The organism is Kaistia defluvii (assembly GCF_040548815.1).
Lineage (GTDB): Bacteria > Pseudomonadota > Alphaproteobacteria > Rhizobiales > Kaistiaceae > Kaistia > Kaistia defluvii_A.
In genome coordinates this window covers 794,029-906,398 of sequence record NZ_JBEPSM010000001.1, presented here as the reverse complement: position 1 = coordinate 906,398, position 112,370 = coordinate 794,029, and the positions used below count along the sequence as shown (strand labels likewise).

103 protein-coding genes, 3 tRNA genes and 1 riboswitch (2 of these 107 only partly in view) are annotated in these 112,370 nt (G+C 65.2%); of the genes, 39 read left to right on the top strand and 67 right to left on the bottom strand.

Annotated features, from left to right (window positions below):
* From ABIE08_RS04275 to ABIE08_RS04260, 4 genes are all read right to left on the bottom strand, one after another.
* A protein-coding gene (locus tag ABIE08_RS04275; protein WP_354548996.1) for a YbaN family protein crosses the window boundary here: on the bottom strand, positions 1–335 show its 5' portion. Its footprint begins 94 nt before the window's first position; only the first 335 of its 429 coding nucleotides appear in the window; its start codon is at positions 333–335; its stop codon lies beyond the left edge, outside the window.
* Positions 336–493: 158 nt separating this feature from the next.
* Positions 494–1,387 carry a ribokinase gene (locus ABIE08_RS04270; RefSeq protein WP_354548995.1) on the bottom strand — a complete coding sequence of 298 codons (894 nt, stop codon included), beginning with the start codon at positions 1,385–1,387 and terminating at the stop codon, positions 494–496.
* Positions 1,384–2,259: a MurR/RpiR family transcriptional regulator gene (locus tag ABIE08_RS04265; protein ID WP_354548994.1), complete on the bottom strand. Its 876-nt coding sequence runs from the start codon at positions 2,257–2,259 to the stop codon at positions 1,384–1,386. Before ABIE08_RS04265 ends, ABIE08_RS04270 begins: the two co-directional genes overlap by 4 nt.
* A 35-nt stretch (positions 2,260–2,294) precedes the next feature.
* Positions 2,295–3,281, bottom strand: coding sequence for a sugar phosphate isomerase/epimerase family protein (locus ABIE08_RS04260; protein ID WP_354548993.1), 987 nt, complete (start codon positions 3,279–3,281; stop codon positions 2,295–2,297).
* A gap of 213 nt (positions 3,282–3,494) precedes the next feature.
* On the opposite strand from ABIE08_RS04260, the gene yghX reads away from it, so the two are divergent.
* Positions 3,495–4,382 (top strand): YghX family hydrolase, encoded by an 888-nt coding sequence (yghX, locus tag ABIE08_RS04255; protein WP_354548991.1) that lies wholly within the window; start codon positions 3,495–3,497, stop codon positions 4,380–4,382.
* 119 nt (positions 4,383–4,501) lie between these two features.
* On the opposite strand, the gene ABIE08_RS04250 is transcribed toward yghX, so the two are convergent.
* Positions 4,502–6,709 carry an arylsulfatase gene (locus ABIE08_RS04250; RefSeq protein ID WP_354548990.1) on the bottom strand — a complete coding sequence of 736 codons (2,208 nt, stop codon included), beginning with the start codon at positions 6,707–6,709 and terminating at the stop codon, positions 4,502–4,504.
* Between ABIE08_RS04250 and ABIE08_RS04245 the strand changes: the two genes are divergently transcribed.
* The 5 genes from ABIE08_RS04245 to ABIE08_RS04220 all read left to right on the top strand — a co-directional run bounded on the left by ABIE08_RS04245 (position 6,708) and on the right by ABIE08_RS04220 (position 12,778).
* A complete protein-coding gene (locus ABIE08_RS04245) occupies positions 6,708–6,980 on the top strand; it encodes a hypothetical protein (protein ID WP_354548989.1) in 273 nt (90 codons plus the stop codon). The two genes, ABIE08_RS04250 and ABIE08_RS04245, sit on opposite strands and share 2 nt — an antisense overlap.
* 474 nt (positions 6,981–7,454) lie before the next feature.
* Positions 7,455–7,934 carry a VOC family protein gene (locus ABIE08_RS04240; protein ID WP_354548988.1) on the top strand — a complete coding sequence of 160 codons (480 nt, stop codon included), beginning with the start codon at positions 7,455–7,457 and terminating at the stop codon, positions 7,932–7,934.
* Between the two features lie 116 nt (positions 7,935–8,050).
* Positions 8,051–9,259, top strand: a complete 1,209-nt coding sequence (locus ABIE08_RS04235) for an SIR2 family protein (protein ID WP_354548986.1) — start codon at positions 8,051–8,053, stop codon at positions 9,257–9,259.
* Entirely contained in the window at positions 9,256–11,091 is a 1,836-nt protein-coding gene (locus ABIE08_RS04230; protein ID WP_354548985.1) for an ATP-binding protein, read from the top strand. Before ABIE08_RS04235 ends, ABIE08_RS04230 begins: the two co-directional genes overlap by 4 nt.
* A gap of 484 nt (positions 11,092–11,575) precedes the next feature.
* Positions 11,576–12,778, top strand: coding sequence for a TCR/Tet family MFS transporter (locus ABIE08_RS04220; RefSeq protein WP_354548984.1), 1,203 nt, complete (start codon positions 11,576–11,578; stop codon positions 12,776–12,778).
* 12 nt (positions 12,779–12,790) lie between these two features.
* Here the strand turns inward: ABIE08_RS04220 and rsgA are convergent, their stop codons facing one another.
* Positions 12,791–13,759 (bottom strand): ribosome small subunit-dependent GTPase A, encoded by a 969-nt coding sequence (rsgA, locus tag ABIE08_RS04215; RefSeq protein WP_354551568.1) that lies wholly within the window; start codon positions 13,757–13,759, stop codon positions 12,791–12,793.
* Between the two features lie 207 nt (positions 13,760–13,966).
* Positions 13,967–14,650 (bottom strand): GntR family transcriptional regulator, encoded by a 684-nt coding sequence (locus ABIE08_RS04210; protein ID WP_354548983.1) that lies wholly within the window; start codon positions 14,648–14,650, stop codon positions 13,967–13,969.
* An 84-nt stretch (positions 14,651–14,734) separates the two neighbouring features.
* Between ABIE08_RS04210 and ABIE08_RS04205 the strand changes: the two genes are divergently transcribed.
* The 5 genes from ABIE08_RS04205 to ABIE08_RS04185 all read left to right on the top strand — a co-directional run bounded on the left by ABIE08_RS04205 (position 14,735) and on the right by ABIE08_RS04185 (position 18,951).
* A complete protein-coding gene (locus tag ABIE08_RS04205) occupies positions 14,735–15,973 on the top strand; it encodes a benzoate/H(+) symporter BenE family transporter (RefSeq protein ID WP_354548981.1) in 1,239 nt (412 codons plus the stop codon).
* Positions 15,961–16,584 carry a molybdenum cofactor guanylyltransferase MobA gene (gene mobA, locus ABIE08_RS04200; protein ID WP_354548980.1) on the top strand — a complete coding sequence of 208 codons (624 nt, stop codon included), beginning with the start codon at positions 15,961–15,963 and terminating at the stop codon, positions 16,582–16,584. The genes ABIE08_RS04205 and mobA overlap by 13 nt, the downstream gene beginning before the upstream one ends.
* Positions 16,585–16,721: 137 nt before the next feature.
* Entirely contained in the window at positions 16,722–17,486 is a 765-nt protein-coding gene (locus ABIE08_RS04195) for an ABC transporter substrate-binding protein (RefSeq protein WP_354548978.1), read from the top strand.
* A gap of 71 nt (positions 17,487–17,557) precedes the next feature.
* On the top strand, positions 17,558–18,268 hold the full coding sequence (locus ABIE08_RS04190) for an ABC transporter permease (RefSeq protein WP_354548977.1): 711 nt from the start codon (positions 17,558–17,560) through the stop codon (positions 18,266–18,268).
* On the top strand, positions 18,265–18,951 hold the full coding sequence (locus ABIE08_RS04185; RefSeq protein ID WP_354548976.1) for an ABC transporter permease: 687 nt from the start codon (positions 18,265–18,267) through the stop codon (positions 18,949–18,951). The genes ABIE08_RS04190 and ABIE08_RS04185 overlap by 4 nt, the downstream gene beginning before the upstream one ends.
* Before the next feature lie 51 nt (positions 18,952–19,002).
* Here ABIE08_RS04185 and ABIE08_RS04180 read toward each other — a convergent pair whose 3' ends face one another.
* Entirely contained in the window at positions 19,003–19,491 is a 489-nt protein-coding gene (locus ABIE08_RS04180; RefSeq protein WP_029073853.1) for an Lrp/AsnC family transcriptional regulator, read from the bottom strand.
* Positions 19,492–19,620: 129 nt separating this feature from the next.
* Positions 19,621–20,268, bottom strand: coding sequence for a uracil-DNA glycosylase family protein (locus ABIE08_RS04175; protein ID WP_354548975.1), 648 nt, complete (start codon positions 20,266–20,268; stop codon positions 19,621–19,623).
* A gap of 78 nt (positions 20,269–20,346) precedes the next feature.
* Here ABIE08_RS04175 and ABIE08_RS04170 point away from each other — a divergent pair, with 78 nt between their 5' ends.
* Positions 20,347–21,879 carry a sensor histidine kinase gene (locus ABIE08_RS04170; RefSeq protein WP_354548973.1) on the top strand — a complete coding sequence of 511 codons (1,533 nt, stop codon included), beginning with the start codon at positions 20,347–20,349 and terminating at the stop codon, positions 21,877–21,879.
* Position 21,880: 1 nt separating this feature from the next.
* Here the strand turns inward: ABIE08_RS04170 and cobT are convergent, their stop codons facing one another.
* The gene (cobT, locus tag ABIE08_RS04165; RefSeq protein ID WP_354548972.1) at positions 21,881–22,909 is read right to left on the bottom strand and encodes a nicotinate-nucleotide--dimethylbenzimidazole phosphoribosyltransferase; all 1,029 of its coding nucleotides are present in this window, start codon (positions 22,907–22,909) and stop codon (positions 21,881–21,883) included.
* Positions 22,910–23,049: 140 nt separating this feature from the next.
* Between cobT and ABIE08_RS04160 the strand changes: the two genes are divergently transcribed.
* The 3 genes from ABIE08_RS04160 to ABIE08_RS04150 all read left to right on the top strand — a co-directional run bounded on the left by ABIE08_RS04160 (position 23,050) and on the right by ABIE08_RS04150 (position 24,490).
* Positions 23,050–23,853, top strand: coding sequence for an adenosylcobinamide-GDP ribazoletransferase (locus tag ABIE08_RS04160; RefSeq protein WP_354548971.1), 804 nt, complete (start codon positions 23,050–23,052; stop codon positions 23,851–23,853).
* Entirely contained in the window at positions 23,850–24,026 is a 177-nt protein-coding gene (locus ABIE08_RS04155; RefSeq protein ID WP_354548970.1) for a DUF1289 domain-containing protein, read from the top strand. The genes ABIE08_RS04160 and ABIE08_RS04155 overlap by 4 nt, the downstream gene beginning before the upstream one ends.
* Before the next feature lie 188 nt (positions 24,027–24,214).
* Positions 24,215–24,490 carry a hypothetical protein gene (locus ABIE08_RS04150; RefSeq protein WP_354548968.1) on the top strand — a complete coding sequence of 92 codons (276 nt, stop codon included), beginning with the start codon at positions 24,215–24,217 and terminating at the stop codon, positions 24,488–24,490.
* Between the two features lie 95 nt (positions 24,491–24,585).
* Here ABIE08_RS04150 and ABIE08_RS04145 read toward each other — a convergent pair whose 3' ends face one another.
* From ABIE08_RS04145 to ABIE08_RS04085, 13 genes are all read right to left on the bottom strand, one after another.
* On the bottom strand, positions 24,586–25,581 hold the full coding sequence (locus ABIE08_RS04145) for a bile acid:sodium symporter family protein (RefSeq protein WP_354548967.1): 996 nt from the start codon (positions 25,579–25,581) through the stop codon (positions 24,586–24,588).
* A gap of 110 nt (positions 25,582–25,691) precedes the next feature.
* Positions 25,692–26,741, bottom strand: coding sequence for a tRNA dihydrouridine(20/20a) synthase DusA (dusA, locus tag ABIE08_RS04140; protein ID WP_354548966.1), 1,050 nt, complete (start codon positions 26,739–26,741; stop codon positions 25,692–25,694).
* A 97-nt stretch (positions 26,742–26,838) separates the two neighbouring features.
* On the bottom strand, positions 26,839–27,861 hold the full coding sequence (galE, locus tag ABIE08_RS04135; RefSeq protein ID WP_354548964.1) for a UDP-glucose 4-epimerase GalE: 1,023 nt from the start codon (positions 27,859–27,861) through the stop codon (positions 26,839–26,841).
* Between the two features lie 86 nt (positions 27,862–27,947).
* Complete coding sequence (locus tag ABIE08_RS04130; RefSeq protein ID WP_354548963.1) at positions 27,948–29,138, bottom strand: polysaccharide pyruvyl transferase family protein; 1,191 nt, start codon at positions 29,136–29,138, stop codon at positions 27,948–27,950.
* Positions 29,139–29,199: 61 nt separating this feature from the next.
* Positions 29,200–30,513: a glycosyltransferase family 4 protein gene (locus ABIE08_RS04125; protein ID WP_354548962.1), complete on the bottom strand. Its 1,314-nt coding sequence runs from the start codon at positions 30,511–30,513 to the stop codon at positions 29,200–29,202.
* Positions 30,510–32,780: a hypothetical protein gene (locus ABIE08_RS04120; RefSeq protein WP_354548960.1), complete on the bottom strand. Its 2,271-nt coding sequence runs from the start codon at positions 32,778–32,780 to the stop codon at positions 30,510–30,512. The genes ABIE08_RS04125 and ABIE08_RS04120 overlap by 4 nt, the downstream gene beginning before the upstream one ends.
* A 25-nt stretch (positions 32,781–32,805) precedes the next feature.
* A complete protein-coding gene (locus ABIE08_RS04115) occupies positions 32,806–33,537 on the bottom strand; it encodes a hypothetical protein (protein WP_354548959.1) in 732 nt (243 codons plus the stop codon).
* An 11-nt stretch (positions 33,538–33,548) separates the two neighbouring features.
* Complete coding sequence (locus ABIE08_RS04110; protein ID WP_354548958.1) at positions 33,549–34,808, bottom strand: glycosyltransferase family 4 protein; 1,260 nt, start codon at positions 34,806–34,808, stop codon at positions 33,549–33,551.
* Positions 34,809–34,810: 2 nt separating this feature from the next.
* Positions 34,811–35,641, bottom strand: a complete 831-nt coding sequence (locus ABIE08_RS04105) for a class I SAM-dependent methyltransferase (protein WP_354548957.1) — start codon at positions 35,639–35,641, stop codon at positions 34,811–34,813.
* A complete protein-coding gene (locus ABIE08_RS04100) occupies positions 35,638–37,881 on the bottom strand; it encodes a glycosyltransferase family 2 protein (RefSeq protein ID WP_354548955.1) in 2,244 nt (747 codons plus the stop codon). Before ABIE08_RS04100 ends, ABIE08_RS04105 begins: the two co-directional genes overlap by 4 nt.
* 92 nt (positions 37,882–37,973) lie before the next feature.
* The gene (locus ABIE08_RS04095) at positions 37,974–38,687 is read right to left on the bottom strand and encodes a calcium-binding protein (protein ID WP_354548954.1); all 714 of its coding nucleotides are present in this window, start codon (positions 38,685–38,687) and stop codon (positions 37,974–37,976) included.
* Positions 38,688–38,984: 297 nt separating this feature from the next.
* Entirely contained in the window at positions 38,985–40,379 is a 1,395-nt protein-coding gene (locus ABIE08_RS04090; protein WP_354548953.1) for an HlyD family type I secretion periplasmic adaptor subunit, read from the bottom strand.
* A complete protein-coding gene (locus ABIE08_RS04085; RefSeq protein ID WP_436409497.1) occupies positions 40,376–42,157 on the bottom strand; it encodes a type I secretion system permease/ATPase in 1,782 nt (593 codons plus the stop codon). Before ABIE08_RS04085 ends, ABIE08_RS04090 begins: the two co-directional genes overlap by 4 nt.
* A gap of 205 nt (positions 42,158–42,362) precedes the next feature.
* Between ABIE08_RS04085 and ABIE08_RS04080 the strand changes: the two genes are divergently transcribed.
* Positions 42,363–42,926, top strand: a complete 564-nt coding sequence (locus ABIE08_RS04080; protein WP_354548951.1) for a MarR family transcriptional regulator — start codon at positions 42,363–42,365, stop codon at positions 42,924–42,926.
* Between the two features lie 42 nt (positions 42,927–42,968).
* A complete protein-coding gene (locus ABIE08_RS04075; protein WP_354548950.1) occupies positions 42,969–44,210 on the top strand; it encodes a glycosyltransferase family 4 protein in 1,242 nt (413 codons plus the stop codon).
* Here ABIE08_RS04075 and ABIE08_RS04070 read toward each other — a convergent pair.
* The 7 genes from ABIE08_RS04070 to ABIE08_RS04040 form a co-directional block, all read right to left on the bottom strand.
* Complete coding sequence (locus ABIE08_RS04070; protein WP_354548949.1) at positions 44,165–45,346, bottom strand: SGNH/GDSL hydrolase family protein; 1,182 nt, start codon at positions 45,344–45,346, stop codon at positions 44,165–44,167. The genes ABIE08_RS04075 and ABIE08_RS04070 overlap by 46 nt on opposite strands.
* Positions 45,347–45,387: 41 nt before the next feature.
* Entirely contained in the window at positions 45,388–46,431 is a 1,044-nt protein-coding gene (locus tag ABIE08_RS04065) for a glycoside hydrolase (protein WP_354548947.1), read from the bottom strand.
* A gap of 34 nt (positions 46,432–46,465) precedes the next feature.
* On the bottom strand, positions 46,466–47,695 hold the full coding sequence (locus ABIE08_RS04060; protein WP_354548946.1) for a polysaccharide pyruvyl transferase family protein: 1,230 nt from the start codon (positions 47,693–47,695) through the stop codon (positions 46,466–46,468).
* Between the two features lie 91 nt (positions 47,696–47,786).
* Positions 47,787–48,962, bottom strand: a complete 1,176-nt coding sequence (locus tag ABIE08_RS04055; RefSeq protein ID WP_354548945.1) for a polysaccharide pyruvyl transferase family protein — start codon at positions 48,960–48,962, stop codon at positions 47,787–47,789.
* A gap of 32 nt (positions 48,963–48,994) precedes the next feature.
* Positions 48,995–51,679 carry a glycosyltransferase gene (locus ABIE08_RS04050; RefSeq protein WP_354548944.1) on the bottom strand — a complete coding sequence of 895 codons (2,685 nt, stop codon included), beginning with the start codon at positions 51,677–51,679 and terminating at the stop codon, positions 48,995–48,997.
* The gene (locus tag ABIE08_RS04045) at positions 51,669–53,111 is read right to left on the bottom strand and encodes a DUF6212 domain-containing protein (RefSeq protein ID WP_436409537.1); all 1,443 of its coding nucleotides are present in this window, start codon (positions 53,109–53,111) and stop codon (positions 51,669–51,671) included. Before ABIE08_RS04045 ends, ABIE08_RS04050 begins: the two co-directional genes overlap by 11 nt.
* A 778-nt stretch (positions 53,112–53,889) precedes the next feature.
* Positions 53,890–54,135: a hypothetical protein gene (locus ABIE08_RS04040; protein WP_354548941.1), complete on the bottom strand. Its 246-nt coding sequence runs from the start codon at positions 54,133–54,135 to the stop codon at positions 53,890–53,892.
* A 149-nt stretch (positions 54,136–54,284) separates the two neighbouring features.
* On the opposite strand from ABIE08_RS04040, the gene ABIE08_RS04035 reads away from it, so the two are divergent.
* The 3 genes from ABIE08_RS04035 (at position 54,285) to ABIE08_RS04025 (ending at position 56,228) form a co-directional block, all read left to right on the top strand.
* On the top strand, positions 54,285–54,929 hold the full coding sequence (locus ABIE08_RS04035; protein WP_354548940.1) for a DsbA family oxidoreductase: 645 nt from the start codon (positions 54,285–54,287) through the stop codon (positions 54,927–54,929).
* A gap of 31 nt (positions 54,930–54,960) precedes the next feature.
* Positions 54,961–55,380 carry a VOC family protein gene (locus tag ABIE08_RS04030; protein WP_354548938.1) on the top strand — a complete coding sequence of 140 codons (420 nt, stop codon included), beginning with the start codon at positions 54,961–54,963 and terminating at the stop codon, positions 55,378–55,380.
* A gap of 119 nt (positions 55,381–55,499) precedes the next feature.
* Positions 55,500–56,228: a YbhB/YbcL family Raf kinase inhibitor-like protein gene (locus ABIE08_RS04025; RefSeq protein ID WP_354548937.1), complete on the top strand. Its 729-nt coding sequence runs from the start codon at positions 55,500–55,502 to the stop codon at positions 56,226–56,228.
* Between the two features lie 29 nt (positions 56,229–56,257).
* On the opposite strand, the gene ABIE08_RS04020 is transcribed toward ABIE08_RS04025, so the two are convergent.
* Positions 56,258–56,803 carry a putative glycolipid-binding domain-containing protein gene (locus tag ABIE08_RS04020; protein ID WP_354548936.1) on the bottom strand — a complete coding sequence of 182 codons (546 nt, stop codon included), beginning with the start codon at positions 56,801–56,803 and terminating at the stop codon, positions 56,258–56,260.
* Between the two features lie 39 nt (positions 56,804–56,842).
* A complete protein-coding gene (locus ABIE08_RS04015; protein WP_354548935.1) occupies positions 56,843–58,315 on the bottom strand; it encodes an NAD-dependent succinate-semialdehyde dehydrogenase in 1,473 nt (490 codons plus the stop codon).
* Between the two features lie 141 nt (positions 58,316–58,456).
* Between ABIE08_RS04015 and ABIE08_RS04010 the strand changes: the two genes are divergently transcribed.
* Complete coding sequence (locus tag ABIE08_RS04010) at positions 58,457–59,644, top strand: serine hydrolase (RefSeq protein WP_354548933.1); 1,188 nt, start codon at positions 58,457–58,459, stop codon at positions 59,642–59,644.
* 3 nt (positions 59,645–59,647) lie between these two features.
* On the top strand, positions 59,648–60,538 hold the full coding sequence (gene aguB, locus ABIE08_RS04005) for an N-carbamoylputrescine amidase (RefSeq protein WP_354548932.1): 891 nt from the start codon (positions 59,648–59,650) through the stop codon (positions 60,536–60,538).
* A 57-nt stretch (positions 60,539–60,595) separates the two neighbouring features.
* On the opposite strand, the gene ABIE08_RS04000 is transcribed toward aguB, so the two are convergent.
* The gene (locus ABIE08_RS04000; protein ID WP_354548931.1) at positions 60,596–61,300 is read right to left on the bottom strand and encodes an HAD family hydrolase; all 705 of its coding nucleotides are present in this window, start codon (positions 61,298–61,300) and stop codon (positions 60,596–60,598) included.
* A gap of 103 nt (positions 61,301–61,403) precedes the next feature.
* Between ABIE08_RS04000 and aguA the strand changes: the two genes are divergently transcribed.
* The gene (aguA, locus tag ABIE08_RS03995) at positions 61,404–62,507 is read left to right on the top strand and encodes an agmatine deiminase (RefSeq protein WP_354548930.1); all 1,104 of its coding nucleotides are present in this window, start codon (positions 61,404–61,406) and stop codon (positions 62,505–62,507) included.
* A gap of 93 nt (positions 62,508–62,600) precedes the next feature.
* Here aguA and eno read toward each other — a convergent pair whose 3' ends face one another.
* Positions 62,601–63,878 carry a phosphopyruvate hydratase gene (gene eno, locus ABIE08_RS03990; protein WP_266334698.1) on the bottom strand — a complete coding sequence of 426 codons (1,278 nt, stop codon included), beginning with the start codon at positions 63,876–63,878 and terminating at the stop codon, positions 62,601–62,603.
* A gap of 202 nt (positions 63,879–64,080) precedes the next feature.
* On the opposite strand from eno, the gene ABIE08_RS03985 reads away from it, so the two are divergent.
* Both ABIE08_RS03985 and queF read left to right on the top strand, forming a co-directional pair.
* Complete coding sequence (locus ABIE08_RS03985) at positions 64,081–65,055, top strand: hypothetical protein (protein ID WP_354548928.1); 975 nt, start codon at positions 64,081–64,083, stop codon at positions 65,053–65,055.
* A 30-nt stretch (positions 65,056–65,085) separates the two neighbouring features.
* Positions 65,086–65,538: a preQ(1) synthase gene (gene queF / locus ABIE08_RS03980; protein ID WP_354551565.1), complete on the top strand. Its 453-nt coding sequence runs from the start codon at positions 65,086–65,088 to the stop codon at positions 65,536–65,538.
* 42 nt (positions 65,539–65,580) lie between these two features.
* On the opposite strand, the gene ABIE08_RS03975 is transcribed toward queF, so the two are convergent.
* The 5 genes from ABIE08_RS03975 to tpiA form a co-directional block, all read right to left on the bottom strand.
* Positions 65,581–66,825, bottom strand: a complete 1,245-nt coding sequence (locus tag ABIE08_RS03975) for a hypothetical protein (RefSeq protein ID WP_354548927.1) — start codon at positions 66,823–66,825, stop codon at positions 65,581–65,583.
* 91 nt (positions 66,826–66,916) lie between these two features.
* Positions 66,917–67,750 carry a 3-deoxy-8-phosphooctulonate synthase gene (kdsA, locus tag ABIE08_RS03970; protein ID WP_354548926.1) on the bottom strand — a complete coding sequence of 278 codons (834 nt, stop codon included), beginning with the start codon at positions 67,748–67,750 and terminating at the stop codon, positions 66,917–66,919.
* A gap of 248 nt (positions 67,751–67,998) precedes the next feature.
* Entirely contained in the window at positions 67,999–69,627 is a 1,629-nt protein-coding gene (locus tag ABIE08_RS03965) for a CTP synthase (protein ID WP_354548924.1), read from the bottom strand.
* 164 nt (positions 69,628–69,791) lie between these two features.
* Positions 69,792–70,334 (bottom strand): preprotein translocase subunit SecG, encoded by a 543-nt coding sequence (gene secG / locus ABIE08_RS03960; RefSeq protein ID WP_354548923.1) that lies wholly within the window; start codon positions 70,332–70,334, stop codon positions 69,792–69,794.
* A 119-nt stretch (positions 70,335–70,453) separates the two neighbouring features.
* Positions 70,454–71,209: a triose-phosphate isomerase gene (gene tpiA / locus ABIE08_RS03955; RefSeq protein ID WP_354548922.1), complete on the bottom strand. Its 756-nt coding sequence runs from the start codon at positions 71,207–71,209 to the stop codon at positions 70,454–70,456.
* Between the two features lie 225 nt (positions 71,210–71,434).
* Here tpiA and ABIE08_RS03950 point away from each other — a divergent pair, with 225 nt between their 5' ends.
* The 9 genes from ABIE08_RS03950 to ABIE08_RS03910 all read left to right on the top strand — a co-directional run bounded on the left by ABIE08_RS03950 (position 71,435) and on the right by ABIE08_RS03910 (position 80,381).
* The gene (locus ABIE08_RS03950; RefSeq protein ID WP_354548920.1) at positions 71,435–73,324 is read left to right on the top strand and encodes a SurA N-terminal domain-containing protein; all 1,890 of its coding nucleotides are present in this window, start codon (positions 71,435–71,437) and stop codon (positions 73,322–73,324) included.
* Positions 73,325–73,615: 291 nt separating this feature from the next.
* Positions 73,616–75,130, top strand: coding sequence for an anthranilate synthase component I (gene trpE / locus ABIE08_RS03945; protein WP_354548919.1), 1,515 nt, complete (start codon positions 73,616–73,618; stop codon positions 75,128–75,130).
* 23 nt (positions 75,131–75,153) lie between these two features.
* Positions 75,154–75,765 (top strand): anthranilate synthase component II, encoded by a 612-nt coding sequence (locus ABIE08_RS03940; protein WP_354548917.1) that lies wholly within the window; start codon positions 75,154–75,156, stop codon positions 75,763–75,765.
* A 13-nt stretch (positions 75,766–75,778) separates the two neighbouring features.
* The gene (gene trpD, locus ABIE08_RS03935) at positions 75,779–76,792 is read left to right on the top strand and encodes an anthranilate phosphoribosyltransferase (protein WP_354548915.1); all 1,014 of its coding nucleotides are present in this window, start codon (positions 75,779–75,781) and stop codon (positions 76,790–76,792) included.
* A gap of 4 nt (positions 76,793–76,796) precedes the next feature.
* Positions 76,797–77,597: an indole-3-glycerol phosphate synthase TrpC gene (trpC, locus tag ABIE08_RS03930; RefSeq protein WP_354548913.1), complete on the top strand. Its 801-nt coding sequence runs from the start codon at positions 76,797–76,799 to the stop codon at positions 77,595–77,597.
* Between the two features lie 172 nt (positions 77,598–77,769).
* The gene (locus tag ABIE08_RS03925) at positions 77,770–78,285 is read left to right on the top strand and encodes a GNAT family N-acetyltransferase (RefSeq protein WP_354548911.1); all 516 of its coding nucleotides are present in this window, start codon (positions 77,770–77,772) and stop codon (positions 78,283–78,285) included.
* Positions 78,285–78,779, top strand: a complete 495-nt coding sequence (moaC, locus tag ABIE08_RS03920) for a cyclic pyranopterin monophosphate synthase MoaC (RefSeq protein ID WP_354548909.1) — start codon at positions 78,285–78,287, stop codon at positions 78,777–78,779. The genes ABIE08_RS03925 and moaC overlap by 1 nt, the downstream gene beginning before the upstream one ends.
* Positions 78,779–79,993: a molybdopterin molybdotransferase MoeA gene (locus ABIE08_RS03915; RefSeq protein WP_354548907.1), complete on the top strand. Its 1,215-nt coding sequence runs from the start codon at positions 78,779–78,781 to the stop codon at positions 79,991–79,993. Before moaC ends, ABIE08_RS03915 begins: the two co-directional genes overlap by 1 nt.
* Positions 79,994–80,162: 169 nt before the next feature.
* Positions 80,163–80,381, top strand: a complete 219-nt coding sequence (locus tag ABIE08_RS03910; RefSeq protein ID WP_354548906.1) for a hypothetical protein — start codon at positions 80,163–80,165, stop codon at positions 80,379–80,381.
* Between the two features lie 83 nt (positions 80,382–80,464).
* Here ABIE08_RS03910 and ABIE08_RS03905 read toward each other — a convergent pair whose 3' ends face one another.
* The 5 genes from ABIE08_RS03905 to ABIE08_RS03885 form a co-directional block, all read right to left on the bottom strand.
* On the bottom strand, positions 80,465–81,250 hold the full coding sequence (locus ABIE08_RS03905) for an endonuclease/exonuclease/phosphatase family protein (RefSeq protein ID WP_354548904.1): 786 nt from the start codon (positions 81,248–81,250) through the stop codon (positions 80,465–80,467).
* Positions 81,251–81,352: 102 nt separating this feature from the next.
* Complete coding sequence (locus tag ABIE08_RS03900) at positions 81,353–81,634, bottom strand: hypothetical protein (protein WP_354548902.1); 282 nt, start codon at positions 81,632–81,634, stop codon at positions 81,353–81,355.
* Positions 81,635–81,727: 93 nt separating this feature from the next.
* Positions 81,728–84,832, bottom strand: coding sequence for an efflux RND transporter permease subunit (locus tag ABIE08_RS03895; protein ID WP_354548901.1), 3,105 nt, complete (start codon positions 84,830–84,832; stop codon positions 81,728–81,730).
* A complete protein-coding gene (locus ABIE08_RS03890) occupies positions 84,829–85,917 on the bottom strand; it encodes an efflux RND transporter periplasmic adaptor subunit (RefSeq protein WP_354548899.1) in 1,089 nt (362 codons plus the stop codon). Before ABIE08_RS03890 ends, ABIE08_RS03895 begins: the two co-directional genes overlap by 4 nt.
* An 88-nt stretch (positions 85,918–86,005) precedes the next feature.
* Positions 86,006–87,349 (bottom strand): UDP-glucose dehydrogenase family protein, encoded by a 1,344-nt coding sequence (locus ABIE08_RS03885; protein WP_354548897.1) that lies wholly within the window; start codon positions 87,347–87,349, stop codon positions 86,006–86,008.
* 225 nt (positions 87,350–87,574) lie between these two features.
* Between ABIE08_RS03885 and ABIE08_RS03880 the strand changes: the two genes are divergently transcribed.
* Both ABIE08_RS03880 and ABIE08_RS03875 read left to right on the top strand, forming a co-directional pair.
* Positions 87,575–87,650, top strand: a tRNA-Lys gene (locus ABIE08_RS03880).
* A gap of 115 nt (positions 87,651–87,765) precedes the next feature.
* Positions 87,766–88,086, top strand: a complete 321-nt coding sequence (locus tag ABIE08_RS03875; protein ID WP_354548896.1) for a YnfA family protein — start codon at positions 87,766–87,768, stop codon at positions 88,084–88,086.
* A gap of 3 nt (positions 88,087–88,089) precedes the next feature.
* Here the strand turns inward: ABIE08_RS03875 and ABIE08_RS03870 are convergent, their stop codons facing one another.
* The 4 genes from ABIE08_RS03870 to ABIE08_RS03855 all read right to left on the bottom strand — a co-directional run bounded on the left by ABIE08_RS03870 (position 88,090) and on the right by ABIE08_RS03855 (position 91,941).
* Entirely contained in the window at positions 88,090–88,563 is a 474-nt protein-coding gene (locus tag ABIE08_RS03870; protein WP_354548894.1) for a hypothetical protein, read from the bottom strand.
* Between the two features lie 138 nt (positions 88,564–88,701).
* A complete protein-coding gene (locus tag ABIE08_RS03865) occupies positions 88,702–90,240 on the bottom strand; it encodes a DHA2 family efflux MFS transporter permease subunit (RefSeq protein ID WP_354548892.1) in 1,539 nt (512 codons plus the stop codon).
* The gene (locus ABIE08_RS03860) at positions 90,240–91,340 is read right to left on the bottom strand and encodes an HlyD family secretion protein (protein ID WP_354548890.1); all 1,101 of its coding nucleotides are present in this window, start codon (positions 91,338–91,340) and stop codon (positions 90,240–90,242) included. Before ABIE08_RS03860 ends, ABIE08_RS03865 begins: the two co-directional genes overlap by 1 nt.
* Positions 91,341–91,704: 364 nt before the next feature.
* Positions 91,705–91,941, bottom strand: coding sequence for an Lrp/AsnC ligand binding domain-containing protein (locus tag ABIE08_RS03855; protein WP_018184528.1), 237 nt, complete (start codon positions 91,939–91,941; stop codon positions 91,705–91,707).
* A 191-nt stretch (positions 91,942–92,132) separates the two neighbouring features.
* Between ABIE08_RS03855 and ABIE08_RS03850 the strand changes: the two genes are divergently transcribed.
* Positions 92,133–92,564 carry a DUF4864 domain-containing protein gene (locus tag ABIE08_RS03850; RefSeq protein WP_354548888.1) on the top strand — a complete coding sequence of 144 codons (432 nt, stop codon included), beginning with the start codon at positions 92,133–92,135 and terminating at the stop codon, positions 92,562–92,564.
* 66 nt (positions 92,565–92,630) lie between these two features.
* Here ABIE08_RS03850 and ABIE08_RS03845 read toward each other — a convergent pair whose 3' ends face one another.
* The 4 genes from ABIE08_RS03845 to ABIE08_RS03830 form a co-directional block, all read right to left on the bottom strand.
* Positions 92,631–92,777 (bottom strand): hypothetical protein, encoded by a 147-nt coding sequence (locus ABIE08_RS03845; RefSeq protein ID WP_266334644.1) that lies wholly within the window; start codon positions 92,775–92,777, stop codon positions 92,631–92,633.
* A 101-nt stretch (positions 92,778–92,878) separates the two neighbouring features.
* The gene (locus tag ABIE08_RS03840; RefSeq protein WP_354548886.1) at positions 92,879–93,652 is read right to left on the bottom strand and encodes an ABC transporter ATP-binding protein; all 774 of its coding nucleotides are present in this window, start codon (positions 93,650–93,652) and stop codon (positions 92,879–92,881) included.
* Positions 93,652–94,698: a FecCD family ABC transporter permease gene (locus ABIE08_RS03835; protein ID WP_354548884.1), complete on the bottom strand. Its 1,047-nt coding sequence runs from the start codon at positions 94,696–94,698 to the stop codon at positions 93,652–93,654. The genes ABIE08_RS03840 and ABIE08_RS03835 overlap by 1 nt, the downstream gene beginning before the upstream one ends.
* Positions 94,686–96,626, bottom strand: a complete 1,941-nt coding sequence (locus tag ABIE08_RS03830) for a TonB-dependent receptor plug domain-containing protein (protein ID WP_354548882.1) — start codon at positions 96,624–96,626, stop codon at positions 94,686–94,688. The genes ABIE08_RS03835 and ABIE08_RS03830 overlap by 13 nt, the downstream gene beginning before the upstream one ends.
* Before the next feature lie 135 nt (positions 96,627–96,761).
* Between ABIE08_RS03830 and ABIE08_RS03825 the strand changes: the two genes are divergently transcribed.
* Both ABIE08_RS03825 and cbiB read left to right on the top strand, forming a co-directional pair.
* Positions 96,762–97,625, top strand: coding sequence for an ABC transporter substrate-binding protein (locus tag ABIE08_RS03825; RefSeq protein WP_354548881.1), 864 nt, complete (start codon positions 96,762–96,764; stop codon positions 97,623–97,625).
* A 4-nt stretch (positions 97,626–97,629) separates the two neighbouring features.
* The gene (gene cbiB, locus ABIE08_RS03820) at positions 97,630–98,613 is read left to right on the top strand and encodes an adenosylcobinamide-phosphate synthase CbiB (RefSeq protein ID WP_354548879.1); all 984 of its coding nucleotides are present in this window, start codon (positions 97,630–97,632) and stop codon (positions 98,611–98,613) included.
* Here the strand turns inward: cbiB and ABIE08_RS03815 are convergent.
* From ABIE08_RS03815 to fdhD, 15 genes are all read right to left on the bottom strand, one after another.
* On the bottom strand, positions 98,585–100,045 hold the full coding sequence (locus tag ABIE08_RS03815) for a cobyric acid synthase (protein WP_354548877.1): 1,461 nt from the start codon (positions 100,043–100,045) through the stop codon (positions 98,585–98,587). The genes cbiB and ABIE08_RS03815 overlap by 29 nt on opposite strands.
* Before the next feature lie 158 nt (positions 100,046–100,203).
* Complete coding sequence (gene cobO, locus ABIE08_RS03810) at positions 100,204–100,827, bottom strand: cob(I)yrinic acid a,c-diamide adenosyltransferase (protein WP_354548875.1); 624 nt, start codon at positions 100,825–100,827, stop codon at positions 100,204–100,206.
* Positions 100,824–104,708, bottom strand: coding sequence for a cobaltochelatase subunit CobN (gene cobN / locus ABIE08_RS03805; protein WP_354548874.1), 3,885 nt, complete (start codon positions 104,706–104,708; stop codon positions 100,824–100,826). The genes cobO and cobN overlap by 4 nt, the downstream gene beginning before the upstream one ends.
* A gap of 3 nt (positions 104,709–104,711) precedes the next feature.
* Positions 104,712–105,728: a cobalamin biosynthesis protein CobW gene (gene cobW, locus ABIE08_RS03800; protein ID WP_354548872.1), complete on the bottom strand. Its 1,017-nt coding sequence runs from the start codon at positions 105,726–105,728 to the stop codon at positions 104,712–104,714.
* Positions 105,725–106,273 carry a bifunctional adenosylcobinamide kinase/adenosylcobinamide-phosphate guanylyltransferase gene (gene cobU / locus ABIE08_RS03795; RefSeq protein ID WP_354548871.1) on the bottom strand — a complete coding sequence of 183 codons (549 nt, stop codon included), beginning with the start codon at positions 106,271–106,273 and terminating at the stop codon, positions 105,725–105,727. The genes cobW and cobU overlap by 4 nt, the downstream gene beginning before the upstream one ends.
* Before the next feature lie 4 nt (positions 106,274–106,277).
* A complete protein-coding gene (locus tag ABIE08_RS03790) occupies positions 106,278–107,024 on the bottom strand; it encodes a CbtA family protein (protein WP_354548869.1) in 747 nt (248 codons plus the stop codon).
* A 16-nt stretch (positions 107,025–107,040) separates the two neighbouring features.
* On the bottom strand, positions 107,041–107,247 hold the full coding sequence (locus ABIE08_RS03785) for a CbtB domain-containing protein (protein ID WP_354548867.1): 207 nt from the start codon (positions 107,245–107,247) through the stop codon (positions 107,041–107,043).
* A gap of 30 nt (positions 107,248–107,277) precedes the next feature.
* Positions 107,278–107,495, bottom strand: a riboswitch (cobalamin riboswitch).
* A gap of 30 nt (positions 107,496–107,525) precedes the next feature.
* Positions 107,526–107,783, bottom strand: a complete 258-nt coding sequence (locus ABIE08_RS03780) for a hypothetical protein (protein ID WP_354548866.1) — start codon at positions 107,781–107,783, stop codon at positions 107,526–107,528.
* Positions 107,784–108,007: 224 nt separating this feature from the next.
* A complete protein-coding gene (locus ABIE08_RS03775; RefSeq protein WP_354548864.1) occupies positions 108,008–109,507 on the bottom strand; it encodes a tripartite tricarboxylate transporter permease in 1,500 nt (499 codons plus the stop codon).
* Positions 109,508–109,510: 3 nt separating this feature from the next.
* Complete coding sequence (locus tag ABIE08_RS03770; protein WP_354548863.1) at positions 109,511–109,987, bottom strand: tripartite tricarboxylate transporter TctB family protein; 477 nt, start codon at positions 109,985–109,987, stop codon at positions 109,511–109,513.
* 107 nt (positions 109,988–110,094) lie between these two features.
* A complete protein-coding gene (locus ABIE08_RS03765; RefSeq protein WP_354548861.1) occupies positions 110,095–111,072 on the bottom strand; it encodes a Bug family tripartite tricarboxylate transporter substrate binding protein in 978 nt (325 codons plus the stop codon).
* Between the two features lie 429 nt (positions 111,073–111,501).
* Positions 111,502–111,577: transfer RNA gene (locus ABIE08_RS03760), tRNA-Asn, on the bottom strand.
* A 94-nt stretch (positions 111,578–111,671) separates the two neighbouring features.
* Positions 111,672–111,747: transfer RNA gene (locus tag ABIE08_RS03755), tRNA-Asn, on the bottom strand.
* 334 nt (positions 111,748–112,081) lie between these two features.
* Positions 112,082–112,315 carry a formate dehydrogenase subunit delta gene (locus ABIE08_RS03750; RefSeq protein WP_354548860.1) on the bottom strand — a complete coding sequence of 78 codons (234 nt, stop codon included), beginning with the start codon at positions 112,313–112,315 and terminating at the stop codon, positions 112,082–112,084.
* Positions 112,308–112,370 carry the 3' end of a formate dehydrogenase accessory sulfurtransferase FdhD gene (gene fdhD, locus ABIE08_RS03745; RefSeq protein WP_354548858.1) on the bottom strand. It continues 753 nt past the right edge of the window, so only the last 63 of its 816 coding nucleotides appear in the window; its start codon lies off the right edge, out of view; its stop codon occupies positions 112,308–112,310. Before fdhD ends, ABIE08_RS03750 begins: the two co-directional genes overlap by 8 nt.

Below are 112,370 nucleotides of genomic sequence, written 5' to 3'. Positions count from 1 at the left end.
GCCGGCTGGGCCGTCCACCAGAACACCGCATAGCCGATTGCCATGCCGCCGCAGGCCAACCATTTCGCCCTGCGCGGGATGGCGCCCTGCTCGCGCCAGGCGCGCAATACCGGGCCGAAGCGCGGATGATTGAGCATCCACGCTTCCAGCCGCGGCGACGACCGGCCGAAACTCCAGGCGGCGAGGATCAGGAAGACCGTCGTCGGCATGATGGGCAGGAGCGCACCGATGATGGCGAGCGCCAGGAAGACGAATCCCAGCACGACATAGCCCGCCCGCCGACCGAAATTCAGGGCCGAACCGGTTCTCGTTCCGGGGCGTTGCTCCGGCTCCACTTGGGAATTGCCTCCGGTTCATCGGGTTCGCAAGGTCGGCTTCCACCGCCGGCCCTGCCCGGCGAATGGCACGCGTTGCGCAGCCAGGCAAGAGCCCCGTCCCGTTGAACGCCGCAAGCGCCATCCTTGCAACGGTGGGCGAAGCGAAAGTGAGGCCTCTAGACAGTCGGTTCCGGAGCCGGGCGGCTGACCAGTTCGGCCGCGGCGCGATTGGCGTTGGCGAGCGCCTCCGCCAGGGCGCTGCCCCTGGCGAGGCTGGCGGCCAGCATGCCGATGAAGGCGTCTCCCGCACCATGCGTGCTGACCAGCTTGACCGGGATCGCCGGAATCGCGATTTCCTCGCCCGCCGCCGTCACGCAGGCGACGCCCTCCCCGCCGGCCGTGACGACCGCCGTCGGATAGCTCCGCGACAAGATGCGGGCGGCGGCGAGCGCGCCCTCCAGGCTCTCCACTACCGGCACGCCGGCCAGCAGTTCCGCCTCGATCGCGTTGACGACGATGATGTCGACCTTCGCGGTCAGCGCCTCGGAAGGCATGCGCGCCGGCGCCGCGTTCAGGATCACCAGCCCGCCGGAATGCTTCGCCGCGCTTGCCGCCGCGACATTGGCGCTGTCCGGCACCTCGTTTTGCAGCACTAGGATCGGCCCGGACGCAAACAGCTCGGCCGCCGCCTGCACGTCCTTCTCGGAAAGCGTGAGATTGGCGCCGGAGACGATCACCGCGCCATAATCGCCCTCGCCGTCGAAGATCGCGACGCTCATGCCGGTGGAGCCGCCGGGCAGGACGCGGACGAAGCGGCGGTCGACACCCTGCTGGTCGAGGTTGTGCAGCAGCGTGCGGCCGAAATCGTCCTCCGCCACCGCGCCCACCATCGCACTGTGCGCGCCGGCATGGGAGACAGCCACCGCCTGGTTGCCGCCCTTGCCGCCGCATTTTGGCTGCCAGGATTGGCCGGTGATCGTCTCGCCCTTGCGCGGGCGGGCGGGTCCGCGAACGATCACGTCATAATGCAGGCTGCCAAAGACGATGACGGTGCGGGCGCTCTCGCTCATAGGGTCTTGTCTCTTCGGTTGGCGGCAACGGCCGACATGGTCTTATCGAGATTGCGCTCCGCCCGCGCGTAGTCGCGCTGTGCGACCGCCACAAACACGGCGTCGAGAATGTTGAGCTGGGCGATGCGCGCCGCCGCGTTTTCGCCCATCAGCGGCGACCCCTGCGCCGTCGAGCAGAGCACGATTTCGGCCTGCTGGGCCAGCGGCGAGCGATCGTAGTTGGTGATGGCCAGCGTCCGCGCGCCATTGCGCCGCGCCAGCTGGACCGCCTCGATCACCGCGCTGGTATTGCCGGAATGCGAGAAGCCGATCGCGATATCGCCGGGTTCAAGCAGCGAGGCCGACATCGCCATCATGTGCGCGTCGTCCTGCACGCTGGCGCGCAGGCCGATGCGCAGGAATTTGTGGCCGACATCGCGCGCGATCTGCGCCGATCCGCCGACGCCGTAGAGATCCCGCTGCTGCGCGCCATGGATCGCATCCACCGCGCGGTCGAAGGCCTCGACGTCGAGGATCGCCAGCGTTTCCTCCAGCGCATGGATCGAGGTGCGGAACACCTTCTCGATGATCTCGCGCGACGTATCCTCCGGCGAGAGGTCCTGATGCATGCCAGCGGCCGGCAGCCGGTTATATTGCGCCAGCGCCGCGCGGAAGCCGCGATAACCGTCGAAGCCCAGCTTTTTGGTGATCTTGACGACCATCGCCTCCGAGACTCCCGTCCCGGCCGCGATCCGCTTCAGCGGCGTCTCCACGCCGAAATCGCGCATCGCCAGCACCGCCTCGACGACATGCGCCTCGCGCGGGGTCAGCGACGGCAGCATCATGCGGATGCGCGGGCCGATGGAACTGGGGTTCGCGTCTTCGGGGACCATGCGGGACCTCTCAAGCGGCCGAAAGCCTGTCGGCGTCAGTTCGAAGGCGCCAGCATGGCTTCCTGCACGATGGCGTTGGACGCAACCGCGTCCTGCCGGTCGATCGCCTCGCCGAGGCGATTGTCGCGCTCCAGCCGGTCGACCACCGCCAGCATGCGCCGGACCGTGGCGATGTTCACCTCGCATTCGCGCACGGGGTCCAGCCCGGTCATATCCGGGAAGGTGTCGAAATAGATCGCGCCGGCATAGCCATCGCGCCGGATCTGGCGCAGCAGTTCGATCGTCTGCACGGAATGCACGGCGCCGACCATCAGCCCGTCGTCGCGCTTGGCATAGCCGTCATTGAGATGAACGCCGAGCAGGCGGCTGTGGCGCGCGATCAACGCCGCCGCGAAAGCAGGCTGCTCGTCGGCATAGAGCACATGCGCGAAATCCAGCGTCACGCCGAGATTGGGCGCGCCAGCCTCCTGGATCGCCAGCAGCGTGGTCGCGCAATCCGGCATCAGGCTGTAGGCGCGCGGCTCGTTGGGCTTGTATTCGATGCTGATCAGGCAGTCCGGATCATGCGCACAAACTTCACGAATTCCCGAAACCTCGTGATCCCACATCCGGTCATAGTCGCCCTGGAAGGCATAGTCGAAGCCGTCCTGCCCGAGCCAGATCGTCATCAGGTTGGAGCCGGCGGCGCGCGCCGCATCGATGCCGCGCTTGGTGAGGTCGATCGCCTCCTGCCGGACGGCGGCATCCGGATGAGTGAACGCGCCCAGCTTGAACGCGGGGTTGGTGTAGTAGCGCATGGCGAAGCCATTGATCTGGAGCCCGAGATCGCCGAGCTTTCCGGCCAGGACGCGTGGATCCTCGCCGACATGGTCCGGATAGTTCAGATCCAGATCCGTCAGCCCATTCACCTTGGCGGCCCGCGCCGCCATCTGCAGAACGCTCGGCTTGCCCTTCTGGTCCGGCCATTCGGCCTCGGCGCGCGAGGCAAAGGAATTCAGGCGGGTGGCAAAGCGGAGGCTCACGGCGTCAGACCTGTTCTGCGGAAGGGCGCCGCTCACTTCACATTTTTCTACCAGTTTGTAAAGTTTCGACCGTATCCGCCTCGCGGCCGAAGCACGGCTCGCGACAGGCGCCGGCGCCTTTGCGGGCCATCAGGGCTGGTCACACCCCGCTCAGCCGCTATCATTCCCCTCCCTGCGACGGCGCACCCCTGCCCCTTACCCCATGAGGCACCGATGACCCGACTGACCGCCAAGGACTTCCATCCCGAACTGCTCGAGCTCTACGATTTCTACGCGCATGGCCGCATCACCAAGCGCGAATTCCTCGACCGGGCGGCCAAATTCGCCATTGGCGGCGTCACCGCCGCGTCCATCCTGGCGACGATGAGCCCCAACTACGCGCTCGCCGAACAGGTTTCCTTCACCGATCCCGACATCGTCGCGGAATACATCACCTATCCCTCGCCGAACGGCCATGGCGAGGTGCGCGGCTATCTCGTCCGCCCCGCCAAGGCCGAGGGCAAGCTGCCGGCGGTCGTCGTCGTGCACGAGAACCGCGGCCTCAATCCCTATATCGAGGATGTCGCCCGCCGGGTCGCGAAGGCCGGCTTCATCGCGCTTGCCCCGGATGGCCTGACCTCGAAGGGCGGCTATCCCGGCAATGACGAAAAGGGCGTCGAGCTGCAGAAGCAGGTCGACCCGGAAAAGCTGATGAACGACTTCTTCGCGGCGATAGAATTCCTGATGAAGGACGAGCGCACGACTGGCAAGGTCGGCATCACCGGCTTCTGCTATGGCGGCGGCGTCGCGAACGCCGCGGCCGTCGCCTATCCCGAGCTCGGCGCCGCCGTGCCCTTCTATGGCCGCCAGGCCAAGGCCGAGGACGTGCCGCGCATCAAGGTGCCGATCCTGCTGCATTATGGCGAGCTGGACACGCGCGTGAACGAGGGCTGGCCGGCCTATGAGGCGGCGCTGAAGGCCAATGGCAAGACCTACGAGGCCTATATCTATCCCGGCGCCAACCACGGCTTCCACAACGACTCGACGCCGCGCTACGACAAGGAAGCCGCCGATCTCGCCTGGCAGCGCACGATCGACTGGTTCAAGAAATATCTGGCCTAGCCAGCCCCAATCCCGCCCGATGAAATGAAACGGCGCGGCGCCCTTCCAGGCGTCGCGCCGCTATCAACGGCTTTTCGAGGCACTGGGGCGGCGTGTCCGCCCCAGCCCGTTCCCGGACGCTAGTCCCTCGCACGCGCCAGCTTGGTCCGCACCGCCGCCTGGTCGTTGGCGGTCAGTTGGGTCGGGCCCAGCTTGAAGGTGATGTTGTCGAGCTTGCCGGTGAAGGCGAAGGGAACCTGATAGTCCGCGTCGTTCACCGAAGAGCGCGTGTCGACGCCGACATCGAAGGTTTCGTCGATCGTCATCAGGAACGGCGTGGAGTTCGGGATCGGCTGGCGATCGACCTCCGCGTCGTCGACCTTGAGCACGCCGGTGCCGCCCTTGCCCGGGCCGGGGCCATTATAGGTGAATTCGAACGCGACGGTGTGCTTGCCCGGCGTCAGCGCGTCCTTGCCGGCCCAGCGGAAGTGCTCGAGGGCGAGCAGGTTGTAGGCGAAGACCGGCTTGCCCTTGAGCAGATAGAAGCCATAGCCGCCGAAGCGACCGCCCAGCGTGGCGAGCATGCCTTCCGCGCCGCTGTCGGGGATCTCGACCTCGGCGGTGATGGTGTAGGACCGCGCCAGGAGATCGGGCGAGGCGCTGGCCGGCACGCCGGAGACCTGGCCCGAATAGCTGAAGCTGTTCCGCCCTGCGGTGGGAGACGGACGCGGCGCCAGCAGGCGCTGGACGATCGAATTGTCGAGCGGGAAGACGTTGTATTTCGCCGCCTCGACGAGGAACAGGTCCTTGAGTTCCTGCAGCTTGGCCGGGTTGGCGGCGGCGAGGTCGTTGTTCTGCGAATAGTCTTCGGCGAGGTTGTAGAGTTCCCAGTCATAGCCGCCGATGACATCCGGCATCTTTGCAAGCCCCATCAGCCAGGGCGGCTGCGGCGGCGTGGTCGAGGCGATCCAGCCATCGTGATAGATGGCCCGGTCGCCGAACATCTCGAAATACTGCGTCGTCCGCGCCGATGGCGCATCGGCATTCGCCTTGTCCCAGCTATAGGCCATGCTCACGCCCTCGATCGGGCGCTGTGCGATGCCGTTGACCGAGAGCGGCGCCCGGACGCCGGTCGCTTCCAGCATCGTCGGCACGATATCGATCATGTGGTGGAACTGGTGGCGGATGCCGCCGGCATCCTTGATCCGCGCCGGCCAGGCCATCGCCATGCCCTGCCGCGTGCCGCCGAAATGCGAGGCGATCTGCTTGGTCCATTTGAACGGCGTATCGAAGGCCCAGGCCCAGGGCGTCGCCATGTGCGGCGAGGTCACGTCCGAGCCCCACGCATCGTAGAATTGGAGCTGCTTCTCGACCGGGACATCAATGCCCTGCAGCGCCGCGAGATCGAAGGGCGTGCCGCTCATCGAGCCTTCGGAGCTCGTGCCGTTGTCGCCCTCGATATAGATGATCAGCGTGTTGTCGAGCTTGCCCTGGTCCTCCACCTCCTGGATGACGCGGCCGATCTCGTGGTCGGTATAGGCGACATAGGCGGCGTAGACCTCGGCCTGGCGGGCGAACAGCTTCTTGTCATCGGCCGAAAGCGTATCCCATTTCGGCAGGCTGTCCGGCCAGGGCGTCAGCGCGGTGTTGGCGGGAATGACGCCGAGGCGCTTCTGGTTGGCGTAGATCTGGTCGCGCATGGCGTTCCAGCCCATGTCGAACTTGCCCTTGAACTTGGCGATCCATTCCGGCGTCGGCTGATGCGGCGCATGCGTGCCGCCCGGCACGAAATAGAGAAAGAACGGCTTGTCCGGCGCGGCGGCCTCGGTCTGCCGGAGATAGTCGATGGCGTTGTCGGCAAGGTCGGTGGTCAGGTTGTAGCCGGGCTTGCCGACCCATGGGAAAACCTGGGTAGTGTTCTTGAAGAGATAGGGCGTCCACTGGTTGGTCTCGCCGCCCATGAAGCCGTAGAAATAATCGAAGCCCATGCCGACCGGCCATTGGTTGAACGGTCCGGCCTGGCTGTACTGGAAGCTCGGCGTGTTGTGGTTCTTGCCGAACCAGGATGTCGTGAAGCCATTCTCCTTCAGGATCTCGCCGACCGTCGCATTCTCCGGCCCGATGACGGAATCATAGCCGGGGAAGCCGGTCGACTGTTCCGTCACGACGCCGAAGCCGACCGAATGGTGGTTCCGTCCGGTGATCAGGGCCGCCCGCGTCGGCGAGCAGAGCGCGGTTGAATGAAACTGCGTATAGCGGAGGCCGGCATTGGCGACGCGGTCGAGCGCCGGGGTCGGGATGACACCGCCAAACGTGCTGGAGACGCCATAGCCGGCATCGTCCGTCATGATCAGCAGGATGTTCGGCGCACCGGCGGGCGGCACCACCGTGGGCGGCCAGAACGGCTTCGAGCTCGGCGCGTCCAAATTGATCGTGCCGCCAAAGGGTAGCGGCGGCGCCGGGATCTGCCGGCCGTCGATCGTCTGCGTCGCGCTCGGCGACCCGGGCGTTCCGGTAATCGTCTGCGCATGGGCGGCCGCGATGCACAGGCTGGAAGAAAGCATGAAGAAGGAGAAAAATCGCTTTGAAATCATGGCAGACCTCTCGCAAGCAGCGTGAATTGCCGGCATGAAATATACTATGGAATACGAACCGAATGACTTACGCGCAGAGTGAGGACTTCCTCGCCCGCCGTCGCCACGATACCGAAACGCGACGGAGCCTCAAATATCGTTTCCCTCGCAGGAAAGCACGATGTTGTTACAATCGGCGCGTGAACCTGCCGGCAACCGCCCGGATGCGATGAGTCGGACGCGGGCATCCCAGCGCGTAAGCGGCGAGGGACGCGAACCTTCACCCCTCCTCGCGCGCCGCCGAGGCTGCCGCCTGGCGCGCCATATTGGCGAGATGGAGTGCTTGCCGGCCAGCGAGGCAACGCCTGGAGCCGATGGCAAGCTATGGCTGCCAGCCGGGCCAGGCAGGGCCCGCTGGAAAAATTTCGCACGCCCCGAGCGCTTCGTGTCGAAATGGAGCCTCGGCATTCGTCGTCTGGTTAGCCCGGCCGCGATCGGGTCGAAATCGAAAGGAAAAGCGATGGCCATTGCCAAGAACACGATCTGCGTCTGGTACGACAAGGACGCCGAGGAAGCCGCCCGCTTCTACGCCAAGACGTTTCCCGACAGCGCCGTGCATGCCGTCCACAAGGCGCCCAGCGATTATCCTTCCGGCAAGGCGGGCGACGTGCTGACGGTCGATTTCACCGTCGCCGGCATCCCCTGCATCGGCCTCAATGGCGGCACCGCGTTCAAGCACAGCGAAGCCTTCTCGTTCCAGATCGCAACCGACAGCCAGGAAGAGACCGACCGCTACTGGAACGCCATCGTCGGCAATGGCGGCCAGGAAAGCATGTGCGGCTGGTGCAAGGACAAATGGGGCATCTCCTGGCAGATCACGCCGCGCGTGCTGACGGACGCGATGGCGGCCGGCGGCGACGAAGCCAAGCGCGCCTTCGAGGCGATGATGGAGATGAAGAAGATCGACGTCGCCAAGATCGAGGCAGCAAGGAGAGGTTAAAAGATGTTGGCAGGCCAGGATGGGCACCCCCTGCGTCAGCACTTTTTCCTTCTACTATCACAGATTGCAGCTACCATAGCTGCAGCTGTTGATGATTCAAAACCTAGGGACTCTGGATGACCGGATGTGCTGAAACTGCGCGCCAGTTGGATATGCATCTGAGGGCCCCGCGGCAAGTTTGGCTCACGGGTGCTGGAATCAGCTTTGAGGCCGGTCTACCGTTAATGTTTCCACTCACCGATCGTATCTTCCAACTACTTGAAAAGGACGAAAGCGGGGGTGGCACGCGTGATCTCATTAAGATGATTAGCGACGATCTTCCAATCGATCTCCATATCGAGCATGTACTGAGCCACTTCGGCGACTTAATAGCGCTGGCAGAACGGTCGAAAGACAAGAAGGCCGCGATCGGAACAATTCGCGTGCATAAGATTGCACTGCAAGATGCCCACCACACCATCCTACGTCACATCCGAGACATTCTAAGGTGGGGATATCGCCCGGCGAACGACGTTGAACCTGAACAGATAGGCAACAAAGAGAAGCCAATCGTCAATATTGAGCACCATCGTCGGTTTATCCGCTCACTGTACAAGGTAAACCGTGCAGGGCTCGACGACCGGCGCGATGCCGTACATTTTGTTACAACAAACTACGACACATTGCTCGAAGACGCGCTGGCGCTGGAGTTGGTACCATATGGTGATGGCTTTGTAGGCGGAGCAATTGCATCGTGGGATGAACAGGCACTGGAGCTTTCCCAGCAAAACTCCAGAACTAGAGCGCTCATTACCAAGCTACACGGATCAATAGACTGGTACAGAAGCGGAGCCGAAGCAGGTCGCGTTTTCCGTGTTAGGCATGACGACCTTTACCCCGACCGTTCAAATGCAAACGGCAATGTTGTCATATATCCCCAATCCACTAAATATATGGCAACACGCGAAGACCCGTTCGGATTTCTGTTCGAGAGGTTTAGGAGGTTACTCGCAAACAATCGTCAACAAGTATTATTTACGTGCGGATACTCATTTGGTGACGATCATATTGATGCAATCATTGAGCAAAGTCTCCTTCACCCCGACAATAAAACCACCCTCGTAGCTTTTTCGAAATCACGTAACGCCAAGCTTCAACGTTGGGGCAGTAGCAGCGCGGGAAATAGAATTTTTGTCATCACAGAGGATGGGCTCTATCGCGGCCCAGATGGCCCCTTTTTCGGGGCAACTAGCAGTGGCGCAAAGCGAGATTGGTGGAGCTTTTCCGGCGCCACTTCATTTTTGGAAGATGGGTTGCCAGCAGATGTTGCGGAGCAGATTGATTGAAAGACTTTGATCTCAACCCGACTCTGCAAATTGGCACCATTTTCGAGACTTCTGGCACAACCATTAAGGTCTCCCTGCGTCGGGACTTGACCGAGCTTGTACAAACGCACGGCGGTACCGTTTACCCTGTCGGCCAGATCGGAAGCCTGATCAAGCTGCACATCGGGAGAACCGTCCTGTTCGCAATGGTCAGACTTCTGCGTCTTCAGACGGAAGAAGAGGCCGCTGCTCAGGGCGCTACTGAAGGACCCGATAGACGTGTCCTCGAGGCGGACCTTTTTGGTGAGGCCCGCTGGATAAAGACAACTGAGACGCTTCAGTTTGACCGAGGAGTGCGAAATTCTCCTCTACCCCTGCACGCAGTTTTCCTAGTTACGTCCTCAGAAACGCGCCGCCTTTATACTGCCATCGAGAAACATAACGACGCGGGACCGAATAAGCTCATATCATTTGGCGCGTACGCAAGTGCGGATAGTGTTGCTTGTCATGCTGATATGGACAAGCTGTTCGGACACCACTTTGCTGTTCTAGGTTCAACGGGGTCTGGAAAATCCACCGCCGTGGCGGCAATTCTCCATTCCGTATTAGATCACAAGGCTAGCGGAGACACGTCATTTCGACCCCGTATAGTCATCATAGATCCCCACGGCGAGTACGGCCCCGCTTTCGGGTCACGGGCGACAGTCTTCAGGGCATACGAGGACTCAGGCTTAGAGGACGGCGCACCCAAGCAGGTGACGCTTCCTTACTGGTTAATGTCTAGCGACGAGTTCCGACGCCTCGTCGTTGGAAAAGGCGAGTTTGAGGCCACTTCGCAGTCCAACGTTGTGTACAAGGCGCTCGCGCACGCGCGAATGCACGCCGCTGGCCTCGTTATCGCGGCGACTGATCCTGAAAGAAATACTGATCCTTCGAGGCACCCTGATCTACCCCGCCCCGCCCCTGGCAGGACAATGGCCGAAATCGCACAGTTTGACCGTGACTGGCCCCTGCCGTTTGACCTAGAAGAATTTAGGAACCATATAGAGGTCTGTCAGAACAATAGATCAGTTGGATCTTCCTGGAAACCACTTACAGATGGTGACTACCAGCAGAAGTTCTCATCCATCATCGATAAGCTTACGGTCCTTCGCTTAGACCGCCGAATTTCATTCTTGATGCGGAATCATGCCGCCGGAGACCCTTCACTTTCCGAGATTCTTGCCCAATTTATTGGTTCTGACTCTCAGCGCCCCAACTCCTCAATTCGAATACTCGATATATCCGGGCTACCTACAGAGGTCGCGGGACCTCTGACTGCAGCGCTGGCTAGGCTGCTGTTCTCATACAAACTCGCACAGACCCGAGCTGAACGAGAATCAGATCCGATTCTCTTTGTTTGTGAAGAGGCTCATCGGTATGTGCCTGATCGCGGCGAAGCACAGTATGCTGCTGCCCAAGACGCTATTCGTCGGATCGCGCGAGAAGGACGCAAATATGGTATTGGACTGATGCTCGTTTCGCAGCGTCCTTCGGACGTTGAGAGCACTGTGCTTTCGCAATGCAACTCTTGGCTCGTGCTTCGGCTGACAAATGGCAGCGATCAAGAGCATGTTGGCCGCTTTCTTCCTGATACTATGTCAGGTCTATTGAGACTGCTACCGTCGCTGCCTCGGCGTGAAGCATTGTTCGTTGGCGAAGCGGCGGCTCTGCCTGCGAGAATCAAGCTAACATACCTGCCTGAGGGCAAGCGGCCGCAATCGAACGACATCTCGTACGCTGCCGGATGGTCCAAAAGTGCCCCGAGTATCGAGGGCATAGGACGCATCGCTGAGCGAATGTCCGGTAAATAATCTAGGGGCCTAGCTTTCCCTTTTGTTCCCCCTCGGCCCCTTCAGAACCGGGGCCTTGGCGCGGTTTTCGTCCTGGAGTTTGCGCCAGCGGCTGAGGCGGTCGGGGTCGAGCGTGCCGGCCTCTAACGCCTAAACGGCGCGGCCGGGCTGCTGCTCATGCGTGCAATCGCCAAGATGGCCGCAGGCAACGGCCAATGCGTGCAATAACCCTGCTGAGATCCATAGCGAAAAACCACTTGTGACGCGGCGCCAAGCGGCGTACATGCCTTCCGTCGCGAAAAGCGACCGCTTCCCTTGATCCGCTCACTGGCGGAGTAAACAGGTGGACGAATTATCGTCCAGGCGGTCAAGCACAAGCCGGCCCTGCGATTGCACGCACGGTCCGGCCAGCGTCTCCCGGAACGACACCGCCTGACTTACAGGCCTCCCCGCAAGCCCCTGACGCCGAACGGTGCCGGCATGCTTGCGCCTATCGGAACGCGCCATGAGCAAACCCCTCACCGTCATTTTCACCGCCATCGTCCTCGATGCCGTTGGCATCGGTCTCATCTTCCCGATCCTGCCGTCGCTGCTGCGCGACGTCACCCAATCCGAAAACGTCACCGCCTACATCGGCATCCTGACCGCGCTCTATGCCGTCATGCAGTTCATCTTCGCACCGGTGCTGGGCTCGCTCAGCGACCGGCTGGGCCGTCGCCCCGTGCTGCTGATCTCGCTCGCCGGCGCGGCGGTCAACTATCTGTTCCTAGCCATTGCGCCCAGCCTCTGGATGCTGCTGCTCGGGCGCGCCATCGCCGGGCTGACAAGCGCCAATATCGCGGTCGCCACCGCCTACATCACCGACATCTCGCCGGAAGATCAGCGCGCACGCCGTTTCGGCCTGTTCAACGCCATGTTCGGCATCGGCTTCATCATCGGGCCGGTGCTGGGCGGCGTGCTCGGCGACGCCTGGCTGCGCCTGCCCTTCATCGCCGCGGCACTGCTGAACGGCTGCAACCTGCTGCTGGCTTTCTTCGTCCTGCCGGAGTCGCGCGCGCCCAGCCGTGAGCCGATCAAACTGGCGGCCCTCAATCCGATCCGGCCGCTGCGCTGGGTCTTCTCGATGAAGAGCCTGCTGCCGATCATCCTGATCTTCTTCGTCTTCAGCGCCACCGGCGAGGCGTACGGCACCTGCTGGGCGCTGTGGGGCCAGGATGCCTTCCAGTGGAACGGACTGTGGATCGGGCTCTCGCTCGGCGCCTTCGGCATCTGCCAGGCGCTTGCCCAGGCATTCCTGCCCGGCCCGGCGGTAAAATGGCTCGGCGAACGCGGCGCCATCCTGACGGGCGTCGCCGGCGCGTCGATCGCGCTGATGGTCATCGCGTTCGCCAGCGAAGGCTGGATCGTCTTTGCGATCATGCCGATCTTCGCGCTGGGCGGCATCGGCGTGCCGGCGCTGCAATCGCTGGCGACCCGGCAGGTCGACGAAAGCCAGCTGGGCCAGTTCCAGGGCGTGCTGGCGTCGACCGTCAGCCTCGCGACGATCGTCGGGCCGCTCACCTTCTCAAGCCTCTATTTCCTGTTCCAGGATCAGTGGCCCGGGGCGATCTGGCTGGCGGTCGTCGTGGTCTACGCGATCAGCGTGCCGCTGGTGCTCGGGTTGCGGTTCAAGCCGCCGGCGGCCGATCCTGTCCTGGCTGAAGGCTGAGCCGGAAACGGCTCAGCGCTTGTTGCCCCGGGGGCCCTTCAGAACCGGCGTCTTGGCGCGGTTTTCGTCCTGGAGTTTGCGCCAGCGGCTGAGGCGGTCGGGGTCGAGCGTGCCGGCCTTGACCGCCGCCTGCACCGCGCAGCCGGGTTCGTGCTCATGCGTGCAATCGCGGAACCGGCAGTTCGGCGCGAGTTCCGTGATTTCGGCGAACAGTTGCTCGATGCCCTCGGCCGCGTCGCTGACATGCAGCGTCCGCATGCCCGGCGTATCGATCACCCAGCCGCCGCCGGCGATCCGGTGCAGCGAGCGCGAGGTCGTGGTGTGGCGGCCCTTGGCGTCGCTCTCGCGGATGCCGCCGGTCTGCTGCGGCGCATCCTGATCGGGGCCGGCCAGCGTGTTCAGCAGCGTCGACTTGCCGACGCCGGAGGAGCCGATCAGCGCCACCGTCTGCCCTTCCCCGCACCAGGGCGCAAGCGCTGCCGCCGCCGCGCCGCTGCGGCCATCCAGCGTGACGCATTCGAGCCCCCGCTGCAGCGCCGTCACCTGCGCCGCATAGGCATCGGCGTCCTCGACGGCGTCGGCCTTGGTGAGCAGGATCACCGGCCGGGTGCCGGCCTGGTTGGCGAGCGCCAGATAGCGCTCCAGCCGGGCGACGTTGAAATCGGCATTGCACGAGGTGACGATGAACAGCGTGTCGACATTGGCGGCGGTCAGTTGCGGCTGGGTGCCGCCCTCGATCCGGCGCTGCAGGAGCGTCTTGCGTTCGATCCGGCGGCGCAGCCAGTTGGTGCCCGGCTCCACCAGCACCCAGTCGCCCACCGCATAGTCGCCGGTGTTGGTATGGGGCTGTAGCATCATCCGGTGGGGACCATCGACCGAGACGGCGCTCATCCGCGCCCGGTGCACGGTCGCGATCCGCATCGGCACCAGGCCGGCATCGTCGGGTCCGATCTGGTCGGCGAAGAATTTCGACCAGCCCATCCCCGCCAGCGTCGAGGGTTCGGCGGCCGGGTCGATCCGCAGGTCGCTCAAGATCGGGCCAGGCGTTTGGGCGTCATCGTCATGGACAGTTTCCCGGGTAACAGGGGGCTAACGCCAGGCTAACGGAAAATCCGCCTGCGGCACGGTTGGCGGCGACCGTCCGACGTCGGGTTCTATAGGCCCCCGCCGCCGCCCGGCGCAAGCGCGTCAACCCCTGGGAGCCTCGCGGGCCTCGAAGAAGGCGCGCATCGCCGTGCTGGCGCGGCCGTGGTGGCGGGCGAGCGCGTCGAGCGCGCCGGCCTCGTCACCGGCCCGGCAGGCGGCCAGCATGTCGTGATGTTCGTCCTGGCCCATGTCGCCGATTGCCGCCAGATGGAAGCGCAGATACCGGTCGGCCGACGCAAGATGTTGTTCGGTCAGCGCAATCAGGCGCGGCAGGCCGGCTTGCGCATAGAGCGTCATGTGGAAGCGGCGGTTCAGCTCGCCCATCCGGCCAGGATCCGTCTCCTGGTCGATCTCGGCCAGGATCTCCTCGGCGATGGTGAAATCCTCCTCGGTCAGATTCGGGATCGAGAGGCGCAGCGCCTGCGGTTCGAGCGCCGCGCGGATGGCGTAATTGTCCATCGCGTCGAGCAGCGTGATCTGGACCACGACGGCGCCGCGATGCGGCTCGAAATCGACCAGGGCCTGCGCCTCAAGTTGCCGTAATGCCTCACGAATCGGCATCCGGCTGACCTTGAAGGTGGTGGCCAGCTCCTCCTGGCGAAGGGGGGTACCCGGAGCAATTGCCCCCGAAAGGATCGCCTCGCGCAGCGTCGCCTCGACATATTCGGTGGCCGTACGATAGCGCGGCGGCGCGGCTTCGAGCAGTTGCGACAGCGCGCTAGTCATCCCATGGCCTCCTCGATCCACCCTTGCCTGTCGATTGGATCCAATCTAACAATTCGTTGACCGAATGCAATGTGGACAGCGACGATGGACATGCGAACCGAGGCCCGCACCACCGATCTCGAGAGGGTGAGCCCAGCCGAAGGCGGCCCTGGCTCCCCGCGCCGATCGGCCGGGCTGACCCAGCCGATCCTGGCGGGGATCATCGCCGCCTTTGTCGGCTTCGCGAGTACGTTCACCGTTGTTTTGCAAGGATTTACAGCCGTTGGCGCAACGCAGGCGCAGGCCGCCTCCGGGCTGCTGGCGATCTGCATCGCGCAAGGCGTTCTGGGGATCGTGCTCAGCCAACGCTACCGCATTCCGATCACCATCGCCTGGTCGACGCCGGGTTCGGTGCTGCTTGCCGCGACGGGCCTGATCCAGGGCGGCTTTCCCGCCGCGGTCGGCGCTTTCATCCTTACCGGCGTGCTGATCATCGCGGCCGGTCTGATCAAGCCGTTCGGTCGGATCGTCTCGGCGATCCCGCCCGTGCTGGCGAGCGCCATGCTGGCGGGCATCCTCCTCAGCCTCTGCCTCGCTCCTGCCAAGGCGGTTGGTCTGCAGCCCGGCCTCGCCCTCCCCGTCGTTCTGGTTTGGGCGATTGTCGGCCGAATCCGGCGGATCTGGGCCGTTCCGGCGGCGGTCGCGACCGCCGTGGCGCTGATTGTCTGGACCCTTCCGCCCGGCGGACTGGCGATCGATCACGCCATCCCCGACGTCGTCTTCATCGTGCCGAGCTTCACCTTCCAGGGGCTGATTTCCCTCGCCATCCCGCTCTTCATCGTCACCATGGCCTCGCAGAACCTGCCGGGAATCGCGGTGATGCGGGCCAATGGCTACGAGCCGCCGGTGGGGCCGGTGTTTCTCGGCACCGGCATCGCCAGCGTCCTGGTGGCGCCACTCGGCGGTCATACGCTGAATTTCGCGGCGATCACGGCGGCGATGTGCGCGGGACCCGATTCGCATCCCGATCCTGCGCGGCGCTGGGTCGCCTCGTTCGCGGGCGGCGTCGCCTATCTGTTCCTGGGGCTTGGCGCCACGCTGGCCGCCGCCCTTGTCACGGCAGCGCCGCAGGTCCTGATCCAGGCCGCGACCGGCCTCGCCCTTCTCGGTGCGTTTGGCGGCGCGCTGGCGGGCGCGATCGGCGTCGCGGCGCACAGAGATGCGGCAATCGTGACGTTTGTAACAGCAGCGTCGGGCCTTTCCTTTTTCGGTGTTGGAGCGGCATTCTGGGGAATAGTCGCGGGCGGAGCCTTCATGCTCCTCAACCGAAAATGGAGCCGATGACGATAGCAGGACTGATCCTCGCCGGAGGCAATTCGCGCCGCATGGGCCGCGAAAAGGCTTTCGTGCAGCTTGGCGGGCAGCCATTGATCGAACGCGCGATTGCCCGGCTCGGCCCGCAGGTCGAGACACTTGCGATCAACGCCAATGGCGATCCGGCCCGGTTCTCCTCCTATGGCCTGCCCGTCCTGCCAGATGACCGACCCGATACGGGGCCGCTGGGCGGCGTGCTCGCCGGCCTGCGTTGGGCCGAGGCATTGGCCGTGCGACCGGACTTTGTCGCCACCGTGCCGATCGATACACCATTCTTCCCCGTCGACCTGGTGGCGCAACTGGCCGCACGCCAGAGCGATGCCCGCCGGATCACCATTGCCGCATCGGGCGACCGCGACCACCCCGTCGTCGCCCTCTGGCCCGTGGCGCTGGCCGATGTCCTGGAGGAATGGCGCCTGACCGCCAAAAGCCAGGGCGTGCGGGCTTTCCTGGCCTCCTGCGGCTTTGCGGTCGTCAATTTCGAACTGCCTCTGCACGGACCCGATCCGTTCCTCAATCTCAACACGCCTGAGGAACGTGACGAGGCGGACGCATGGCTTGGTGTTCCCCGTCCGGCCTGAAACTGCTTTGAATTCCAGGACAGTTGCGGCCCGCCCGCAAAAGGTGGGAAGATGACACAAGAGGGTGCCGGCCAGGGAAGCGGCGCAAGGACCGGCGCTCCAATTCCGGTAGAAACGCGCGTCAGAGGGAATTCAATATGCGTATCGTGAAGCGGGTCGCCATTGCGGCTTTGGCCCTGATGGCTGTCTCCGGCGCCGTTCAGGCGAAGGAATGGAAGAACATCCGGGTCGCCGTCGAAGGCGCGTTCCCGCCGTTCAATTCCGTCAGCGCGGACGGCCAGGTCGGTGGCTTCGACGTCGATATCGCCAAGGCGATCTGCGCGAACCTGAAGGCCGAGTGCACCTTCACCGTCCAGGATTGGGATGGTCTGATCCCGGCGCTGCAGGCCGGAAAGTTCGATACCATCATCTCGTCCATGTCGATCACCGACGAGCGCAAGAAGGTCATCGACTTCTCCCGCCCCTACTACCAGTCGCCCTCCTCCTTCGTGGCGCCCAAGAGCGCCGGCATCAAGGACACCTCGCCGGAAGGCCTGAAGGCCAAGACGATCGGCGCGCAGTCCTCGACCGTGCAGGCGACCGAACTTGAAGAGAAGTACAAGGGCTCCGACATCAAGCTCTATCCGACCCAGGATGAGGTCAATCTCGACCTGGTGGCAGGCCGCATCGACCTGCTTTTCGTCGACAAGCTGCCCGGCCTCGACTGGCTGAAGACGGCGGATGGCGCCAACTACGAGTTCGTCGGCACCGACCTGCCGACCGACGGCGTCGGCGCCGCCGTTCGCAAGGAAGACAGTGATCTGCGCGACCAGATCTCCGCGGCCATCCTCGCCATCAAGGCCGACGGCACCTACGACAAGATCAACGCCAAGTACTTCCCCTTCTCGATCTGGAAGGAATAGGGATCTCGCGAGGCAGGGCACGCACCCTGCCTCGCGGTTCCATATGAAAGGACCGTGGGGGGACGGGCGGCGTGGATCTACTGAGACTGCTGAGTTTCGGGCCGGATGGCTGGGGCGACGAACTGCTCCAAGGCACCTGGCTCACGATCCGGCTCGCTTTGGCTACCGTTCCCTTTGGCCTGGCGCTGGGCTTCCTGGTCGCCCTGGCCAAGCGCAGCCCCAACCGCTATCTCCGCGCCTTCGGTAACGCCTATACGACCGTATTTCGCGGCCTGCCGGAGCTGCTGACGATCTTCATCGTCTATTTCGGCGGCCAGATCGCGCTGCAACGCATCATCGGGCTGTTCAGCGACGCGACGGTTGAGGTCAATGGCTTCATCGCCGGCATGGTGGCGCTCGGCGTGGTCTTCTCGGCCTATGCGTCTGAAGTGTTCCTCGGCGCCTTCAACAACATCACGCGCGGTCAGTATGAAGCCGCCTATGCGCTCGGGCTTCGGCCGTCGACGACGCTTCGGCTGGTCATCATCCCGCAGCTCGTGCGTCTCGCACTTCCAGGCCTCGCCAATCTCTGGCTGATCCTGCTCAAGGACACCTCGCTCGTCTCGGTAATCGCGCTCGACGATCTGCTGCGCAAGACGGGCCTCGCCGTTCGGGTGACCAAGGAGCCCTTCCTGTTCTTCGGCGTCGCCTGCCTCATCTACCTGGCGCTGTCGATGATCTCGTCGATCGGCATCGTCGCGATCGAACGCTGGGCCAATCGCGGCCTGAGGAGAGCGTCATGAATTGGGACGCTCTCGCCACTTATGGCCCGCGCATGCTGCAGGGCCTGGTGGTCACGCTGCAACTGGTCGTCATCTCGATCACGCTTGGCGCGCTGCTCTCGATCCCCGTCGCGCTGGCGCGAATGAGCCGGAGCCGCATCCTGCGGGCGATCTCGTTCGGCTACATGTATTTCTTCCGCGGCACGCCGCTGCTGGCGCAGGTTTTCCTCGTCTATTACGGCGCCGGCCAGTTCCGGACGCAGCTCGAAGCGATCGGCCTCTGGTGGCTGTTCCGGGACGCCTTCTTCTGCTGCGTGCTCACCTTCACGCTGAATACCGGCGCCTATCAGGCGGAGATCCTGCGGGGCGCGATCCGCGCCGTGCCGGCAGGCCAGCGCGAGGCCGCGATGTCGCTCGGCCTCCGGCCGCGGCAGATCTTCCGCAAGATCGTGATGCCGCAGGCGATGCTGATCGCACTACGTCCGCTCGGCAATGAAGTGATCCTGATGGTGAAGGGGTCATCCGTGGCGGCGATCGTGACCGTGTTCGACCTCATGGGCGTCACCCGCCTCGCCTATTCCCGCACGTTCGATTTCCAGGTCTATCTCTGGGCGGCCGTGCTCTATCTGGTGGTGGTCGAGATCATCCGCCGTGTCTGGGACAAGCTTGAACACCGCCTGACGCGACACATGCGATCCGCCTGAGCGCGCGGCAGGGTAGCCCGCCGCGGCGCTGGATGGCAGAGAGTGAAACCCCTATGCCATGCCCTTGTCTTTTTCGAGCGGGATGTAGTTCAGCGGCAGCGCCGTTGCGTATTTGATCTGCTCCATCGCGAAAGCCGAGGAAACGTCGGCAATGTCGATGCGCGAGATCAGGCGCTTGTAGAACAGGTCATAGGCCTCGATGTCCGGCACGACGACGCGCAGCAGATAATCGACCTGCCCGCTCATGCGGTAGAATTCGACCACCTCGGGAACGTCGCGGATGACTTCCGCGAAGCGCTTCAGCCATTCTTCATTGTGCTGGCTGGTCGTGATCGAGACGAACACGGTGACCTTGGCATTCACCTTCTTCGGGTCGAGGACGGCAACGCGCTTGGTGATGACGCCGTCTTCTTCCAGCTTCTGGATGCGCCGCCAGCAGGGCGTGGTCGAAAGGCCGACTCGCCGACCGATTTCCGCGACGGGGATGGTGGCGTCTTCCTGCAGGATTTGCAGGATTTTTCGGTCGAGCCGGTCAATCATTCAGGAACCCTCTGCCTTGGGCCCGGACGATGGGAGCATCATTTTCCAATGACTACTTTTTTCGTCTGGCAATTGAGAATATTATTCCGTGATGAATGCTTATTTCGGCGGATGTTGTCAACTCGGCGCTTAAAGTCGCGCGGCCACCAGGCCTTTCAAGACCGGCAGCAGCTCGGCTTCGAACCAAGGATTCCGCTTGATCCAGCCGGAGTTTCGCCACGAGGGATGCGGCAGCGGCAGGATCCTCGGCGCATGGGTCTCGTCCAGAATAGCCCGCCAGTCGGCGACCGTCTCCGTCAGGCTGCCGCGCACGCGTTTGCCCAGATGGAATTGCTGCGCGTAGAGCCCCACGGCGAGGACCAGATCGACGGCCGGCATCCGGTCCAGCAGCGCGTTGCGCCAGGCGGGTGCGCATTCGCGCCTCGGCGGCAGATCGCCGCCCTTGGCATCGAGCCCCGGAAAGCAGAGGCCCATGGGGACGATGGCGATCCGCGCCTCGTCATAGAATTCCGCTTCGCCTACGCCCATCCAATCGCGCAGCCGATCTCCCGAGGGATCGGTGAACGGCTTGCCGGATGCGTGCACGCGCGTGCCCGGCGCCTGACCCGCGATCAGGATGCGGGCGGTGGCGGAGGCGCGGACGACCGGGCGCGGTTCATGCGGCAGGGGCCGGCCGCGCGGCTGGTCGACGCAGATCCGGCATTGGCGGATCTCCTCAACCAGTTGGTCCAGGTCGTCAGGGGCCGGCGGGGCGGGATTTAGCAATGACTTAACCATGCTCATCAAGTTGGCATTAAGCGTTCGAAACGCAAATTCAGCAACTAGCTAGAGTGCTTCCTTCAAGGAAGTCGTGGGATGCAAGGCCTGACGGCGGCAACGGTCGACACCGAAACAACTCCCCTGCCCAGCGGCCGCGTTGAACGGCGCCGCGGGGGCGTCGACGACATCGCCGATCCGGATACCACCGCCCCCAGTTTCGACCCTGCCAAGTTGCACCTGCGCCGGGCCCTTCTTGCCAGCTACGCGCGAAGCCGGCTTGCCGGCAGCCCGGCCATGGGGGCTCTCATTCTGCTGGCGGCCGGGCTGGCTTCTGCTTGGCTGCCGTCGGCCTCGGTCGTCGTGTGGAGCCTCGTCGCCCTCTGCAGCCACGCGCTGCTCGGCGCTTTGTGCCTCAGCTATCGCAAGCCGGAGGCGATCGACACGCGGCTCTGGAGCGGGCTGTTCGTGGTCGCGGAATGTTTCTGCGGCCTGAGCTGGGTCGGAATTCTCGTCCTGCTCTCGGCGGAGCATGGACCCGAGGCGGCGGTTTTCCAGTTCGCCATCCTGCTGGCCGTTGCCTGTGCCGCCACGGCCCTCGCGGCGGCCCTGCCCGCGGCCGTGACAGCTGCGACGGCACCCGCCGCATTGACCCTCGTCGCCCTGTTCGCGTTTCGCGAGGAGCCTCTGCCGGTCGCGCTCGCCTGGCTATCCGGTGCGACCGCGATCTTCTTCGTCTGTCTCTCGGTGCGCGAGCGTCGCTCAATCCGCGAGGGAATCCTCGCTCGTGCCGAGCATGCGCGTCTTTCCGAGGAACTGCTGGCCGCGCGCGAGCAGGCGGAACACGCGTTTCAACTCGCCGACCAAGCCAGGCTGGCGCGCTCGCGCTTCCTGGCGACGATGAATCACGAATTGCGCACGCCGCTCAACGCCATCCTCGGCTTCTCCGAGGTGATGAAGAACGAAGTGCTCGGGCCGATGCAGAACGGCACTTACCGCGAATATGCCGGCGACATTCATGCGAGTGGCGGCCACCTGCTGTCGCTGATCAACGAGATTCTGGACCTCTCCCGGCTCGAAACCGGACGCTATGAGCTGCACGAGGTGCCCGTCGCGCTGGAGGCGATCGTGCGCGCCTGCGAAAGCATGGTCGCGGGCGAAGCACGCAGCCGCGACCTCCGTCTCGTGCTGGATGTCGAACCCGAGCTGCCGCTGGTGCGGGCGGACCCCGCCGGCCTCCGGCGCGCGGTGCTCAACCTGCTTTCGAATGCGGTGAAGTTCACGCCCGCCGGCGGCACGGTCACGCTTCAGGCGGGCTGGACGGCGGGCGGCGGGCAATACGTTTCCGTGCGCGACACAGGCCCGGGCATTCCGGCCCGGGAGGTTGCCCTCGTTCTCTCGCCCTTCCAGCAGGGCGAGAGCGCCATTCACATGGCCAAGCCGGGCGCCGGAATGGGGCTGCCGATGGTCGAGGCGCTGATCCGTCTCCATGGCGGCACCTTCGAGCTGCGCTCGACAATGGGGGCCGGCACGGTTGCGACCCTGTGCCTGCCGCGCGCCCGCGTGCTGGAGACCCATAGCGAGGACATTCCCGCCCACGAGAACGTCATTCTCTGGCGCTCGGCCGGCTAGATCAGTCCGCCTTGCCCGAGACGCCGGCCTGCGCGAAGGTCGCCATGCCGGTGTGGATCTCCGCCGCCGCCTTGACGAGGCCCGCGGCCATGGCCGCGCCCGTGCCTTCGCCGAGACGCATGCCGAGATCGAGCAGCGCCGTCTTGCCCATCGCCGCCAGCAGCCTGGCATGCGGCGGCTCGGCCGAGACATGGCCGAACTGGCAATGGTCGAGCGAGGATGGGTTGATCTTGTAGAGCACCGCGGCGGCGGCGGTGGCGACATAGCCGTCGATGATGACCGGGATGCGGCTCATCCGGGCGGCCAGGATCGCGCCCGCCATGGCCGCAAGCTCGCGCCCGCCGAGGCGGCGCAGCACTTCCAGCGGATCGCGCAAATGCGCGGAATGCAGCTCCAGCGCCCTATCAATGACGGCTGCCTTGCGGGCTACGCCTTCGGCGTCGACGCCGGTGCCGGGTCCGACCCAGTCGCGGCCTGTGCCGCCGAACAGGCCGGCTGCGACGGCGCCGGCGATCGTCGTATTGCCGATGCCCATTTCGCCGATCGCCAGCAGGTCGATGCCGCCCGCCGTCGCCTCCATGCCGAACGCCATGGTGGCGGCGCAGCCGGCTTCGTCCAGCGCGGGCTCCACCGTGATATCGCCGGTCGGGAGGTCGAGCGCGAGGTCGAACACCTTCAGCCCGAGATCGTAGACGATACAGATCTGGTTGATCGCCGCGCCGCCGGCGGCGAAGTTCTCGACCATCTGCTGGGTGACGCTGGACGGGTAGGCGGAGACGCCCTGCGCCGCGACGCCGTGATTGCCGGCGAAGATCGCGACCAGCGGACGGGTGACGGCGGGGCGCGCCCGGCCCTGCCAGCCGCCCAGCCATTCGGCGAGATCCTCCAGCCGGCCGAGCGAACCGGCCGGCTTGGTCAGTTGCGCATCGCGCGCCCGGATGGCGAGCACGGCCGCTTCGTCGCGCCCCGGCATCTCGTCGAAGAGCGCGCGAATGTCGTCGAAGGGAAGTCCGGAAGCGGAGCGGGCCATGCGTATCTCGGCTAGGTGCGGGGTGGATGGATCGGCACACTTTGCGGCCGGCGGCGGGCGATCTATAACCCTCCTCCAGCGTACCGCAAGCGTCGATGACGCCGAGTCGGTGCGACGATCCGCCGACGGGGGCAATTGCCATGACCGATGACCAGTACCGGACCGTCTTTCGCAACTCCCTGTCGGAACTCGCGGTGGCGACAGCCTTCCTGACGCGGCTGCCGGCCGCCTGGATGGGCGTGGCCGCGGATCGGCGGCCCGATTTCACGATCGCGGCCCGCGCCTTCCCGGGCGTCGGGCTGCTGGTCGGTCTTGTCGGCGCCATCGCCCTGCTGCTCGCCCACGCGCTCGGCCTGCCCCTGCTGGCCTCCGCCGCCCTCTCGCTAGCAGCGACGATCGCGCTCACCGGCGCCTTGCATGAGGATGGTCTTGCCGACACTGCCGATGGTTTCGGCGGTGGCACGACCGCGACGCGCAAGCTGGAGATCATGCGCGACAGCCGGATCGGCACGTTTGGCGCGGTAGCGCTGATCCTGTCGCTGCTGCTCCGCACGACGCTGATCGCCAACCTGCTGCCCTACGGCGCCTGGCCGGTCGCCACCGCGCTGATCGGCGCGGAAATCGTCAGCCGCGCAGCGATCGTCCAGCTCTGGGCGGCCCTGCCGCCGGCGCGCTTCGAAGGCCTCGCCAGCGCCACCGGACGGCCTTCCCGTGACACCAGCCTGACCGCCATCGGCATCGCCGTGGTGGCGGCGCTGATCTGTGGCGCGATCGGAACCGGAATCCTCCCGGCCGTCGTCGCCCTCCTCGTCGCCGGCGCGGCAACCTATGCCTTCCAGCTTCTCTGCGCCTCGCAGATTGCCGGGCAGACCGGCGACACGCTGGGCGCTGCCCAGCAGATCGCGCTCGTCACCTATCTGATGGCGATCGTCGCGGCGACATGATCTCGCCCTGCATCAGCGTCTGCGTGCTCGATCCCGATTCGGAGCTCTGCGAGGGTTGTGGCCGCAGCCTCGACGAGATCAGCCAATGGTCGCGCATGACGGACGATCAGCGCCGCGCGGTGATGAGCCGCTTGCCCGAGCGGCTGGAGAGCCTGGCGAGGGCGAACGTCTGACAGGCCCGATCGCTGGCGCAGCTGCGATCTGAAGTTCGCAGGAAATCGCCGAGAAATCGAAGGTCCAGGCGCCGTCTAAACCCAGTCGCCGCAGCGTGTGATTGCCATCATACGGAGCCGTCCGGTTCTGCCATACGGATGGGTCGCCGGGGGGCAATATCGCAGCCTTGGCCTCGCAGAGGGCTATCATGAAACGCTTGACCTCGATCTCAGCCGCGCTTCTTACCGTTGCAATGATGTCCGCCGCGGCTCAGGCGGCAACGGTGGTCACCGGCGGTCGCTGCACGCAGAAGCAGCTGAGCAACAAGCTGACCAGTTGCGAAACCAGCGAGTTCACCAACAAGGCGGGGCAGACAGGCTACAAATGCACCTGTTCAGACCGCAAGGTGACGCTCAATCCGGGCGTCGATCCCGGCCTCCAGCAGGCGGTGCCCGCGACGAAGCAACTGCTGCAGCAGAACTAGCCGCGAGACGAAGCAGCGGCCCTCTACCAAAACGAAAAAGCGGCCGCCAAGGCGACCGCTTTGTACTCCGCGAGAATGCCCTTCGGGCGGCAGCTTCACGCCGCGGCGTGGGCCTCGGCAATCGCGCGGCGTCCCTCGCGATTTGCCATGACGCTGACGATCAGCAGCTGGCAGAAGTGATAGAGCATGATCGGCGCAATGATCAGCCCCAGCGCCGGCGAGCTCGCAAACATGATCTTTGCGAGTGGCACGCCCGTCGCCAGCGACTTCTTCGAAGCGCAATAGAGGCAGGCGATCGTGTCGGGCCGGTTCAGCCCCATCAAGCGGCATGGGATCAGCATCAGGCCGTAGATGATGAAGAACAGCGCGATCACACCGACGATGATCGCCGCGATCAGGCTGACGTCATGGCCGGCCCAGACGCCTTCTGCGATCGAGTCGGCGAAGGAGTTGTAGACGATCGCCAGGATGATCGCGCGATCGGCGAGGCGGATCGCCTTGATGTTGCGCGTGGCCCAGCCATAGAGCCAATGGCGGGCGATCTGGCCGACGATGATCGGCAGCAGCACCAGCAGCACGATCTTGCCGATCACCGGCAAAAGCGGCATGCCGACGCCGGTCGACGACAGGAACCACGCCATCAGCAACGGCGTTGCGAAAACGCCGATCAGGCTGGAGAGCGTCGCATTGAAGATCGCGACCGGCACGTTACCCCGGGCCAGCGACGTCATCGCGACGGAGGACGAAACCGTCGAGGGCAGCGCCGCCAGATAGAAGAAGCCGATCCAGACTTCCTCCGGGATGAAGCCTTTGAGCGGCGTGCCCAGGGTCAGCACGACGATCGGGAACAGGACGAAGGTGCAAAGCTGAACGGCGATGTGAACGCGCCAGTGCCGGATGCCGGCATGCATTCGCTCGGGCGCCAGGGTCAGGCCATAGAGAAAGAAGATCACCGCGACGCCATAGGTCGCGATCGCGTCCATGTGCAGGACGCCTCCGGATTCGCCGGGGCCGGGAAAGGCAATCGCTGCGATGACCACGAGGACCAGCGCAATCAGGAAGCCGTCGATTGTGAAACCGCGGATCGTCATGTCGGGAGCGCTTTCATTGCAGAAAGGAATCCGCCGGGGCGGATGGGTCCCCCATCCATAGCGAGACAGAGGCTGGCGAGAAAGCGACTTACGGACACAGCACCTTTGACTTAGACGGCGGCCACCGTCTCGTTCGCGGCGGCATAGGCGGCGCTTTCGGCGGCGCTGGCCGCGACCGTTGCCGTGATCTCGTCGACCGCGTCCATGGCACGATGGAACACGTCGATGCCGGCGCTGCGCCCGGCACCCTCGATCGTCAGGATCTGGCGGAAGCGGCGCGCACCGGGACGTCCGTGATAGAGGCCGAGCATATGGCGGGCCATGTGGCTCAGGGGCGTGCCGGCGGCAAGCTGCGCCTCGATATAGGGCAGCATCACCTCGATGATCTCGCGCGGCTCCGCGTCCGGCCGATCCTTGCCATAGATCCGGCGGTCGGCTGCAGCCAGCAGTTCGGGCTCCTGATAGGCGGCGCGGCCGATCATGACGCCGTCGACATGCGCGAGATGCCCCTCGGCCTCGTCGAGCGACTTGATGCCGCCATTGATGCCGATGAAGAGATCCGGCAGGCGCGCCTTCAGGCGGTAGACGCGGTCATAGTCGAGCGGCGGGATATCGCGGTTTTCCTTCGGCGACAGCCCCTGCAGCCAGGCCTTGCGCGCATGCACCCAGAGCGCATCGACGCCTGCGGCTACCAGCAGGTTGGCGAGCGTATCGAGCGCCTCCTCCGGGTCCTGATCGTCGACACCGATGCGGCACTTTACGGTCACCGGGATCGACACGGTGGCCTTCATGGCGGCGACGCAATCGGTGACGCGCTGCGGCTCGCGCATCAGGCAGGCGCCGAACGTACCGGATTGCACTCGGTCTGAAGGGCAGCCGACATTGAGATTGATCTCGCCATAGCCCATCTCGGCGCCGATGCGCGCCGCCTCGCCGACCTTGACCGGGTCCGATCCGCCGATCTGCAGCGCGACGGGCTGTTCCGAGGGATCGAAGCCGAGCAGCTTCTGCCGGTCGCCATGCAGGATCGCCTCGGCGACGACCATCTCGGTATAGAGCAGCGTTTCGCTCGACAGCAGCCGATGGAAATAGCGGCAATGCCGATCGGTCCAATCCATCATTGGAGCGACGGACAGCTTATGTCTTTGATATTGCTGCATAGTTACAAGTCTTGCCGGAGATTAGGTGCCATTCGCCCCTTCTATAGGCGATCTCCGGCCCTTTTGGCCAATCCTGCGATCCCGCCATGGCCCGGCGTCAGCCTGCCAGTGCCGGCTCCCGCTTGCTGACGGCAGCCTGGGCGTTCTGCTGCAGCGCCAATTCCCAGCGCAAGGCGTCGGCAACGATCAGATCGAGGTCGTCGCGTGCCGGCTTGAAGCCGAGGCGCGAGCGGATGAGGTCCGTCGCGGCGACCAGCGAGGGGGGATCGCCGGCGCGGCGGGGGGCGAGACGCACCTCGAAGTCGACGCCGGAGACGCGCTTCACCGCTTCGATGACTTCGAGAACCGAGAAACCACGGCCATAGCCGCAATTCATGGTCAGGCTCTCTCCGCCATCCTCCAGATGATCGAGCGCCAGCACATGCGCGCGGGCAAGATCGCTCACATGGATATAGTCGCGGACGCAGGTGCCGTCCGGCGTAGCGTAGTCCTGGCCGAACACGTCGAGATGCGAACGCTGGCCGAGGGCCGCCTGGCAGGCGAGCTTGATCAGATGTGTGGCGCGCGGGAACGATTGGCCCGAACGGCCCTGCGGATCGGCGCCGGCAACATTGAAATAGCGCAGGACGACCGAGCGGATGTCATGCGCCGCCACGATATCCCGCAGCATCCATTCCGTCATCAGCTTCGACGCGCCATAGGGCGAGATCGGCTGCATGGCCGAGCTCTCGGCGATCGGGCTGACCTCCGGCTCGCCATAGACAGCGGCGGTCGAGGAAAAGATGAAGTTGCGCACCCCGCCCTCGACGGCGGCGGCGATCAGGGCGCGCGACCGGACCGTGTTGTTGAGATAGTAGCCGAGCGGATTGGTGACCGAGTCCGGCACGACGATCGATCCCGCGAAATGCACGATCGCGGTGACGCCGAATTCGCGGATCAGCCGCTTCAACAGGGCCTCGTCGCCGCAGTCCCCCCGAACCAGCGGGACGCCGTCCGGCACCTGGGCGACGAAGCCGGTCGACAGGTCGTCGAGAACCATCGTCTCGCGTCCCGCATCGGCAAGCGCTAGCACCATGTGGCTGCCGATATAGCCTGCGCCACCAGTGACGAGGACAGTCATGTCGAACTCCTGTTTTGGCTCGTCTCTTCAGAAGAAGGCAATGTCATCGGCGCCGATCGGATCCAAGCTCTCGGTAGCTCACCCATTCAGGCCACTTTCAGCATGCCAGCACCACTCGTCCGCGTGGCGCGATCGATCAGCTTATTGTCGATCTTGTTCTCGATCAGGAACTTGCGGGTTTCGTCATAGACGTTGCGCCAGGCAGCGTTGAACCCGTCGTAGCGCCACTGTTCCCAATAGTCCTCGAGCACGAAGCCGCCATCCCGGAACACGTCGAAGCTCGGGATCCGGTAGGTCTCGGCGAACTCTGCCGTCCGGCTGTCATAGGTGAAATAGACCGAGGGCACGCCGTTCGCGAGCGCCATCAGATTGCCATGCAGCCGGTAGCCCAGCACGAGATGCTGCTGGCGGACGAGGGTCTCGTAGTCGGCCACGACATCGGAATAGAACAGCCGCTCGCGATAGAGCCGCTCGATTTCGGGATCGAGATACCATTTCGAGGCCCAGCCATTGGCGCGCAGCGACGCGATCGCCTCTTCCTTCTGCGCGTCGGTGCCGAAGACGAGCTTCTTCTCCTCCACCTCGCCCTGGGCCATCAGCACGGTGTCGAAACGGCGCGCCAACGACTTCACCAGGTCGCGGTGAAAGGTGAGATAGCGCTCGATGTTCTGGGCGTAGGTCGGCGAGACCTCGCGGCGAAGGGTGACGCCTACCTTCTCGATGTCGGCCAGCGGACCCAACTTGATATTCATGTCGGGATCGAGCCGACGGAACGCCGTGGGGCAGCCGACAATGCGGACATTGTGGATGCCGAGATCGGCCAGAACCTCGGCCGAGAAAGCGCCGCGCACGCCGATCGACGTGCTGAGGTCAGCGATGACGCGGAGGACCTCCTGCGTCGCTTCCGACAGCTCCATGCGCCCCTTGACGGGAGCCTGCGCGCCGATGCCGAAGGCGAGCACCGGCAGGCCGAGCTTCTTCAGGACCGCAGCGGTGTCATGCCACTCCATCTCGCCATGGATGTAGTTGGATCCGCGCAGCAGGACGTAGTCATATTCCTCGCGCAGCCGGTCCAGGCTGGGCCAGTCCGGCTTGTTGATCTCGAGGATGCCGATCTTGTCGAAGTTCAGCAGCTTCAACGAGGAATCGAAGACGAACGCATCGCCAATGTTGTGATAGCGATCGATTGAGCGCTGGACGTCCTGGTACTGATACCACCGGACCGAGTCGTGATCGTAGATTTCGCCTGACGGCATTATCACCAGCAAACGTGCCATTCCGGCCTCCTCCTTATCCCCCCAGGGATCCGCTCTTGACGAGCGGTTTGCGCGCAGTTGCCTACGCGCGTTCGAGTTGGCCGACCTCTTCGCCATCCGCATGCGAATGGCGGTCGAGAACGGCGCGATAGAGCGCAAGATGCTGCTCGGCGCAATCGACATGGCCCAGCGGACGGCGCATCGAACCGCGCAGGCCTTCCCAGATCTGGCCATTCGACAGCACCTCGACGAAACGATCGGCGAGGTCCTCTGGCGAGCCGACGCGGAAATGCAGACCGTCCTGGCCGTTCCGTACCTTTTCGGCCATGCCGCCGATATTGCTGCAGAGCAGCGGCCGGCCGTGGAACAGCGCCTCCTGGATCACCACAGGCGAGTTCTCCCACCAGATCGACGGCACGACGACCCAGTCGACCGTCTGCATCAGTTCGGGCATCTCGCTGTTCTGATAGGAGCCGTAGAAGCGGACGCGGCTGCCCGCGTCGTCGATCAGCTTCTTCATCCGCGCCTGGAATTCAGGCGGCTGATATTCGAGATTGGCGCCAAAGATCATCAGGCGCGAGTCCTCGCCCCAGATGCGCTCCGGCACGCGCGCGACCGCATCGATCAGGACGTCGACGCCCTTGAACGGCGTCATCTGGCCGAAGAAGGCAAAGCGGCTGCGCCGCTGCTCCGCGCCGGGCAGAACGCGGGGCGGCGCGGGTTCGCCAATCGCCAGGCCGTTTTCGATGACGAAGAGCTTGTCCGGCGACAGGCCCCAGGCGGCATAGCGCTCGGCCAGAAAGCGGCTCGGCGAGACGTAGACGTCGGCGAGTTCCAGCATCGAGCGGACAAAGCGCTCGCGCTTCAGGAAGCTGGCCGGCGCGATATCCGGGAAACAGCTGTGGCAATCCGTCGGCGACGCGCGGCGGCAGAGCTGGCCGCTCTTGGTCTTCACCATCTGGCCGTGGTGATGACAGATCGACAGGAACTCGTGGAAGGTGACGACGATCGCCGCGTCGGGCAGCGCCTCGCGAATAGCGTAGAGCGCCTCCAGGCCGAGGCCGAGAATATGATGGAAGTGCACGACATGCGGATTGATGTCGCGGACGAAGCGCACGAGATCGCGGCGGATGTCATCGGTGTTGCGGTTCGAAAGGTAGAAGTGGTCGAAGTCGTCGCTGTGGAACAGAATGTCCGAGGCGCTCTGGCGCAGGCTCATCAAGGCGGTGCCCGCATGGCGCGGGGTCGGCGAGCCGACGCGGGCGAGATAGACCGACTTGATCCCCGCCAGGGCGTTCAGGCCCTTGTGCAGGTTGTGCGAAGCGATTTCCCCGCCGCCAAGCGACAGGCTCGGATGGCCGTGGCTGATGACGAGGACGCGCAGTTCTTCGGTCATGCCGCCTCCGAATGGACCATGGCGTGGATGGTCTCCGCCCAGCGCGCGGTGAAGACGGCGCGATCGACGCTGCGGGCGTGAACTTCCCAGGCATTGACGCCGTCCTGGGGCGATTCGGCGCCCAGCACGCGGACACCGGGTAGCCACCAGGCCTTGAGGCCCGCCTTCGCCAGACGCAGCGCCAGGTCGAGCCCCTTTTCGCGATTGCCGAGATAGCCATGGCCATCCTGGCCCAGCGCGGCGATGGCTGATTTCGACAGGATGCAGCATTCGAGATTGGCAGCCGGCGTGGCCGAGGGACCGATCGAATCCAGCGTCGCGGCGGGATAGCCGACATAGTTCTCGGCCAGACCGCTCTCCTCGTCGGAGAGCCGGTATCCGGCCCAGCGGATCGAATCGTCCTCATAGATCAGCGCCGGCGAGATGATCACCGATGCGTCATGCTCCTGATGCGCTGACCTAAGGCGGCCGAGCCAACCGCGCTCGGCCGGAACCAGGGCTGCCGAGAACAGCACGACGCGATCCGTCTTCGCAACATCGGCTCCGACGATCAGGGCATCGAAGACATCGGAAAAGGCGCTGACGGCGACCAGATCGATCGAAAGGCCGTAGAATTCCGCCAGTCGGCGGATTTCGCCACGCAGTTCGCCGATCGCCTGTTCGGGGCCGGCGAGAATGATCGGCGCCACGCGGATCTGCGGATCCAGCGCCATCAGGGCCACCAGTGTGGTCACGTCCGTCGTCTGGTCGTCGAGTCCGATCACGAGGGTGGTGTCAGCGCCGCCTGAAACAAGCGTGCCGACATGCTCGACGCCTTCGACGCCCGCCGGCTTCGTTGCGGCGGAAGCAACCAGAGGGATGAGATGGCGCTCGACCAGTTCGGAGACGGAAGTGGCGCGGGCGCTGATCGACTTCAGCTGTCGGGTGACGGCCTCGCGATAAGAAACCCGCTTCGGCACCACGGGAAGATAGGCCGGCGGTGCATGGGGGATGGCGAACTCGATATAGATCGGTGCGCTGCCATCAGGGTCGAAATCCGGGATGAAGGCCACGAAGCCATGGCTGTGGCGATCGGGATCGAGCTGCGAAAGGAACGGCGCCTTGCCATCGAAGGCGCGGGTGACGTCGGGCCGATCGATGCGGCTCCAGATCGGTTTCAGGTCGACGGATGCCTGGCGGCGGCGCAGCTTGATCGCCTCGACGCGGTGGTCCGGATCGAGCAGCCAGCCGCTGATCAGCAGGCCGCCCTGCTCGATGCGGAGCGCGTGGTCGATCGCCATCCGCACCGGAAGCGCCAGGGCCGAAACCGTGTCCAGCCCCTCATAGCGGTAGGCCGCTTCGCGGAGCCGTCCGATGACCTCGGCCGAGCCCCGCAACTTCGGCAGGATGGCGCGGGCATAGCCGGGCGTATCCCGGGGCGAGGCAAGCAGGCGCTGCTCGTAAACGTCGGCATAGCGCCAGCCGTCGCGGCTGCGCACATAGACGCGCTGCATGCCGAACGGATCGATCGGCTCGGGCGCAACCAGGAGGGCTGCGAAGCCCTTGCCGTTGTTGTTCAGGTCCTGGCGATCGAAGGCGGCCGCCGTGCATTCGGCGATCTGCGGTGTCCCACCGGCGATCAGCACACGACTCACGCCCGCGCTCATCTCCTGCGACCAGCCCTGCAGATAGACGTCGCCGTCCTCGAACGCACCGATGATCTCGATGAATCCGTCGGCCTTGGCGCCCGCCTCGACAAAGGCGGTCATGGCGGCAAGCTTGCGCCGGCTCATCGGGCCCGCGCTCAGCATGCCGATGATGGCGTCCACGACGGCCGGCATTCCGGGCCCCGCCAGATCGCCAAGCGCGCCCGCCAAGGCGGCTGGCCGCATGAGATCCGGCAGCAGCCGATAGGTGACCGACCGCCCCTGCCCGCGGAACGTCACCGCGTTCAGCCGTTCGCCCTTGAGCGGACCGGTAAACACAAGCGCGACGAACCCATGCGACGCGCGGCCTTTGGCGTCGACCAGGGGCCAACTCACGATCGGCGCCTTGCCGGGCAAGGCGGGGTCACCATTGAGCAACAGCGGCTGGGGACCGTTCATCGGCGCGCCGGAGCCAAGGATCAGGATGAGAGTCTCGTTGATCGGACAGGCGATCGCGGTCTCGACGACGGGCTGGGTCGCGCCTTCGCGTCGGGACGCCGGCCCCGGCGAGCCCTTGGCCGTGACGCCCGTTTCCTTGGGAAGGGTTTCCCTGGTTCCGGGTTCCTCGTCGCCGCGATACATCATTCGGTTCCGGTCTCGATCCAGATCAGTTGAGGAAGGCAATGAGCGAGGCACCGGCGCCGACGGCGGCGCCGATCAAGCCGGCGAGCAGGAGCAGCAGCGGCTTGGCCTCGCCGCGTCCGCGCTTCGCGAGCATGTCGATCCGCCCTTCAAGCCCGGCGACGATGCCGTCGAAGCGCATCAGGAAGACCTCCAGCTCGGACAGCCGGCTGACAATCTCCGTCTGAGTCAGCTCGATGTTCTCGAACTGGGCCGGAGGGACCTCGCCGCCGGACGTTTCGCTGCTGCGCTGGATACCGCGCTGGTTGAGCTGAAGCTGGCGCTGCGCCGCCATCAGCACTTCGAGCTTCTCCAGCACACGGGTCAGCGGCGCCGCAATGAGCGCCTCGGCCGCCTGCTCGTCCAGCGTCGGCGCATAGAGGATGCGCTCCTCGCCGCTGGGCGAGATCGCCACGATCGAGAGATCGCGCTGGCGGGCCGTCACGCTCTCCGGCAGCGGGATGTCGAAGGCGTGCTGCCCGTCGCCGACGCCGTTGCGACGAAGGTCAGAGCGCAGCTTGTCGGCCGTGGCTTCGGCGATCTTCTGCGCGCCGAGCGAGACGACGATCTGCATTCGCGCACTCGGCTGGCTGCGATCGAACGCCCAGCCATAGAGACGGCCATTGTCGATCGCGTCGACGCGACCGGCGACGCCGGGAGGCGCCTCAGTGGCCTTGGGTTTCTGCTGCAGGGGAATGGCTTCCGCGGCGGATGGCATTGCGTGCTCCTTCAAGCCGGGATGTGGACGCGAGCGAGCGCGTCGAAGAGTCTGAGATAGTCCTGCGCGACCGCGTCGATGGTCGGCGGTGTGACGGCGTTCGCGGAAAGGCGGCGCCAGAGATCCGGATCGCCAGCGGCCAACCGCATCGTGCGGGCGAGGTCGATCGGGTCATCGGGCGCGACGGTGAGCCCGTTCACGCCGTTCCTGATCATCTCGGCCATGCCGCCAATGCCGCTGACGATCACCGGGCGTCCCTGCTGCTGGGCTTCCTGGATGACAAGCGGCGCGTTTTCCCACCAGATCGATGGAATGACGACCCAATCCACGGCGGCCATCAGGGCCGGCACGTCTTCCCGACGGTAAGACCCGCGCCGCACCACATGCGACGCCGTGCGGGCGAAGCGCTCGTCCAGTTCCATCTTGAACGCGTCGGCCTGGAAAGGCGTGCCGCCATGGACGCGGAGTTCGAAGTCGGTCCCGGACTGAATCAGCCGTTCGGCTGCGTCGAGCAGGACGGTACCGCCCTTCCACGGGTTGAGATTGCCGAAATAGCCAAAAATATTGCGCGGCGCGCCATCCTCGCGAAGCGACGGCACCCTGCCCTCGCCCGGCTGGCCATTGGAGATAACGTCGATCCTGTCGGCGGCTAGGCCCCAAGCGATGAACCGGTCCTTCAGGAAGGCGCTCGGCGAGACGAAGCGGTCGACAGTGCTCAACAGCGTCTTCAGATAGCGCTCGCGCAGCAGGAACTGGTCGGCGGCGATTTCCGGGAAGCAGCCATGGCAGCGATCCGGCGAAGCGCCGTGGCAGCGCTCGCGCCCCGTCGTGCGCATCATCAGGCCATCATGGGCGCAGATCAGATAGTAGTCGTGAAGCGTCATGACGATGCGCGCCTGTGGCAGCACGCGACGCACAAGCGCGGGAAACTCCGCGCCGATCAGCAGCAGATGATGGATGTGGACGACGTCCGGCCTGAACTCGAGCAGCAGTTCTTCCAGATCGGGGATGACGCCGTAGAGATCGACCTGGCTCATGAAGAACCGGTCGAAATGGCCAGCCCAGAGCAGGATCTCGTCGACCCCGTTGCCGATGCCCTGGAAGCTGGTGCCCGGCTTCTCGTCGCGGTGGATACGGTTGGTGGCACCCAGAAAGAGCGTCTCGCTGCCGGCCCGCTGATAGGCGCGGAACAGGTCATGCGCGAAGATCTCGGTGCCGCCGGGATGCAGGTCGGGGTGGTTGTGGGCGACGACCAGAATGCGTTCGGCCATGCTCACCCCGTCTTCTCGACAACGAAGATGTCCTGGTAGTGCGCCGCCTTCTGGCCGCGCCAGTGACCCAAGCTCTTCAGGGAGATCGAGAGGCCCAGCCGCTGGATGATCCGCTCGAAGAAGCCGTCATCGAAGCCGACCGCCGAGAGCGGCGCCGTGCGGTCGACGAGCCAGGCGGGCCCATCCTTCTCGCGCTTGAAGGCAAGGCGCGGATCGCGCTGCGGCAGGGCTCCCTGCGCCGTCTCGTCCAACACGAAGGCGGTGATGAACAGCCGCCCGCCGGGCGCGAGTAGGCGCTTCGCCTCGCGGATATAGGAAGCAATTTCGAGCGGAGGCAGGTGCGTCGCCACCGAGATCATGAAGATGAAATCGAAGCTCTCCGGCTCAAATGGCAGCCGCAGCGCCTCGCCCTTGATCGCGCCCTTCGGATTGTAGATGTGATGGGCGACGTCGATGTGGTCGAAGCGGAAATTGTCATAGACCGGCGTGATATGCTGCTTGCACCAGGCGATGCCCTCGGCGACGGGATCGACGCCCCAATAGGCCGCGCCCGGGGTCAGATATTGCGTCAGCGGCACGGCGATGCGGCCGATGCCACTGCCTATATCGAGAACGCGATCATCCGGCAGAAGACCGCCGAGCCGGACCAGATGGCCGAGAAACTCGGCGCCGATGGCGCGATAGTCGCCATCACCGACGAAGATGCTGTCGATCGTAGGCTCCGGAAGGAAGCGGTTGGCGAGGACGCTCTGCGTCAGCCAGGCGAGACGCTGTTCGTCGAAGTCGGGGCGGGTCGGAATATCGGAGACGGGCTTGAGCGCGGTGACGGTCATGCTGCGCTCCTGCGATCGCCGATCGCTTCTTCCACACGCTCGGCAGGCGCCGGTTCACCCATCAGCTTGCCGATCACCGGGTCCCAGCGCTGGGTATGCAGCCAGGAATTGTAGCGGGAAGCGATGCCGCGCATGTAGTCGCCATTGCGGCGCATGGAGCGGCGCTCGAGATGGTAAAGGGCGACGTCCGGCTCATAAGAGACGTTCATGCCGGCCGCCCGGATCTTCAGGCAGATGTCGCTATCCTCGTAATCGCCGATCACATAATCCTCCGAGAAGCCGCCAACATCGGCGAAGGTCTCGCGCAGCATCACCAGGCAGGCGCCCGTCACAGCCGGGACCAGGCGCGGCTTGTTCGCCGCCAGATGGCCGCCCGGCATGCCCTTGAAGAAATGGTGGTTGAGCCAGGTGCCCCGCGCGTCGCGCTGGAAATAGAGGCCGGCATGCTGGAGCGAGCCATCCTCGAACAGCAGTTTCGGCCCCACAGCGCCGATCCGCGCCGAACCGCCCAGCTTGTCCGCAAGCCGCGATAGCCAGTTCGCGTCGCTCGGGATCACGTCCGAATTCAGCAGGTTCACGACGAGGCCGCGCGCCAGCCCGACGCCGGCATTGTTGGCCCGGGCATAGCCGCCATTGGCGCTCATCACCGCCAGCGTCATCGGCATCTTGTAGAGGCGGTGCAGCCCGCCGAGCATATGGCTGACATCGTCGGCCTGCTCGGGGGAATCGAGCACGAAGATGATTTCGGTCTGGTCGCGCAATCCCGGATCGGTGGCAAAGGCCGCAATCTGGAAGCGCAGATAGTCGAGCACGCGATAAAGCGGAATGACGATCGAGAAGACCGGCTCGGCCAGTTCCGCACCGAAGCGTTCGACCTTGGCGATGCCGACTGACTTGACGACGCGGCGCTGGATTTCGGCCAGTGCAGGGCCCAGCGTCGTCGACAGCAGGGCGCCGGTCGCGTGCTGGAGCGGCACCGAACGCAGTGCGCCCGCCCGCATCGTCGCGGCGTCGATCGGCTGGGGCTTGGGAATGAGATTGACCTCGGCGCCGGATTTCAGCCGCATCCGAAAGCGCGGCTGCAGGATCGGCCCGGCCGGCTTGTCATGCGGCAGATAGGCGATGAAGCCGGTCGCGTCGTCGCGCCCGCTGCCCTCCGCCGTGCCGACGCGGCCGGGAAACAGATGCCAGACCGTATCGAGGGAACGCGTCGCCTCGGCAGTGACGTGATCGATCCCGGCGATGAGATCCTGGGGATCGCGAAACCAGCCGCCGACCAGCAGGCCGCCATCGAGCGAGAGAGCCAGATCAACTTCTGCTCCCGGCTGGAATGCCGCGAGTTCGACGGATTTGGGCGGTAGGGCGGCTCGGGCCTGCATGTCGATGACGGCGAGACGAGCTTCTTCCGACTTCACGGAAAGCGTGCGCACGAGGAATTCGGTCAGAGCGCCATCGTTGCGGCGCGTGCCCCACCAGCGGAGAAAGCTCGCGGGCCGCGCCCCGATTTTGCCAAGCGCACGGATCGCCGTGCCATTCTCGCCGATCAGCACGAGGGTTCCGGCCGCCAGCGTCGTAGCGTTGCCGTCGACCAGCAGGGTCATGCCGCGTCGACCGCTGCGATCCGGCTTGCGGGCGTAGATTTCGCAGGTCAGCCGCCGCACGCCCTGCGCCGTGACCAGATGGGCCGACGAGATGGAGCCGAGATCCGCGCTGGTCGCGAACTCAATGAGGGCCGCGTCGCGGGTGGGAAAGCAGGCGAGCGTCGCTGGTGCGTTGCCAGGCTGCAGTTCCTGCGCCAGCAACTGCACGGCCTCGGCAAAGGCGGATGAGCGCGACAGCCGGAAGGCGCCGCACCAGGAGGTGAGAAAGGCCGTCAGCAGCGAGACGCGAGCGCGGCCATCCAGATCCTCGACCAGGGCGGCGATATCGGACCCGATGAAGGGATCGGCAGGATCGACCTCGACGGTGTCAGAGGGACCGAGCGTGCCGGCGGAAACGATGAGCTGAAGCGGGGTGCGGGCGCGCAGCGCCCAGAGAATTCGCGTGCCGCCATCAACGCGGCCTAGGCGCAGGCTTGCGAGCGGCGCGATGATCTCGCCGTCCTGCCGAGCGCAGCGCGGGGGAACCGAGCAATGACCGGGAATATCCCAAACGACCAGCGATACATCCGAAGCGAGCTTGATGCTGCGGACCGGCTCAGCTTGGTCGTTTCGGGGCGATAACGGGACGATTTCCAGCATGCCGGGCACCTCGGTATCGCAAACTCACGTGAAAACTACTACGGCGCCCGGCGGGAGGGATCCGGACGCCGTAGGGATCAGCCGACTAGTGGTCAGCCAATGACGAAGTAGCTGCTCGGATGGCTGTGAACGTCGTCTGCGTTGACGTTCGCGAGCGTGATGGAATCGCCATTTCCAAGGTCAATGACCGTATTGGTGCCGACCTGGGTCGCACGCGCAGCAAGATCATCTGCCGAGGTGATGTCAGTGCCGTTGATGTTCTGCGAGATCTGCAGAAGATCTTCGCCGGCATGGAAGTCGAGAACGACGTCGTTGCCGCCGCCGCCAGTGAACACGAACACGTCCTGGCCGTTACCGCCGGTCAGGATGTCATTGCCGGCACCGCCGATGAGGACGTCGTTGCCGTTGCCGCCGTTCAGGATGTCGGCGCCATCGCCGCCCGAGAGAACGTCGTCTCCGTTGCCGCCGAGCAGGATGTCATTGCCCGCCCCGCCGTCCAGGATGTCGTTGCCATTGCCGCCGTCGAGGATGTCATTGCCCTCGCCGCCGAACAGCTGGTCGTTGCCATTGCCGCCGAACAACTGATCGTGGCCTTCGCCACCGAACAGCGCGTCGTCGCCATTGCCACCGAACAACAGATCGTTGCCGGCATCGCCGTAGAGGGTGTCGTTGCCCGCTTCGCCGAAGATCGTGTCGTCACCCTCGCCGCCGAAGACGAAATCATCGCCAGCGTGGGCGAAGATTATGTCGCTGAAGCGCGAGCCGAATAGGACGTCGTCATACGCCCCGCCTTCTAATGTGGCCATTGAGGTCTCCTATGTCAGTCGCATCTCACCGCCCAGATCAAACTGTCTCAGCGGCCGCCCATCTCTCGCGACCGCTTTGGATCCCGGAAGATATGACGCACTGCACTATAAGCGAACAGCAGATACAATCAATGCCCAAGACGCCGAATATACTCTTTAGATCAGAAATAGACTAATGCAATTAGAGACTTATAGCAGTTTATTTGCACGGTTACTTGTCTATCTATCGAACTATATTGTTTCGAAATTTGAATAATATTCGACTGCACCATGCTGCAGTGCAGCAAAATCAACCACTTACTCTTCGTGGAAGGCGCTGTTCAGGCTGTCCGTGATCGGAGACAGCAGGTAGTCGATGGCGCGACGCGGCTTGTTGATGATCAGCACGTCGGCGGGCATGCCCGGGTAGAGCTTGACGTCCGGCGCTGACGCCAGCGATTCCGGCAGCACCTCGGCGCGCGCCACGAAATAAGCGGAGTTGGTCCGCTCATCCACCTCGTGGTCCGCGCTGACATAGGTCAAGCGCCCTTCCAGCGGAGCATGGCTGCGCTGGTTATAGGCGGTCAGACGTACCCGCACGGGGGCGCCGACCCGGACGCTGTCGATATCGGTCGGACTGAGTCGGGCCTCGATGATCAGGGGCTCGTTTTCCGGCACGATGTCCATCAAAGGCGCGCCGGCGCTGATGGCGGATCCGACGGTGCGGACCTGCATGTTGACGATGACGCCGGCCTGGGGCGAGCGGACCTCCAGACGCTGCAGCACGTCGCGCGAGGCGATGATCTTCTCGTCGACATCGGCCAGTTCGCCGCGAGCCGTGGCGATCTCGCCCGCAACCTGCTGCAGCCAGTCCGATGACAGCGCCAGCAGCTCGAGGTTGGCGCCGGCCTTGGCCTGCTCGATCTTCGCCTTGTTGGCGACCATCTCGCCGGCGTTGCCCACCAGCTGGCTCGCGCGGGAATCGAGCTCCAGCAATTGCGACCGCTTCGACAGCCCCTTGGCCACCAGCCCCGCAATGGTATCACGCTGCTCCTGCAGCAACTCGGTCTGGCGCTTCGTCGACTCGATCTGTGCCCTCAGCGCAGCGGCTTCCGCGTCGTGCTGCTCCACGGCCTTGCGCTGGACATCCAGCCGGCCGGCCTTGGCGGCGACACGGGTCGAGAAGAACTTGCGCTCCGCCTCGACCGCGTCGAGCGCTGCCGGGTCCTGGGATTGCAGCAGTTCCGGGGGAAAGTCGACGCTCTCGGCATCCGCCTGCTCGCTGCGAAGGCGGGCGAGCTTGGCCGTCAGTGCGAAGCGTCGGGCCGTCAATTGCTGCAGTTCCGAGCGAGCGCGCGTGTCATCCAGCAGGATCAGCGGCTGGCCGACCTTGACGGTATCGCCTTCCTTGACCAGCAGGCGCTTGAGAATACCGCCCTCGTAGTGGCTGACGGTCTTGCGCTTGGAATCGACGATGACGGATCCGGTCGCGACCGATGCGCTGTCGAGATTGGCCGAATAGGCCCATCCGGCGAAACCGCCGAAGCCGATCAGGACAGCCAGGACGCCGGCCAGTACCGGCGTGCGGAGGCTGGGTTCCAGTTCGAGAAATTCCCGCCTGGCCTGGCGGATCGTCGAGGGATAGACGATCGCGGGCACGGCTTCGCGCCGGGCCCTTTCGAGCTCGGTGCGTGTCTGCTTGGGCAATGTCATCGACGATCTCCGCCTTGCGCTATGGCCGGGCCGGGTTTCGGCGCCGACCGCTCGCCGGTCATCGGGGAAACGATGTCCGTGCGCGGGCCATATTGGGAAACGCGGCCATTCTCGAGCACCAGCAGCTTGTCGGCGACTTCCATGATCGCCGGGCGATGCGCGATCATGATGACGATCGCCCCATCCGCCTTGGCCGACCGGATAGCCCGGATCAGCGCCTGCTCGCCGGTTGCGTCGAGATTGGCATTGGGCTCATCGAGCACGATCAGCCGCGGGTGCCCGTAGAGGCAGCGCGCCAGCGCCACGCGCTGGCGCTGGCCGCCGGAGAGCGTCAGGCGCGCATCGCCAACGGGCGTGTCGTAGCCGAGCGGCAACCGGCCGATCATCTCGTGCACATCGGCGGTTCGAGCGGCCTCGATCACCGCGCGCGGATCGCCATCATCCATGCGGGCGATGTTCTCGCGGATCGTGCCATCGAGCAGCGATACGGATTGCGGCAGATAGCCGACCAACTGGCCGAAAGAGGTCCGCTCCCAGAGGTAGACGCTGTTGCCGTCGAGATAGACGCCGCCGGCTGTGGGCTTGATGATGCCCACGAGCAGGCGCGCGAGCGTCGACTTGCCGGCTGCGGACGGGCCGATGATGCCGAGAACTTCGCCGGGCGACAGGCTGAACGAAATGCCCTTGATGATGGGGACGTCCTGGCCCTGCGCCGCATAGATGAGCCGGTCGACGACGAGGTCGCCCTCGGCGACCGTGGTCGGCATCGTCTGGCGCTCCGTTCCCTCGCCGTCGAGCAGCTCGCGAACCCGCTTCCAGGCGCCACTCGCCATGATCCATTGGCGGCTGTTCTCGACCACGCTGTCGAAGGGCAGCAGCAGGCGACCCATGACGATGGTGGCCGCAATCATCGCGCCGCTGGAAATCTCCTGCCGGATCGCCAGAATGCAACCCAATGCCAGCACGAACAGTTGCATTCCGTAGCGGACGGTTCGCGTCACCGTCGAAATCACGCGTCCGCGACGGTTGCCGGTTTCCAGCAGATGGAGGGCACTGAATTGGGCTACGCGCCAGCGAGCCGCAAGAGCGGCCATCATTCCCATGCTCTCGATGGCTTCGGCGTGGCGTATCTGCCCGGCGATGCTGCTGATCGCCTCGACATTTGCCTTGTTAGCTTCGCTCAAAAGTCCGCGCGTGAATATATCCATAGCCACGCTGGATATGATCAATATGAGCACAGAGACGATGCCGGCGATTCCGAACCCTGGATGCAGCATGAAGAGCACGGTGAGAAAGATCGGACTCCAGGCCGCCTCCAGCGGAGCGCTGACGGCATGACTGGTCAGGAAGTTGCGGATGTCCGAGAGATCGCGAAGCGCCTGGGCCGCCTTGCCGGCGCCTTCCCGCGCCGACGCGCGGATGGAGGCCGACAGAACCGGCTCGTTCAGGCGACGCACCAGACGACCGCCCATGACCAGGAAGACCTGCGAGCGGATGAAGTCGAGAATGCCATAAAGGATCAACGCGCCGGCCGCCAAGACCGACAGCATCGCCAACGTGTCCATGCTCCGGCTGTTCAGCACACGATCGTGCACCTGAAGCATGTAAAGCGGAACCGTGAGTTGCAGAACATTGATGAAAGCACTCAGAATTGCAGCATAACCCAATCCCGTCATAAAAGACCGGCGGGCTTCTATTGCGACGGCTTGTGGAGAGGTAGCATTCCCCTGCGTCTTCGAAGCTGCAACATTCATCGACGTTGCTTCAATTTTCGGCATAATATTGGATTGCCTTGAAATTGTCATTTCTGAACTTTATCGTTCAGCTTAAAGGGTGTCCAGAACATACATTTAGTCGAAATTTCGGACAATCTTACGGAGTTCTTGATTCGGTATCGTCTATATCGTGGGGGATTCCAATCAGTTGACAGTGAATTCTAGAATACTTGGAAATTTGAACTAAATTCAGCAATGCGGGGTCATAATGTCGCGAGAGCTTCTGCAAGCGGCGGTAGAAGTCGAAGAGTCGGAAAACATCTACTCATCGAACAATTCCTCTTCCAGCGTAATCACGGTCGTCACCGAGCATGATCGGGGGCACGTCACGCATTTCGAGCTGGCAAGGACGATAGAGCGGGTCAACCGGCGCTTTACCGATCTGCTGCGGATCGAGATGGGTAAGCTCGGCGTCGGCGATATCGGACCCGCCCAGGTCATGGTGCTGTTCACCATCGGCAATGGCGAACTCTCGGTCCGCGACCTCCTCGACAAGGGCCACTATCTCGGCTCGAACGTCTCCTACTATCTCAAGCAGCTCGTCGATCTCGGTTATATCGACCGCGTCGCCTCGCAGCGCGATCGCCGTTCGGCGCGCATCAGCCTGTCGCAGAAGGGGCACGACCTGTGCAACGCCCTGCGGACGGCTGACGACACCTATCATCGCCTGCTGGTGCGGGACGAAGATGAATCGCGCGAGCTCGACAACGCCTACCGCCTTCTCCAGAAGCTGGAGCTCGTCTGGACCAATGCGACACGCTACGGCGCCTAGGCATCCGGGCGTGGCGTTGGCCCCGGTGCGAGGCGCGATAGCGTGAAGGTGCTGTTCATCCATCGACGCGGGATAGGCCAGTTCGAACATCTGGCCTTGAACCTCGCCGCCGGGGGCAGCGACGTCACGCTGATCACCGAGACCGTGGATCAGCGTCTGCCAGGCGTCCGTATCGTCCGGCACCGGGCCGAACCGCCGCCGAGGCCCGGGGTCGTCCAGAGCAGCCCGCTCGCGACCACCGAGCATCATGTGCGCATAGGCTTGCGAGTGGCGGAGACGCTTGAGGCCCTGGTCCGCGCCGAGGGGCCGCCGGATATCATCTTCGGCCATATGGGGTGGGGAAGCATGATGTTCGTCAAGGACGTCGTGCCGCGCACGCCGGCGCTTGGCTATTGCGAGTTCTTCTATAGCGCCGAAGGCGCGGATGTCGGCTTCGATCCAGCCGACGTCATCGATCTCGACGTGCGCCAACGGCTCCGGCTGCGCAATGCAGCCCAGCTCGTCACCCTCGACGCGATCGAGGCGGGGATCAGCCCCACCGGATGGCAGCGCAGCCGCTATCCCGGAAGCGTCCAGCGCCGGATCGCCGTCTGCCATGACGGCATCGACGTACGGCGGTTCCGGCCCGACGCCGGGCGCGGACTGACCCTTCCCGGTGGGCGGGTCATCAAGGCCGGCGATCCCGTGGTCACCTTTGCGGCGCGTGATCTCGAGCCCTATCGCGGCTTCCCGCAGGCCGTGAAGGCTGCCGCGCGGGTGCTGGAACGCAACAAGGATGCGATCTTCGTGTTCGCCGGCGGCGATTCCAACAGCTATGGCGCCTCGCGCCGCGACGGCAGATCCTGGAAAGAAGCGATCCTGCAGGAAACGCCGCTGGACCCCAACCGGGTGTTTTTCCCCGGCCACATTCCGCATCAGACGCTGACGCGGCTGTTCCAGATTTCCGCCGCGCACATCTATCTCACCTACCCGTTCGTGCTGTCATGGTCGGTGCTGGAAGCCATGTCCTGCGGGGCCCTGGTGATCGGGTCGGCAACGCCGCCCGTGCAGGAAGTGATCCAACACGGAAGGAATGGCCTTCTCGTGCCGTTCTTCGAGCCGGACGCGCTGGCCGACGCGATTTTGGACGTGCTGGCGCGGCCGCAGGCCTTCGCGGACATGCGCCGCGGCGCGCGCCAGACAATCATCGAGCGCTATGCCCTCGACAAATGCCTGACGCGACAGCGGTCGCTGATGGCTCAGTTGCTGGGGGCTTCGATGCGTTCGGTCGCCGCTGCCGGTTGAGGACGGGCGTCGGCTACCGGCTCGACGGCGCAGGCTTTCAGCGTTCCCGTATAGAGCATTCCAAGCAGCGGCATCACACGATCGGCCGTGGGGTCGAACTCGCCATGCGCGACATTGTCCTTGGGGACGTGTCGGCTGGTCGCCGGAACCCCTTGAGCGACCTGGAACGAGCAGGAAAAAGCGGCAGGCTCCTGCAGCAGCGCCGGGCCGGGATAGAGAAAATCGCAGCTGAGCATCGACAGCAGGAACTTGAAGAAGCCGTCGCGCACGCCGCCCTTCAGCATGGCGGCTTCGACGGTGCCGCCCGGCGTGGTGATCTCCAGCGCCGAAATATCCGAGGCGCAGACATAGGCAAGGGCGAGCGGCCTGCCCTTCTCGAATTTGAGGTTCAGGCTGTAGCCGCCGAGATCCGCCGTCGTGGCGGAGAAACGCCGGTTGCTGTAGTTGCGCGCCGGCACGCCGTGCGCCTCGATCAGCGTCTTCGCGTCCAGCACCTTGGCATCGGCGAAATGCTGCACGTCGATCGGCAACGGCAACGCTCTCGGACGTGCGGTCGTCGCGAGGATGCGCTCCAGATCGTCGGCGACAATGTCGGCGACGATCGTTGTGGCGACCGGACGGGCATAGTGACCGAGGTCGGAATAGAAGGTCGGATCCGAGACTACCTCACGGCCAAAGCGGCGCATCAGGTGGCGCGAGACGTTCACGACAGACGTCTCGTACCACTCCGAAATGTAGTGCATGCCCGCATCGATCGCGGGCACGGCGCTGACATAGGAGGCGCCCCGCGCTCCGAATATCAGCGTCACGATGCGCAGGCCGGGATTCTGCGCCAGCGCATAGCGGATGATGCCCTCGTAGAAGCGGGCCCAATGGCGGAACGGGCGTCTTTCGTCGCCATAGACGAAGGCGTCGTTCAGCGCATATTCGATGATCAGGACGTCTGCCTCGGCGAGATGATGCGCATTCGCCTTGAGCTGGAACAGGCCGAAGCCCGAGGTGGTGCCGCCCACCGAGAGATCCGCGACCACCTCTAGCGGCAGGCCGCGCTGTGCCATTCGCGTCAGCAGACTGGGCCAATAGCCAGGCTGCATGACCGTATTGGAACCGCCGATGACGATCGTCCGAAGCGCCATGCGCGCTGCCCTCCTTGCGTGTTAAGTGGAGAACCGGGGCATCAATCGGCCATCGGCCGGATGGCGGCGCGGCCGGCCGGAGACAGGCCGCCGCAACGCCAGACGCTGTAGGGCGTCGGGCTGTCCCAGTCGAAATAATAGGCTGCGGTGACCCGCCCGGCCTGGATGTCGCGATCGATGACGGCGCGAATCTGGTCGATGAGGACCGTCCGCTTGTCATCCTCGATCGGACAGGTTGGCGAGGTGTTGGCAACGCCCCATTCGGTAATCCAGCAGGGCTTGCCGGCCTTGTCCGTGCCGCAGAAGGACAGGACATCACGCACCAGACCGTCCCGGCTCGCCTTCGTATGGCTGCCGCCTGGATAGAGATGAATGCCATAGGCATCAACGTACTGGTCGAGGCCGCGGCGCTGCATCTGCACCGTCCATTCGGGCGCCGGTATGATCGCGAGCCCGATCCGGCGGGAAAAAGGGATGGGCATGTCGGCAAGGCCACCCGAGATGAGTTTCGCATCGCGGTTCAACCGCGATGCCTGCAACTCCTCATGCGTCACGCGGACGATGTCGACATAGCGATCGAGGCCCTGGGATATCTTGGCCGGATCGCCGGTCTCGGTTGAGTCCTTGCGGTGGCTCACCGCCAGATCGCCATTGTATCCGGCCCAGTTGATCTCGTTGCCGGGCTCGACGGCGACAAGCGCGATCCCCTGGCTGTCGAGCTTCGCCAAGGCGTCGCGGATGACGGCCCGATAGCGCTCGGGGTCGAGATCCGAGAGCCGGAACGCGTCAAAGCTCTTGCCCTTGGCGGAGCGTCGACTCGTTCCCTCCGGATAGAAGGCGCGATTGTTGAGCGATATCTCCAGCAGGATCCGCAAGCCGGCTTCATGCGCGATGCGCACCGCATCGAGGCTCGGCTCGACCGGGGCGCTCAGGGAGAGCCGGACCGAGGCGACGCCGCTCTTCTTCATCGCGTCGATGATGGCCTGGCGCTCCGCCGGCTTCTGCCAGCCGAGATTGACCCGGTTCAGGCCGATCTCGGCGGCATCGGCGGCCGGGCTAACCCAGGCGCCGAATGCCAGCATCATCCCGGCGAATGCCGGAAGGATGCGCTTTGCGATATCAGGCCGCTTCATGGGCTCGGGCTACCGGCTGCGGCGCGAGGGCCGCGGCTGGCTGCTTGATGCCGATGTCGTTTAGCGCGGTGCGGAAGTTGGTCTCGCAGGCGTTGTAGCGATCGATCGTGGCCTGGGCATCGATGGTCGACAGGAATTCCTTGAGATAGGCCTTCTTCTGCCCCTCACGGTTCCAGATATTGGCTTCCAGATGCGGGAAGCCGATGAATTCCAGCATCTCACGCATGCGATCATCGACGGCGATCATCAGCGAAGGTACGCCGGCCTGCATCGTGATGATGCAGCCATGGAAGCGGCGGCCGAAGGAGAGGTCGAGCTGCGAGGCCCAGGTGCGCCAGCGATTGGTGTCGAAGAAGACGTGCAGGTCGTTCTTCCGCTGCCACTTTTCCTGGTGCTTGTAATCAAGCGGCGCGACGATCCGGCCGGAAGGCGCGTCATAGGCGGGCGTGGCATCGTCGCCGACGATGTTCATGTTGTAAACGACCACTTCGTCCTGAATGACATAGTGGGCGGTGCTGTCGGGCTTGAGCAGCACATGCGCGTCGACGATCGTGTCCGCGACGCTGCCGAGATAACCACCAAAGGCGATGTTCTGCGACTCGACCAGTTCCGGATTGGCGATCTTCGTCAGCGCCTGGCGCATGCCGTCGGGGTTGAAATAGAGCGACGGGCAGCCGGTCGGCCGCACGAACTTCATCCCCTGCTCCTTCAGGAACTCGGAGGTGAAATAGCCGCGCGTCAGGAAATAGCTTTCCTTGTTGCGCAGCACGTCCAGGAACTTCTGCGTCCCGGCCGGCAGGTCATCGCGAAGGTTGGCCTTGCGCTGGATGCCGATGCCCATGACGACGACCGGCATCTTCAGCTTCTCGAAAACCGAAGCTTCCAGATCGGCCGAATAGCCCGGCCGCAGCAGATTGGCGGAGGCGAACACGCAGATATCGAACGCCTGGCTCAGTTCGTCATAGGCGCCGGGCTGCGACAGGCTGTTGGCCAGGTGCCAGAACGGGACATAGGTGACGTCATGATCCTTCAGCGCATGCGCAGCGCCCTCACCGATCAGATAATTGCCGGTGTTGGCGATCTTCTTGACCTGCTCGATGACGTCCTTCTTGGAGCGGATATCGTCGAAATAGGGCTTGTGCCGCACGGTAGCGCCAGACGCGCTGGCGACGGTACGTTGAAGATAGGAAGGGATGCCGGTCAGCAAGATGCGCATGGCGCTCGTCCTCTGAAGGTTTGCATATCCGAAACAGGGAGCCGCCCTGCCCGCTTTCGGACGGGACCGGGCAAGGCGGCGAACTCACGAACTAGTTCAGGCCGATATCGCGAAGCGCGGTCCGAAAGTTGGTCTCGCGGTCGTTGTACTTCTCGACGACCTGCGGCACGTTCAGATCGGCCAGATGATCGGAAACGAACTCGGCGCGGTCGTTGGCGGCCTCCAGTGCCGAAGCTTCGATCGCGGGCAGGCCCGTGAAATTCAGCATCTCGCGCATGCGGTCATCGACCGCCACCATCAGGCCGGGTACGCCGGATTGCAGGGCAATGATGTTGCCGTGGAAACGGCGGCCGATGGAGAAGTCCATCGACGAGGTCCAGGCGCGCCACTGGTTGGTGTCGAAGAAGGTATGCAGCTTGAGCTTCCGCTGCAGCTGGTCCGAATGCTTGTAGGCCATGTCGCCGATCATCTCGCCAGACGTCGAGTCATAGACCCGGCCATCCTTGTTCGGCTCGACCTTCATATCGAAATGCAGGAACTCGTCCTGGACGACGTAGAAGGATTCGCTTTTCGGCTTGCTCAGCATGTTCACGTCGCGAACCGCCTCCTCGGTCGCGCCGAGATAGCCGGAGAACACGGTCCGGCCGCTGCCGACCTTCACGTCCGGCAGCCGCTTCAGCGCCGCCCGCATGTTGTCGGGCAGGAAATAGACCGAGGGACAGCCCGTTGGCCGCACGAAGGAGAAGCCGCGCGACTTGAGGAACTCGGCCGTCTCGTGCCCGCGGGTCAGGAAGTAGTGCTCCTTGCCCTTCAGCACATCGAGCAGTTCCTGCGTGCCTTCCGGCAGGCCGTCTTCGAGATCGGCGCGGTTCTGGATGCCGATGCCGAGCATGACGATCGGCATGTTGAGATTCTTCAGCACGAGCGCCTCGGCATCGGCTGAAAGCCCCTTGCGCAGCAGGTTGGCGCAGGTGAACACGCAGATGTCGAAATTGGCGTTGATCTCGTCGAGGCCCGTGCCGTTGGTGCACGAATTGTGCAGATGCCAGAACGGAATTTGGGTCGCGCCGGCCGGCATGGCGCGGAGCGCGCCCTCGCCGATCAGGTAGTTGCCGGTATTGCTGATATTGCTGAGCTCACGAAGGAAGGCTTCCTTGCTCTCGGGCTGGAGCTGTTGCTCGCCATAGTTCACGGTCGCGCCCTTGGCGCTCCGGACGAGCCTCGTGTAGTGGCCAGGAATACCCGTGATCAGGATCCTCGAACGCATGCAAACGCACCTTTCCTCTTGTCACGACGTCGTCAGGCGACGGCCGCGACTTCAATCTCAGTGATGGGTTGTGAATCGGCCGGACGGTTGGGGGTCCGCGCGACGATCCGCGGTGTGGTCGAAACAGACTGGTCACACCATTCGACGAAGGGACCGAACGAAGCGGCCCAGGAGCGGCCGGAAGCGGTGAACAGGCCGCCGTCGCGAAGCCGCCCGAGCCGATTGCGGTCGCGGGCGAGCGACTCCACCGCATTGGCGAGGTCGGCGACGATCTTCAGATCGGACTCGCCCTCGATCAGGATGCCGTCTCGGCCATCGGTAACGAGCTCGTCGACCGCGCCGACGGCGGTCGCGACCGGGACGCAGCCGACGAGTTGCGCCTCGGCGATCATCAGTGGCGCGCCTTCCCAGCGGGACGGCATGATCAGGATGTCGCCCCAGGCCAGGATCGCCGCGATCTCGCGGCCGCCAAAGATCGGCGGACGAACGGTGACGCCCAGTTCCCGAAGCTTGCCGGTCCAGGAACTCGGCTGTTCAGCGAGGATCTCGCCTCCCACGGCCAGCGCCTCATAGGGGATGTTGCGAGCCCGCAGCTCCTGCAGCGCCGCGTGAATGCGGTCGATGCCCTTCTGCGGCTCGAAGCGGCCCATATAGAGGATGCGCAACGGCGCATCGGCGGCGCGGGCCTGCCGGTTCTGCACGATGTCCGTCAGCATCTTCGGCTTGACCGAAATGCTCGGCGCATTGGCGACCGCGTAGATCTTTTCCAGCGGCACGCCATAGCTGTGCAGATAGACCTTGAGCTGCTCGGAGCAGGTCAGGAACGCGTCGTAGCAATGCTCATGCGCGATGGCCGCGAAGGGCTGTCCGGCCGGGCGGCGCAGCGGGGTCTCGTCCACCACATGCAGGTAGCAGGCGGTTCGCGTGCCCTCGGAGCGCAACCGCGCCATCAGCGGATGCACCGCCATGACGTGGTTGTTAATGATCAGGTCGAAGCCGGAGAGCTGGCCTTTCAGCGCGTTCCAGTCGACGTCGTGATATTCGGCGATGAAGTCCTGCCCCAGGAAGCGGTTGGAGCCGCCCCAGGCCGGGATTCCCGCCTTCCAGAAATGGATGAAATCGAACGAGGCGTCGAACTCGTCGAGCACGTCCATGCGGGCATTTCCGAGCACGAACAGATGCGTCTCGAAGCCTTCGGCCTTCAACTCGCGCGCCGCCGCGAAGGCAACCTTCTCGGCGCCGCCGAAGGAGGCATTCGGCACGAGGAGCGCGAGCGTCCGCTTGCCGCTCTTCGCGTGGCCGAGCGGCAGGACCGGCGAGCCGCCCACCTCCGTGCGCAGCTGCTTGTAGAGCTCTGACAGGGCCGGCAGGCGGGACTCGCGCCAGGTCCAGCGCTTGGCCGCCACGGCCTGCAGCGGGCTGGTGGCGATCGTGTGCACCAGGTTGATGAGCGACTGTTCCGGCGTCGCGGAGGAGCGCTTCGGCGCCTCGGCCGGGAAGGGAAAACGCACCTTGACCACGGCGACGGTCGGCCAGACCTGGTCGGCGGCGATCGAGCCCAGCCAGTCGAGCGCATTGTTCCGGATTGCGTCGCGGACGATGGTCGACGACATGAAGATCAGATCGGCGCGTCCCTTCCGGACATGGCCCGACGGCATGACCTCGATATCGATGCCGCGCTCGGCAGGGACATTGCGGATCTGCACGAAGACGACATTGGCCGCCTCGGTGGCCCGCTCCAGATGCACAAGCAGGTTGGGCCAGAGGCGCGACTGCTTGAGCAGCTTCAGCGTCTCGCGGCTGCCTGCCGCCAGGAAGGGCGGAAAGTGGAAATTGTCCGGCTCGGCGGTGCTACCCCAAAAGGCGCGGATCGCCTCGTCAAAGTCGAGGATCGATGGCTCCATCGTCGGATCGGTGAAGCAGGCGATGGTGCCGTCGCCGGTGCGCAGCATGGCGTAGCGCGGCGATTCCTCATGCTCGAAATCGACCAAGGTCGAACGGCGGAACAGCGCCTTGTGGCGTCGGCGCAGGAAGCTGAGCGAAGCGGCGCGATCGCGGTTCGCCTCCTTGAATCGGCTTTCCGCGCGCAGGCGATATTCGAAGGCCGTGTCGTGGCAAGGCACGCCGACAAAGCCGGCCTCTATGCAGGAGAGCCAGAACTCCCAATCCTCGAAGCCGTTCTGCCGGTCGGCATCGAAGCGCACGCCGGCCTCGAAGACGTCGATCGAGATCATCGAGCCGGTATCGCAGATGTTGTCGGAAACGCAGTGCGTCAGCCGCGAATAGCCATCGCCATAATGCGCGCCCCACCGCACCGAGAAGGTGTCGATATTGGTATAGACCCAGCCGCACTGCTCCGCCTTCAGGCGCGCATATAGCGTGTCGATCGTGGTGGGGAGGACGCGATTGTCGGCGTCGAGAAAATAGACCGCCTTCACATCGGGCAGGTTTTCGACGATGAAGTCGATCGCCCGATTGCGCGCGCCGCCCGGGCCCGCATTGGGACCAAAGATGACATGCAGTTCCGGCCGCGTCGCCGCATAGAGCGTCAGCGCATCGAACACCTCGCGGCGCGGATCGCCATCGACGGAAACGACGACCTCGATGCGGCATTCGGTGACGGATGCGAAGGCCGTCTCCAGTGCCTCCACCGCCAGGGCAGCATGGCCATAGAGCGGCATCGCGATGACGACGAGATCCCGGTCCTCACTGAGCATGGAGGGCCTCCCCGCGCGGCTCGACGTCGAAATGCCGGACCATGCGGAAATCGAACACCTTGAGCCAGGAGAAGTCGACCGAGTCGCCCTTGGCCCGGCTCAGGATGACGAGGTTCATGGTGCGCTGCGTCGGGCTGTCGAGCATGATGTTGATGCTCACCGGCTCGCCGGCCGCGACATCGCGCCAGCCGCTGAAATAGGCCGAGCGACGCGCGGTGCCCTCGCGTTCGAGGATGGCGATTTCGGAGCGCAGATTGGCAGCGCTGGGCGCCAGCAGGAAGCCGACAAGCGCCGGCTTGCCCTCGGCGTGGTCGATGACGGCGCGGGCCGAGAAGCGGACCGTGCCCGGCGCCACGACATTCGCCACCGCGCCGGCGGAAATCCCGGCCGGAAGCGGATGGCAGACGATCGCATCTTCATGCTCGAGGAAGCGGATGGTCTGGAAGTCCGGCACGATCGGGCTGACGGACACGTCGGCGACGGCGCGCAGTGCCTCGAGCGGCAGGCGATAATCCTCGATGCGGCGTCCGCTGATCAGCGAACTCGGCGCGATCGAATTCGGCAGCGCGGTCGGGCGCACGCCCGGGATACCGGAATAGATCTTGATGGCAAGCGGCCGGTGGTCGAGATCGCCATGCGGAGAGCGAGCCCGGGCAGCGTAGCGACGGCTGGCGATGGGATGCCCCAGCGACGGCGCCGGCGGCTCCGAGCCATTAGCGGAAATGCGGAGACGAAGCGTGCGCGGGCTTCCGTCGCAGGCCTTGGGCAGCGAGAAGAAGTTCCAGTCCGCGGCAAGATCGGAAAAAGGCACGACCCATTCCGCGACGCCTTCGCCATTCTCGACATAATCCAGCGTGACGACCACCTCTCCGCCACCCTTGGTCAGGTTGCGGAAGTGCAGCGCGAAGCCGCTTACGCCGAAGCTCGACACTGGCAGGAGCTGCTCGACCCAGCCATCGGTCATCAGCCGGCCGATGCCTTCGTCCTTCGGATCGACGAAGACGTCATGCGCGAATATCTCGCTGGCCGGCTCCCAGTTTCGAGCGCGGAAGGCGTCTTCGAGCACGCGGAAATTTTCAAACAGCGTTTCGCGCTCGCGACGGAGCATGACCAGTTCCGTCGCCATGGTCCGGGCGTAGTTGGAAATACGCCCCAGGCCGGATTCGAGCACGGTCTGGATCAGGGCGGCGACCCCGTCGACATCGCGATCGATGCGCAGGATCGGCGGCGCGGGAATGGTGGCCAGCCGGGCCAGAGCCTTGATGGCAGCCTCGACCTCCACGGCCGCGGCCGGCGAGGCGACGACGGCGAGCACGGGATAGACGTCGCGCATCGTGCCGTCGCTGCGGAAAAGCTCGTCCGTGAAGGTGACGATATGCGCCAGCGGACCCGAGGCCAGTTCGGTGCGGTCGCTGGCGCCAGCCAGCACCATCCGAAGCGCAGCCTTGGTTTGCGTGGGGAGAACCGGCTCGAACTGGCTCTTGATAGGTTTGTTCACGTCGTAGCGTCCGTTCATGCAGAGCAATCCAGTCAAAACCGCGACCAATACGATTAGACAATCTTGCTTGTTCTTCAGCTACGTCAACTAATATCGCCTCGTTTTGCACTGCACAACAATGAACTCAATAAATATTCAATCCTATTCTCGATAGTCATTGTTTCAAAATTAGAAATTAAATCCGGCCGCCCTGATCCTTGGATACTTTGGCGATAGAAAAATGCCGACGCGGGGCGAACTTCCTCATGATCCCATGGCTATAGGTCACCGGACGACCGAAACGCCTCAGCACCAATCTTTCCGCCGCGCGCGGGAAGGCGAACGGGCCCGGCGCGGGTTTCCGGCGGCCGGGGACGGGGCGCGGCCGAGCACATGGCCTCCCCGCGGCGATCAACGGGCGGAGCCAAGGCGGTATATTGGGAAGGGTCGGTCGGTCAAACTGCCGGCGAGGCAGCCTCGGGGCATGGATGCTCCGTGCAGGGATCAAAGCCGGAGCCGAAGCGCATGCTGGCGCCCGGAGCTGCCCGCAGCAGGCTACGGCGAGCGGAAATTCTAACGAGGGGTCGGATCGTGTGCCGAGGCCGTCAGGACGCCGGGCGGCACACCGGCAAAGATCGCCGGCGGGTGCGGGTGCCTAGGCAGGGACGCGGCATGACGAACAGCGAAGTCCGGCCTTGCCGGGCCTCGCTGCGATCGGCGCGCGTGCCGAAGACTACTGGGGGCGCGGCAGGCTGGCGCGGACGTCTTCGCGGGTGAGCACACCGGCGAGGATCGCGCCGAGCAGCGCGCAGACCACGAGGCCGAGACCCGCCCAGAACATGACGAAATAGGCACATCCGCCGCCGCTGCAGCCGACATTGATGATCCGTTGCAACAGCATGCCGATGCCCACACCGGTCCCCACTCCGACGATGCCGCCGAAGATCAGACCAAAAAAGGCCGCGAAAGCGATACGCATGGTTTTGTCCTGAAACTGGAATCAATTCGCCGGTGAGGATTAGCATCGATCCGCGACCGTGCCTGTGTCCTCCGTCACGCAGTCTTGTTATAGCTGACGTTCATTTCCGATTGGTTGACGCGACCTTTCCGCGCGACGGGAGACTGTCCATGTCCGAGATCCAGATCGACGTCGTCACCGACATCGTCTGCCCCTGGTGCTTCATCGGCGTCGTGCGCCTGCACAAGGTTCTGGCCGACACCGGAATCGAAGCCCGCATCCTGCATCATCCGTTCTTCCTCGACCCCGACGTGCCGCCGGAAGGCATCGACGTTGCCGAGAAGCTGCGCAAGCGGTTCGGCGGAGACCCGGCCGCGATGTTCGCGCGGGTCGAAGCCGAGGCCCGCAAGAGCGGCATCCCGCTCGATCTTTCGAAGCAGCCGCGCCAGCGCCCGACTGCGGCGGCCCACACGCTGATCCGCCACGCGCTGGCCAAGGGCACGCAGGACGCCCTGGCGACCGCGCTGTTCGAAGCCCACTTCCTCCAGGCGCTCAACATCGCCGACCCTGACGTGCTGACCGGCATTGCAGCGCGGTACGGCTTCGCGGCCGATGAGGCGCGCCGATTGGCCAGCGACGCGGCGGAACTGGAGATCACCCACCAGGAGGCAGCGGCCGCAGCCCAGGGCGGCATCAGCGGCGTGCCCTTCTTCGTCTTCAACCGCCGGCTTGCCCTGTCCGGTTGCCAGCCCGAAGATGTCTTCCACCAGGCGCTGGCGCAGGCCGCTTCCACGACTGTCGAGGCCGGCGCCTGAGACCCCTGTCTGCCAGCAAGGAGGCACCTGCATGGTTCGCACGTCTCACATCTTTCCCGTGCTGCGGTATCGAAATCCACGAGCGGCGATCGAATTCCTGGTCACGGGTTTTGGCTTCGAGGTCCACGCCCTTCATGAGGGGTCGGACGGCGAAGTCGTGCATGCCGAACTGCGGCTCGGCCAGAACATGATCATGCTGGGCGGCTTCAGCACCGAACTGGTCGCCAGCGGCCGGACGGCAAGCGGCGGGACCGGCGGCGTCTATGTTTCGGTGCGCTTCGTCGATGGCCATTACGACAAGGCCGTCGCCGCCGGCGCCAAGATCACGCGCCCGCCCGAAGACATGGAATACGGATCGCGGGAATATTCCTGCCGCGACATCGAAGGTTACGAATGGTCGTTCGGCACCTATGATCCCCTGGGCGAGGACGGAAAGGTCGGGGACGCGTAACCGCCGAGGGCAATTCATCCTCTGATCGCAGCGACAGGACTGGCCGATCCGCCTGTCGGCTCCTATTTCGAAGCAGGGACTTTCGTGCGCTCCGGCCCATGTGGCGAAAGGAGATCAGCATGACTTCGAGCAGGATACTCCCCCCGGCCCTCGTGGCGGCCCTCCTGCAAGTTGCCGGCCTGCCCGTGGCGCTGGCTGCCAGTCCGGCACCGCTGGACGTGATCATCCCCGATCTCGACCCGCAGGGGGCACTGCCCGATGAGGCGGCGCTCTGCGGGCCTGCGGGCGGCGGCCCCCTTCTGCGCGGCCGTAACAGGAGCCCCGCTGTCGCATGGTCGAACGCGCCGGCCGGGACCAAATCCTTCGCGCTGCTCATGACGGATCCGGATGTACCCTTTGATCCCTCGGTGCTGCTGAGCCCGCGACTGATCCCCATCGAGGCGCCGCGGGTGACGCGCTACCACTGGGTGCTCTACGACATGCCGGCGACGCTCAAGGCCCTGCCGGTGGGCGCGGACGGCGACGGCTTCGTGCCGCATGGCAAGCCGCCAATCAGGACGGAGCGGGGCCAGCGCGGGGTCAACGCCAATACCTGGATGCTGGCCGGCAATCCCGGCTTGCGGGGCACCTATGCCGGCTATGACGGCCCCTGCCCGGCGGTCAACGACCTGAAGCCGCACAGCTACACGATCACCGTCTATGCGCTAGACGTCGAGCATCTTCCGGCCAAGCCGCTCATGACTGGGGCCCAGCTCGTACAGGCGATGGAAGGGCACGTGCTGGCCAGGGGGCAAGCCGTGGGGCTCTACTCGCGCAACCCCGCGCTGCGCAAGACCGAGTCCGAATAGGGAGGCAGCGGAAACAGAACCGGTCTGGGCTAGGATACCCGGCGGAACAGGCCGGGATAGAGCGTGATCAGGCCGTTGTCCTCGGTCTCGATCTCGGCCTTGAACGTGCCATCGACGGCCTCGTACAGGTAGCGGCGGCCTGCCTCGAGACAGGTGTAGCGCTGGCGGTCGAGCGTGATCTCGAGATCGGGCAAGCGGACATAGACCGCCGTGATCTCCTGCGACTCTCCTTCGGCGAGACCGAGCCGGCGGATCGTCAGCATGTTGGTGACCGGGCTTGCCGAGAGATCGACATCGCTGGCGCCAACCAGGGCCGGAACGCGCTTGCCGTCGCTGTTGCGCCAGAGGCCATCACCATCCGACTGCAGGGAGATCTGGGGGCCGCCGACCACGGCAACGCGCGCCTCGGCGACTCGGCCGTCGGGATGGCAGGTCAGCTCATAGCGGGCGGCGAAGCGCGCTTCGCCTCCGGAAAGCAGGGCGCCCTCGGCCACCGCCCCCTTCGGCCGATCGCTGAAGACCATATGCTCCAGCCCCTCGCCGTCCCAGCTCTGCCAGCGCACCGCCTTCGACATATTGGCCCCTATCGCGTTGTTCTGCCCAGTATGATCCGACTAACGGTCGAGGCCAGCGACGAGAAGGTACTTCTTCTCGACGAACTCATCGATGCCGTGATGCGAGCCCTCGCGGCCATTGCCACTCTCCTTGACGCCGCCAAACGGCGCCAATTCGGTCGAGATCAGGCCGGAGTTAATTCCGACCATGCCATATTCCAGCCCCTCGCCGACCCGGAAGATGCGGCCGATATCGCGCGAATAGAAATAGGCCGCCAGGCCGAACTCGGTATCGTTCGCGGCCTGGATCACCTCTTCCTCGGTCCCGAACTTGAACACGGCCGCGATGGGGCCGAACGTCTCTTCGCGGGCGAGCTGCATGTCGCGCGTCGCACCGGTCAACACGGTCGGCTCGAAGAACGAACCGCCGAGCGAATGGCGATGGCCGCCCAGCACCACTTTGGCGCCCTTGGCCGTGGCGTCCTTCAAATGTTCTTCGACCTTGTCGATCGCCTTGTCGTTGATCAGCGGGCCCTGCGTGACGCCGTCTTCCGCGCCATTGCCAACCCGAAGCTTCTCGACTGCCGCCGTCAGCTTTTCGACGAAGGCGTCGTGGATGCCGGCCTGCGCATAGATTCGGTTGGCGCAGACGCAGGTCTGTCCCATGTTGCGGAACTTCGACACCATCGCGCCTTCGACCGCCGCGTCGAGATCGGCGTCGTCGAAGACGATGAAGGGCGCGTTGCCACCCAGCTCCAACGCCATCTTCTTCACGGTTGTCGAAGCCTGGCGCATCAGCAGCTTGCCGATTTCGGTCGAGCCGGTGAAATTCACCAGCCGAATCGCCGGGTGCGAGGTCAGCACGCCGCCGATCTCGGACGAACTGCCCGTCACGACGTTGAATACGCCCTTCGGGATGCCGGCGCGGTCGGCCAACTCGGCCAGCGCCAGCGCCGTCAGCGGCGTCTCGCCGGCGGGCTTCAGCACCACCGTGCAGCCGGCGGCCAGCGCCGGGGCAACCTTGCGCGTGATCATGGCCGCCGGGAAATTCCACGGCGTAATGGCGGCGACCACGCCGGTCGGCTGACGCAGCACCAGGATGCGCGCATCGGCGCGATGGCTCGGCAGCGTCTCACCGGCAATCCGCTTCGCTTCCTCGGCGTAGAACTCGATGTAGGAATTGGCATATTCGATCTCGCCCTTGGCCTCGGCCAGCGGCTTGCCCTGCTCGGAGGTCAGGATCAGCGCCAGATCATCCTGATGCGCGCGGATGCGCTCAAACCACTGGCGGATCAGCTTCGAGCGTTCCTTGGCGGTCTTGGCCGCCCAGAGCTTGAAAGCGGCGGCGGCGGCATCGACAGCCTGCGTCGTCTCATCCGCGCCGAAGCGGGGCACGCGGCCGATGACGGCGCCGGTCGCCGGGTTCGTGACCTCGATCGAGGGCTCGCCGATCCAGGCGCCATCGACATAGCACTGGTCCTTGACGAGCGTCGGATCGATCAGCTTCAAGGTCTTGACGGTCGACTTGTCCATAGTGCTACTCCGTTACTTCGAATGGCCAATGGCCGCGGCCTGGAACCGTTCCATTCGCGCTCCGACGATAGCGCGGCGGCGGCGGGTCCGCCATCCAGCGTATCGCCCTCGTGGGAAGAGGGCAGCAAAGTGGAAGCGAGCATGCGACCGTTGCACGGCCTCACGACAGTCATCGCCCTCACCGCCGCCCTGCTCACCCTAGCCCCCGCCCAGGCCCAGACCATGACCCCGCAAGCCACGCTTGAATTGCTGATGACGCCGAAGGGCCTGCCCGCCGATCGCTTCAGCCCATCTTTCCTCGCGCAATTGCCCGTCACGCAGGTCCAGGGCGTGGTCGCGGGGCTGGTTGCGAAGCATGGCCCGTTGCAACGTTTCGACCCAACCGGCGACAGCTTCACGCTCCGCTTCGCCAGGGCCAATGTGCCGGCCTCGATCACGCTGGACAGGGATGGCCGCATCATCGGCCTCTGGTTCGGCGCGGCGGAAACGCTAGGCTCGATCGCGGATCTCGCGGGAGAAATCCAGGCGCTCCCCGGCAGGACGGCGCTGCTCGTCGTCAGCGACGGAAAGGACATTGTTGCCGATGCGGCGGATCAACCGCTCGCGGTCGGCTCGGCCGCCAAGCTCGCGGTCCTGGTCGCGATCCAGGATGCCGTAAAGCAGGGCAAGCTGCGCTGGGATCAGGTCGTACCGCTCGATCCCGCCTGGAAGTCGCTGCCCTCCGGCCAGTTGCAGGATTGGCCGGACGGAACCCCGCTGACGCTCGCAACCCTCGCCAATCTGATGATCTCGATCAGCGACAACACGGCGACTGACGCGCTGATCCGCATCGCCGGCCGTGAAGCAGTCGACGCCATTTCGCCCGCCAACGCGCCCTTCCTGACGACGCGCGAGCTTTTCACGCTGAAGACCACCGCGAACGCGCCGATGCGCGCTGAATGGGCGGCAGGCGACACCGGAACGCGGCGCGCCCTTCTGGAGCAGATGGCGAACGAGCCCCTGCCCCCGGCGGCGGCGATCCGTTCCGACGTCACCCATGAAGTCGAATGGTTCTTCACGGCGCGCGAGCTCTGCCGACTGCTCGACCAGACGGCCGCACTTCCCAGCGTCGCCATCAATCCAGGCCTCGCTGACGCCAAGGCGTGGAAGTCCTTCGCCTATAAGGGCGGCTCGGAGATCGGCGTGCTCAACCTCTCGACACGCGTCGTCGGAAGGGATGGCGGTGTTCATTGCGTCGTCGCAAGCTGGAACGATGATGCCGCGCTTGACGATGAGAGGCTGTTCGCGCCCTATCGGGGCATCCTCAATCGCCTTGCCGAGCGGGAGTAGACCATGCGCCAGATAACCGTCGCCGCCACGCAGATGGAGTGCGACTGGGATCGCCCCGGCAATATCGCGCGGGCGGAACGCCTGGTGCGGCAGGCGGCAGCCGAGGGCGCCAACATCGTGCTGATCCAGGAACTGTTCGAGACGCCCTATTTCTGCCAGGACCAGTTTCACGACCATTTCAACCTGGCCCATCCCTTTGACGGCAACCCGCTGATCGCGCATTTCGCGGCGCTGGCGGCGGAACTCTCCGTTGTGCTGCCGGTCAGTTATTTCGAGCGGGCCGGCCAGACGGCCTATAACAGCATCGCCATCGTCGACGCCGACGGCAGCGTGCTCGGCAACTATCGCAAGAGCCATATTCCCGACGGGCCCGGCTACACCGAGAAGTTCTATTTCTCGCCCGGTGATACCGGCTTCCGCGTCTGGCCGACCCGCTTCGGCAAGATCGGCGTCGGCATCTGCTGGGACCAGTGGTTCCCGGAATCTGCCCGCGCCATGGCGCTCGGCGGCGCAGAGATCCTGTTCTATCCGACCGCGATCGGCTCGGAGCCGCAGGATTCCTCGCTCGATTCCGCCGCGCACTGGCAGCGCGTCATGCAGGGCCATGCCGGCGCGAACCTGATGCCGCTCGTCGCGTCAAACCGGATCGGCACCGAGCGCGGCCTGAACGGCACCGAGATCACCTTTTACGGCTCCTCCTTCATTGCCGACCCAACCGGCGCCAAGCTGGTGGAGGCGGACCGCAGCAGCGAGAGCGTGCTGCTGGCGACCTTCGATCTTGACGCCATCTCGCATCAGCGCCGCTCCTGGGGCGTTTTTCGCGATCGCCGCCCGGACCTCTATGGCGCCCTGACGACGCTGGACGGACGCCATCCCACCGCTGCCGGCCGCTGAACCGGACGCAAGGTGATTTGTAGAGGCGGCATGGGCGGGCATGGACGCCCAGTTGGGCTAGTTCATCGTCTGAAGAAGTTCCGACAGTTTGCTGATATCGCTAATGATATAGTCGGCCTCCGGCGCCAGCTGCTCGGCCGACATGAAGCCGCTCTCGACACCGATGGCGATCACCCCGGCGGCGCGCGCAGCGTGCAGGTCGTGCAGCGTGTCGCCGATCATCGCCGTCTCGCCCGGCTGGAAGCCGAAGCGGTCGAGGAAGGCCATGATCTGGCCGGCCTCCGGCTTGCGGCCATGGCCGGAGTCATAGCCGAAGATCGCATCGAACCACGAGACGAGCCCGAGCCGCTCGCATTGCGACCGCGCCCCGCGCTCGGAATCATTGGTGACGACGCCAAGGCGATAGCCTGCCTGCTGCAACGTTTCGAAAACGGCCGAGGGCTCGCCGATCGGCGTCGCGGCATGAAGCGTCGCGTCATGGAACAGATCGCGCAGAAGCTGATCGAAAGCGGCATCGCCCGGTCGGCCGAGCGCTTCGGCCCAGAGCGGGATCAGTTCTCCGACCGAGCTGGCGATGAACGGCGAGGTCGGCAGCAGGACCCGCGCTTCGAGATCATAGTGGACGATCGCGGCCAGACGCGCGGCGACGGCGTCGTTGCCCTCCGCCAGCGTGGCGATGACCGAGCCGGTGGCGGCGTCCCAGGTCTTGGCGAAGTCGAGGAAGGTCCCGTCCTTGTCGAACAGGAGCGCGCGGAGCTGCATGGCGTAATCCGTTGGAAGTCTTCGGTAGCCTGCTCTAGCACGCTTGCGTTCCCCTGGCATTCCCGCTTCGATCACCGAAGCTGAACCCGATCGAATGAGCACCATGTCCGCAACGCTCCCAAGCCTCCCCCGCGACGACGGCTTCCGCATGCCGGCCGAATGGGAGCCGCATGCCGGCACCTGGATGATCTGGCCGGAGCGGCCGGACAATTGGCGGCTTGGCGGCAAGCCGGCGCAGCAGGCCTTTGTCGCGGTCGCATCCGCCATCGCGGAAGCCGAGCCGGTGACGATGCTGGTTTCGGCCGCTCAATGGGAGAATGCTCGCCAGCGCCTGCCCTCGCATATCCGTCTCGTCGAGGCGACGACCAACGATGCCTGGTGCCGCGACACGGGGCCGAGCTTCCTCGTCAGCGACGACGGACGCCTGCGCGGCAATGACTGGCGCTTCAACGCCTGGGGCGGCTTCAATGGCGGGCTCTATTCGCCCTGGGACCAGGATGACCGCGTCGCCGCGAAGATCCTGGAGATCGAGGGCGCGCCGCGCTACCGCGCCCATTTCATCCTCGAAGGCGGCGCCATCCATGTCGATGGTGAAGGCACGCTGCTGACGACGCAGGAATGCCTGCTCAACCGCAACCGCAATCCCTATCTCGACCGCGAGGAGATCGAGGAGCAATTGTCCGCCCGGCTCGGCGTCACGAAGACGATCTGGCTCGGACCCGGCCTGTTCCATGACGAGACGGACGGCCATATCGACAATCTCGCCTGCTTCGTGCGGCCCGGCGTCGTGGCGCTGACCTGGTGCGAGGATCCCGACGACCCGCAATATGCAATCTCGCACGATGCCTATGAGCGGCTCTCCAGCGCCACCGATGCCCGCGGGAGAAAGCTGGAGGTCGTCAAGCTGCCGATGCCCGGCCCGCTGTTCATGACCGATTCCGAAGCCGCAGGCATCGACGTCGCCGAAGGCAGCGCCGCCCGGCAGGGCGGCGCGCGCCTCGCCGCGTCCTATGCCAACTACTATATCGCCAATGGCCTGGTGGTGATGCCGTTGCTCGACCCGGCCACGGACCCGGCGGCGATGGAGATCATCGCCGCGCTGCATCCCGACCGCCGTATCGTCGGCATCGAAGCGCGCGAAATCCTGCTCGGCGGCGGCAACATCCACTGCATCACGCAGCAGCAACCAGCGGGAACGCCCGGCTAGCCCGTGGGCGCATAAAAAAGGCTCCCGGCGCGATCATCGCGCACGGGAGCCAGAAGAATACCCCTGCGGACGAGCCGCAGAGGGATTGCAAGATCAGCCCTTCAGGATGCTGCGGCCGGCATATTCGGCCTGCGTGCCGAGCTGTTCCTCGATGCGGATCAGCTGGTTGTACTTGGCGGTCCGGTCCGAACGGGCGAGCGAGCCGGTCTTGATCTGACCGCAGTTGGTGGCAACCGCCAGGTCCGAAATGGTCGAATCCTCGGTCTCGCCCGAACGATGCGACATGACTGCGGTGTAGCCGGCGCGATGCGCCATCGAAACGGCGTCGAGCGTCTCGGTGAGCGAGCCGATCTGGTTGACCTTGACCAGGATCGAGTTGGCGGTCGCTTCCTTGATGCCGCGCGACAGACGCGTCGTGTTGGTGACGAAGAGATCGTCGCCGACGAGCTGCACCTTGTTGCCGATCTTGTCGGTCAGGCCCTTCCAGCCGGCCCAGTCGTCCTCGCTCATGCCGTCCTCGATCGAGATGATCGGGAACTTCGAGGCGAGATCGGCCAGATAATCGACCTGCTGCTCGATGGTGCGGACGACGCCCTCACCCTCGTAATTGTACTTGCCGTCCTTGAAGAACTCGGTCGCGGCGCAATCGAGGCCGAGATAGATGTCCTCGCCAAGACGGAAGCCGGCCTTCTCGATCGACTTCGCGACGAAATCCAGCGCCGCGGTCGCCGAAGGCAGGTTCGGGGCGAAGCCGCCCTCGTCGCCGACATTGGTGTTGTGGCCCGCGTCCTTCAGCGCCTTCTTCAGCGTGTGGAACACTTCCGAGCCCCAGCGAACGGCCTCGGCCAGCGTCGGCGCGCCGACCGGCAGGATCATGAATTCCTGGAAATCGATCGGATTGTCGGCATGGGCGCCGCCATTGATGATGTTCATCATCGGCACCGGAAGGATCTTGGCGTTGACGCCGCCGACATAGCGGTAGAGCGGCTGGCCGGAGGACTCGGCGGCGGCCTTGGCAAGCGCCAGGGACACACCGAGGATCGCATTGGCGCCGAGGCGCGCCTTGTTCGGCGTGCCGTCGAGATCGATCATCGTGCCGTCGATCATCGCCTGATCTTCGGCTTCCATGCCGCCGATCGCGTCGAAGATCTCGCCATTGACGGCCTCGACCGCCTTCAGCACGCCCTTGCCCTGGTACTTCGACTTGTCGCCATCGCGAAGCTCGACGGCCTCATGCGCGCCGGTCGAAGCGCCCGAGGGAACGGCGGCGCGGCCGAGCGAGCCATCCTCCAGCAGGACGTCGACTTCGACCGTCGGGTTACCACGGCTGTCGAGGATCTGGCGGGCAGTGATATCGATGATGGCGGTCATGCGGAAATCCTTGTTCTCGGACGGTTCGGCTCAGATATCGCAGCTTCTAGCCTGCCGCGAATGAAGGCGGAAGAGGATGGGCGAGAAACTGTCGTTGCCGGATGGCCACGGCGCGCCCGATCCATGCGCGGGAATGGCCGGAAAAGCTCCGACAGCGCGCATGTCTGTTGCCTTCCGTCTCGCATCGGATGATGAAGACGTCATGACGACGCTCCTCATCACCGACGGCGACCAGACCGTCGATCTCCTCACCGCCGCCGGCAGCCGCGCCATCATCATGCCATGGCGCGATGCGCTGCATGACGGACCGATCCCGCCGCTCGATACGCTCGAAGCGGTCTCGGCCGTGCGGGCAGAGCACCTGGCCGAGGTGTTCAAGTTCGATCCCGAAACGGTGGCGGCGACCTTCGCCGAACGCGACGCGGTCATGCGACGCCATGCGGAGTTCGACCGGGTCGAGCTCTGGTTCGAGCACGATCTCTATGACCAGCTGCAATTGCTGCAGATCCTCGACTTCTTCGCCAAAGAAGGCCGCTCGGAGGGGATCGTGATCGTGCAGGCGGACAGCTTCTTCGCCATGGAGCGCCCGGATACGGTAATGCGCTTTGCGATCGATGGCGTGCGAGTTAGCCCAGCCCTGCTGGAGATGGCGGCCACGGTATGGGGCGAACTGACGTCGCCGACGCCGGAACGGATCGCCAAGCGGGCGGCACGGCCGATCAAGGGCTTCCCGTTCCTGCAGCAAGCGCTGGCCCGTTTCCTCGAGGAGTTACCGCAGCCGAAGACGGGGCTGAACCGCACGGAGATGCGCCTGCTCGATTCGCTCGGACTCGAGGACATGTCGGCCGCTGCCCTGTTCCATCAGGCGCGCCAGGCCGAGGAGGCCGCCTTTATGGGCACCTGGCCCTTCTACGCGGTGCTCGATTCGCTCGCCTTCTGCGACTTCCCCCTGATCGAGGGACTGCATACGCCCTACTCGCACGCTGATTCAGAGGTGCATGCGGAATACGTCACTGCGCCCTTGCGACTGACCATGGTCGGCGAGGACATCCTTGCCGGCGATCAGGATCATGTCTCGACCAATGGCATCAAGCGCTGGTGGGGCGGCACCCAGATGAGCGGCTTCTCCGCCTGGCGTTTCAACCGCGACACGCGCGAACTCCTGACGCCCTGCTAGGGCCGAACCCGATCGGAAGGCATTCCCATGATGACGGAACACGAACTGCAACTCGGGCGGACTGTCGGCATCGCAGAGAGCCCCGAGAAGGCGATCCTCGATCGCGTCCCCAATCCGCATCCGGACACGCTCTATGTCGCCCGCTTCACCGTGCCGGAATTCACGTCGCTTTGCCCCGAGACCGGCCAGCCGGATTTCGCGCATCTGGTGATCGACTACGTGCCCAGGGACTGGCTGGTCGAGTCGAAATCGCTGAAGCTCTATCTGCACTCGTTCCGCAACCATGGCGCCTTCCACGAAGGCTGCACGATCGACATTGCCAAGCGCCTGATCGACCTGCTCGATCCGCACTGGCTGCGCATCGGTGGCTACTGGTATCCGCGCGGCGGCATTCCGATCGATGTCTTCTGGCAGAGCGGCCCCGTGCCGGCCAATCTCTGGCTGCCGGACCAGGGCGTCGCGACCTATCGCGGACGCGGCTGACCCAAACCCCGCCTCACGCGAGGCCAATGTCAACCTACCGGATCAGGTGCAGGAGCCGCCGGTCAGCGCTTCATCGATGGCCGGGGTGGCGCCGCTCAGCGACACCGTCCCGGCAACCGAGTCGCCGATCGATATTTCGATCTGCTTGCCGGTACGCAGGGTCTCGATGTTCTCCGGCGCCAGGCGGATGCCCCAGGTGTGCGCCGTCAGGGCCAGGAAGTCGCCCGCAAAGCCTTCATTGCGATCCGTCTTCACCTGGATCCGCTGGCGCTGGATGCCGTCCATGCTGCCGCGTTCGGCGATCTCCTGCCGGAGCGTGTCGGTATCCGTGCCATAGGCGACACGGAAAACCGTCAGGTCGGGCGTGTCGCAATAGACGGACACCAGCAGCGGCGTTTCACGATCCTGTGCGAGGGCCATAACCGGCTGTCCCGTGGGCTTGTCCTCATAGCCGCTCAGGCGCTCGGTGCGCCATTCCGAGGCGCCATTCAGGATCGAGACTTTTACGTCGGTGACGCGCGGCACGCCAGGCTGCGGCGCAACCGGCGCGAAGGCGGTCGTGTTGTCGGGGTCGGCAGTGGGCTCGACGGCAGGGGGCGGCTGGGCGGCGACAACCGGCGGCGGCGTCTGGGCGCCGGCGAAGGGATCGGTGGCAGGTTCGCTCGCTGCTGGGGCAGGCGCCGGTTCGCTGCTCGACGGCGAACTGGATTCACCACCCGCCAGAAGCCCCCGTATCGGACCTCCCGGCAGCACGGCGATCACGACGCCCAACGCGACCGCGATCGCCGCCGCACCGATGCCGATTCGCTTCAACCATTGCGGCGAGGCGTCTTCGTCATCCGGCTCGGTCAGTTCGGGCGGCGGCGCGGGCGCCACCGTGACGGAGACGCCGGCCGCGGGGCTCGCCGCAGCCGCAGGGCTGGAAACCGGCCGCGAGGCTGCCACGGGCCGGGCGGCGGCGACATGGCTCGGACCTGTCGGCGGAGGCGCGGGCGCCACAGGCGTCGGCGTGACGGGCACGCTGGCCGAGGGCGTCGGCGCGGCGGCTGCCGCCGCCCGTTTTGGCGCGGGGCTCCGTCGCTGCTGCTCGATGATGGCGATCGCGGCGCCGAGATCCCGGCGCAACGCCTGATAGCGCTCCATGTCCATCTCGCCGCCTTCCGGCGTGCAAGTGGCGCGGATCGTGCGTTCCACCCTTTCATAGACGCGTCGGCGCCCATCGGCGGACGGGTCCGGAAGGTTGGCAATCGCCCGATCGAGAATGACTACAAGTTCGTTCGGGTCCATCGGACGGGGCTTCTTCCAGCGTGGCGCAGGCACATATCCTGCGATCGTTTCACATCATCCCGCAAGCCGCTTCGAAACGACAGGCCGAACCCTATCCCTTCGCAAGACGGTCAAAGGCCAGCAACCGCTCCAGCAGCGCCGGCAATTCGTCGATCTGGATCATGTTCGGCCCGTCGGAGGGCGCATTGTCCGGATCCTGGTGCGTCTCGATGAAGACGCCGGCGACACCGACCGCCACGGCGGCACGCGCCAGGACCGAAACGAACTCGCGCTGCCCGCCGGAGGAGGTGCCCTGCCCGCCCGGCTGCTGCACCGAATGGGTGGCGTCGAAAATCACCGGTGCGCCCATCGCCGCCATGATCGGAAGCGCGCGCATGTCGGTAACCAGCGTGTTGTAGCCGAAGCTGGCGCCGCGCTCGGTCAGCAGGATGTTCGGATTTCCGCTGTCGACGAGCTTGGCCAGGACGTTCTTCATGTCCCAGGGAGCGAGGAACTGGCCCTTCTTGACGTTGATCACCCGGCCCGTCTCGGCCGCGGCCACCAGCAGGTCGGTCTGGCGCGACAGGAAGGCGGGGATCTGCAGGATGTCGACCACCTCGGCCACGATCGCGCATTGCTCGCGCTCATGGATATCGGTCAGCACCGGAACGCCGAACTCTTTCTTGATGTCCGCGAAGATCGGCAGCGCCGCGTCGAGACCGGCGCCGCGCTTGCCCGAAATGCTGGTGCGATTCGCCTTGTCGAAGGAGGATTTGTAGACGAAGCCCATACCGAGCTTGGCGGTCATCTCCTTGAGACGTCCGGCCATGTCGAAAGCATGCTGCCGGCTCTCAAGCTGGCAGGGACCGGCAATCAGCGTCAGCGGCAGATCGTTGCCGAAGGTCGCCTTGCCGGCGGAGACATGCGAATTGGGCTCAGTCGTCATTCTTCACCATGCCTAGAGGTCTTGCGTGCACGGCCAGACCCTTACAACGTAAGCGTCGGCGACGCGACCCTTGATCCGCCTGCAGGGAACGTCCCGTACCACGTGGGGCCCGACAAGGACGTTCGCGACCTGCGTTGCGAGAAGACACGCCGAGATCGCGGCGGATCCATGGCCGTCGCAGGCGCGCCGGGCGTCGATCTTGCGGAGGGAGAAAACGGGTCGCCGACGCGGGCGACCCGGGAGCGGCCTCAGACGAGGCGCGACTGTTCGATGGCCGCCGCGATGAACGAGGCGAACAGCGGATGCGGATCGAGCGGCCGCGACTTCAGCTCGGGATGATACTGCACGCCGATGAACCACGGGTGATCGCGAAGCTCGACCGTTTCCGGCAGGACGCCGTCCGGCGACATGCCTGCGAAGTGCATCCCGCAGGCTTCGAGCCGGTCCTTGTAGTCGATGTTGACCTCGTAGCGGTGGCGATGCCGCTCGAAGACGGTGGTCTCGCCATAGATGCCGGCGATCTTCGAGCCGGGCTCAAGATGGCCTTCATAGGCGCCGAGGCGCATCGTGCCGCCGAGATCGCCCGTCGAATGGCGCCTCTCGAGCATGTTGCCCTTCAGCCATTCGGTCATGAGGCCCACGACCGGCTCGTCCGTCGGGCCGAACTCGGTCGAGCTCGCCTTGGTGACGCCGGCCAGGCTACGCGCCGCTTCGATGACGGCCATCTGCATGCCGAAGCAGATGCCGAAATACGGCACGTTGCGGCGGCGCGCGAAGCCGGCGGCCTTGATCTTGCCTTCCGAGCCGCGTTCGCCGAAGCCACCCGGAACCAGGATGCCGTTGACGCGCTCAAGATAGGGCGACGGATCTTCCTTCTCGAAGATCTCGCTTTCGATCCAGTCGATGTTGACCTTGACCGTATTGGCGATGCCGCCGTGCTGCAGCGCCTCGATCAGCGACTTATAGGCGTCCTTCAGGCCGGTATACTTCCCGACGACGGCGATCGTGACCTCGCCCTCCGGATGACGGAGCTTGTTGGTCAGCGCCTTCCACTTGTCGAGCTGCGGCGGCTGCGCATCGGTGATGCCGAAGGCGGCCAGCACTTCGTTGTCGAGACCTTCGGCGTGATAGCTCGTCGGCACATCGTAGATATGCGCCACGTCGAGCGCCTGAATCACGGCCGATTCGCGCACATTGCAGAACAGCGACAGCTTGCGGCGCTCTTCCTTGGGGATCGGGCGGTCGCTGCGGCAGAGCAGGATGTCGGGCTGGATGCCGATCGAGCGCAGTTCCTTGACCGAATGCTGCGTCGGCTTGGTCTTCAGCTCGCCCGCGCTCGGGATGTAGGGCATCAGCGTCAGGTGGATGTAGACGACATTGCCGCGCGGCAGGTCGTTGCCCAGCTGGCGAATCGCTTCCAGGAACGGCATCGCCTCGATGTCGCCGACCGTGCCGCCGATCTCGCAGAGCACGAAATCGACGTCGTCATTGCCGGAAAGCACGAAGGCCTTGATCGCGTCGGTGACGTGCGGAATGACCTGCACCGTGCCGCCGAGATAGTCGCCGCGACGCTCCTTGGCGATGATCTCCTGGTAGATCTTGCCGGTCGTGACCGAATCGGCCTTCGAGGCCGGGCGCCCGGTGAAGCGCTCATAATGGCCGAGGTCGAGGTCGGTTTCGGCGCCGTCGTCGGTGACGAAGACTTCGCCGTGCTGATACGGGCTCATCGTGCCCGGATCGACGTTCAGGTAGGGATCGAGTTTCCTCAGGCGGACCTTGTAGCCGCGCGACTGGAGCATCGCTCCGAGCGCCGCCGACGCGATGCCCTTGCCAAGCGAGGAAACCACACCGCCGGTTATGAATACGTACCGCGCCATGGGTCTCTACCTCAGTTTCCGATCGATCGCTTCATACGTCAAAGGCAAGCCGTCGCAACAGAATGACGACGGTGCCTTCATTCACCAAATTGCCTGTTCCCAAATAAAACGTCGCCGCACGGAACCGCGCGGCGACGCGAAAGGGAGAAAGGCTTGAACGCGCGTTACTGCGAGCTCGGGACCGCCGGAGCGGCAGGCGTTGCCGGTTCCGCTGCCGGAGCAGGCGCCGCCAGAGCCGCGGGTGCCGGCGTGGTCGTGCCAGCGGCCGGAGCCGTCGTACCCGTCGCGGGAGCGGTCGTGCCGGAAGCGGGAGCCGTCGTGCCGGTGGCCGGAGCGGCCTCGCCAGCCGGAGCCGTCGCGGGAGCGCTGGCCGGAGCCGCTGCCGGCTTCTGGCCGGGCAGCTGATCCAGGATGCCGGTACCGGTGCCGGTCGGGGCGGACGGCGCCGACTGGCTCTGGATCTGGTCCAGGATCGAGGCGGGCCGCTCGCCATAGCGGCTGAGCAGGGCAAGACCCATCGACGTGACGAAGAAAATCGCCGCAAGAATCGCTGTCGTGCGGGTCAGCACGTTGGCCGAACCGCGCGCGGTCATGAAGCCGCCGCCACCGCCGATACCAAGCGCGCCGCCTTCGGACCGCTGCAGCAAAACAACGGCGACGAGCGCGACGACCACCATAAGGTGGATCACGATGATAACTGTCTGCATCGATGTCTCTGATCAGAATTCAAAAAAAGCTGGCGCCTTGTACACGATCGGTTTGGCGGTTTCCAGTGCCGCGCCCCTCATATGGAGAGCGGAAAGCCGGAGACAAGCCAAACCCTCGGTCAGGCATAGGCAGCGGCGATGCCGAGGAAGTCCACGGCCTTCAGGCTGGCGCCGCCGACAAGCGCGCCGTCGACATCGGCGATCGCAAGTATTTCGCCGGCGTTGGAAGGCTTTACCGAGCCGCCATAGAGAATCCGCATCCCCGCCCCTTCCGCGCCGAAGCGCGCCACCAGCCGCTGGCGGATATGGGCGTGCACCTCGGCGATATCGGCATTGGAAGGCGTGAGCCCCGTGCCGATCGCCCAGACGGGCTCGTAGGCAATGACCAGATTCGCCGCCGTAGACCCTTCCGGCACCGAGCCGGCCAGTTGCGTGTCGACCACGGAAAGGGTCGTTCCGCCGCGACGCTCGGCCTCGGTCTCGCCGATGCACAGGATCGCGACCAGGCCGGCCCGCCATGCCGCCTCGGCCTTGGCGCGGACCGTGGCATCGGTCTCGGCGTGATCGGTGCGCCGCTCCGAATGGCCGACTATGACATGGGTGGCACCGGTATCGGCGATCATCTCCGCCGAAATGTCGCCGGTATGCGCGCCGCTGGCCTTGGGGTGGCAATCCTGCGCGCCGATGGCGAGTGGACTGGCGGCGGTCGCGGAAGCGAAAGCGATCAGCAGCGTCGCCGGCGGGCAGATGGCAAGGTCGACCCTGCCCTGCAGATCGGCATCATAGCCCGCCATGATCTGATCGAGCTCGACGCCCGAGGCCCTGAGACCGTTCATCTTCCAATTGCCGGCGATCATCGGCTTCGGGCTTGGCATGGCGCTTCCTGAGATACGATGTTGATTGGTTGGTTGCATCCTATGCACCGGGCTGGGCGCGACAAGTCAAGACCCGGCTGCCAGGCGCCCAAAAACGCTTCCGGGACAACGATTTGCCGGGATGTCATATAGAATGGCGCTTCACCTTGCCCCGGAGAGGGCTCCTTTCTATGATCGCGCGCCCGAAGCGGGGCCGGCAAAGCCCCCGCGCGTTAGAGGACGTCTATGCTCAATACGATGCGCAAATACGCCGCCGGCTGGGTGGCACAGATCTTACTCGGCCTGCTCGTGCTGAGCTTTGCGGTATGGGGCATCGCTGATGTCTTCACCGGCGTCAGCAATCATTCCGTCGCCCGGGTTGGCGGCACGGACATCTCCTCGGTCAATTACGATCGTGCGTATCGCCGCGAGTTGCAGGCGATGAGCCAGCGCGTCGGCCAGCAGATCACGCCGGACCAGGCCAAGATGCTCGGCATCCCGAACCAGGTGCTCGGCCGCCTCGTCACCGAAGCCGCGCTCGACGACCAGGCCAAGAACCTGAACATCGGCGTTTCTCGTGAGATGCTGATCCGCGAGATCGCGGAAGATCCGGCCTTCAAGGGCGCCGGCGGCACGTTCGACCGCAACTATTTCGTCTCGCTGCTGCGCAATAACGGCATGACTGAGGACGCCTACGTCCTCGAGCGCCGCGCGCAGGAGAAGCGCCAGCAGATCGCCGAGTCGATCTCGGGCGGCGCCACGGCGCCGCAGGCCCTGGCCAAGGCGCTGCATGAGTACCAGACCGAACAGCGCGACATCCGCTACATCGCCCTGCCCACCTCGTCGGTCGGCGAGATCGCGGCGCCCAACGCCGACGAACTGACCGCCTACTACAATGACAACAAGGCCGACTGGCGCGCCCCGGAAACCCGGACGATCGCCTTCATCAAGCTCGGCCCCGATGAAGTCGCCCGTCCGGACGATATCAGCGACGCCGACGCGCAGAAGGCCTATGACGCCGAGAAGGCTCGCTACACGACGCCGGAGACGCGCCATGTATTCCAGGCGGTGTTCACCGACGAGAGCAGCGCTCAGACCGCGGCCGACCAGCTGAAGGCCGGCGAATCGTTCGACTCCATGCTCGAAGGCATCGGCAAGAAGCTCAGCGACAGCGATTTGGGCGTCGTCACCAAGGACAAGCTGATCGACCCGAAGGTCGCCGAGGCCGCCTTCTCCCTGCCCGCGAACAGCTCCAGCGGCGTGATCAAGGGAAGTTTCGGCCCCGTGGTCGTCCACGTCACAGACATCGTTCCCGAGGCGGTCAAGGCGTTCGACGAGGTCAAGGCCGAGGTCAAGAAGGAACTCGCCCTCGCCTCGGCCAAGGCCGACATCAACGTGCTGCGCGACTCGATCGAAGACGCCCGCGCCGGCGGCGCTTCGCTCGACGAGATCGCCACCAATAACAAGCTCACCGTCAAGAAGGTTGTCACCGACCAGACCGGCAAGGACGTCGACGGCAATGCCGTAGCCGACATCCCCGCCCAGGCCCAGTTGCTCAAGGACGCCTTCGCGAGCGACGTCGGCATCGACAATGCCGCGATCCCGACCGAGGACGGCGGCTATGTCTGGTTCACCATTGCCGACATCAATGAAGCGCATGACCGGCCCCTGGAAGAGGTCAAGGACAAGGTCATCGAGGCCTGGAAGAAGCAGGCCACGACCGACAAGCTCGTCGCCAAGGCAAAGGACGCCAAGGACCGGCTCGGCAAGGGCGAAACGCTGGACGCCGTCGCTACGTCGCTCGGCCTCACCGTGCAGACGCTGGACAAGCTGACCCGCAGCTCGCGTCCGACGGGCGCCTTCTCCACCGAGGCGCTCAAGGCCGCCTTCGCCGGACCCAAGGGTTCCGTCGAGGTCGCTCCTGGCGCCGAGGACAGCGAGCAGATCGTGCTGCAGGTAGCGGATGTCATCCAGACGCCCTACACTCCGGGTGCAAACGACAACGCGCCTGTTACGCAGCAGCTTGCTGATGCCATGCAGAACGATCTCCTGCAGCAATACGTGGCCGAGTTGCAGCGCCAGCTTGGCGTGACGGTCAACCAGAGCGTCCTGCAGCAGATCATCAGCGCCATCTGAGGGTTGGTTGGAAACCATGTCGCCACGCCATTTGCCCGATATGCGAGCCCGCCGGACGTGCCCCGCGCACGCCGCCGGCTTCGCTTTCGACGGAACGCAGGCCCTGTCCGGGGCCGGCGTCTGGCCGTCCACGGGAAATGAGGCGTCGGCGGCATGGTGGCGGCGCACGCAAACCTGGCGATGGCGTTGATCGCCACCGGCTTGCGCCGGGACGAATGATGCCATTGCCGCGACCGCGTCGCGTACCCAATCAAGGCTCCAGGAGCCTTCCCGAACTGATGGACTGAAACCATGTTGATCGAGCCGTCGCTGGAGACGATTTCGCCTGCCTATGAACAAGGGCGCGCGCAGGTCGTCTGGACCCGAATGGTTGCCGATTTGGAGACGCCCGTCTCCGCCATGCTGAAGCTTTCGGCGGGCAAGTCGAACACCTTCCTGCTCGAATCGGTCGAAGGCGGCGCCGTTCGCGGCCGCTATTCGATCATCGGCATCGAACCCGACCTGCTCTTCCGCGCCATCGGCGACCGCGCCGAGATCAACACGACGCCGGCCACGGATCCGGAGGCCTATGCGCCGCTGGAGGGCCGTTCGCTCGATGCGCTTCGCGACCTGATCGCGCAGTCGCACATCGACCTGCCCAAGACGCTCCCGCCGATGTCGGCCGGTATCTTCGGCTACCTCGGCTACGACATGGTGCGCCAGATGGAAGAGCTGGGAGCGCCCAATCCGGACGCGCTCGGTGTTCCCGACGCCATCATGATGCGGCCGACCGTCATGGTGATCTTCGATTCCATCAAGGACGAGATCACCTTGGTCACGCCGATCCGGCCCCAGGCCGGTGTCACCGCGGCGCAAGCGCATGCGCGGGCCATCGAACGGCTGACCGCCGCCGTCGACACGCTGGAAGGTCCGCTGAACCGCAGCGCCACCTATACCGACATCGATCTCGACGTGCCGGTCGTGTCCAACACCTCGCATGAGCGCTATCTCGAGATGGTCGCCAAGGCGAAGGAATACATTGCCGCCGGCGACATCTTCCAGGTCGTGCTGTCGCAGCGCTTTGAGGCGCCGTTCAGCCTGCCGCCCTTCGCGCTCTACCGCGCGCTGCGCCGGACCAACCCGTCGCCCTTCCTGTATTTCCTCGATTTCGGCGGCTTCGCGGTCGCCGGCTCCAGCCCGGAAATCCTGGTCCGCGTCCGGGATGGCGAAGTGACCATCCGCCCGATCGCCGGCACGCGCCGACGTGGCGCGACGCCGGAAGCCGACAAGGCCCTGGCGGCCGAACTGCTCGCCGACCCCAAGGAGCTGGCCGAGCACCTGATGCTGCTCGACCTCGGGCGCAACGATGTCGGCCGCGTCGCCGAGATCGGCTCTGTGAAGGTCACCGACAAGTTCTTCCTCGAATATTACAGCCAGGTGATGCACATCGTTTCGAATGTGATTGGCCGGCTGTCGCAGGAATACGACATGCTGGACGCGCTCGCGGCGGGCTTTCCCGCCGGCACCGTTTCCGGCGCGCCCAAGGTGCGGGCGATGCAGATCATCGATGAGCTCGAGGGCGAGAAGCGCGGCATCTATGCGGGCTGCGTCGGCTACTTCTCGGCCGATGGCGCGATGGATACCTGCATCGTGTTGCGGACGTCGATCGTCAAGGATGGCAAGATGTACGCGCAGGCCGGAGCCGGCATCGTGGCCGACTCGGTTCCCGAGAGCGAACATCAGGAGTGCATCGCCAAGGCGAGCGCGCTCTTCCGTGCAGCCGAGGAAGCGGTAAAGTTCGCTTCTCAGGCTGGACGCGGGCAGTAGTCGAAGCGGAGGGAAACAGCATCATGGCCTTTCTCGTCATCGATAATTACGACAGCTTCACCTACAACCTCGTCCATTATCTGGGGGAGCTTGGCGCCAAGCTGATCATCAAGCGCAACGACAAGATCACGGTCGAGGAAGTGATCGCGCTCGACCCCGAGGGGATCGTGCTCTCGCCCGGCCCCTGCACGCCGAACGAGGCCGGCATCTGCCTGGATCTGATCGAGCGCGTCGGCGACACCATCCCGATCTTCGGCGTCTGCCTTGGGCATCAGGCGATCGGCCAGGCGATGGGCGGCGACGTCATCCGCGCACCGAGCCAGATGCACGGCAAGATCTCGACCATCACCCATACCGGCCGGAGCGTGTTCCGCGGCATCAACGGCCCGTTCAAGGCGACGCGCTATCACTCGTTGACGGTGAAGCGCGAGACCATGCCGGCGGTGCTGGAGATCACGGCGGAGTCGGAGGACGGCGTCGTCATGGGCGCCATGCACAAGACCCTGCCGATGCATGGCGTGCAGTTCCACCCGGAGAGCATCGCTTCGGAACACGGGCACCTGATGCTGAAGAACTTTCTCGACATGGCCGCCGAGTGGAATGCGCGAAATCGCACGTCCCGGTCGGTCGCGTGAGGCGGATGCGGGCATGAGTGATCTGAAAACCCACATCGCCAAGGTCGCCGCCGGCAAGTCGCTGGATCGCGCCGAGGCCGAATCGGCCTTCGACGTGATCATGTCGGGTTCGGCCACGCCGGCCCAGATCGGCGGCTTCCTGATGGCGCTGCGCGTACGCGGCGAAACCGTCGACGAGATCGCCGGTGCGGTCTCGACCATGCGCTCGAAGATGGTGCCAGTCGCGGCGCCCGCCGATGCGATCGACATTGTCGGCACGGGCGGCGATGGCGCGCATACCTACAACATCTCGACCGCCTCGGCCTTCGTCGTCGCCGGAACCGGCGTGCCCGTCGCCAAGCACGGCAATCGCGCCGTCTCGTCGAAATCGGGCGCCGCCGATGTGCTGACGGCGCTCGGCGTCAATGTCGACATTTCGCCGGAAGCCATCGGCCGGGCGATCCGCGAGGCCGGCATCGGCTTCATGTTCGCGCCAATGCATCATTCGGCGATGAAGCATGTCGGCCCGGCCCGCGTCGAGCTCGGCACCCGGACGATCTTCAACCTGCTCGGACCGCTCTCCAATCCCGGCGGCGTCAAGCGCCAGCTGGTCGGCGTCTTCGCGGAAGAATGGGTCGAGCCGATCGCGCATGTGCTGGCGGCGCTCGGATCGGAAAGCGCGTGGATCGTGCATGGCGCCGGCGGCGTCGACGAGATCACGACGGCAGGCCCCACCAAGGTCGCATCGCTGCGCGACGGCAAGGTCGAGACTTTCACCGTCGATCCCGGCTCGGTCGGCCTTGCCGTGTCGCCGGTCGAGGCGATCCGCGGCGGCGATGCCGACTATAATGCCGCGGCCCTGCGCGCTTTGCTGGAAGGCGAGCGTGGCGCCTATCGCGACACCGTGCTGATGAACGCCGGCGCGGCGCTGATCGTGGCGGGCCGCGCTGCGACGCTTGCCGAAGGCGTGGCGCAGGCCGCCGCCTCGATCGATGAGGGCCGCGCCCATGAACGCCTCGATCGCTTGGTCGCGATCACCAATGGATGAGCCGATGACCGATATCCTGAAGAAGATCGAAGCGACCAAGCGCGAAGAGATCGCCGCCGCCAAGGCAGCCGTGCCGATGGCCGAGATCATCGCCCGCGCCAAGGACCAGCCGCCGGCGCGCGGCTTCGTCGACGCCATCCGGCGCAAGCTTGCCGCCGACGAGCCCGCGCTGATCGCCGAGATCAAGAAGGCGAGCCCGTCCAAGGGGCTGATCCGCCCGGATTTCGACCCGCCGGCGCTGGCGCGCGCCTACAAGGCCGGCGGTGCCGCCTGCCTCTCCGTCCTCACCGACACGCCCTATTTCCAGGGTTCGCCGGAGTATCTGGTCGCCGCCCGCGAGGCGGTCGACCTGCCGGCGCTGCGCAAGGATTTTCTCTACGAGGAGTATCAAGTCCATGAGGCGCGCGCCTGGGGCGCGGATTGCATCCTGATCATCATGGCCGGCGTCTCCGACGACGTTGCGAAGTCGTTGGAAGAGACCGCGATCGACCTCGGCATGGATGTGCTGATCGAGGTGCATGACGAGCCGGAACTCGAGCGCGCGCTCAAGCTGGCGTCGCCGATGATCGGCATCAACAACCGCAATCTGCGCACTTTCGAGGTGTCCCTCGAAACCTCCGAGCGCCTGGCGCCGCTGGTGCCGGAGGATCGCATCCTGGTAGGAGAGAGCGGGATCTTCACACCGGACGACGTCGCGCGCATGCGCCGGGCGCGGATCGGCACCTATCTCGTCGGCGAAAGCCTGATGCGCCAGGACGACGTCGCGGCGGCGACCGCGCATTTGCTCGGCCGCGTATCGGCCTGATCTTCCTATTCTCACCTTTCCCTGAGGGAGAGGTCGGAGCGAAGCTCCGGGTGAGGTTTAGGGAACTATCCCGTGAGGCCGTAAACCCTCGCCCGCCGGCCTTCGGTCGTCGACCCTCCCTCAGGGAGAGGTGAAATCCTGCCGTCTCGATTTGGATGGATCGTTCTACGACATGCCTTTTTCAATACGGTCTGCCCACCCGGACGAATGCCCGTCGCTTCGCGTCATCGAACGCGACGCGGCCCAGCGCTTTCGCACCGTCGGTCTCGACGCCGTGGCCGACAGCGACACCACGAGCGAAGCCTTCCTGCGTTCTGTCTTCGCGCATGGCATCGTGCTCTGCGCGGCCGAGGCCGATGATGCGCCGATCGGCTTCCTGCTGGCGGGGCAGCTCGATCACGCGCTGCACCTCTACGAGATCTCCGTCTCCTACGCCTATGGCGGCCAAGGGATCGGCAGTGCGCTGCTGGCGGCGGCTGAGGACGAGGCGCGTCGTCGCGGCCTGTCCCGCCTGACGCTCGCTACCTTCCGCGACGTGCCATGGAACCGGCCGTTCTACGAGCGGCGCGGCTTCGCCGAAGTCCTCGTCGACGATTGGACACCGGCTTTCTTTCTGTTGCAGGCTGGCGAAGAACTCTCGGGCCTGCCGCTCGACAACCGCCTGTTCATGCGCAAGGAGCTTGGCTGATGCCCCCTCGCCTCACCCATCTGGACGAGACCGGTGCGGCGCACATGGTCGATGTCTCCGCCAAGGACGTCACGCAGCGCACCGCCGTCGCCGAAGGCGTCGTGACGATGCAGGCCGCGACGCTCGACCTGATCCGCTCCGGCACGGCGGCCAAGGGCGACGTGATCGCGACGGCGCGGATCGCCGGCATCATGGCGGCCAAGAAGACGCATGAGTTGATCCCGCTCTGCCATCCGATCATGCTCTCCAAGGTGACGATCGAGATCGACTTCGACGACCAGCTTCCGGGGATGCGCATTCGCGCCACGACCAAGGTCGCCGAGCGGACGGGCGTCGAGATGGAGGCGCTGACGGCCGTGTCCGTCGCCTGCCTCACCATCTACGACATGGCGAAGGCGGTCGATCGCGGCATGACGATCGGCCAGATCCGCCTGGTTGAGAAGACCGGTGGCCGCTCGGGCGACTGGCATGCCGAAACGGGGAACGCCGGCTGATGGCCGACGCCCTACTTCCCGTCGCGGACGCCGTCGCCCGCGTCACGCAGGACGTGGAGCCCACCCCCACCGAAATCGTTCCGCTTGGCCAGGCGCTGAACCGGGTGCTCGCCGAACCCTTGGCAGCCCGGCGGACCCAACCGCCCTTCGACGTCTCGGCCATGGATGGTTATGCGGTGCGCGCCGCCGACGTCGCGACCCTCCCCGCCAGGCTCACGCTGATCGGCGCTGCGCCGGCTGGCCACGCCTTTGGCGGCACGGTCGGCCCGAACCAGACGGTCCGCATCTTTACCGGTGCGCCGGTGCCCGATGGCGCCGACGCCATCCTGCTGCAGGAGGATGCCGCCGTCGAAGCCGATGGCCGCATCCGGGCGACCGAGGCCGTGCGCCCGCAGCAGCACATCCGCGCCAAGGGGCTCGATTTCCGCGAAGGCGAGGTCCTGCTGCCGGCCGGCATGCGGCTCGGCATGCGCCAGCTGTCGCTCGCCGCCGCCCTCAATCACGGAGAGGTCCCGGTCCGCGCCCGCCCGCGTGTCGCCATCCTCGCCACCGGGGACGAACTGGTGCCGCCGGGATCGGAACTCGGCCCCAACCAGATTACCGCCTCCAACAGCTTCGGCATCGCCGCGCTCGTGGAGATCATGGGCGGCACGGCGGTCGACCTCGGCATCATTCCCGATGACCGAGCACTGCTCGCCGCCGCGATCGACCGCGCCTCCGCAAGCGGCGCCGACATTCTCGTCACGCTGGGCGGCGCGTCGGTCGGCGAGCATGATTTCGTGCGCGAGGTTCTGGTGGACCGGGGCATGGACCTCGATTTCTGGAAGATCGCCATGCGTCCCGGCAAACCGCTGATGTTTGGCCGGCTGGGCCCGATGCGGGTGCTCGGCCTCCCCGGCAATCCGGTCTCCAGCCTGGTCTGCGGCCTCCTGTTCCTGAAGCCGCTGATCCAGAGCCTGCTCGGCCTGCCGATCACCGACGAGACCGAGGTCGCCGAACTCGGCGCGGCGGTCCGCGCCAACGACAAGCGGCAGGACTACATCCGCGCCAGCCTCGTCGATATGCCGGACGGGCGCCACATTGCGACGCCGCTGCCGCGCCAGGACAGCTCGATGCTGTCGACTTTCGCCCAGGCGCTGTGCCTGATCGTGCGCCCGCCCTTCGCGGAGGCTGAAGCCATGGGCGCGCCCTGCCGTATCTTGCGCCTGCCCTAGAGGCCGCGCCGATTCGACGGCTCGCTCGTCAAATATTTTAACCAATCGTTAACATGCCGCTTCACAGCGCCGGATTCTGATCTAGAATGCACCGTTCTCTGGCCTGTCAGGGAACCGGCGCTCCACCGCAATCATTGTGTCAGAGCGTAGCAAGCCGTGGAGGAATTCTATGGCCGACTCGAATCTGAAACCTTCCCTCAGCACGCGTACCTTGGAGTTCGGCTCCCACTTTGCCGCCGGGGCCATGATGCTGTCGCGGATGAACCGGTCCGAGATTTTCCGCTATGACGATCTGGTTTCGGATCTGTGCCGCATGCGCGCGCAGACGGCCGAACGCGTCGATCAGCCCCGTCGCAACAGTGCCGCCCGGACTGCCAGCAAACGCTGACGGTCCCCCGCCGATACCCTCAGGGGTATGCGGGTAGCGTCCGCAAGGTTGACCGTGAGAATGGCGATTTACCTGTCGGCGTCTCAGAAGGCGCTGACGACGGCCTCACGCGCATTGGTTTTCCGATGCGCGGTGAAATCCAGGTCGACGAGCAGCGGCAGGTGATCCGAGGCGACGCGCGCCAGCGGTGTCCGAACGACTTCAACCTTCCGCACGGCGGCGCGGCCTCGAAGCCAGACATGATCGATACGCAGCGTCGGCAAGCGGCCCGGGAAGGTCGGCTTTGCCTTTCGCTCGCCCCACGCCTTCTGCACGTCGATGAACTCGGCCGCCAAACGGCGATAGGGCGAAAGTCCCGGCGGCGCGTTGAAATCGCCCAGGAACACCACGGGTTCGCGGCATTCGGGATGGCCTAGCCATTCCGGGCCCAGCAAGGCGGACAGCTGGAGCATCTGCTCGTGCGGCCAGACGCCAAGATGCGTGTTGACCACCTGGACATCAACGCCGCCGACATGCACGGACGCCCAGAGCGCGCCGCGGGGCTCGACCTTGATACGCTCGTGAAAGCCCGGAAGCATGCCCATCTTCTTCATCGAATAGGGCAGCCGGGTCAGGATCGCGTCGCCATAGTGCTCGTCGGGGCCGATCCGGGTCGAGGGATGGAAATGCGCCTCCATCCCGAGCAATTCGGCCAGGACCTGCGCCTGGTCGATGCGCCCGCTGCGGGCGCGGCCGACATCGATCTCCTGCAACGCGACGATATCCGGGTCGCAGCTCTGGATGACCCGGGCAATGCGTTCGGGCGACAATTTCTTGTCCGTCCCGACGCAGGCATGGACGTTGTAGGAAAGGATGCGGGCGGTGCTCATGAAATCCAAGTTAGTGAAGGCATGCGGGAACGCAACTCAACCTTTGTCCAATGTTTAGACATAGCGCGAGTTCCCTCGCCTCCGGCGTGACCCTTAGCGGGATCAGGAACGCCGGCGATGCACGGCAGCGCCGAGCGCGGCCACCCAGGTGCGGGCCGGCTTGAAATCCGGCTCGACAACGCCGGCTTCGAGTTCACGGACAAGGGTCTGCAGCTTGCCGGCCAGCACGTCGAGCGTCTCGATGTCATACTTGTCGGACTTCGGGTCGGCTTCGATCTCGCCGCGGATCACGCCGAACGCCTGCGTCCAGCTTTCCGTATCCTCGACCGAGGCACCGGGTTGCAGGGCGTTATGCAGCGCGCCCAGAAGTTCGAGAACGTCCATGTCATCCATACCGGCTGATTGCGATGGCTCCTTATCCATCGGCCTCGGCCCTTCATCAAGGGCCGAGGCTTGGTTCCGGTCTCCGATCTGCCTTCAAGGCGTCTGCGCCACGGCCCCGCCTGAACCCTGCGGACCGGCCTCGGGGCTCCGGGTCTCCCGGATGCGGAAGCTGGTCACGTAGAGGGCCGGCAGGAACAGAAGCGTCAGCAGCGTCGCCCCCGCGAGGCCGCCGACGATGGCGAACGCCATCGGCCCCCAGAACACGTCGCGCATGATCGGGATCATGCCGAGAATCGCGGCCGATGCCGTCAGCATGATGGGGCGGAAACGATGTTGCGCGGCCTCGATCACCGCCTCCCACGCGTCTTCGCCATCGCGGCGGGTGTGCTCGATCTGGTCGACGAGGATCACCGAATTGCGGATGATCATGCCGGCCAGGGCGATGATGCCGAGCGTGGCAACGAAGCCCATGGGCGTGTTGGTGAAGAGCAAGGCTGCGACGACACCGATCAGGCCGAGCGGCGCGACACTGATCACCAGCAGCAGGCGCGAGACGCTTTGCAGCTGGACCATCAGGATGATCAGCATCAATCCGACCATCAGCGGCACCTGCGCGATCAGGGCCGCGTTGCTCTCGGCGCTCTTCTCGACGGTGCCGCCTTCGACGAGCAATCCACCCGGCGGCAAGGTCGCGCGGATCTTCTCGACCGTCGGCCGCAGCCGCTGGTACACGGTCGCCGCCTGGAGGCCCGGCGCCATGTTGGCCTGCACCGTCATGGTCGGCATGCCGTCGCGCATGCCGACATAACCCTCGTCCAGAACGTAGTCGATCGTGGCGACTTCGCGCAGCGGCACGGACTGGCCGTTGGGCAGGCTGATCTGCAGATCGCGCACCCCATCGAGCGAGGCGCGCGTGCTCGAATCCGCCCGGGCCACCAGATTGATGAGATAGATCGAGTCCCGCATCTGGGTGATCGTCGTGCCGGTCAGCACTGCTTGGAGCGCCTGCGACAGGACCTTGGAGCTGAGGCCGACCCGTCGCGCCATGTCCTGGTTGACGACGATCTTCAGCGTCTTGTTCTTGTCGCGCCAGTCGAAGTTCACGTCGCGCGCATAGCCGGAATCGACCATCGCAGTCACGAGTTGATCGGCGTATTTGCGCGCCTCGTCCGGCGTGCGTCCCGTGACGCGATACTGGATCGGCCAGCCCACGGGCGGGCCCAGTTCGAGATCCTGAACGAAGGTGGTGGCGTCGAGGACGGCGCCGGGAAGCGCCGCCTGCAGCTTCGCCTTGACGCGAACCCGCTCCTCGATCCCCTTGGTCACGATGACGAACTGACCTACGAAGGAATTGTCGCTGAGCACGGCGAGCGGCAGGTAGAAGCGGATCGCGCCGCCGCCGATATAGTTGGAATAGCGCTCGATGTCGGGATCACCGTCGATCAGGGACTGGATCTTGTCCACGACCTGTTCCGTCGCGAAGATCGAGGCGGCGGCCGGCAGATTGATCGTGACGAGCAGTTCCGGACGGTCGGAAGACGGGAAGAACTGCCGCTGCACGAATTGCTGCCCGAAGATCGCCAGCACGAAAAGGCCCAGCGTCACGGCAATCGTCAGATAGCGCATCCGCATGCAGAAGAGCAGCAGGTGCTTGTAGGCGGTCGTAATTCTCCCGTATTCGCGCGCGCCTTCCTTGTGCTTCGAAACGATCTTGTCCGGCAGCACCGCTACGCCGATGACCGGCGAAAACACGACGGCGACGAACCAGGACGACACGAGCGCGATCGCGATCACGGCAAAGAGCGAGAAGCAGTACTGGCCGGTATTGCTGTCGGCGAAGCCGATCGGGAAGAAGCCGAAGATCGTCACCAGCGTGCCGGTCAGCATCGGAAACGCCGTGGTGACATAGGCGAAGGTCGCCGCCTTGGCCTTCTCGTACCCCTCCTCGATCTTCGAGACCATCATCTCGACGGTGATCATGGCGTCATCGACCAGCAGGCCGAGGGCGATGATCAGCGCGCCCAGCGAGATGCGTTGCAGGCTGATGCCGCCCACCTTCATGCCGAGGAAGACGATGGAGAGGACCAGGGGAATCGAAAGCGCCACCACGAGCCCGGCGCGCAGGCCGAGGCTCAGGAAACTTACCGCCAGCACGATGATCAGCGCCTCGAGCAGCGCATCGGTAAAGCCGGCAATCGCCTGTTTCACGACCTGCGGCTGGTCCGAGACCAGCACGACGTCGATGCCGATCGGGAATTCCTGCTCCAGCCCGGCTGCGATCTGGGCCAGCCCCTTGCCGAAATCGAGATTGTTGCCGCCGGCCTTCATCGAGATGCCGAGGCCGATCGCCGGCTTGCCATTGACCCGAAACATCTTGGTCGGCGGGTCGACATAGCCCTCCTCGACCGTCGCGATATCAGTCAGGTTGAAGAAGCGGTTGTTGACGAACAGGTTGACGGCTTCGAGGTTTTCCTTCGTCAGGAATCCGCCGGTGACGTTGACGAGGATGTTCTCGCCGGGCGTGTTGACTACGCCCGAGGGAACGAGCGCGTTCTGGTCGGCGATCGAACTCAGGACGTCGTTGAGGTTGAGCCCGAGCGCCGCCAACTTTTGCGGCGAGAAGGACAGATAGAAGGTCTGGTCCTGCTGGCCGAACATCGTCACCTTGGCGACGTCGCGGCCGTTCTGGAAGGCAACCTTGGCCCGCTCAGCAAAATCACGCGTCTGCCGCATGGTGAAGCCGTCATAGGTCAGGCCGTAGATGACGCCGAAGACATCGCCGAATTCGTCGTTGAAGAACGGCCCCTGATAGTCCTGCGGCAGCTGGTACTCGATATCCGCAACCTTCTTGCGGACCTCATACCAGATGAACGGGATCTGCTCCGGGGGGGTCGATTGCAGCAGGTTGACGTAGAGCAGCGCCTGGCCCGGCGTCGTGTAGCTGTTGATGTAGTCGATATTGGGCGTCTCCCGCAGCTTCTTCTCGAGCCGCTGGGTGATCTCCGAAATCGTATCCGCCGTGCTGGCCCCCGGCCAGTTGACCTGCACCAGCATGGTCTGGACCGCGAACTGAGGATCCTCCTCGCGGCCCAGCGACATGTAGGAGTGCACGCCGGCGACGACGCAGAGCGCCATGAAGAAGGTGACGAGCGTCTTGTGGTTGATCGCCCATTCGGAGAGATTGAGCCCTCCTATCATTGTGCGTCAGCCTTCTCGACCGTGACCTTCTGGCCGTCGTTCAGCGCGTTGACGCCGGCGGTGACGATGCGATCGCCCTTGGAGAGGCCGGACGAGATCGTCACCGTATCGGTGTTGAAACGGTCGACCTTGACCGGAACCTTCTTGACCGAATTGTCGGCGGAAACGAGCCAGACCTCCGGCGTGTCGCCGGTCTGCAGGATGGCGCTCGCCGGCACGGTCACGACCTCGCGGCCCTGGTTGCTCACTTCGCCCACGACGACCGCGCCAATGAACATGTCGGCCGGCGGATCCTGCAGCGTCACCTTGACCGTATAGGTGCCGGTGACCGGGTCGGCATTCGGCGAGATCTCGCGGACGACACCCTGCACCGTGACGCTCGGCTTTGCCTGCATCCAGACCTTGACCGGCATGCCCACCTTGGCGGCGCCGATGTAAATGACGGAGATCGAGAAGACGCCATCACGGTCGTTGAAGCTGGAGAGTTGCACGACCATCTCGCCCGCCTGCACCACCTGCCCGACATTCGCGCCCGTCTGGGTCACGACTCCCTCGGTCGGCGCGTGCAACTGGGTGTAACCGAGCTGGTCCTGGGCGAGCTTGAGGTTGGCCTTGGCGCCGACAACGCCGGCCTGCGCCGTCTGGAGATCCTTCAGGGCCTGGTCGTAGCGGGCCTGCGGCGTGAAGCCATTGGCGAGGAGTTGCTTGAAGCGGCTTTCCTCGCCCGCGGCCTGGTCGAGCGCAGCCTGCGCCGACGTCACCTGGGACTGCGCCGCGGTCAGCCGCGAATTGTAGTCGACGGGATCGAGGCTCGCGAGCAGGTCGCCCTTCTTGACCGAGGCGCCGACATCGACATTGCGGGTCAGCACGCGGCCGCTGACCAGGAAGCCGATATTGTTGACGTAGCGGGCCTGGATCGTGCCGGCTCCCTCGGCAGAGAGGACGAGCGGCTTTTCCTCGACGACGATGGTACGCACCAGGCGCGGCGGCGGCGGTGCCGGCTTTTCTTCCGAACAGCCGCCCAGGATGAGCCCAAAACTCGCCGCGACCATTCCGGCGGCGAGCGTACCCATACGTCCCAACATGCTTTCCCCACGTGATCCCTGACGGAAACCCCGCGGGGATCATGCCACCACGTCTGGAAAGCGCGCTAGCTAATTCTGGCAGCCGCCACTATTCGGCTGCGACATCCAGCAGGAAAGCAGCATCGTCGCCCGGCCGGCCGACGCTGACATAGCGGAAGCCCTCGCGAACGACATCGTCGCGCCGGTAGATGTTGCGCAGATCGACCATCAGCGGCGTGCGCATGGTCGCCTTGAGACGCTTCAGGTCGAGCGCGCGGAAGATGTCCCATTCGGTCACAATGACAAGGACATCCGCGTCCTGCGCCGCATCATAGGCATCGGCCGCGTAGTCCACATTGCCGAGAATCTGCCGCGCCGGCTCCATGCCTTCCGGATCGAAGGCGGACACGAGCGCGCCTGCGTCCTGCAGCGCCTGGATGATCGATAGCGACGGGGCCTCGCGCATGTCGTCGGTATTCGGCTTGAAGGTCAGGCCGAGAATGGCGACCTTCTTGCCGCGAATCTCCCCGCCCGACGCCTGAATGACCTTGCGCGCCATGGCGCGCTTGCGCTGGTCGTTGATCGACACCGTGGTCTCGATGAGCCGCAGCGGCGTTCCCTGGTCCTGCGCCGTCTTGACGAGGGCCAGCGTATCCTTCGGGAAGCACGAGCCGCCATAACCGGGGCCGGCATGCAGGAACTTCGAGCCGATGCGATTGTCGAGCCCGATGCCGCGCGAGACCGCCTGCACGTCGGCGCCGACGCTCTCGCACAGGTCCGCCATCTCGTTGATGAAGGTGATCTTCATCGCGAGGAACGCGTTGGCGGCGTATTTGATCAGTTCCGACGACCGGCGCGACGTGAACAGGATCGGCGCCTGGTTCAGATAGAGCGGCCGGTAGACCTCGGACATCACATCCTTGCCGCGCTCGCCCTCGAGCCCGACGACGATGCGGTCCGGACGCTTGAAATCGGCGATGGCAGCGCCTTCGCGCAGGAATTCGGGATTGGATACGACCGCGACATCGGCGTCCGGATTGGCCTCGCGGATGACGCGCTCCACCTCATCGCCGGTGCCGACCGGAACCGTCGACTTGGTGACGACGACGGTGAAGCCTTTGGCGGCCATCGCGATCTCGCGCGCCGCGGCATAGACATAGGAAAGGTCGGCATGCCCGTCGCCACGCCGAGACGGCGTGCCGACGGCGATGAAGACGACATCGGCATCGCCGACCGGGCCCCCAAATTCGGTGGTGAAGGAAAGGCGCCCTGCCCGGACGTTCGAGGCGACCAGAGCTTCCAGGCCGGGCTCGTAGATCGGGATCCGATTCTGCTTCAGCGCCTCGATCTTGGCGGCATCCTTGTCGATGCACGTCACGTCATGGCCGAAATCCGCCAGACACGCGCCGGAGACGAGCCCGACATAACCAGAACCGATCATCGCTATGCGCATGTTGACGCCTTCGCTTTTCCCACAAATCCGAGCATGGGAGCATCCTACTGGAACAATATGGCGCGTTCATAACCCATATGGATGAGGCAATCGCCTGAGAATTCGTCCGCGTCCCCCGCCGATCGATAAAATCCGTGGACCGTTCAACCCATGCCCGGCCGTGGACTATTGACCCGCCCGGTCGTGGCGACTAGGTTCCGCCCCAATTCGAGGCCCAACCTCGATGAGCCCGTAGCTCAGCTGGTAGAGCACGTGACTTTTAATCATGGGGTCTCGGGTTCGAATCCCGACGGGCTCACCACTCCCCTGATAGCTTCCCATCGACCACCCAAGGCGTTTCCGCCTTGCCGGGACGAGTGCGAGCGGCGGTCGATGTATCCGACCTCCGGACCGGGCAATGCGCGCGGGGCGGCCGAATGACAATCCTGATCTATGTCGCTGCCGGCCTGGCCGAAATCGCGGGCTGCTTCGCCTTCTGGGCGTGGCTCAAGCTTGACCGGTCCATCGCCTGGCTGGTGCCGGGGGTGCTGTCGCTGGCGCTCTTCGCCTATCTGCTGACGCTGGTGGACAGCGCCGCCGCCGGGCGCGCTTTTGCCGCCTATGGCGGCATCTACATCGCGCTGTCGATCCTGTGGCTCTGGATCGTCGAAGGCGCCCGGCCGGATCGCTGGGATCTGGCGGGCGCTGCCGTTTGCTTGGCCGGCGCCGCCATCATCCTGTTCGCGCCGCGCGGATAGCGGCTACTGCGCCTTGGGCGGCTTGCCGTTCGACTTGAACGAGCCGGTGAAGGTGCCCTCGGCGGTGGTCGCGGTGCAGCTGACGATGGCCGGCTTACCCGAATAGGGATCGCTGAACTTGCAGAGGCCCTCCTTGGCCACGACGATCTTCGGCTCCTTGCCCGAGCGGATGTTGACGTCGACAACCGGAACGCCGGCGATGCCCGTCTTCTTGTCGCCGGCCAGCTTCGTCGCATCGCCGGTGAAGCCGATCAGCGTCTTGCCCTGGGTGAAGATGAACATCACCGCGCCGCCAGGCAGCGGCACGCTGGCCACCTCGTTCTTGCACTGCTTGGTGGCGTCCTTGCCGGCGACGACAAGCTTGTCGCACTTGCCCGCGCTTACCATGACCGGCGGGGCGACCGCCTTGCCCTGGGCGTGGCCGGCGGCCGGCAGCGCCAGAACAAGCGCGGATGCGATCAGGCTCAGTTTCTTCATGATGTCGTCTCGCTGCTAGGTCATGCCCGACGGCAAGGTCGCCGTCGAAACGGGCAAAAGAATGAATGTACCCCTGCATAAGCAGCCGAGACTGATTTGCACAGGCCCGGCGGCCTGCAACCGACATGCCCGCCGCGGCTACGCTTCCGCAGTTACTTCCGACTTGCCGGCCTTGAGCGGCTTGGTATTCCGCAGGAGCAGCACCAGGGGCATCGCCAGAAGCGTGACAATCATCATCAGGCGGAAATTATCCGCATAAGCGATCGTCTCCGCCTGGACGTTGATCAGATCATTGACCGTTGCCCGGCCCGCCGGCGTGTCCAGCCGGAGGACAGGCCCCAATTGCTGCACGGCCCGGCTATAGGGCGACACGTCGCCGGAAAGCCCGGCGTGAACGGTGGCGGCGTTGCGGGTCAGCAGGAATGTCGTCACCGAAATGCCGACGCTGGCGCCGACATTGCGCATGAGGCTGTAGAAGCCGGTGCCCTGGGTGCGGAGATCCGGCGCCAGGGTCGCGAAGGTGACGGTGCTCAGCGGCACGAAGACGAAGCCGAGACCGAAGCCCTGGATCAGGCCGGTCCAGATGATCGTGCCCTGCGAAATGTCGGGCGTGAACTGGCTCATCTGGTGCAACGCGACCGCGGTCAGCAGCAGGCCGACGAGCAGCAGATAGCGGGTATCGACGAGCGACATCAGCCGCCCGACCAGGACCATCGCCACCATGGTGCCGATGCCGCGCGGCGCGAGGACCAGGCCCGCCGTGAGGACGGGATAGCCCATCAGCCGCTCGAGATAGGGCGCCAGCAGCGACAGCGTCGCCAGCAGGACGGCGCCGACGATGAAGATCATCACCTGCCCCATCACGAAGTTCCGGTCGCGAAACAGCCGCCCGTCCAGGAAAGGCTTCGAGGTCGTCAGCGTATGGACGACGAACAGATAGAAACCGAGCAGCATCAGCGCGAACTCGATCTGGATCTCCGTCGACTGGAACCAGTCCAGCTGTTCGCCGCGATCCAGGAACAGCTGCAGCGCGGCGATCGCGATGCCCAGCGTCGCGAAGCCGAACCAGTCGAGCTTGGCCGCGACGGAGCCAACCTTGCCTTCCAGGAAGCCGAAGGCGAGGACCAGCGTCATCACGCCGAGCGGCACGTTGACGTAGAACACCCAGCGCCAGTCGTAATACTGCGTCAGCCAGCCGCCGAGCGTCGGGCCAAGGATCGGGCCCAGCATGACGCCGAGGCCGAAGATCGCCATGGCCTGCCCGCGCATGCGCAAGGGATAGCTGTCCAGCAGCACCGCCTGCGACAAGGGCACGACGGGCGCGCCGAATGCGCCCTGTATCATGCGGTAGACGACCATCTGCTCGATGCTCGTCGCGGTGCCGCAGAGCATGGAGGCGACGACAAAGCCGGCGACGCACACGATGAACAGCTGGCGGCGGCCGAAGCGCGCCTCCAGCCAGCCGGTGGCAGGAGTCAGGATGGCGGCGGCGACGATATAGGAGGTCAGCACCCAGTTGATCTGCGTGCTGGTCGCGGCAAGACTGCCCTGCATATAGGGCAGCGCGACATTGGCGATGGTCGAGTCGAGCGCCTGCATTAGGGTCGCCACCATCACGCAGATCGTGACGGCGGCGCGCTTCGAACCGGTCACCGGCGTCGCGGCGATGTCCGACATCAGTCGATCCCCACCATGCCGGCGAGGTCGCGCCAGAGCGTCGCCAGTGAGCGGTGATAGCCGGTGTCGATGGAAACGCTGGCGCTGGCGCCGTCGCGCAGGACGACGGCCGGGTTGTCGGTGATGATCTTGAGCCGGACGGGCATGCGCTGCACGACCTTGACCCAGTTGCCCGAGGCATTCTGCGCCGGCAGCAGCGCAAATACCGAGCCGCTGGCCGGCGTGATGCTCTGCACCTCGGCCTTCAGCACCTGGTCGGGATAGGAATCGAGCGTGACCGTGGCGGGATCGCCGACCTTGATGTGGGTGAGGTCGGTTTCCTTGATGTTGGCGTCAACCCAGGTCTGCAGCCCGATCAGCGAAAAGGCCGCCTGGCCGACGGTCAGGAAGCTGCCCGGCTGGATGTTCTCGACCTGGGTCACGGTGCCGGCGAAAGGCGCCAGAACCTTGGTCAGCCGGACATTGCGGGCGGCCAGCTCCACTTCCGCCTTGGCCGCGAGATAGGCCGCATGCTGCTCGATCGGCTTGTCGACGCTGCCGCCGAACTCCGCCAGGGTCGCGGCGGCACCGGATTCGGCGGCGCGCTGGGCCTGCTGGGCGACGCGCAGGGTGCGCTGGGCCTGGTCGAGCGCGGCCTGGGTCTCGACCCGGTCCTTCACCAGGGCGGAAACCCGGTCGAACTCCTGCTGCGCGAAGGTCACGTCGGCCTTGGTCTGCGCAACGCTCGCCTGATCCTGATGATAGGTGAGCAGAAGTCCCTGCAGCTTTTCGCTGGCCTCGGCGAGATTGGCGTTGGCCCGGTCGAGCGCAATCTGAAAGGGCTCGGGGTCGATTTCGAACAGCAGTTCGTCCTGCTGCACCATCTGGTTGGTACCAACGGCAATCCGGATGACCTGGCCCGTAACCTGCGGGGTGATGGTGACATTGGCCGCCCCGACATAGGCGTCGTCCTCGGTCACATACTGGCCGCCGCTCAGATAGAGCCAGAGGCCGATGACGATGGCGACCACTGGACCGGCAAGGAGCAGGATCCGCCGCAATCCCGAGTGCCTGGTTGCTTTTTCGGGAGCAGCGGGAGCGGAGGAATCGGTTGCAGTCACAATGGTCTCCAGGGTCACTTCGCAAAGCCGGCGCGGGCCATGCCATCTCTTCACGGGGCAACGACGTCGTCCGTCCTGCCTCGGCACGGCAGGATTCGAGCCGGCGCGGCGGCAGTCGAAACCAGTCCCAGGCGACGGATCGCCGGGCTAGCTAACGAATGAGGGCCTCCCGCCCAAGTTGCAAGCGCTTAAACGCGCGCTTGAGCGCAAATTTGGGTTGGGCGCCGAATGAATACGGCGCGAACATGCGGCTTGATCCGCGAGGCGGGGCGTAGCGGATTGCGCGGAATCGTGTCGCTGGGCCCCTCGTCCCGGACTGTCCGACCGTGTCCTGCCGACCCGAGCCGGCAGGACGGAGCCGCTGCTAGAATGCCCGGAAGGTCATGATCGTGCGCGTATCGCGGATGCCGTCGAAGCGCTGCACCGATTCGGTGACGAAATGGCCGGGATCGGCATCATCGGGGAGGTAGAACTTGACCAGCAGGTCGAACTCGCCGGCGGTCGAATAGATCTCCGACGCGATCTCCGCATCGGCGATGGCATTCGCCACTTCATAGGCACGGCCGAGATGGCATTTGATCTGGACGAAAAGGGCTCGCATCGGGGGCCTCCGGCAGTGCGTTGCGTGAGGCACGGGATATCAGGTCCGGTCCCCTCCCCGCAATCGCCCCGGCGCGTGACGCGACAGACCGGAAAGAGTCATCGGCTCGCGAAACCTTGCCGCGGCGCGACGCGTAGCTAGTTCAACGGTGGGATCGTTGCGACCTTGCCGACGCGCCGGAGAGCCTGGACATGACCCGCATAGCCTTCGCGATCGTCTTCCTGATGGCGACTTCTCTGCTGTCGACGGCGGCCGTCGCCACCGAGCCGACTCAGGCCGAGCAGACCACGTTGAAGCAGTTGGTCCAGGACCAGTTGGCCGCTTTCCAGCGCGACGACGGCCCCGCCGCCTATGGCCTCGCGGCCCCGGGTATCCAGAAGATGTTCCCGTCGCCCGACATCTTCATCGGCATGGTGAAGCAGGCCTACCCGCCGATCTACCGTCCGCAGAGCATCGCCTATGGCCAGGTGTCCGATAGCCCGAGCGGCCTGGTGCAGAAGGTCTATGTCACCGGCCCGGACGGCCAGAACTGGGTCGCGCTCTATCGCTTCGAGAAGCAGCCGGATGGCAGCTGGAAGATTGCCGGCTGCTCGCTGATCAAGGATTCCGAGCCGACCATCTAGTCGCCATTGCCGCGCCCGGCTTATCCGAACGCGGCATTGGCAGAGCTTGGCCTCTCGGCCGCAGACTTAGTTTTCCTGGATGGAGATGCCGGATTTGTCGACCTGGATCTCGACACCCTTCGGCTTGGTCTGCTCGTTGTAAACATAAACCCCGAGGCCGATGACGACGACGATCAGGGCTCCGACGAGGAGATAAAGCGTATTTCTGTTCATGGTGGATTGGGTACCGGGTAGGAGAGAATGCGAGGAACGCCAGCGCCACAACGCGCTTCCTCCTGAATGGTTCCCTCGCCGGCCGGAAATCTTGCGATAAACTACAGCGCCGCCTGCGGTGTCACGATGAGCTGGCCCTCTACCGTGTCGATCTTGGCGCGAATGCCGAAGGTGACCGCAAGGTTTTGCCGCGTCAGCACGACCTCCGGCGAGCCTTCCGCCACAATTCGCCCGCCATCCATCATCACCAGCCGGTCGGCATAGCGCGCGGCCAGCGAGAGATCGTGCAGGACCGCCATGACGGCCGCCCCGGCCCTCGCCCGTGCGCGCAGCAGGTCGAGCACGATGAACTGGTAGCGCGCATCGAGAGCCGCTACGGGCTCATCGGCGAGGATAATCTGCGGTTCGCCCGCCAGCACCCGCGCCAGCGCCACGCGGGCGCGCTCGCCGCCCGACAGCGTCGTGACCGAGCGATCCGCGAATTCCAGCGTGCCGGTCGCTTCCAGCGCCGCCAGGACGGCCGCACGATCCTCGACGCCGAGATCCCCCGCGCCGGAGGCATGCGGAATGCGCCCGAGCGCAACGACATCGGCAACCGAAAGCGGCCAGTGGAAGACATGGCCCTGGGGCAGATAGCCGATCTTGCGCGCCCGCAATCGCGGCGATACTGCCTCGGCCTTCTGGTCGCCGAGATAGATCGCGCCCTTGCCATCGAGCAGCCCGGCCAGCCGGCGGACCAGCGTGGTCTTGCCGGCGCCGTTGGGGCCGATCACGACGACGAACTCGCCCGCCGCGAGGCTGAAATCGACGCCTGACAGGATCTGCCGGCGGCCGAGCGTGGCGCCGACGCCCTCCGCCCTGAGAAGCGCTGCCATCAGGACACCTCGCCGGTCAGCCCGCGCCGATGGCGGAACACGAGCCCGATGAAGAGCGGCGCGCCGATCAGCGCCGTGACGACGCCGACCTTGATCTCGTTCTGCGCCGGAATGATGCGCACCAGAATGTCGGCCGCCGTCAGCAAGGCCGCGCCGGCGAGCGCCGCCGGCCACATCAGCCGCGCCGGATCATGGCGGACGAAGGGGCGCATCAGATGTGGCGCGACGAGGCCGACGAAGCCGATCGTACCGGCGACCGCCACGCCGCCGCCAACCGCCAGCGCCACGCCGAGCACCACGCGCAGCCGCACGCGATTGAGCCGGATGCCGAGGCTCGCCGCCGCATCCTCACCAAGCGTCAGGGCGCGGAAGGCGCGGCCGTCGACGAAGAGCAGCAGGCAGCCCGCCAAGATGAAGGGCAGCGCGATGAAGACGTGCTGCATGCTGCGATCCTCCAGCGAACCGAGCAGCCAGAAGGCGATCTCGAGCGCCGCGAACGGATTTGGCGCAAGGTTGAGCGCCAGCGAGGTCGCCGCTCCGGCGAGGCTCGAAATGGCGAGGCCGGCCAGGATGATCACCAGAAGGCTGGCGCGCGGGCCGGCGATCAGAAGCAGCAGGCCGACGGAAAGCAGCGCGCCGAGCATCGCCGCCATCGGCAGGAAGAAGGAGAGCGCGTCGAAGACGCCGAAGGCGATGACCAGCACGGCGCCGAAGGCCGCTGCGGACGGCGCACCGAACAAAGACGGCGACGCCAGCGGATTGCGCAACAGGCCCTGAAGCGAGGCGCCCGCAAGACCGAGCGAAAAACCGATGGCCACCGAGAGGATGGCGCGCGGCAGGCGGATTTCACGGACGATGAGGCGAGCCGCTTCGTCGCCCGTGCCGAGCAGGCCATCGACCACCGCCCTGAGCGGCAGCAGGACCGGCCCGACACCAAGCGACAGAAGAAACAGCACGACGACGAGCGCCACCAGGCCGGGCACGAGCCAGCGGCTTGCCGCTGGCCTCAGCAGGAGATCCGGCCTGGGGGCTGTCAATGTGTCCATCTCAATCCGACATAGGCCGAACGCCCGGCATTGTTGTAGCCGAAGGCGTCCTGGTATTCGACGTTGGTCAGGTTCTCGAGCCGGGCATAGAGCGTGGTCTCGGGATTGAGCTTGTAGGATGCGCTCAGGTCGATCTTGGTATAGCTCTCGAGCGGAACCAGCGCCGCCGCCGTCTTGGCATCGTTGTTGAAGCGGTCGCCGACAAAGATCGCCGTGGCGCCGAACTCGAAATTCTCGATGCCGGTATAGGTCAGCGTCAGCGAGCCGCTATTTTGCGGCCGACGCGACAGCGGCAGGTCGGTGTCGAGATTGATGGCGCGCATATAGGTGTAGGAACCCGTCGCCTTCAGCACGGACGGCCAGAGGATGGCATCCGCCGAGAGTTCGAGGCCGGACGTCTCGGCGCTCTTGATGTTGTAGTAGCTCGACTTCGGGTAGTCCGGCAGGGCCTTGGACTGGAATTCGATCAGATTGGTGAAGTTGTTGTAGAAGCCGGTGAGCGAGAAGTTCACCCGGCCGTCGAACAGTTCCTGGTCGATGCCGACATCGCCGCCATAGCTCTGCTCGTCGATGAGGTCGGGATTGCCATACTGCGCATCGTAGAGCTGGAACATGGTCGGCCGCTTGGCCGCGTTGCCGAAGCTGCCGCGCAGCTTGGTGCCGGTCTGGTCGATCAGATAGGCGGCCGTGGCGCGTCCGGTCAGGAAGCCCTGCCCGTCGACATCCTCGTCATAGCGCCCGCCGAGCGACAGGTTGAGATTGTCGAACAGCGTGAACTGCTGCATGGCGAAGACGGCCAGCAGGGTTCGGGCATTGTCGAAATTGTCGACCGTGCTCGCGACGCCGCTGAGTGACGTCGTGGTGGTGTCCTGCGCGCCCGATTCCTGCTCGGCGCGCGCACCGACGATCAGCGTGCCATAGCGGGCCATGTCGATGGTAGCCTGGTACTCGGCGCCGAAATCGTCACCGGTGGAATCACCGACCCGTCCCCGGAAGGTCGTCGTCAGCGGCTCGGTATAGCGGCTAGTCGTCTGGGTGCCGAACACAGTGAACTGGTTGTTGACCCGGCCATCGAAGCCCTCGAACTCGAAGCGGCCGAACGCCGTCAGCACGTCGCGGTCGCGCTCGTAGCCCGGCAGGTCGTCGGTCGGCTTGGAGCCCTTCTCGACATCCGATTCCTGATGGTAGGCGGTGACGCCGAAGCTCAGGCTCTTGCCATCGCCGGCATCGAAGCTGGCCCGCGCGGAGCCGGCCAGCTTCTTGGTGCCGTCCGGTTCGCCATTGTCGCGGTCGCCGACACGCGAAAAGCCATGGGTATTGAACATTGTGCCGCTGACCGAAAAGCTGGCTGGGCCGATGCTGCCACCCGCCGCCGCATTGCCGGCGAAGGTGTCGTAATTGCCGCCCTCGGCACCCACGGTCATCGAGAGCGCGCCGGTGCGCTTCTTGGTGATGATGTTGATGACGCCGCCCATGGCATCCGAACCGTACAGCGCGCTCTGCGGACCGCGCAGGATTTCCACCCGCTCGATGTCGGTCGGCGAGAACACGGCGAAGTCGAAACTGTTGCGGGCGCTCGCCGGATCGTTGACGCGGATGCCGTCGACCAGCACCAGCGTGTGGCCCGCCTCGGCGCCGCGGATGCTGACTTCGGTCGTGCCGCCCGGTCCGCCCGACTGGGTGACGGTCAGGCCCGGCACCTGGCGCAACACATCGACCAGCGAGCCGGGCGAGGCGTTGTTGATCTTGTCGCCGGGAATGACGGTGATCGCGCTGCCTGACTTGGAAATGTCGGTGGGACCGCGATAGGCGGTCACGACAATCTCTTCCAGATCGTCCGCGCGCGTCGCATGGGCGGCCAGCAGGACAGGAAGCGTGGCAAAAAGGGAGAGAGCGGCGCGCCCCCGGCGCCGTTCGAAGAAACTCATCAGGCAGACCTCGGTTTGGATCGATCTGGTCGTCGCGCCCGTCACGTGTGTGTCCCGGACCCCGCGAACGGCTTTGCCGCCCGCTCCAGAAGCGGTAGACGAGGACCCTGGTCACTGCAAGCGGGAGCGCACGTCATGCGCGCGTGGGTCAACAGGTTCGGTCTGATTGTGGCAGCATGGGCACTCGCCGGCCCTGCGCTGGCCGAAAGCTTGTCGGCGGCCGCGCCAAAGCGGATCGTCTCGATCAACGCCTGCGCCGACCAGTTGCTGCTGGCGCTGGCCGATCCCGCGCAGATCGCCGCGCTTTCGCTCTATGCGACCGATCCCGCCTATTCCTACCTGGCCGAACAGGCCAAGGCGTTTCCGCATGATGCGGGCGCGGCCGAGACAGTGATCCAGCGCGATCCCGACCTGGTCCTCGCCGGCCGCTTCACCAAGCGCGAGACGCGTTCCATGCTGAAGCGGCTGGGTTTCAAGGTGGTCGAACTCGACACGGTGAAATCGATCGACGATTCGATCGCCCAGATCCGCGACGTCGCGGCCTTGCTCGGACATCCCGAACGCGGCAAGGCCCTGATCGACCGTATCGAAGCCGCCCGCGCAAAGGCCGCCGCCGGGGTGCCGGCCGGCGCGCATCCGCCGACCGTCGCCGTCTACCAGCGCCGCGGCTATGTCACCGGGCAGAACACGCTGACGGGCGAATTGCTGCGCCTTGCCGGCTTTGCCGACATGGGCGGCAAGCTTGCCGGCAAGACAGGCGGTTTCGTGCCGCTGGAGCGGATCGTCACGGACAAGCCGGAACTGCTGGTCGTGGCGGACGCACAGACCGTCGCCGCCGACCAGGGCAGCGCGCTGCTGGCGCATCCCGCCTTGCGCGAACTCTACCCGCCCGAGCGCCGCATTGCCCTGCCCGGCCGGCTCACCATCTGCGCCGGACCTTCCCTGCCCGAGGCGATCGAAACGCTGGCCGCCGAGCGCGCCAAGCTGGGCGGTTCGTGACCGCATGACCCAATTCCCGTTCGACCTTCGCCTTCTGCTGCTGATCGCCGCCATCGGCCTCGATGCGCTTATCGGCGACCCCGACTGGCTCTGGCGCCGCCTGCCCCATCCGGTCACCTGGTTCGGCGCGCTGATCGGCTTTTGCGACCGGGCGTTCAATCGCGACACGGCGGCTTCAGGCATCCGGCGCGCCGCCGGTGTCGGCGTCGTAATCCTCCTCGTCGCGATTGCCTGGTTCGCGGGCTTGTTGGTCGAGCGGCTGGTGGCGCGCATTCCCTATGGCATCGTGCTCATCCCCGTCATCGCCTCGGTGCTGCTGGCGAGCCGCAGCCTCCATGATCACGTCGCCCGCGTGCTCAACGCCTTCCATTCCGGCGGGCTCGACGACGCGCGCAAGGCGGTCTCGATGATTGTCGGCCGCGATCCCGACAGCCTCGACAAATCGGGCGTCACCCGCGCTGCGATCGAATCGACGGCCGAGAACTTTTCCGATGGCGTCGTGGCGCCGGCCTTCTGGTTCGCGGTGTTCGGCCTGCCCGGGCTCTTCGCCTACAAGATGATCAACACGGCGGATTCGATGATCGGCCACCGCTCCGCCCGGCATGAGGCTTTCGGCTGGGCGGCGGCGCGGCTGGACGATCTGGTCAACCTGCCCGCGAGCCGTCTCGCCGGCTTCCTCATCGCCATGGCAGCGCCCTTTGTCGGCGGCACGATCAAGCAATCCATGCTCGTCATGCTCGACGACGCCCGAAAGCATCGCTCGCCGAATGCCGGCTGGCCGGAGGCCGCGATGGCCGGCGCGCTCGGTCTGGCGCTCGCCGGACCGCGCCGCTATGGCGAGCGCGTGGTCGAGGATCCTTTCCTGAACGATGGCGGCCGGCACGAAGCCGGGCCCGGCGATATCAGCCGCTCGCTGAAGATCCTGCGCGTCGCAACGGGGGCCGGCGCGGTGCTGGCGCTTATCGTGTGGCTATACCTGCATAGTTGAGGATCGCGTCGGTATCGACATGCGCCTCCAGGTGATCGGCGAGCCGATCGAGCGTGCGATCGACTTCGAGCTCGTAAGCCAGATCCGACACGTCCGCGCCAAGGCTGGAAAGAAATCCGCGTCGAAAATCATCGCCGCCGAACAGGCCATGCACATAGCTGCCGCGCACGCGCCCATCGGCCGAGATCGCGCCCTCGCCGGCGCCCTCCCGCTCCAGCCAGGGCCGGGCCGTGTCAGGGCCCTGGGTGCGGCCGAGATGGATCTCATATCCCGACACGGCGACGCCCGATCGGGCGTCCCGGCCCGAAAACGGCGCCGTCGTCTTGTCGGCCGCCAGCACCGTCTCGACGTCGAGCAGGCCGAGCCCCGGGACGCTTTGCGGGGGGCCCTCCAGCCCGTCCGGATCGGAAATCATCCGCCCCAGCATCTGGTAGCCGCCGCAAAGGCCGATGACCCGGCCCCCGCGCCGCCGATGCGCCACAATGTCGATGTCCCAGCCCTGTGCGCGCAGATAAGCCATGTCGGCGATGGTCGATTTCGAGCCGGGAATGAGGACCAGATCACAGACCGGGATCGGCTCGCCCGCCCGCACCAGCACGACCGACACGGCGGGCTCCAGCGCCAACGGGTCGAGGTCATCGAAATTGGCGATGCGCGGCAGCACCGGCACGGCGATGGTGAGCGTTCCGGGGCGCAGGCTTCCGGCCGAGAGGTCGAGAATGTCCTCGGCCGGCAGCCGATGCGCCTCGGCGAACCACGGCACGACGCCGAGCGACGGCCAGCCCGTGGCGGCGCGGATCGCGGCGACGCCGTCATCGAACAGGCTGATATCGCCGCGCATCTTGTTGACGAGGAATGCCTGGATCCGGTCGCGATCCGCCTGCGGCAGCACGGCGCGGGTGCCGACCAGGCTGGCGATGACTCCGCCACGATCAATGTCGCCGATCAGGATCACCGGCAGATCGGCAGCCTCCGCAAACCCCATATTGGCGATGTCGCCGGCGCGCAGGTTGATCTCGGCCGGGCTGCCGGCGCCTTCGACAAGGATCAGATCGGCACTCTGCTTCAGCCGATCGAAGCTTTCGAGGATGCTCGGCAGCAGCTCGGCCTTGCGCTTTCCATATTCGCGCGCCCGCATCGTGCCGAAACGCCGGCCCTGCAGGATGATCTGCGAGCCGGTGTCACTCTCGGGCTTCAGCAGCACCGGATTCATGTGGACGGTGGGCTCCAGCCCGGCGGCGCGCGCCTGCAGCGCCTGCGCCCGGCCGATCTCGCCGCCATCCACCGTCACGGCGGCATTGTTCGACATGTTCTGCGGCTTGAACGGCGCGACGCGGATGCCCTTGCGCGCATAAAGCCGCGCCAGACCGGCGACGAGCACCGACTTGCCGACGTTCGAGCCCGTGCCCTGGAACATGATCGCGGCGGTCATTTTTCTCTACTCAACCGCGAGGGCAGCAAGGCCTTCACCCAACCCTCTCCCGCAAGCGGGCGAGGGCTTTTGCGCCGCGTCCGTGACCAGGCTCGCGGCAAATCGTTGGCGCCCCCTCTCCCGCTCGCGGGAGAGGGCTGGGGTGAGGGTCTTGATCCTCAATACTCGATGCCCTTCTGCGCCTTCACGCCGGAGCGGAACGGATGCTTGACCAGCTCCATCTCGGTGACGAGATCGGCGATCTCGATCAGCGCGTCCGGCGCGTTGCGGCCGGTGACGACGACATGCACATCGGCCGGCTTCTCGTTGGTGAGGAATTCCAGCACCTCGCCCAGCGGCAGGTAGTCGTAGCGCAGCACGATGTTGAGCTCATCGAGCACGACGAGGTGATATTCGCCGCTGCGGATCAGTTCCTTGGCCGTCTCCCAGGCATGCTTGGCGGCGGCGATGTCGCGCTGGCGGTCCTGCGTCTCCCAGGTGAAGCCTTCGCCGAGCCGGTTGATGGAGACGAGATCGCCAAAACGCTCCAGCGCCATACGCTCGCCCGTATCCATCGCACCCTTGACGAACTGGACAATGGCGACCGGCAGGCCGTGGCCGAGCGACCGGAACGCCATGCCGAAGGCGGCGGTCGACTTGCCCTTGCCCTTGCCGGTATGGACGATCAGCAGGCCTTTCTCGACGTTCTTCGAGGCGAGGATCTTGTCGCGGACGGCCTTCTTCTTGCGCATCTTCTCGGCATGACGGGCATTCAGTTCGTCTTCGGTCATTTCAACGGTCATGCGATTTCCTTTCGTGCGGGACGGCGGGAAGCGAGCGCTGCCAGCCGTTCATACGCGCTGTTGGCGCGGGGCGACCAGAGGCCGCGATCCATGGCTTCGAGAAAGCGGTCCGCCATCTCAGTGAGTGCGGGTTCATTGGCGTCGGCGATGAAATCGCGGACCGCCTCATCCGCGATATAGGCGTCGTAAAGCGCATCGAAATGATGATCGCCGACCGCGTGGGTGGTGGCGGCGAAGGCGAAGAGATAGTCGAGCGTCGCCGCCATCTCGAAGGCGCCCTTGTAGCCATGCCGCATGCAGCCGGCGATCCATTTCGGATTGATCGCCCGCCCGCGCACGACGCGGCCAATCTCCTCCGCCAGAGGCCGGACGACCGGAGTCTCGGGCCGCGAATGATCGCCATGATAGAGCCGGGGCGCCGCGCCCTTCAGCGTCTCGATCGAGGCCGAGAGTCCGCCCTGGAACTGGTAATAATCGTCGCTGTCGAGGATGTCGTGTTCGCGATTGTCCTGGTTGTGCAGGACGGCGTCGGTGTCGACCAGCCGCGCGCGCAGCCGGTCTCCGGCCGCCTCGCCTTCGGCCCCGCCGCCATAGGCGAAGCTCGACCAGGCGAGGAAGGCCTCGCCGAGATCGGCGCGGCTGTCCCAGATCTTCTCGTCGATCATCGCCTGCAGCCCGGCGCCATAGGCCCCCGGCTTGGCGCCGAAGATGCGGGCGAGATCCTGGCCCTTGCCATGCGCCGCCGCGATCGGGTTGGCATCCGCCGGTTCCTCGCGCGCGGCGACGGCGCGGATCGCGGAATCGATCAGGTCGATCTGCTCGGGGAAGGCGTCGCGGAACATGCCGGAGATGCGCAGCGTGACGTCGACGCGCGGCCGCTTGAGTTCCGAGAGCGTCAGCACGCGAAAACCCGTGACGCGGCCGGTGCCGGTCTCCCAGCAAGGCTCTGCGCCGATCAGGGCGAGCACCTGGGCGATGTCGTCGCCGCCGGTCCGCATGTTGGCGGTGCCCCATGCAGAGATCGCCACGGAGCGCGGCCACTCGCCCTCATCCTGCATGTAGCGCAGCACGAGCGCCTCGGCGGCCGCCTTGCCGATGCGCCAGGCGGCGGCGGTCGGCACGGCGCGCGTATCGACGGAGTAGAAGTTCTTGCCGGTAGGCAGCACGTCCGGCCGGCCGCGCGACGGCGCGCCGGAAGGACCGGGCGGCACGAAGCAGCCATTGAGCGCGGTCAACACGGATGCGATTTCTTCGAGCCCGCAGCGATCCAGCGACGGCGCCAGTTGTTCCGCGAGCCATTCGAGCACGGATAAGGTGTTCGGCCCCGGCGGCGGCGAGCCATCAGGTGCCAGGAAAGCTCGCACCGTCTGTTTGGCGAGGATCTCAATGCGCTCGACTGTGTCGCCATTCGTCCGCCAAGGCGCATCGGCCGCGCGCAAAAGCGCTTCCGGCCGCGAGTCATACCAATCGGCGGCGAGATCGCAGGCAAGCGGATCGAAACTCTCCAGGCCGAGATCGGTGGCGATCGCCCGATGCAGCGAGCCATCTTCCGGCCGGCCGCCGGAGCGGGGAATCCGCGCGATCGCGATCAGCGTATCGAGGCGGTGCTCATCCTGCGGCGAACTGCCGAAAATGTGCAAGCCGTCGCGAATCTGCAGTTCCTTGATCTCGCAAAGATGCGCGTCGATGGCGCGCAGCGCACTGCCCTGGTCGCCATCGCGCAGGATGCCGAGATCGCGATCGATGCCGTGGCGCACGGCCTGGTCGAGGATCTCGCGTTCGAGATGATCGCGGCGGCGCGGATCGGCGCCGAGTGCCAGATGATATTCGTCGATCAGCGTCTCGATCTCGGCAAAGGCGCCATGCGCCTCGGCCCGCGTCAGCGCCGGCATCAGATGATCGACGACGACGGCGGAGGCTCGGCGCTTCGCCTGTGCGCCCTCGCCGGGATCGTTGACGATGAAGGGATAGATCAGCGGCGTCGGCCCCAGCACGACCTCCGGCCAGCAGGCATTGGAAAGCCCCAGCGCCTTGCCGGGCAGCCATTCGAGATTGCCGTGCTTGCCGACATGCACGATGGCGTCGACATCGAAGCTTTTCCGCAGCCAGGCATGGAAGGCCAGATAGTGGTGCGGCGGCACGAGGTCAGGATCGTGATAGGTCGACTTCGGATCGATGCCATAGCCGCGTGCCGGCTGGATGCCGACGACCACATTGCCGAACCGGTGGATGGCGAGACGGAAGGCGCCTTCGTCGAAGAACGGATCGGCTTCTGGCTCGCCCCAGCGGGCGCTGAGGCTGTCACGGACGGATTGCGCCAGCGCGTCATGGAAGGCGCGGTAGTCCGAGAGGGGGAGCGAGATCCCTTCACCTCTCCCATGGGGAGAGGTCGACGGCGAAGCCGGCGGGTGAGGGGTTGCGTCTTCACCGGATAAGCCTGAACCCCTCACCCGGCCCTCCGGGCCGACCTCTCCCTCAGGGAGAGGTGAGGGAAGAAAGCCCTCGCCCGCTTGCGGGAGAGGGTTGGGTGAGGGTCTTGCTTTGAAAGCCGCCCGCTTCGCCAGCGCATTCGTCGGGCCTGCGAGCAGCAGGTCTATCAGCGCCCTGCCCGTCTCCGGGAATCCCTCCAGCGTATAGCCGCCCGTCTTCATGGCAGTCGCGATCCGCGCCGCGCTTTCCGGCGTATCGAGGCCGACGCCATTGGCGAGGCGGCCGTCGCGGTCGGGATAATTCGACAGGATCAGCGCAATCCGGCGATCGGCAGGATCCGCGGCGCCAAGCCGGATCCAGCGCGCCGCCTGCGCCGCGACGAAGGCGATGCGCTCGCGATCCGCGCGGTAGACGACGATGCGGCTGTCTGTCCGGCCGTCGCTCTCGATTTCTTCCTTGAACGAGACGGCGCGGGTCAGGATTCGGCCATCGACCTCGGGCAGCACGACATTCATGATCAGGTCGCGCGGGCCGAGACCGCGGCTGGATTCCAGCCATGCCTCGCGGCCGGTGCCGGCGAAGACGATCTGCAGCACGGGACGGCCGGCGCGGTCGAGCACGGTCGGCTCATGCGCCCGGCCGGGACGCGAAATGGCAAAGGCGGTGGCGTTGAGGACGATGGCCGGTTTCAGGTCGTCGAACGCCTGCTCGATGAAGGCGGCGGCTGCCTCGTTCTTCAGGCTGGAAGCGAAGATCGCGACGCTGGCAATTCCCTCGCGATCGAGCGCCTCGATCAGCGCATCGACGGGCTCGGTCGAGCCGCCGGGAATGACCGAGCGATAGAAGGTCAGCAGCGCCACCGGGCACCCGGCATCGCCGGGCCGCAAGGCCTCGGTCACCACGCCCTCGCCGGGACGGTAGAAGCCGACTTCCGGCAGAACCTGCGGCTCCAGCGGCGCCTCGTTGGCGCCGGTGACGTGCCGGAGATAGCCGAGCGCGCGGCCGATATTGACCGCGCCGCCCTCGGCGCAATAGCGCCAGAGCTTTTGCGCGATCTCGGGTGCGACCGTCGTATACGCCTCCAGCGCCGCGTCCCAGCGATCCTCGCCCGGCACGACGGCGATCTCAGGCCCGCCGGCGCGCGAAAGCGCCCGCAGCGCCTCCAACCCATAGGGCCAGTAACCGACGCCGCCCATCATGCGGACGAAAACGAACTTCGCCTGCGCGATGGTCTTTTCCAGATAGAGATCGACGGAATAAGGATGCGTCAGCTGCATCAGATTGGCGAGGCGCAGCGACGGGCCCTCGGGCTCTCGGGCAAAGGCCGAGGCGAAAGCCGCGAGCTCCGTATCGGCGGCCGACAGGATGACGATGTCGCCGGGCGACTGGTCGAGATCGACGGCGCTGCCGCCATCGTCGATCCGCTCCATTTCGCCGGCAACAAGATGCATGGCTCAGGCCTTGAAATGCGCGGCGATGGCGGCCGCGTCGAGCCCGCGCTCGCCGATCACGACGAGACGGCCGGCATTGTCGCCGGGCGCGAAATAGGTGTCGACGCGGGGGCCGACCGCCTGGACAACGGCAGGCGCCGCCTTGCCGGCGATCGCGGCACGCCCCTTGATACGCAGCACGCCCTTCTCCGCCATGGCGGCGCGAACGCGGGTCGCCAGAGCCTCGATGGAAGGCATTTCGGCGACATCGACGATGAAGGTGTCGAAGTCGTCGTGGTCGTGCTCCTCGCCTTCGAGGTCGTGATGACTCTTGCGCTCGAAGGCGTCGTTCTCCGCCGCCGCGCCAACGCCGAGCAGCACCGAGGCCGGCAGGCCGGAGGCCGTCGCATGGACGACGCGCGCTTCCTTGCGGGCGTCGCGGGCGACGATCTCGGCCACCTGCTCCAGCTGCTTCGCGTCAACCAGATCCGTCTTCGAGAAGACGATCAGATCGGCGCAGGAAAGCTGGTCCTCGAACAATTCCTCGATCGGATCCTCGTGGTCGAGCGAAGGGTCCTCGGCGCGCTGGGCGGCGACGGCTTTCTCGTCATGGGCGAAGCGGCCGGCAGCGACCGCTTCGGCATCCACCACGGTGATGACGCCGTCGATGGTGACGCAGTGGCGCACGGTCGGCCAGGTGAAGGCGCGCACCAGAGGCTGCGGCAGCGCCAGGCCGGAGGTCTCGATCACGATGTGATCGGGGGCCGGTTCGCGCGCCAGAAGCTGCTCGATGGTCGGCAGGAAATCGTCAGCGACGGTGCAGCAGATGCAGCCATTGGTGAGTTCGATCACCGTATCCGGCTTGCAGTCGTCGACGCCGCAATCGGAGAGAAGCGAGCCGTCAAAACCCATGTCGCCGAATTCGTTGACTATCAGCGCGATGCGGCGTCCTTCGGCGCCGGCGATGAGGTTGCGGATCAGCGTGGTCTTTCCGGCACCCAGGAATCCGGTGACGATGGTGGCGGGGATGCGGGCGGTCAAAGGACGAACTCCGGGTTCGGATTGGGTTTCAGGCGCAGCGGCAGGCCGGCGGCCACGAGAAAAACGGTCTGCACGGCGGCGGCGATCTTCTGGTTGAGGCGGCCCTGCTCGTCGGCGAAGCGGCGCGCCAGCGCGTTCATCGGCACGATGCCGGAGCCGACCTCGTTGGAGACGAGCACGACCGGCCCCCTCGCCTTGGCGAGCATACGGGCCAGCGCGTCGCCCTCGGCGGCGACGTCGCGCTCGGCCTCCATCAGGTTGGAAAGCCAGAGCGTCAGGCAATCGACGAGGATGACGCGGCCGGGATCGGCCAAAGTCGCGAGGCGGCCGGTCAGGTCGAGCGGCTCCTCGACCGTTGTCCAGTCCAGCCCGCGCCGGTCACGATGCGCCGAAATCCGTGCCTGCATTTCGGCATCGCGGATCTCGGCCGTGGCCAGATAGGTGGCGGGCAGCCCCGTCCGAGCCACGATATCCTCGGCGAAGCGGCTCTTGCCGGAGCGGGCGCCGCCGAGGATCAGCGCCGTGCGCGGCGCGGGGGATGGCACGGCCTCAGGCCGACCGCGACAGGCGTTGATAGAGCCAGCCGGAGCAGAGGCCGGAAAGCGCCCAGAGCAGCGCGCTGACCACCAGGGAGGCGGCGACGAACTCGCCGCCGAGGCCGGCCGGATAGGAGGCTTCCAGCGTCGGCGGAACCGGGGCGCCGATGACATGCGGCAACACGCCGAGGACGAGGCCGGCGACCTTCAGGAGCCACGAACGCCCGAAGACGATCAGCGCGAGGCCGATCGCCGAGGCGGCGGCGGTCGAAAGCCACCAGACCTGGCGCGAGGTGATCTCGGCCGCGGCCGTGCCGGGAAGCTCCGGCGACAGGCCGAGCGAGGGCAGCAGCGAAGCGGCGAAGAAGCCGGCAACGCCCCAGAGTACGCCGGTGCTAGCGTCGATCCTGCCGCCGCGGATCGACATCAGGCCGAGCAGCACGGCCGATACCCCCACCCCCATCAGCAGGTTGGCGATCAGCGTATAGGCGGAGCGCTCGAAGCCGTCGGCCGGCGACCAGGCGTCTTCGTCATGCTCATGCGCCGGCGCGGCAGCGGCGGGCGCGGCGGCCTCATGGGCGTGGGCCTCGGTCGTCGAGTGCTCATGCGGCGCGGCGGCAGCAGCCGGGGCCGGCTCGGCGCTTTCGAAGGTCTCGGCGTGCAGGATGAGCGGCTCGGTGGTGACAGCCTGCACCACGGAAAGCGCAATGCCCACGGCAAGCCCGGCGCCGAAGGCGCTCAGGATGATCGTCTTGAACATGATGGATCCTCAGGCGTCAGTGGCAGGGCAGACCGAGGGAATGCCGGGTGTCATGCGTCGCGTTGTGGATCAGGCTCGGCGCGGCGAAGCCGGTGCCGACGAACAGGAACAGGCCGAAGGCGATGGCGAACAGCGCCGGCACGATGCGCGATGCGGCGTCGCTCTTGGCGCCATCTGCGGCAATCGAGGTCGACCTCGTCGCGGTCTTCGAGAAATTGGTCATAGCGTCTCCTTCACCGTCCCACCGACGGCTGGCTGGTATGAGGCGCTGGCTGGTCTCCTGGCTCACGGGTCGCTGCTTCCTCGACGCCTTCCCGGTTTCCCAGTGGCCATCGCGAGGTCGCTCGCCGCTTACAGTTGCGGGGGCAGCTTCGGACTTGGAATCCCGCAAGGGGTCCTTCCGCACCGAATTCCCATTTCATCCCCCAAGGCCTGAGGCCTGTCGGGGGAACCGTCGCAGAGTCACGCTAGAGGGATTGCCGGTCTGGCGCAAGCCACGCCTCATTTGGCGGCAGGCGCGCCCTTGCTGCGAAATCTCGCCCAGCGGCGCAGCAGCGCCACTTCGGATCTCCGACGGATGCGGCGCACCCGCGCCGAGTCATGCGACAGCACCACCAGTCCGACCGGCACCATCCAGAAGCCGAGGATCGGCAGGAAGCCGAGCGTGCCCCCAAGAAGGAAGCCGCTTCCGATCGCGACGCGGGCCGTCCGGCTCTTGGGAAGCGGGAGGGCCTTCTTGCCGAAGCGGATGGATGGCATGCGGCTGGTTTTCTCCGTGGCTCGGATCGGGAAGGACGGTTCTGGCGCACAATGAAACGCCGAGCCCGCTGGCCCGGCGCTCTCTCTTATGTGGAAAGAGCCGACCTCATTGCAACGGTTCCGGCCGGCAACGGTTCCTGACGCCCTCTGCCCGCAATGGAAAGCCCGGCGCGGATTTGTCCGCGCCGGGCTGGAGGTTGATTCGCGCGGGATCTCGCGTCCGGCTAGGTCGCCGGGCGCATTGCCTTGCGACGCCGAAGCAGCAGCATCGCCAGCGGGAAGAGCCAGATCAGGATAGTGAGCGCGCCCAGCCCACCAGCGATCGGCCGCTCGAAGAAGCGGAAGACGTCGCCATCGGCCTTGATCATCGAGGTGATGAAGTTCTGCTCGAGCATCGGCCCCAGCACCATGCCGAGGATCGCCGGCGCGATCGGGATGTCGTTCTCCTCCATGAAGAAGCCGATGATGCCGAAGATGAGCATCATGACGATGCCGGCCACGGAATTGGCGATCGCGAAGGAGCCGACGATGCAGAAGATCAGGATCATCGGCATCAGCGTCGAGGGCGGAATGGAGAGGATCGGGCGCGCGCCGCGGATCGCCAGCCAGCCCAGCGGCAGCATGATCAGATTCGCCAGGATGAACACGATGAAGATCGCATAGACCGTCTGCGGATCGTTGATGAAGATCGTCGGCCCCGGATTGATGCCCTTGATGTAGAGCACGCCGATGACGATGGCGGTGATCGAATCGCCGGGAATGCCGAAGACGAGCGCCGGGATCCAGGCGCCGCTGACGGCCGAATTGTTCGAGGCGCCGGCCTCGACCAGACCCTCGACATGGCCCGTGCCGAACTTCTCCTTCTGTTTCGAGAAGCGCTTGGAGATGGCGTAGGAAATCCAGGCGGCGATATCGGCGCCGGCGCCGGGAAGAATGCCGAGCGCGGTGCCGGTGATGCTGCCGCGCACGGTCTGCACCGGATATTGCTTCAGGTTCTTCCACTGGGTGCGGAAGATCCCCTGGCCGTCGGCGCGCGGAATCTTCCTGCGCGGCGACGTCGCCGTCACGGTGCGCAGAACCTCCGACACGGCGAACAGCCCGATCATGGCCGGGATGAACTGGATGCCGGCCATCAGTTCGAGATTGCCGAAGGAGAAGCGCGGCTCGCCCGAGGGGTTTTCCATGCCGATCGTCGCCACGAACAGGCCGATCAGCAGCGAGATCAGGCCGCGGGTCGGCGAGCCCGGATTGACGAAGACGGCGCAGGAGAGACCGAGCAGAACCAGCCAGAAATACTCCTCGGAGGAGAATTTTAGGGCGATTTCGGCGAGGGTCGGCGAGACCGTCATCAGCACGATCGCGCCGAACAGGCCACCGATCGCCGAGAAGACGAGCGCGGCGCCGAGCGCTTCATCGCCGCGCCCGGTCTGCGTCATCTTGTAGGCGTCATCGACATAGGCGGCGTTGGCGGGCGTGCCCGGCATGCGCAGCAAGGCCGCCGGAATGTCGCCGGCGAAGATTGCCATGGCGGTCGCCGTCACGATCGCCGCGATGGCCGGCACCGGATCCATGAAGAAGGTCATCGGCACCAGCAGCGCCGTCGCCATGGTCGCTGTCAGACCGGGAATGGCGCCAACCAGCATGCCGAATACGGCGGATGCCAGGATGACGCCGAGCACATAGGGTTCGAAGACGAGGGCCGCAGCCTGTTCCAGAATCAGCATGCGTCACCCGAGAAAGGAGAGAAATTCGGTGCGCGGCAGCGGCACCATGAGAAGGCGGGAAAAGCCGTAATAGACGACCAGGGTCGTCGCAGCGCTGGCCAGCAGCGCCGTCAGCCAACCCGTCCGCAGCACCAGCATCAGGCCCAGAAGGCTGATGAAGGTGGTGGGGATGAAGCCAAGCGTCTCGGCGAACAGGATGTAGAAGACGATGACGGCGAGGCAGGCGACCGCCGAGAGCGCCAGCCGCGGCGTGCGCACCCAGTCGGCGAGATGCGGCTTCAGCATTGCCGGCAGGTGCTTGAGGCTGGTCGCCACCATGAAGCAACCGAGCAGGATGGCGCACCAACCGATCAATCGCGGCATGGTGCCGGCGCCATAGGCCTGACCCGGAAGGGCGGCGAAATGGGCCGAGGCAAGAAGAAGGGCGAGGCCGCCAAGGGCGGACAGAACCCCAAGATGCAGTTCACTGAGCTTGATCATGGCCGTTCCGTGCAAAGCTTTTCCGGGCGAGGCCGGGGAGCCGGCGCGACCGGGACCGAGGGTCCGGGCCGCGCCGCCAGCAGGGGATCGAAGAGCCGACCGGCCGCCTATTTGGCGAGACCGGCCTCCTTCATGATCTTGCCGAGCGTGACGTCATCCTCGGCAACGATGCGGGTTGCTTCAGCGCCATTGGCCCAGCGCATGCCGAAGCCGCGCTCGGTCATGAACTTCTTGTATTCGGGGCTGTTGTAGGCCTTCTCGAGAGCGGCCTCGAGCTTCGCCTTCACATCCTCCGGCAGGCCCTTCGGCGCCGCGATCGTGCGCCAGACGGCCAGCGTCCAGTCGGAATCGACCGATTCCTTCAGCGTCGGGGCGTCGGGGAACAGTTCCTGCCGCTCGGGCGACATCGAACCCAGCGCCAGCACGCGCTTGGCGTCGATCATCGAACGGCCTTCGGCGAGCGAAGTCGGCACGAGGTCGACGCCGCCGGCCACCATGTCAGTGATGCCCGGCGCGGCGCCCTGGCTCGGCACCCAGGTGACCTGGTCCGGATTCAGGCCGTGCGACAGCATCCAGCCGGCGAGGCCGAGATGCCAGATGCCGCCCTGCCCGGTGCCGGACGCCTTGAAGGTTCCGGCCGGCTTTTCCTTGATGGCGGTCAGCAGCTCGGGAAGCGTCTTGAAGGGCGAATCCACCGACACCATCACGCCGCCCGGATCAGCATTGACCATGGCCAGGAAGTCGAAGTCCTTGTAGGTCAGCGGGGTCAGGCCCTGCCAATGCATCATGTCGATTTCAATCGTCACGACGCCGATCGTGTAGCCATCGGGCTTCGCCGTGGCGATGGCGCTGTGACCGACCACGCCCGAGCCGCCGGTGCGGTTGACGACGTTGACGGGAACGCCGAGTTCCTGCTGCAGGAGCGTGCCGATGATGCGCGCCACGGCATCGGTGCCGCCGCCGGCGCCCCAGGGCACGAGCATCTGAATGGGCCGGTCGGGATAGGAAGACTGCGCCATGGCCGGCGCCGTGACAGCGACCGACGCAAAGGCCAGTGCGGTGCAAAGAAGCGTACGTCGCAGCATGAGATCCTCCCAGAATGCTGACAATATTGTACCATCGCGCCCGAGCCTCCCCGCTCGAGTCGCTGGCAAATCCGATCCCTGCTTGGGATTAGTTCCAGAACTATTTAGGCCGAGCCATAATCTGTCAACGCAAACATCGTAATGCAGAACGGATTGACGGGGACCATCCAAAGTTTACGTAGCGATATGCTGCGCAAGCAATCGACAGATCTCGACTAAACTTTGCACTGCAAAATCTATGCTGTGGTGCAATATGCGGGCGATGGAGGAGGCATGCCATCGACCGCGTAGGCGATGGCCCGCGATCGCGGCGGGCCGGTTGAAACTTCGGTGGGACGTGGGATTCGGGACGGAATAGGGGCGAGGCCAAGCCTGCCCGGAAACAATCAAGGGGCCGGATGGCAACCCATCCGACCCCTTGATCAAAACTGGCTCCGCGAGTTGGACTCGAACCAACGACCCGGTGATTAACAGTCACCTGCTCTACCAACTGAGCTATCGCGGAACAGCGTTTGCGGCGTCTGCCCGAAGCCTCGGCGCCGAGGCTTGGAAACAATCAAGGGGTTAGATGGCAATCCACCTAACCCCTTGATCAAATTTGGCTCCGCGAGTTGGACTCGAACCAACGACCCGGTGATTAACAGTCACCTGCTCTACCAACTGAGCTATCGCGGAACAGCGTCGCCGCTGCTGTGAGCGAGGCTATAGCAAAGCCTGTGTCGGCTTGCAAAGTCCTAAAACGCATGTTTTCCGCGCCAGCATGGCCGAACCCTTCAAAACGTAGCGTTCCTGCGGGTTTGGCGTGGGGATAACTCGGCGAGTTCGGACGGAATGCGGCGATCGCCTCGATTTCAGCCGGGCATCGCGGGATTCGACGGCGCAATTGTTGGAAGCGGTTGCGGCGAGGTCGCGGAGCGCGCCCGCATGGAGACCCAGACAATGTCTACACCCTCGCCGTCATCCCGGGCTTGCCCCGGGATCCATTCAGCCGGGTTGGTCGAAGGCCAGCCTACCCCGCCTCGGTCATCTCCCGCAGCCGCTCGACCGCCTGGCGCACCAGCGGATCGAGGTCGGCGCCGCCTTCTTCCAGATGGGCCAGGATGCCGGCGCGCATCCTCGGGTCCCAGAACTTGCGCAGATGATCGGCGATCGCGGCCGGCGCCTGCTCCGCGCCCTGGCTGGCGAAGAACTTGCCAATCTGGTTCGCCATGTGGACGAGCTTTTCGGACGTGCGCTCAGACATGGGCGGCGGCTTCCTCGGCAATGCGGTCGGGGTGGGTGAAAACTTCAAAGCCGTC

What these genes read in the sequence shown, in the direction of transcription:
- yghX (WP_354548991.1), top strand. Translation starts at nt 3,495, where the DNA reads ATGACCCGACTGACCGCCAAGGACTTCCATCCCGAACTGCTCGAGCTC.
- ABIE08_RS04175 (WP_354548975.1), bottom strand. Translation starts at nt 20,268, where the DNA reads ATGGTTAAGTCATTGCTAAATCCCGCCCCGCCGGCCCCTGACGACCTG.
- ABIE08_RS03885 (WP_354548897.1), bottom strand. Translation starts at nt 87,349, where the DNA reads ATGCGCATAGCGATGATCGGTTCTGGTTATGTCGGGCTCGTCTCCGGC.
- moaC (WP_354548909.1), top strand. Translation starts at nt 78,285, where the DNA reads ATGCCCCCTCGCCTCACCCATCTGGACGAGACCGGTGCGGCGCACATG.
- ABIE08_RS03870 (WP_354548894.1), bottom strand. Translation starts at nt 88,563, where the DNA reads ATGAAGAAACTGAGCCTGATCGCATCCGCGCTTGTTCTGGCGCTGCCG.
- ABIE08_RS04150 (WP_354548968.1), top strand. Translation starts at nt 24,215, where the DNA reads ATGAAACGCTTGACCTCGATCTCAGCCGCGCTTCTTACCGTTGCAATG.
- ABIE08_RS03780 (WP_354548866.1), bottom strand. Translation starts at nt 107,783, where the DNA reads ATGCCATCCATCCGCTTCGGCAAGAAGGCCCTCCCGCTTCCCAAGAGC.
- ABIE08_RS04085 (WP_436409497.1), bottom strand. Translation starts at nt 42,157, where the DNA reads ATGCCGAAAATTGAAGCAACGTCGATGAATGTTGCAGCTTCGAAGACG.
- ABIE08_RS04120 (WP_354548960.1), bottom strand. Translation starts at nt 32,780, where the DNA reads ATGTATCGCGGCGACGAGGAACCCGGAACCAGGGAAACCCTTCCCAAG.
- ABIE08_RS04245 (WP_354548989.1), top strand. Translation starts at nt 6,708, where the DNA reads ATGATCAGCAGGATGTTCGGCGCACCGGCGGGCGGCACCACCGTGGGC.
- ABIE08_RS03925 (WP_354548911.1), top strand. Translation starts at nt 77,770, where the DNA reads ATGCCTTTTTCAATACGGTCTGCCCACCCGGACGAATGCCCGTCGCTT.
- trpE (WP_354548919.1), top strand. Translation starts at nt 73,616, where the DNA reads ATGTTGATCGAGCCGTCGCTGGAGACGATTTCGCCTGCCTATGAACAA.
- cobO (WP_354548875.1), bottom strand. Translation starts at nt 100,827, where the DNA reads ATGACCGTTGAAATGACCGAAGACGAACTGAATGCCCGTCATGCCGAG.
- ABIE08_RS04040 (WP_354548941.1), bottom strand. Translation starts at nt 54,135, where the DNA reads ATGCGTATCGCTTTCGCGGCCTTTTTTGGTCTGATCTTCGGCGGCATC.
- ABIE08_RS03855 (WP_018184528.1), bottom strand. Translation starts at nt 91,941, where the DNA reads ATGCGAGCCCTTTTCGTCCAGATCAAATGCCATCTCGGCCGTGCCTAT.
- ABIE08_RS04125 (WP_354548962.1), bottom strand. Translation starts at nt 30,513, where the DNA reads ATGACCGAAGAACTGCGCGTCCTCGTCATCAGCCACGGCCATCCGAGC.
- ABIE08_RS03765 (WP_354548861.1), bottom strand. Translation starts at nt 111,072, where the DNA reads ATGCTGCGACGTACGCTTCTTTGCACCGCACTGGCCTTTGCGTCGGTC.
- ABIE08_RS04055 (WP_354548945.1), bottom strand. Translation starts at nt 48,962, where the DNA reads ATGCGTTCGAGGATCCTGATCACGGGTATTCCTGGCCACTACACGAGG.
- ABIE08_RS04250 (WP_354548990.1), bottom strand. Translation starts at nt 6,709, where the DNA reads ATGACGGACGATGCCGGCTATGGCGTCTCCAGCACGTTTGGCGGTGTC.
- ABIE08_RS04235 (WP_354548986.1), top strand. Translation starts at nt 8,051, where the DNA reads ATGACCGGATGTGCTGAAACTGCGCGCCAGTTGGATATGCATCTGAGG.
- rsgA (WP_354551568.1), bottom strand. Translation starts at nt 13,759, where the DNA reads ATGGGCTGGTCGAAATTCTTCGCCGACCAGATCGGACCCGACGATGCC.
- ABIE08_RS04155 (WP_354548970.1), top strand. Translation starts at nt 23,850, where the DNA reads ATGATCTCGCCCTGCATCAGCGTCTGCGTGCTCGATCCCGATTCGGAG.
- cobN (WP_354548874.1), bottom strand. Translation starts at nt 104,708, where the DNA reads ATGCATCTTGTTGCCGGCGAAATGGAGCGGATCGACGATGGCGGCAGC.
- ABIE08_RS03785 (WP_354548867.1), bottom strand. Translation starts at nt 107,247, where the DNA reads ATGACCAATTTCTCGAAGACCGCGACGAGGTCGACCTCGATTGCCGCA.
- ABIE08_RS03895 (WP_354548901.1), bottom strand. Translation starts at nt 84,832, where the DNA reads ATGATAGGAGGGCTCAATCTCTCCGAATGGGCGATCAACCACAAGACG.
- ABIE08_RS03975 (WP_354548927.1), bottom strand. Translation starts at nt 66,825, where the DNA reads ATGGACCCGAACGAACTTGTAGTCATTCTCGATCGGGCGATTGCCAAC.
- ABIE08_RS04090 (WP_354548953.1), bottom strand. Translation starts at nt 40,379, where the DNA reads ATGACATTGCCCAAGCAGACACGCACCGAGCTCGAAAGGGCCCGGCGC.
- aguA (WP_354548930.1), top strand. Translation starts at nt 61,404, where the DNA reads ATGTCCGCAACGCTCCCAAGCCTCCCCCGCGACGACGGCTTCCGCATG.
- cbiB (WP_354548879.1), top strand. Translation starts at nt 97,630, where the DNA reads ATGACCCAATTCCCGTTCGACCTTCGCCTTCTGCTGCTGATCGCCGCC.
- ABIE08_RS04180 (WP_029073853.1), bottom strand. Translation starts at nt 19,491, where the DNA reads ATGATTGACCGGCTCGACCGAAAAATCCTGCAAATCCTGCAGGAAGAC.
- dusA (WP_354548966.1), bottom strand. Translation starts at nt 26,741, where the DNA reads ATGCAGCAATATCAAAGACATAAGCTGTCCGTCGCTCCAATGATGGAT.
- ABIE08_RS03815 (WP_354548877.1), bottom strand. Translation starts at nt 100,045, where the DNA reads ATGACCGCCGCGATCATGTTCCAGGGCACGGGCTCGAACGTCGGCAAG.
- ABIE08_RS04095 (WP_354548954.1), bottom strand. Translation starts at nt 38,687, where the DNA reads ATGGCCACATTAGAAGGCGGGGCGTATGACGACGTCCTATTCGGCTCG.
- ABIE08_RS03865 (WP_354548892.1), bottom strand. Translation starts at nt 90,240, where the DNA reads ATGTCGGACATCGCCGCGACGCCGGTGACCGGTTCGAAGCGCGCCGCC.
- ABIE08_RS04050 (WP_354548944.1), bottom strand. Translation starts at nt 51,679, where the DNA reads ATGCTCAGTGAGGACCGGGATCTCGTCGTCATCGCGATGCCGCTCTAT.
- kdsA (WP_354548926.1), bottom strand. Translation starts at nt 67,750, where the DNA reads ATGACGACTGAGCCCAATTCGCATGTCTCCGCCGGCAAGGCGACCTTC.
- ABIE08_RS03915 (WP_354548907.1), top strand. Translation starts at nt 78,779, where the DNA reads ATGGCCGACGCCCTACTTCCCGTCGCGGACGCCGTCGCCCGCGTCACG.
- secG (WP_354548923.1), bottom strand. Translation starts at nt 70,334, where the DNA reads ATGCAGACAGTTATCATCGTGATCCACCTTATGGTGGTCGTCGCGCTC.
- ABIE08_RS03770 (WP_354548863.1), bottom strand. Translation starts at nt 109,987, where the DNA reads ATGATCAAGCTCAGTGAACTGCATCTTGGGGTTCTGTCCGCCCTTGGC.
- trpC (WP_354548913.1), top strand. Translation starts at nt 76,797, where the DNA reads ATGACCGATATCCTGAAGAAGATCGAAGCGACCAAGCGCGAAGAGATC.
- ABIE08_RS04100 (WP_354548955.1), bottom strand. Translation starts at nt 37,881, where the DNA reads ATGCTGGAAATCGTCCCGTTATCGCCCCGAAACGACCAAGCTGAGCCG.
- ABIE08_RS03890 (WP_354548899.1), bottom strand. Translation starts at nt 85,917, where the DNA reads ATGTTGGGACGTATGGGTACGCTCGCCGCCGGAATGGTCGCGGCGAGT.
- ABIE08_RS03825 (WP_354548881.1), top strand. Translation starts at nt 96,762, where the DNA reads ATGCGCGCGTGGGTCAACAGGTTCGGTCTGATTGTGGCAGCATGGGCA.
- queF (WP_354551565.1), top strand. Translation starts at nt 65,086, where the DNA reads ATGACGGAACACGAACTGCAACTCGGGCGGACTGTCGGCATCGCAGAG.
- tpiA (WP_354548922.1), bottom strand. Translation starts at nt 71,209, where the DNA reads ATGCCAAGCCCGAAGCCGATGATCGCCGGCAATTGGAAGATGAACGGT.
- ABIE08_RS03905 (WP_354548904.1), bottom strand. Translation starts at nt 81,250, where the DNA reads ATGAGCACCGCCCGCATCCTTTCCTACAACGTCCATGCCTGCGTCGGG.
- ABIE08_RS04105 (WP_354548957.1), bottom strand. Translation starts at nt 35,641, where the DNA reads ATGACCGTCACCGCGCTCAAGCCCGTCTCCGATATTCCGACCCGCCCC.
- ABIE08_RS03950 (WP_354548920.1), top strand. Translation starts at nt 71,435, where the DNA reads ATGCTCAATACGATGCGCAAATACGCCGCCGGCTGGGTGGCACAGATC.
- ABIE08_RS03965 (WP_354548924.1), bottom strand. Translation starts at nt 69,627, where the DNA reads ATGGCGCGGTACGTATTCATAACCGGCGGTGTGGTTTCCTCGCTTGGC.
- ABIE08_RS04270 (WP_354548995.1), bottom strand. Translation starts at nt 1,387, where the DNA reads ATGAGCGAGAGCGCCCGCACCGTCATCGTCTTTGGCAGCCTGCATTAT.
- ABIE08_RS04045 (WP_436409537.1), bottom strand. Translation starts at nt 53,111, where the DNA reads ATGGTGCTGGCTGGCGCCAGCGACCGCACCGAACTGGCCTCGGGTCCG.
- ABIE08_RS03875 (WP_354548896.1), top strand. Translation starts at nt 87,766, where the DNA reads ATGACAATCCTGATCTATGTCGCTGCCGGCCTGGCCGAAATCGCGGGC.
- ABIE08_RS04160 (WP_354548971.1), top strand. Translation starts at nt 23,050, where the DNA reads ATGACCGATGACCAGTACCGGACCGTCTTTCGCAACTCCCTGTCGGAA.
- ABIE08_RS03750 (WP_354548860.1), bottom strand. Translation starts at nt 112,315, where the DNA reads ATGTCTGAGCGCACGTCCGAAAAGCTCGTCCACATGGCGAACCAGATT.
- ABIE08_RS03900 (WP_354548902.1), bottom strand. Translation starts at nt 81,634, where the DNA reads ATGGACGTTCTCGAACTTCTGGGCGCGCTGCATAACGCCCTGCAACCC.
- ABIE08_RS04240 (WP_354548988.1), top strand. Translation starts at nt 7,455, where the DNA reads ATGGCCATTGCCAAGAACACGATCTGCGTCTGGTACGACAAGGACGCC.
- ABIE08_RS03835 (WP_354548884.1), bottom strand. Translation starts at nt 94,698, where the DNA reads ATGGACACATTGACAGCCCCCAGGCCGGATCTCCTGCTGAGGCCAGCG.
- ABIE08_RS03850 (WP_354548888.1), top strand. Translation starts at nt 92,133, where the DNA reads ATGACCCGCATAGCCTTCGCGATCGTCTTCCTGATGGCGACTTCTCTG.
- ABIE08_RS04000 (WP_354548931.1), bottom strand. Translation starts at nt 61,300, where the DNA reads ATGCAGCTCCGCGCGCTCCTGTTCGACAAGGACGGGACCTTCCTCGAC.
- aguB (WP_354548932.1), top strand. Translation starts at nt 59,648, where the DNA reads ATGCGCCAGATAACCGTCGCCGCCACGCAGATGGAGTGCGACTGGGAT.
- ABIE08_RS03845 (WP_266334644.1), bottom strand. Translation starts at nt 92,777, where the DNA reads ATGAACAGAAATACGCTTTATCTCCTCGTCGGAGCCCTGATCGTCGTC.
- ABIE08_RS03790 (WP_354548869.1), bottom strand. Translation starts at nt 107,024, where the DNA reads ATGTTCAAGACGATCATCCTGAGCGCCTTCGGCGCCGGGCTTGCCGTG.
- ABIE08_RS04070 (WP_354548949.1), bottom strand. Translation starts at nt 45,346, where the DNA reads ATGGCGCTTCGGACGATCGTCATCGGCGGTTCCAATACGGTCATGCAG.
- cobT (WP_354548972.1), bottom strand. Translation starts at nt 22,909, where the DNA reads ATGGCCCGCTCCGCTTCCGGACTTCCCTTCGACGACATTCGCGCGCTC.
- ABIE08_RS04205 (WP_354548981.1), top strand. Translation starts at nt 14,735, where the DNA reads ATGGACATGCGAACCGAGGCCCGCACCACCGATCTCGAGAGGGTGAGC.
- ABIE08_RS04115 (WP_354548959.1), bottom strand. Translation starts at nt 33,537, where the DNA reads ATGCCATCCGCCGCGGAAGCCATTCCCCTGCAGCAGAAACCCAAGGCC.
- ABIE08_RS04065 (WP_354548947.1), bottom strand. Translation starts at nt 46,431, where the DNA reads ATGATGCTGGCATTCGGCGCCTGGGTTAGCCCGGCCGCCGATGCCGCC.
- ABIE08_RS04010 (WP_354548933.1), top strand. Translation starts at nt 58,457, where the DNA reads ATGCGACCGTTGCACGGCCTCACGACAGTCATCGCCCTCACCGCCGCC.
- ABIE08_RS03840 (WP_354548886.1), bottom strand. Translation starts at nt 93,652, where the DNA reads ATGGCAGCGCTTCTCAGGGCGGAGGGCGTCGGCGCCACGCTCGGCCGC.
- ABIE08_RS04080 (WP_354548951.1), top strand. Translation starts at nt 42,363, where the DNA reads ATGTCGCGAGAGCTTCTGCAAGCGGCGGTAGAAGTCGAAGAGTCGGAA.
- ABIE08_RS04265 (WP_354548994.1), bottom strand. Translation starts at nt 2,259, where the DNA reads ATGGTCCCCGAAGACGCGAACCCCAGTTCCATCGGCCCGCGCATCCGC.
- ABIE08_RS04030 (WP_354548938.1), top strand. Translation starts at nt 54,961, where the DNA reads ATGGTTCGCACGTCTCACATCTTTCCCGTGCTGCGGTATCGAAATCCA.
- ABIE08_RS04210 (WP_354548983.1), bottom strand. Translation starts at nt 14,650, where the DNA reads ATGACTAGCGCGCTGTCGCAACTGCTCGAAGCCGCGCCGCCGCGCTAT.
- ABIE08_RS04035 (WP_354548940.1), top strand. Translation starts at nt 54,285, where the DNA reads ATGTCCGAGATCCAGATCGACGTCGTCACCGACATCGTCTGCCCCTGG.
- ABIE08_RS04110 (WP_354548958.1), bottom strand. Translation starts at nt 34,808, where the DNA reads ATGGCCGAACGCATTCTGGTCGTCGCCCACAACCACCCCGACCTGCAT.
- ABIE08_RS04025 (WP_354548937.1), top strand. Translation starts at nt 55,500, where the DNA reads ATGACTTCGAGCAGGATACTCCCCCCGGCCCTCGTGGCGGCCCTCCTG.
- ABIE08_RS03775 (WP_354548864.1), bottom strand. Translation starts at nt 109,507, where the DNA reads ATGCTGATTCTGGAACAGGCTGCGGCCCTCGTCTTCGAACCCTATGTG.
- ABIE08_RS04020 (WP_354548936.1), bottom strand. Translation starts at nt 56,803, where the DNA reads ATGTCGAAGGCGGTGCGCTGGCAGAGCTGGGACGGCGAGGGGCTGGAG.
- ABIE08_RS04220 (WP_354548984.1), top strand. Translation starts at nt 11,576, where the DNA reads ATGAGCAAACCCCTCACCGTCATTTTCACCGCCATCGTCCTCGATGCC.
- ABIE08_RS04130 (WP_354548963.1), bottom strand. Translation starts at nt 29,138, where the DNA reads ATGGCACGTTTGCTGGTGATAATGCCGTCAGGCGAAATCTACGATCAC.
- trpD (WP_354548915.1), top strand. Translation starts at nt 75,779, where the DNA reads ATGAGTGATCTGAAAACCCACATCGCCAAGGTCGCCGCCGGCAAGTCG.
- ABIE08_RS04195 (WP_354548978.1), top strand. Translation starts at nt 16,722, where the DNA reads ATGCGTATCGTGAAGCGGGTCGCCATTGCGGCTTTGGCCCTGATGGCT.
- ABIE08_RS04185 (WP_354548976.1), top strand. Translation starts at nt 18,265, where the DNA reads ATGAATTGGGACGCTCTCGCCACTTATGGCCCGCGCATGCTGCAGGGC.
- eno (WP_266334698.1), bottom strand. Translation starts at nt 63,878, where the DNA reads ATGACCGCCATCATCGATATCACTGCCCGCCAGATCCTCGACAGCCGT.
- ABIE08_RS03830 (WP_354548882.1), bottom strand. Translation starts at nt 96,626, where the DNA reads ATGAGTTTCTTCGAACGGCGCCGGGGGCGCGCCGCTCTCTCCCTTTTT.
- ABIE08_RS04170 (WP_354548973.1), top strand. Translation starts at nt 20,347, where the DNA reads ATGCAAGGCCTGACGGCGGCAACGGTCGACACCGAAACAACTCCCCTG.
- ABIE08_RS04015 (WP_354548935.1), bottom strand. Translation starts at nt 58,315, where the DNA reads ATGGACAAGTCGACCGTCAAGACCTTGAAGCTGATCGATCCGACGCTC.
- ABIE08_RS04145 (WP_354548967.1), bottom strand. Translation starts at nt 25,581, where the DNA reads ATGACGATCCGCGGTTTCACAATCGACGGCTTCCTGATTGCGCTGGTC.
- galE (WP_354548964.1), bottom strand. Translation starts at nt 27,861, where the DNA reads ATGACTGTCCTCGTCACTGGTGGCGCAGGCTATATCGGCAGCCACATG.
- ABIE08_RS04060 (WP_354548946.1), bottom strand. Translation starts at nt 47,695, where the DNA reads ATGCGCATCTTGCTGACCGGCATCCCTTCCTATCTTCAACGTACCGTC.
- ABIE08_RS03940 (WP_354548917.1), top strand. Translation starts at nt 75,154, where the DNA reads ATGGCCTTTCTCGTCATCGATAATTACGACAGCTTCACCTACAACCTC.
- ABIE08_RS03985 (WP_354548928.1), top strand. Translation starts at nt 64,081, where the DNA reads ATGACGACGCTCCTCATCACCGACGGCGACCAGACCGTCGATCTCCTC.
- ABIE08_RS03910 (WP_354548906.1), top strand. Translation starts at nt 80,163, where the DNA reads ATGGCCGACTCGAATCTGAAACCTTCCCTCAGCACGCGTACCTTGGAG.
- mobA (WP_354548980.1), top strand. Translation starts at nt 15,961, where the DNA reads ATGGAGCCGATGACGATAGCAGGACTGATCCTCGCCGGAGGCAATTCG.